Here is a 115343-nt window from a genome sequence, read left to right on the forward strand (position 1 = left end):
TTTTTTTTTTTAATTATATTTTTTTTGGGCGGGGCTGTGGGTATTTTGGTGTTGGTGTGCCCCGTCGGGGTCCCCCCCCCCCCACCGCCACTCCCCGTGGCGGGCCTGTCGGGGCAAATCGCCTGTTTCGGGATCCAAGCACACGAATCTGCCGATTTTGCCGACGCGCCGCCGACATGCCCGGACGCCCCGCGCGAACGCCGTAGACAGGACTCCCCAGTCCGCTCGTTCCCGTTGGGAGTCCCGGCAGATGACCATCGCCCCCGCCAAGCTCACCGACCCCGCCGTCCGCGCCTTCGTCACCGCGGTCAACGCGGGCGACCGCGACGCCTTCTTCGCCCTGCTCACCCCGGACGCGACCATGTCCGACGACGGCTCCGAGCGCAGCCTGGCGGACTGGGCCGACCGGGAGATCTTCGGCCCGAACGGGCGGATGGACGTCCAGAGCGAGTCCACCGGCGGCCACGCGCTGATCGCCGAGTTCACCAACGACACCTGGGGCGTGATGCGCACCACCTGGCGCTTCACGGTCGAGGGCGGGAAGATCAGCCGCTTCGACACCGGCCAGGCGTAGCCGACCGCCTCAGGACAGCCCCAGGCACCCCCGCACCGCGCGGATCAGGTTGCGCGAACGGACGTCCCCGGTGACGCCCGGCTGCATGCCGTTGGTGACGTACCCGAAGCCCAGCCCGAGGTCCGGGTCGGCGAAGCCCAGCGAGCCGCCCCGGCCCGGGTGGCCGAAGCTCGCCGGGGAGGCCATCGGCGCGGTCGGGCCGTGCCGCCAGAAGCCGAGGCCGAAGGTGGAGTTGACGATCAGCACCCGGTCCGGGCCGTTCACCACAGGCCCGACCGCGCGGGCCAGCACCTCCGGGCCGAGCAGCGGCGGCAGCAGCGCGCCGGAGCCGTCCGGGCGGTCCGCCGCGCCGATCAGCGCCGCGTAGAACCGGGCCAGCGAACGGGCGGTGCCGATGCCGCCCGCGCCGGGGATCTCGGCGGCCTGCACCGCCGGGTCGTTCATGTTCACCCCGGGGAGCACCGAGGCGAAGGAGCGGGCGGTCAGCGAGGTCGGGTCCTGGTAGGCGTCCCGGACGGACTGCTTGGGCCGCAGCCGCAGCCCGCTCGGGCCGGTCCGGGCCGCCTCCGGGGCGGGCAGGTCGACCAGCTTGCCGACCCGGGGCGCGGCGCCGGCCGGCAGCCCGATCCACAGGTCCAGTCCGAGCGGCCGGGCGATCTCCTCGGCGAAGTACTGTCCGATCGTCCGACCGCTCACCCGCCGCACCACCTCGCCGACCAGCCAGCCGTAGGTGTACGGGTGGTAGCCGTGCGCGGTGCCCGGCTCCCAGGCGGGCGCCTGCGCCGCGACGGCGGCGACCGCGCGCTCCCAGGTCAGCACGTCCTCCAGGCGCAGCGGCACGTCCAGCGCGGGCACCCCGACCTGGTGCGACAGCAGCCAGCGCACCGGCGCCTCGCCCTTGCCGGCCGCCGCGAACTCCGGCCAGTACGAGGCCGTCGGCGCGTCCAGGTCGAGCAGGCCCCGCTCGGCCAGCAGCAGCGCGGTGGTCGCGGTCAGGCCCTTGGTGACCGAGCGCAGCACCTGGGCGGTGTCCGCCGTCCACGGCACCGCGGGCGCGGGCCGCCCGCCGACCTCGGGCCGGGCGTCGCCGCCCCACAGGTCGACCACCTTGCGGCCGCGCAGGTACAGCGCGAAGGCCGCGCCGAGCTCGCCGTACTCGGCGAAGTTCCGCGCGAAGGCCGCCCGTACGGGCTCGAACCCCTCGGCCGTCTCGCCCCAGATCTCCACCACCGCGCGCCGCCCTCGGTCTGTCCGGATCCGGCCTGTCCGGATCCGCCTGTTTGATCGATCCCGCGTTCGAAGCGGGCCCCGAAACCCTAACCTGTCGGACATGACCAACCCTGCCGAAGAGCTGCTGGACATCGTCGACGAGCACGACCGGATCATCGGGACCGCACTGCGCGGGGAGGTGTACCGGCGGGGGCTCATCCACCGCTGCGTCTTCATCCTGGTTCGCGACCCGGCCGGCCGGATCTTCGTCCACCGCCGCACCGACACCAAACTGTTCGCCCCCGGCGCGTACGACATGTTCGTCGGCGGCGTGGTCGGCTCCGGCGAGACCTACGCCGAGGCCGCCGTCCGCGAGGCCGAGGAGGAGCTCGGCATCCACGGCATCACGCCGCGCCCGCTGTTCAAGTTCCTCTTCCGGGAGCCCGACGGCGGCAGGCTCTCCTGGTGGTGCGACATGTACGAGGCCGAGTGGGACGGCCCGGTCTCCCCGCAGGAGTCCGAGGTCGCCTCGCACGCCTGGCTCACCCCCGACGAGCTGGCCGAGCGCCTGACCCGCGACACCTTCGTCACCGACGGCCGCGAGGCCTACCGCCGCTACCTGGAGCTCCGTGCCGCCTAGGGCCTGTCTCTTGCGTCTTTGCCGGGCCCAGGAGACAGACCCAAGGGGGCGTCTTGCGACCGCCGGATAGGGTGACGCGCATGGCCTCCCGTACGCCGTCACCGACGGCCGACCGCGCAGCACGCACCGCCGCCGCACCCGGCCGAGGAGCCGCGGGTGAGCGGCCGCGCCGCCGGCTGAGCGTGGACGAGCGGCGGGAGCAGCTGATCGCGGTGGCGCTGGAGCTGTTCAGCCGGCGCCCGCCGGAGGAGGTGTCGATCGACGACATCGCCGCCGCCGCGGGCGCCTCCCGGCCCCTGGTGTACCACTACTTCCCCGGCAAGCAGGCGCTGTACGAGGCCTCGCTGCGCCGGGCCGGGCGGGAGCTGTCAGCACGCTTCGAGGAGCCCATGGAGGGGCCGCTGTCGGAGCGGCTGTACCGGGTGATGGGCCGCTACCTCGACTTCGTGCAGAGCCACGGGCCCGGCTTCGCCGCGCTGCTGCGGGGCGGCTCGGTGGCGGCCAGCGCGGGCACCTCCGCGGTGATCGACGAGGTCCGCCGGGCCGCGCACGACCAGATCCTGGCCCACCTGGCGATCCCCACGCCGAGCCCCGGGCTGCGGTTGACCGTCCGGGCCTGGATCGCCAACGCCGAGATCACCTCGCTGGAGTGGCTGGCCGAACGCTCGGTGCCGCTGGAGGAGCTGCAGCTGCACCTGGTGCAGGAGTTCGTCGCCTCGCTGACCCTCACCGCGGCGCGGGAGCCGGCCCTCGCCACCGAACTGGCCTCCTTCTTCGCCGACGAGCGCCCCGACGGACCGAGCGGCCGCCTGGTCCAGGACCTCGCCGCGCTGTTCGCCGTCCCCGGCATCCTCGACGCGGTCACAGCGCTGGCCACCGGAGCGTCGACCCCGGCGGGTCCAGCCTCCGCAGGCCCGGCCTCCGCAGACCCGGCCCCCGCACCTCCGGCCCCCGCACCGGTGGACGAACCGTCCGCGCAGGCCACGGCGGGCTCCGCCGACACCGCGGACGAATGATCATCGGGTGATCCTGCGGTTCGGTGACGACGGTGGGCTCTGATAGGAATGGGCAGGGATCTGACGGCACGCCGCCCGAGCGGGCCCGATCCCACCCGAAACCACCGACGGCAGACGGAGCAGAGCGGGGGGCTCACCAGTTGACCCAGGACGTCCAGTTCAGCGCGGAGGCCAACCCCTTCGCGGCAGCCGAGCAGGTCTGCTCGACCCTCGGCACGCTCACCGACGCCCTCTTCGACGAGCACACCTCGCGCCACCCGGCGGCCTCGCTGAGCGCCCTGCGATCGGCCGGGCACCCCGCTGCGGAGGCGCTGTTCGGCCTTCCGCTGGCGCCCAACGGGCCGGTGCACGCGGCGCTGGACGGGCTCGGCACGGTGATCACCGTCGGGACGGCCCGCCCGGGCACCGGCGCCCCGGTCGCCGACCGGGTGACGACCGCGCTGCACGACCGCTACGGCGGCGGGGTGGTGCGCGGCGCCATCGCCGACCGCGGCACCACCTCGGCCGCGCTGTTCCAGCTGCCGGTCACGGGTGAGTTCGCCGATGCCAAGCTGCGCCCGCCGTTCGCCCCGGCGCTGGCCGCGCTGGCGGCCGGGCAGCAGACCCGGCAGCCGGTCGAACTGGCCACGGGCGCGGGCGCCGAGGTCCGCCTGATCGTCCCGCCGGGCTTCCACCCGCTGACCTCCCCCGGCGGGCCCGCCGGGGTCTCCGCCCGTACGGTGCCCGCGCTACCGGACGGCGGCGACGATACCGACCGGGCCACTGCGGCGGCGGCCGCCGAGCTGACCGGGCACCTGACCGAGGTGGCCGAGGAACTGTTCAGCGCCACCGGACCGGAGCCGCGCCGCGACTTCGCGGTGATCTCCGCGACCCTGACCGACCTGATCCAGGACGCGGGCGTCTGCTACGCGGGCCTGTGCGCGCTGGAACTGGACGGGCGCGCTTCGGACGCCGCCCTGGTCGTCTCGCTCGCCCGGCACCCCTTGCCGATCACCGCGCTCGCCACCGAACTGGCCACCGTACGGCGGCACGCCGAGGTGTGGACGGTGCTGCTGCCGGCCGGACCGGCCGCCGTCCTGGTCGAGGGGCGGACCGTCCCGGTGCCCGGACCGCTGGCCGCCGACGGGCAACGGCGCTGGGTGGTCACCTCGGTCGTCCAGGCCTTCGTCCCGCTGCCGGACGGCGGGACGGTGCTGTGCGCCCAGCTGTCCACGGCGCGGCCGGAGGACTGGGAGCTGTACACGGAGGCGTTCGCGGAGCTGCTGAAGAGCATCCAGTTCGGCTGGGACGGCACGCAGGCCGGGGCGGCTGCCGCGGCCGGGGCGGTCGCCCCGCCCGTGCCGGCGTCCCCGCCCGCCGTTCCGGTCGCTCCGCCGACTGCCGCGCCCACGCTGGAGCAGTCGGCGGAGGAAGCCGCGGAGGCCGCGGAGTCGGTGGAGTCGGTGGAGAAGCCGGTGCACCTGCGCGGCACTCCGGTGCGCATTCCGCCCGCGGACTTCAACCCCTTCGCCCCGGTGGCGGAGGAGCCGACGGACGAGGTCGCGGCCACGGCCACGGCCGCTGCGGCGGACGACGGTCGGCCGAAGGGCACGCCGGTGATGATCCCGCCGCCGGACTTCGACCCCTTCGGCATGATGGGCTTCTCCAACGAGCCCACGGCGGAGCCGACCGCGCAGCGGGATGGGGGCGCCCCGGCTCCCGACCCGTTCGGCACGACGATCGCCTCCGAGCAGAAGGCCGACCCGTTCGGCACCACCGTCGCCGCGCAGGGCCCTGCCGTCCCGCCGCCGCCCGCGGCCCCGCCGACCATCCCGGCCCGGGCCGAGCCTGCGGCGGACACCCCGGCGGCGGACGAGGCGTCGGGTCCGCGCAAGGGCACCCCGGTGATGATCCCGCCGCCGGACTTCGACCCCTTCGGCATGATGGGCTTCTCCAACGAGCCCACGGCCGAGCCCGAGGCGGAAGCGGAGGCCGACGCGGCGCCGGAGCACCGGCCGTTCGGCTGACGGGCGGGCAGCCAACGGGCCGTGGGCGGCGACAGACAACGGCTGACAGCTGACAGATTTCAGATTTCAGCGAACGAAATCTGAAATCTGTTAGCTGTCAGCTGTTAGTGGTCAGCCGTTACTTGTTCCCGCTCCCGCCCCCGGTTTCGTTCCCGCCATCGCTCCCGGCCCGCCGCGCCTCGATCAGCGCCGCCACTCCGTCCAGCATCCGCGCCAGCCCGAACGCGAACAGTGCGTCCAGACTCATGTCGATCTCCGGCCCCCGGTTCAGCGCGTCGAACATCGGGAAGCGCTCCGGATCGGACATCAGCCGGTCGTGGTCCTCGTCGGCCAGCTGGTCCATCCACTCGTCCGCGGACATCCCGCTGTCCTGTTCGGCCTGGGCCTCCCGCTCGAAGTGGACGGCCAGCCCGCAGGTGAAGGCCGCCAGCGAGACGGAGGCCTGGGCCATCTCCTCCCCGCTCAACCCCAGCCCAGCCAGTGCGGCCATCGATCGCTCGGTGTGCAGCGCGGCGTCCGGTGCGAGCACCGGCCGGGTGAAGGACATCGTGGACGCCAGCCACGGGTGCCGCCGATAGATCCGCCACTGCAGCCGCGCGACCTCCTCCAGCTCCGCCCGCCAACCCGGCGCCGATGAGCCGGGCAGCGGCTGCTCCCCGAAGACGGTGCCCATCATCAGCCGCAACAGCTCGTCCTTGCCGGGCACATGGCGGTAGAGCGACATGGTCGCGACGCCCAGTTCGGTGGCGATCCGGCGCATCGACAGCGCCGTGAGCCCCTCCGTGTCGGCCACTCGGACCGCCATCGCGACGACCCGCTCCCGGGTCAGGTCCCGCTCCCCGCCCCGAGCCCGCCGGGCCCCCGACCCACCCGCACCGCCTGGCGCCACACCTGCCGGCCCACCCGAAGCCCGCCCGGCCTCCCGAACCGCCGCAGGAACCGCGGGTGCGGCAGCCACAGGAGCCGTCACCACCGTCCCCACCCCCGGAACGGCCCGGACCAGCCCATCCTCCCGCAGCCGGTTGAGCACCTTGGTCGCGGTGGCCATCGCCACCCCCCACTCCTGGGTGATCCGCCGAGTGGACGGCACCCGGGCCCCGGGCTTCAACTCCCCCGCCGCGATCCTCCGCCGTAGCTCGGCCGCGATCCGCTCCGAGGGCGTCCCGCTCTCCACCACAACCACCACCACCCGCTCGACCACCGCACTAGTGCACCGCAGTCGCACACGCTAGCAGCCGACCACCGGCTCCCTACGGAGTCCAACCGGCACGGGGCTCTTGCCAGTTGACGGTCACCGCGGACAACGGCCGCCCCCGGGTGCCCGGTTCGCCTCAGCCGGCCCGCCGCGCCAGGTGCACCACATCCGGCACACCCCGGCTGACCGGGATCTCATGCGTGGCGACGTCCGAGAAGCCCGCCGCCCGCAGCGCCTCCTCGAAGGCCACGGAGGGCTGCGCACTCCACACCGCCAGCACTCCGCCGGGCTGCAGCCGGTGCCACAGCACCGCGAGGCCGTCCGCACCGTACAACCCGTTGTTGGAGTCGGTGACGGTCCAGTCCGGGCCGTTGTCGATGTCCAGGCACAGCGCGTCGTAGCGCTCGCCGTCGGTCACCGCGAGGTACTCCAGCAGGTCGGTGTGGAGCACCGCGACCCGCTCGTCCTCCAACGCACCGCCGGAGCAGGCGCCGAGCGGGCCGTTGCGGTGCCAGTCGATGATCGCGTCCTCCCGCTCGACGATCGCGATCCGCCCCCAGCGCGGCTCGGCCACCGCGTACGCGAGCGAGAACCCGACCCCGAGCCCGCCGATCAGCACCGACGGCCCGGCCGCACCGTCACCGACAGTGCCGCCCGCACGCTCCCCCGCCCCGCCCGCACGGTCCAGCTCGTCCAGCGCCGCCTGGATCAGCAGCCGCTCGGAGCGCCCGTCGACGGTGTCCATCAGGAAGCAGCCGTTGGCGATGATCTCGTAGTGCCGTCCGCGCTGCCGCAGCACCACCTCACCGAACGGCCCCTCCCGTCGGTCGAGCGTGACGACGGTCTCGTGACCGTCCCGTTCGGGCAGTGCGGTGGTCATGCGTCCTCCTCGACGTACTCGTCAGCAGGACCGTACCTGTGCGGACGATCACCCGCCCGACAATTGACCGAGCCCGTCCGACGAGCGGGCCCGGCGAGCAAGTCCGCCGCTACCGGCCCCACCGGTCCCCCGGCCCCACCGCACAGCGGACCCCGCACGGCCGCACCCGTCAGGTCGTGAGCAGCACCCCCGCGTACGACACGCCCGCGACGACCACCCAGGACCCGAGCCCGAGCAGCGCGATCCGCCCGCCCGTGCGCGCCATGGTCGGCAGGTGCACCGCACTGCCGAGGCCGAACAACGCGGCGGCCAGCAGCAGTTCCTGCGCGTCCCCGGCCAGGTCGAGCGCCCGCTCGGGCAGCACCCCGGTGGTGCGCAGCACGATCATCGCGAGGAACCCGGCGACGAACAGCGGCATGATCGGCGGCCGGCTGCCGCTCTTCTCCCCGCCCGTAGCGGCGGCCCCGCGCGCGTTCCGCCGCACCACCACGGCCACGCCCGCGACCAGCGGCGCCAGCAGCACCACCCGCATCAGCTTGACCAGCACGGCCTCGCGCAGCGCCGCCGGCCCGCCGGTCTGCGCGGTGGCGACCACCTGCCCGACGTCGTGCACGCTCGCGCCGACCCAGCGGCCGAACTCCACCTCGCCGAGCCCCAACGGGTGCTGGAGCAACGGCAGCACGGCGATCGCCAGCGTCCCGCACAGGGTGACCAGCGCGACCGAGGAGGCGACGTCCTCCTCCTCGCTGCCGGCCGCCTGGCTGACCGCACCGATCGCCGAGGCCCCGCAGATCGAGTACCCGGTGGCGACCAGCAGCGGCTGGTCCCCGGGCAGTCCGAGTTTGCGGCCGAGCCACATCGTGCCGGCGAAGGTGGCCGCGACCACCGTGAGCACCATGGCGACGGTGGCCCAGCCGAGGCCGAGCACGTCGTCCAGGCTGAGCTTGAGCCCGAGCAGCACGATCCCGAGCCGCATCAGCCGCTTCCCGGCCATGGACAGCCCCGGCCGGGCGACTCCGCGTACCACGGGGCGCAGCCCGGGCAGGTGGGCCGCCGCCATGCCGAGCACGACGGCGGCGGTGAGCTTGGGCACGGCCGGGACGACCGCGTGGACGCCCAGGGCGGCGGCCACGCCGGCGGCGGCGAGCAGCAGGCCGGGGGCGTCGCCGCCGAGCGGGGGGAGTGAACGGGTGCGGGTGGCCCGCTCCCGGAGGGTGAGTGCCACGCCGCCGCTCACCGCTCCTGATCGGCGGGGAGCCGGTAGACCCGCCGGATGCTGGTGCCGAGCCGCGAGATGTCCGCGCCGTACACGTGGATGGAGATCGCCGTGCTGCTACAGGAGTTGCGCACCAGGTGGATGTCGCCGGGCGGGGCGAAGGCGGCGACGGTCCCGGCCGGGCCCGCCACGTGCTCGGTCTCGACCAGCCGGGCACTGCGCCCGTCGGAGACCAGCCGGTAGCGGATCTCGCTCTCCTGGCCCTGGTGGACACCGGCCACGCACCACGAGACGTGGTCGTGGATCGGGGTCTGCTGTCCGGGCAGCCAGACCAGGGCGACGACGGAGAAGCCGCCGTCCTCCTCGGCGTGCACGACGTGCTGGCGGTAGCGCCGCGGGTCGCCCTCGCGCTGGGCGGGGGTGAGCAGCGCGTCCGGCCCGTCGGGGTCGGCGAGCAGGTGCGGGGCGAGGCGCTCACCGACCAGGTAGGCGGTGAGTTCCGGGGGCAGTCCGCGGTCCACGACGGCGCGGATCTCACTGATCAGCGCGGTCATCCGCTCGGTGAGCCGGTCAGTGCCGACCGTGGTGGGGGATGTCATGGCAGCAGGTTCGGACCTACTGACCTATCACGTCCAACGAGGGTTCGTAAGCGATACCCCCATTAATGCTTATGGATCAGCATCCGACCCGGCTCGCCGCCGCCTGCCGGAGGTGGTCCAGCACCAGTCCGGTGGCCGGGAGCCGCCGGTGCTCGCTCAGCACGTACGCGCTCACCTGCCGGCGCAGGTGGGGTTCGACGGCCCGCCCGGTGACCTTGCGGTGGCACATGAAGGAGAGCACCAGGGCGGGCATCAGCGCGATCCCGACCCCGGCGGCGACCAGGCTCTGCACCGCGAGGTTGTCGTCGGTGGAGAACACGATGTCGGGCGCGAAGCCCTCCTCGGCGCAGACGTGCAGCAGGTTGGCCCGACAGCGCGGACAGCCGGCGATCCAGCGCTCGCCGTCCAGGTCGGCGAGCCGTACGGCGTGCCGGCGACCGAGCGGGTGCCCGACCGGCAGCAGCACGGTGAGCAGATCCTCCATCAGCGGGATCTCGTCCAGGCCGTCCGGCACGTCGGTCGCCGCGCCCGGGTAGCGGAAGGCCAGCGCGATGTCGCACTCGCCGCGCAGCAGCCGCTGGACGGAGTCCGGCGGCTCGGCCTCCAGCAGCTCGACCCGCACGCCGGGGTGTTCGGCGAGCAGTCGGGCCATCGCCTCGGGTATCAGGGTGGCGTTGGCGCTGGGGAAGGCGCAGACCCGGACCCGTCCGGCGCGCAGCCGGGCGAGCGCGGCGAGCTGCTGCTGGGCGGCGGAGAGGCTGCCGAGGATCAGTTCGGCGTGCCGGGAGAGCGCCTCGCCGGCCTCGGTGAGCCGCAGGCCGCGCCCGGCGCGGGTGAACAGCGGTACGCCGACGCTGCGTTCGAGGGCCTTCATCTGCTGGGTGATGGCGGGCTGGGTGTAGCCGAGTTCCCGGGCCGCGGCCGAGTAGGAACCGGCCCGGACCACCTCGTGGAACGTCCTGATGTGCCGCGAGTCGAACACCGGCTCCATGGCCCCTCCGCCCGGTCGTCTCCGCTCTTCCCCGCAATCATAAGAGGAATTTGGAGGTAGCGACCCTGCCCCCACCCGCACCTATGGTTCAGTCCCGAACCAAGCTTCCCACTGCCGCAGCGCCACTGCCCCGAACTCACTGCGCCGAGGGCGGCAACCCCATCGCGACCCCGGCCTTCGCCACCGGAGCCCCGCCGCGCACGCTCGGGCTGCGCCGGCTGCGCCGCTCGACGAAGCGGGCGAGCCAGGACAGCAGCAGACACATGCCGATGTAGATCGGCGCGATCACGATCACCACCGGGATGAACGGCAGGTCGTAGTCCAGGTTGGTGGCGATCAGCTTGCCCGCGTGCAGGAACTCCTCGTAGGTGATCAGGAACCCCAGCGAGGTGTCCTTGAGCGCGACCACCAGCTGGCTGATGATGACCGGCAGCATCGCCCGGTTGGCCTGCGGCACCAGCACGTACACCATCACCTGGGTCTTGCGCATGCCCAGCGCGTACGCCGCCTCCCGCTGCCCCTTGGGCACCGCGAGCACGCCGGCTCGGAACACCTCGGCCAGCACCGAGCCGTTGTAGAGCACCAGCCCGGTCACCAGCGCCCACAGCGGCTGCACCTTGAGGGCGACGAAGACGAAGAAGATCATCACCAGTAGCGGCATGGCCCGGAAGAACTCCACCACCAGCGTGGCGAACCAGCGCACCACCCGGTGGTCGGACAGCCGCCCGGCCGCGAACAACGCGCCGAAGGGCAGCGCGAACAGTGCCGTCCAGCCGAAGGCCCGCAGGGTGTTGCCCAGCCCGCGCAGCAGCAGGTCCTGCACGCCCCGGTACTCGAAGGGCTCCCACTTGGCGTAGGTGAACTGCTGGGTGTGGAACAGCATGTAGACGACCCAGCCGATCAGCGCCGCGATCAGCAGCAGCGCGATCCCGCCGTACAGCCGGTGCCGGGCCAGCGCCTTCGGGCCGGGGATGTCGTACAGCGCCGAGGATTCAACGGTCATCGGGACACCGCCACTCGTCGTTCCAGCAGGTTGAAGACGGCGCTGACGGCGAAGGTGATGATCAGGTAGCCGACGGCGATCCAGACGAAGGTCCAGACGATGCTGTAGCCCAGCTCGTTGATGGTCCGGTAGGTGCCCAGCAGCTCGGTGACGCTGAAGGAGCCGGCGATCGCCGAGTTCTTGACCAGCGCGATCATCACACTGCCGATCGGCCCCACCACCGAGCGGTACGCCTGCGGCAGCACCACCAGGCCCATCGTCTGCCCGAAGCTCAGGCCCAGGCTGCGGGCCGCCTCGCCCTGCCCGGACGGCACGGTGTTGATGCCCGAGCGCATCGCCTCGCAGACGAAGGCCGAGGTGTAGCAGCCGAGTGCCAGTACGGCGAAGGTGTAGAAGGGCAGGGTGATGTTGAACCGGGGCAGGCCCAGCACCACGATGAAGAACAGCAGGGTCAGCGGCGTGTTGCGCAGCAGCGTCACCCACGCCGTCCCGAACACCCGCAGCGGCCGCACCGGCGAGACCCGGAAGCCCGCGATCAGCACGCCCAGCACCAGCGACAGCACGGCGCTCACCGCGAACAGCGAGAGCGTGCCGAGGAAGCCGTCCCAGTAGGTCGACCAGTTGTCGGTCAGCGTTTTCACGGCGCGGCCCTCTCAGTACCGGTCGATCGGCGGCGGGGTGGGCGCGGGCTCCCCGGACAGGCCGAGGGTCGCGTCGAAGGCCTTCGTCCAGTCGCCGTTCTGCTCGTGGTGCGCCAGCGCGTCGTTCAGCGCGCCGCGCAGCACGGTGTCGTTCTTCGGAGTCCCGATCCCGTACGGCTCGGTCGAGAACAGCGGGCCGACCACCTTGAGCTCGTCCGGCACCTTGGCCGCGTAGCCCAGCAGGATCGCGTTGTCGGTGGTGACGGCGTCGACCTGGCCGGTGATCAGGTTGTCGACGCAGGCCGAGTAGGTGTCGTAGCCGATCAGGTGCGCCTTGGGGTACTGCGACTGGATGCGCTGGTACGGCGTCGAGCCGGCCGCCGAGCAGACCTTCTTGCCGTCGAGGTCCTGCGGCCCGTGGATGCTGTTGTCGTTCTTGCGTACCAGCAGCGACTGCCCGGCGAGGAAGTACGGCCCGGCGAAGCCGACCAGCTTCTTCCGGTTGTCGTTGATGGTGTACGTGCCGACGTAGTAGTCCACCTGGCCGTTCTGCAGCGCGGTCTCGCGGTTGGCCGAGGCGATGGTCTTGAACTGGATCTTCTCCGGCCCGAAGCCCAGCGAGGCGCCGACCATCTTGGCGATCTCGATGTCGAAGCCGGAGTACACACCGGTGGCCGGGTTCTTCTGGCCCAGGTAGGGCTGGTCCTCCTTGACGCCGACCACCAGGTGGCCCCGGGCGCGGGCGGCGTCCAGGGTCGGCGAGCCGGTGATCGAGGAGGCGTTCTGCACCTGGTAGCTGGGCAGCGCGCTGGGCTGGGGGCCCCTGGGCGGCGGGGTGCCGGCCTTGCCGCAGCCGGCCGCCAGGGCGGTGAGCAGCAGGACGGCGGCGAGCAGGCGGCGGCGCGCCCGCGCGGTGAGCGTCGTCTTACGGGTCACGGCGCCGCCTCAGTGCTTCAGGATCTTGGACAGGAAGTCCCGGGCGCGCTCGCTCTTGGGGGCGCTGAAGAACTCCTCCGGGGCGCGGTCCTCGACGATCCGTCCGTCGGCCATGAACACCACCCGGTTCGCCGAGGCCCGGGCGAAGCCCATCTCGTGGGTGACCACGACCATCGTCATGCCCTCACTGGCGAGTTGGCGCATGACGTCCAGCACCTCGTTGATCATCTCGGGGTCGAGCGCCGAGGTCGGCTCGTCGAACAGCAGCGCCTTGGGGTCCATCGCCAGCGCCCGGGCGATCGCCACCCGCTGCTGCTGGCCGCCGGAGAGCTGGGCCGGGTACTTGTCGGCGTGCGCCGCGAGGCCGACCCGCTCCAGCAGCGAGCGGGACTTGGCGTCCGCCTCGGCCTTGGGACGGCCACGGACCTTGATCTGGGCGAGCGAGACGTTCTGCAGCACGGTCTTGTGCGCGAACAGGTTGAAGGACTGGAACACCATGCCGACCTCGGCACGCAGCTTGGCCAGGCCCTTGCCCTCCTCGGGCAGCGGCTGGCCGTCGATCACGATGGTGCCGCGCTCGATCGACTCCAGCCGGTTGATCGCCCGGCAGAGCGTGGACTTGCCGGAGCCGGAGGGGCCGATCACCACGACGACCTCGCCGCGGCCGACCGTCAGCTCGATGTCCTGCAGCACGTGCAGGTCCCCGAAGTGCTTGTCGACCCCGTGCAGCTCGATCAGCGGCGTGAAGGCCGAGGAGCCGGTCGGGGCCGTCCCGGGAGCGGTGGTCACCGGCCGCGCCGTCCCTTCATCAGCCAGCCCAGCACGGCGCCGGCGACCAGTGTGGCCAGCAGCGTGATCCAGAGCGGCGCGGTGACGGTGAACACCCAGAACTGGATCTTGACCTTGTCGAGGTTGGCGAACAGGAACCACACCGCCAGGATCACGATGGCGCCGATCCCGATGTACCGCATGGGGATCCCGCCGATCTCGCTGCGCTGGGGGCGGGACGAGCCGTCTGAAATCTTGGTCACCGGAGCAGTCTGCTGGCCGGGGCGGCGACTTGCCCGGTTACGCGCCCTTATGGGCAAGGGAGTAACCCGCACGGGGCAATCCGACCCCGTGCGGGTTTACCGATCTACGTCTTCTGGAGCGCGTTGAACTCCCCCCGGCCGCTACCGCTCGTCCCGCCAGGAGCGCCACAGCGCCGCGTACGGGCCGCCGACCGCGACCAGTTCCGGGTGGCTGCCGTACTCGGTGATCCGCCCGCCCTCGACCACGGCGATCACGTCCGCGTCGTGCGCGGTGTGCAGCCGGTGGGCGATGGCGATGACCGTCCGGCCCTCCAGCACCCGGGAGAGCGAGCGCTCCAGGTGCCGGGCGGCACGCGGGTCCAGCAGCGAGGTGGCCTCGTCCAGCACCAGGGTGTGCGGGTCGGCCAGCACCAGTCGGGCCAGGGCCAGTTGCTGGGCCTGCGGCGGGGTCAGGGAGGTGCCGCCGGAGCCGACCTCGGTGTCCAGCCCGTCCGGCAGGGCGTCCACCCAGGCCCCGGCGTCCACCGCGTCCAGCGCGGCCCGCAGTTCGGTGTCGTCCGCCTCGGGCGCGGCCAGCCGCAGGTTGTCCCGCAGGGTGCCGACGAACACGTGGTGCTCCTGGTTCACCAACGCGACCTCCGCGCGGACCCGCTCGGCCGGCATCCTGGACAGCGCGGCCCCGCCGAGGGTGACGCTGCCCCGGCCGGGCGCGTAGATGCCGGCCAGCAGCCGCCCGAGGGTGGACTTGCCCGCCCCCGACGGGCCGACCAGCGCGACCCGGCTGCCCGGGACGACGTCCAGGCTGATCCCGTGCAGGACGTCGGCGCCCTCGCGGTAGCCGAAGCGGACGTCCCGGGCCTCGACCCGGCGGCCGTCCGGCCGGACGGACTCGTCCTCCTCGTGCTCCGGCACCTCGTGCACACCGACCAGCCGCGCCAGCGAAGCCTGCCCGATCTGCAGTTCGTCGTACCAGCGCAGGATCAGATCGACCGGGCCGATGAGCATCTGCGTGTACAGCACGCCGGTGGTCAACTGGCCGACGGTCAGCCAGCCCTTGAGAGTGAACAGCCCGCCGACCATCAGGGTGGTGAGCACCGCCGAGGTGTAGACCGCGTCGATGGTCGGGAACCAGACCGAGCGCAGCCACAGGGTGTACCGCTCCCAGGCCAGCCACTCGCGCAGCTTGCGGTCGGTCAGCCGGACACGCTGCTCGCCCAGCCGCAGTGCCTCCACCGTCCGCCCGGCGTCCACCGTCTCGGCCAGCACGTTGCTCACCGCGGCGTACCCGGCCGACTCGTTGCGGTAGGACTGCGGCGCGCGCCGGAAGTACCAGCGGGAGCTGACCAGCAGCAGCGGCAGACCGACCAACGAGGTCAGCGCGAGCAGCGGCGAGGTGACCAGCAGGGCGCCGAGCACCAGCAGCAACGACACGACGGCGACGGCGAGTTCGGGCACAGCCTCGCGCACCGACTTGTCCAGCCGGTCGATGTCGGTGGTGCCCCGGGAGACCAGGTCCCCGGTGCCGGCCCGCTCCAGCACACCGGTGGGCAGCGCGACCGAGCGGACCAGGAAGTCCTCCCGCAGGTCGGCCAGCACCCGTTCACCGAGGACGGCGCCACGCATCCGCGACCAGCCGGTGAACGCGGACTGCACCGCCAGCGCCAGCAGGTACCAGCCGACCGCCACCGCGATGGTGGCCCCTGCCGTGCCGGTGGCCAGCGACTCGACCAGGCTGCCGAGCACCCAGGGCCCGACCAGCCCGGCCAGGGTGGCCATCGAGTGCAGCGCCACCACCCCGGCGAACCCGCCCCGGTGCCGCGCCGCGAGCAGCCGCAGGTACCCACGCACGGCGGCCGGGGATCCGACCGGCAGGGTGGTGACCGGCCCCTGCTCCTGATGGACGGGGGGCTTCATGACGTACTCCTCACGTGCGGTACCGGACAGTTGACGCGGGCGGTCGCACCGACTCCGTGACCCGCCCGCTCGTCTCCCGGCGCCTCCGGTCCGGTGCCGACGCTCTTCGCTCCGGCGCTCCCTCCTCCGTCGGTCGCCGGTCGCTCCTCGCTCTCGGCACCGGCGCGCCCTTCGACTCGGGGCGGGACCGGGGCGCTCTCCTCGTCCCGGGTGACCACGGCCCGGTACGCCGGCTCGGTGCACATCAGCTCGCGGTGCCGCCCGGCCGCGACCGCCCGGCCGCCCTGCAGCAGCACCACCCGATCGGCCTGGTCGAGCAGCAACGGGCTGGTCGCGAACACCACGGTGGTGCGCCCCGCCCGGGTGTCCCGCAGCCCGGTGGCGATCCGGGACTCGGTGTGGGCGTCCACCGCGCTGGTGGGCTCGTCCAGCACCAGGACCGGCGGGTCCGCCAGCAGCGCGCGGGCCAGGGCCAACCGCTGGCGCTGCCCCCCGGAGAGCGAGCGCCCCCGCTCGGTGACGCGGGCGAGCATCGGGTCGCCCGCGCAGTCCGGCGAGCCGTCCGCCAGTGCCTCCAGCACGTCCTCGCAGCGGGCCGCGGCCAGCGCCTCGGCCGCCGGGACCCGGCCCGAGGAGGGGATGTCCAACAGCTCGGCGAGGGTGCCCGAGAGCAGCACCGGCTCCTTGTCGTGGACCAGCACCGCCGCCCGGGCCTCGGCCAGCGGCACCGTGTCCAGCTCCGTGCCGCCGAGCCGGACGGAGGGCAGCGGGTCCTCGCCGTCGGCCGACGGCCCCTCCCCCTCGGCCGACGGGACGTGCCCGCCGAGCCGCTCGGCGAGCGCCCCGGCGAAGTCCGGGTCCCCGCAGACCACCGCGGTCAGCTCACCGGCCCGGGCGGTCAGCCCGGTCGCCGGGTCGTGCAGGTCGGCCTTGCCGGGCCGGGTCAGCGCGGCCCCGGCCGCTCCACTGGTCCGATTGAGCGAGAGCACCCGCACGGCCCGCCCGGCGGAGACCCGGGCGACGCTCCAGGCGTGCGCCGCCTCACCGAGGATCCGCAGCGGCGCGGCCAGGAAGGCGGTCGCGCCGTACACCGCGATCAGGGTGCCGACGGCGAGCTCGCCGGAGGCCGCCAGCCGGGCGCCGTACCATGTCACCCCGACCACGAACAGGCCCGGCAGCAGGACCTGTTGGGCCTGCATCAGCGACCAGACCCGGGCCGAGCGCACCGCGGCCGACCGGACCTTCTGGGAGGCCGCCCGGTACCGCTCCAGGAACAGCTCCTCGCCGCCGATGCCGCGCAGCACCCGCAGCCCGGCGACCGTGTCGGCGGCCAGCTCGGTGGCCTTGCCGCCGAGCTCGCGCTGCTTCTCGTAGCGCCGCTCGAACGGCCCGATCAGCGGCCAGACCGAGGCGGCCAGCACCGGGACGCCGAGCAGCACCCCGATCCCGAGCACCGGTTCGACCACCAGCACCACCGAGCTGACGGCCAGCCAGACGATCACCGCGGCCCGGACCCGGGCGACCAGCTCGACGTACCAGCCGATCCGCTCGACGTCCCCGCTGCCGACCGCGACCACCTCGCCGGTGGCGATCCGCCGGGACAGCCCTGCCCCCAGGCGGGAGGCCTGCCGGGCGACCAACTGTCGTACGTGGCAGGCGGCGTGGATCCAGTTCCAGACCGCCTGCCGGTGCAGCAGCACGGCGCCGAGCGCGGCGGCCGCGGACAGCAGCAGTCCGAGCGCGCCGGCCCGCCAGATCCCGGCGGCGTCGCCGTCCACGGCGGCCTGCACGCCGCGCCCGAGCGCTATCGGCATCGCGGCCTGGGCGCCCATCTCCAGCAGCGCCCAGCAGGTGGCGAGCACCTGCCCGCGCCGCTGGGCGCGCTGCAGCCAGCGCAGGAAGGCCAGGGGTGAGGAGAGGTCGGGACTGCCGGGGTCGGCCAGCGGCAGGGGGGTGAGCAGCATGGCACTCCGATGCGGAAGGTGCGGAGGTACGGGGGCGCGAGGGTGCGGGCGCGTGCAAAAAGCCGCGAGGGCGCACAGGCACGGACCTGACGGAACGGGCGAAGGACGCGCGGCGCAGCGGCGCGGCGACGTCGACACGTCCGGGGGGGAGAGGCCGGACGGACAAGGGTTGGGCACGAAGGGCCCGGATCTCAGGAGGTCATGTCAGCGAGCCTGCCAAGCCCGATGTGATCCACGCAACAGGTTTTTCGCCGCCCCCGATCCCGACACCCGCCCCCGGCCCGTCGAGGACCCACTGACGACCCACTGACGACCCGCTGACGACCCGCTGACGGCCCGCTGGCGCCCCCGCTGACGACCCGGCACCGGCGCGCCGCCGCCCGCCGCGGACGGCCCGGGCGCACGCCACGCCGTCGTAAAGCTTCGCCAAAGATTCGCCCGACCGGCGGGAACAATCGCCTCGGGGCGCCAGTTGGCCCCACTGGAACCAGCAACCACCAGGAGAGGTCCCCCCTTCCCGTGAGCAACATCCCCAGCGTCACCCTGAACGACGGCGCTTCCATCCCCCAGCTCGGCTTCGGCGTGTGGCAGGTCCCGGACGGCGAGGCCACCGCCGCCGTCCGCACCGCGATCGAGGCGGGCTACCGCTCCATCGACACCGCGGCGATCTACGAGAACGAGGCCGGCACGGGCGCCGCGATCGCCGAGGCCCTGGCGGGCGGCGTCGCCCGCGAGGACCTCTACATCACCACCAAGCTGTGGAACTCGGGCACCCGGGACTGGTCCGGCGAGCAGGGCCGGGACGCGGTGCTGCGCGAGTTCGACGCCTCGCTGGCCAAGCTGGGCCTCGACTACATCGACCTGTACCTGATCCACTGGCCGCGCCCGATGCACGGCAGCTACCTGAACGTCTGGAAGGCCCTGGAACAGCTGAAGGCGGACGGCCGGGTCAAGTCGATCGGCGTCTCGAACTTCGGCGCCGAGCAGCTGACCCGGGTGCTGGACGAGGCCTCGGTCGTCCCGGTGCTGAACCAGGTCGAGCTGCACCCGTACTTCCCGCAGGAGGAGCTGCGCGCCTTCCACGCCCAGCACGGCATCGCCACCGAGGCGTGGAGCCCGCTGGGCCAGGGCGGTGAGCTGCTGGCCGAGCCGACGCTGGTGAAGATCGCCGAGAAGCACGGCCGTACGGTCGCGCAGGTGGTGCTCCGCTGGCACCTGCAGAGCGGCGTGATCGCCATCCCGAAGTCGGTCACCCCGTCCCGCATCCGGGAGAACCTGGACGTCACCGGCTTCGAGCTGGACGCCGAGGACCTCACGGCGATCGCCTCCGTCGCCACCGGCAAGCGGATCGGCCCGGACCCGCAGGGGTTCGACTGGAACTGACGCCCGACGCGGGGGCGCCGGCAGCCACGGCGCGGCGCCCCCGCCGGGGAGAACACTGGCCGACGGCCAGTCATATCGAAGTACCGCCCATCCCGATCAGGGAGGGCGGTACTTCGGCGTGCCCGGATTCACCGACGGCCGCAGATCTCAGACGCCTTGGCGAATCGTTTTGGCTGGTCTTACACAGGCTTTGCCTAGAGCCTGGCGGCCTTGGCGATGAGCGCGAGCGCGACCTCGTGCTCCTCCTCCGCCAGCGGCGCGAGCAGCAGCCGCTGAACCTCGGCCACCCCGGCGGCCGAGCGGTGCAGCAGGTCCTGGCCCGCCGGCGAGAGCGAGAGCAGGTTGCGGCGACCGTCCGAGGGGTCGCGCCGACGCTGCACCAGACCGCGGCGCACCAGCCGGCTGACCATCTCGGCCATCGTGGCCTTGTCCAGCGAGGCCAGCTCACCGACCGTGCGCTGGTCCGCGCCCGGCTCCAGCTCCAGCGCGTCCAGCACGGCGTACTGCGGGGCCGTCAGCTCCGCGCCGACGTGCTCCGACCAGAGCTTGGTGTGCACCTGCTGGCCGACCCTGATCAGGTAGCCGATCGCCCGCTGGGCGTCCAGTATCGGCCGCGCGTCCGAGAACACGGCGACCGCGGCGGGCTCCAGCCTGGCTATCTTGGCCATCACCCGGACGACCTCGACCTGCTCGTCCGGGGTGAGCGGCTCGAACAGCACCCGCTGCACGCGGACCACACCACCGGTGGCCTCGCGCACCGCCTGGGCGCCGCTCTGCGAGAGCGCGAGCAGCTTGCGCCGGCCGTCGGCCGGGTCGCGCCTTCGCAGCACGAGGCCGCGGCGGACCAGCCGCGCGACCATCTCCGCCATCGTGGCCTTGTCGAGCGAGGCACGCTCGCCGACCGTGCGCTGGTCCGCGCCCGGTTCGAGGGCGAGCACCAGCAGGACCGCGAACTGCGGAGCCGTGAGATCGGCTCCGACATGCTCGGACCACAGCCGGGTGTGGACCTGCTGCGCAACGCGAATGAGGTGTCCGGGCGACTGCTGCAGTCGCGCCGACACGCGGGTTGTCGGGATCTCCCCCAGCACCATGTATCCGTCCCGATGTCACACCCGGTGTGTGTGGGACACCCGGGTGGGGCAGTAACGGCGAGTGGGCGTCCAGCTATGAGGGAGGGCGCTCCAGCCGTGCAGCCGGTGGCTGCTGGCGGACACTATACAAACGGCGGGCCCTTGCTGGCAGGCAGGGGCGGATAGTAGACGCAGGTTCGGCAACATTGGCATATTTACGCGCCGCCAAGCCCTTGCGGTAACCCGTTCTCAGCAGAAAGCCGACCGGTCGGTCCTTACCGACCGTCACCTGCGCCTCTCCACCCTGGCCGCACCCCCTACCCGCCGGTAGGGTGTGGGCACCCTCTCCGGGGGCACTCCCCCGGAGGCATCCCGAGAGAGACGAGAGCGCGCATGACCGAGCAGAGCACCGCCACCCGGGTCGCCGTCGTCACCGGCGCCGCCCGCGGCCTGGGCGCCGCCACCGCCGTCCGGCTGGCCGCCGACGGCTACGCGGTCGCCGTCCTGGACCTGGACGAGACCGCCGGCAAGGACACCGTCGACCGGATCACCGCCGCCGGCGGCCGGGCGCTGGCCGTCGGCGCCGACGTCTCGGACGCCGAGCAGGTCCAGGCGGCCGTCGACCGCGTGGTCGCCGAGCTCGGCGCCCCGGTCGTGCTGGTCAACAACGCGGGCGTGCTCCGCGACAACCTCCTCTTCAAGATGTCCGAGTCCGACTGGGACACGGTCATGAACGTCCACCTGCGCGGCGCCTTCCTGATGACCCGCGCAGTGCAGAAGCACATGGTCGACGCCGGTTTCGGGCGCATCGTCAACCTGTCCTCCTCGTCGGCCCAGGGCAACCGCGGCCAGGCCAACTACTCCGCCGCCAAGGCCGGACTCCAGGGCTTCACCAAGACTTTGGCCATCGAGCTGGGCAAGTTCGGCATCACCGCCAACGCGGTCGCCCCCGGCTTCATCGCCACCGACATGACAGCGGCCACCGCGGCCCGGGTCGGCATGGACTTCGAAGACTTCAAGCGGGCCGCCGCCTCTCAGATCCCGGTCCAGCGGGTCGGCGAGCCCGAGGATGTCGCCCACACCATCTCCTTCCTCGCCAGCGAGGGCGCCGGCTTCGTCTCCGGACAGGTGATCTACGTGGCGGGCGGCCCCCTCGACTGAGCACGGAACCTACACAGGGTTACCACGGAGCGGGAGGCCGTCCGGACCGGCCGCCCGCTCCGCTTTCTTTACCGGGGCTTTTGGAGAATCATTCGAAGACCACACTGGTTTTCGATCCCGGAATACCGGAAATCACTCCCCGGGCCACCTCGCGGACGACCTAATTGTCGATTTCGCGGGAAGATGACAATTCCCTCCGAAATAGCCCCGGTCGGGTGGGTAAGGTCACCCCGTGCAATCCAGAAGTACCGCCGCCCGCATTCCGCGACAGGAGTCGGAACGCCGCACCGCCGACCACCGGGAGCTCCGGACTCCCGACCGCGCCCCCGAGGGGGTGACCCCCGGGAGCGGCGAGCTCGGCTGGCCTCCGATGAGCCGCCGCCGGGCCGCCCTGCTCGCCGCCACCTGCGGCGTCTACCTGCTGGTGCTGGCCGGAGTCCTGCTCAACACCGACCTGGTCGACCTCGACTGGTCGGTCCGCCTGCTCCGCCCCTACGACCGGTGGCCCAGCCTGGAGCCGCTGCTCGCCACCTGGGTGGTCGCCGGGCAGCGCGGGCCCAGCGCCATCGCCGCCTTCGTCTGGCTCACCTGGCGCGCCCACCGCCTCGGGCGGCTGCGCCCGCTGCTGGTCATGGGCGTCGCGCTGCTGCTGCTCAACATCACGGTCGGCGCGGTCAAGATCGTCACCGGACGGCTCGGGCCGCACTACGCCCAGTACGTCGGCTCGCCCGAGCTCTTCTCCGGCGGCACCATCTTCCCCTCCGGGCACACCGCCAACGCCGTGGTCACCTGGGGCGTGCTCGCCTACCTCGCGGTCCGCTGGCGGCGCACCGGGGCGCTGATCGCCGCCGCCACCGCCTGCTCGATCGGCCTGACCACGGTCTACCTGGGCACCCACTGGGTCAGCGACGTGCTGGCCGGCTGGGCCGCCGGGCTGCTGGTGCTGCTCTCACTGCCGCTGCTGGAACCGCTGGTCGCCGCCGCCGAACAACGCCTCCACCGCCGGTTCGCCCGCTGACCCCGACGGCCACCCCCGGCCCGCGCACACCCGCACCCCGCCCGCCCGAATCCGCGCACACCGAACCGCGCACGCCCCGCCCACCGGAAGCGCTACCCCTCCCAGCTGCGCTCGACCACGCCGTCCCGCACCGCGAGGTTGAGCCGACCCTCCCGGTACTCCATGGTGATCATCTGCCCGGGCTCCAGCACCCGGACCGAGGCCCAGCCGTGCCGCCGGGCCAACTCCCGGGCGCGCTCGATCCGCAGCCCCGCGTACCCCTCGGTGTCCTCCCCCATCGCGCCCGCCCCCGCGTTGTCCGACCCCGTCATCGCGCCTCCCCCGGCTCGCCCCTCGGACGTACGCTGGAATCGTAGCCCGCACCCGCGCGGCCCGGAGGTGACCGGCCATGCGCACCACGACCCCGCGACGGTGGCGCAGCGGAACCGAGCCGTCCACCGCCCGCAGCGACCTCAAGCTCCGGTACCTGCTCTCGCTCACCTTCACCCCGCTGTTCGCACTGAGCACCGTGGGCTTCGCCGTCTGGGCGGCCCTCTCCCCCGCCGACGGCGCTCCCAGCCGGGGCACCCTCACCGGATTCGCCGTCGCCCTCGGCCTGCTCACCCTGTTCGCCGCCGTCGATCTCGTGGTGGTCATCCGGCGCCGCCGGACCGAGCTCTGACGCGGTGTCTCCCACGGAGTGGGCAGCCGGCCCGGCCGACTGCCCACTTCCGGCACGGGGACGGGCTGTCAGCGGTTACCGACCGCCTGCTTCACCAGCGTCCGCCCGAAGTCCCACATCAGGCCGTTCCCCCGGTGCGCCTCGTCCATGATCTCGGTGAAGGCGTCCACGAACCGGTCCACGTCCCGATCGGTGATGATCAGCGGCGGGATCAGTTTGATCACTTCCAGGTGGTCTCCGGACACCTGGGTCAGGATCCGGTGCCGCTGCAGCAGCGGGACGACCACCATCTGCGCGAACAGCCCCTTGCGCGCAGCCTGCAGGGCGGTCCACCCGGTGCGCAGCTTCAGCGACTTGGGCCGGCCGAACTCGATGCCGATCATCAGCCCGCGGCCGCGCACCTCGGCGAGCAGCTCGTACTCGTCGGCCAGCGCGGCCAGCCGCTCGCGGAACCGGTCGCCGACCTGCCGGGCGTTCTCCACCACCTTCTCGTCGCGCATCACCTCCAGGGTCGCCAGCCCCGCCGCCATCGCCTGGGCGTTGGACCCGAAGCTGGCCGAGTGCACCAGCACCCGGTCCATCGAGGAGTACACCTTCTCGAAGATCCAGCCCTTGCCGAGCGTCGCCCCGACCGGCACGTATCCGCCGGAGAGCGCCTTGGCGACGCACACCAGGTCGGGCAGCACGCCCTCCTCGCTCTGGTAGGCGAAGAACTCGCCGGTGCGGCCGATCCCGGTCTGCACCTCGTCGCAGATCAGCAACGCCCTGTGCTCGTGCAGCAGCGCCTGGGCGGCGCGCAGCCAGCCGGGCGGCGGCGCCTGGACGCCCTTGCCCTGGATCGGCTCGACGATCAGCGCCGCGACGTCGCCGCGCTTCAGCTCCTTGGCCAGCGCGCCGATGTCGCCGAGCGGGATGGCGGTGTCCGGCAGCAGCGGGTCGAAGCCCTTGCGGAAGCCGCTCTCCCCGTTGACCGAGAGCGAGCCGGTGGTCAGCCCGTGGAAGGCGTGGTCGGCGTAGAGGATCCGCTTGCGTCCGGTGACGTAGCGGGCGAACTTGAGCGCGGTCTCCACCGCCTCGGTGCCGCTGTTGCCGAAGAACACCCGGTCCAGCCCCGGCGCGTACGACAGCAGCCGCTCGGCCAGCAGTCCGGGCAGCGGCGAGCAGTCGAAGCGGACCAGGTCCGGCAGGTCCAGGTCCATCACCTGCTGGATCGCCGAGCGCACCACCGGGTGGTGCCGGCCGAGCGCGAAGATGCCGAAGCCGGCCAGCATGTCGAGGTACTCGTTGCCCTCGGCGTCGTAGAAGTACTGGCCTTCGGCGCGCTCGTAGTACTTGTCGAAGCCGATGGTGTGGAGCATCCGCGGCAGCTGCGGGTTGAGGTAGCGGCTGTGCAACTCGTAGCGCTCACCGCCGCGTTCGGCGACGAGGGCGGCGAGGTCGAAAGCGGGGCGGTCTGGGTCAACCGGCATGGCGCGGATTCGCTCCTCGGGTCGGTAGCAGGTTCTTGGCGAAGACGGCGGTCTGGGCCGCGACCCCGGTGCCGGTCAGGCCGGTCTCCTCCAGGATCTCCCCGCGCGCCGCGTGGCCGAGGAACTCCTGCGGCAGGCCCAGCACCCGCACCGGGACGTCCACGTCGGCGTCGCGCAGCGCCTGCGAGACGGCCGAACCGACGCCGCCGATCCGGCCGTTGTCCTCGACGGTGACCACCAGCTGGTGGGCGGCGGCGAGTTCGGGCAGCGCCGGGTCCACCGGCTTGACCCAGCGCGGGTCGACCACGGTCGCGGTGAAGCCCTCGGCGAGCAGCAGCCGGGCGGCGTCCAGGCAGGCCGAGGCGGTGGTGCCGACGGCGACCAGCAGGATCTCCGGCACCGCGCCGGTGCGCAGCAGCACGTCCATCCCGCCGATCCGTTCGATCGCCGCGACGGCGGGCCCGACGTTCCCCTTGGGGAAGCGCACCACGGTGGGGGCGTCCTCGACCGCGACGGCCTCGCGCAGCTGGGCCCGCAGCTGGTCGGCGTCGCGCGGGGCGGCCAGCCGCAGTCCGGGGACGACCTGGAGGATCGACATGTCCCACATGCCGTTGTGCGAGGCGCCGTCCGGACCGGTCACCCCGGAGCGGTCGAGCACGAAGGTGACGCCCAGCCGGTGCAGGGCGACGTCCATCAGCACCTGGTCGAAGGCCCGGTTGAGGAAGGTCGAGTACACCGCGACCACCGGGTGCAGCCCGCCGGTGGCCAGGCCCGCCGCGCTGGTGACGGCGTGCTGCTCGGCGATCCCGACGTCGAAGGTCCGGTCCGGGTAGGCCTTGGCGAACGGTCCCAGCCCGACCGGCTGGAGCATCGCGGCGGTGATCGCCACCAGCTCGGGCCGCTCGGCGCCGAGCTCGACCAGCTCCGCGCCGAACACGGAGGTCCAGGAGACCCCGGCGCTGGGCGAGATCGGCAGGCAGGTGTACGGGTCGATCGGGTTGACGGCGTGGAAGCGGTCGGCCTCGTCCTGCTCGGCCGGCAGGTAGCCGCGCCCCTTGACGGTCAGGCAGTGCACGATGACCGGGCCCCCGAAGTTGCGGGCCTGGCGCAGCGCCTGTTCGACCGCGCCCAGGTCGTGGCCGTCGATGGGCCCGAGGTACTTGAGCCCGAGGTCCTCGAACATGCCCTGCGGCGCGAAGGCGTCCTTGAACCCCTTCTTGGCGCCGTGCAGCGCGTCGAAGATCGGCTGGCCGACCAGCGGGGTGCGCTGCAGCGCCTCCTTGCCGAGGGCGAGGAAGCGCTCGTAGCCCTGGGTGGTGCGCAGGGTGGCCAGGTGGTTGGCCAGGCCGCCGATGGTCCTGGCGTAGGAGCGCTCGTTGTCGTTGACGACGATGACCACCGGCCGGTCACGCGCCTCGGCGATGTTGTTGAGCGCCTCCCAGGCGAGTCCGCCGGTGAGCGCGCCGTCGCCGATCACCGCGACGGTGTGCCGGTCGTGCTGGCCGAGCAGCCGGGCCGCCTTGGCCAGCCCGTCGGCGTAGGAGAGCGCGGTGGAGGCGTGCGAGTTCTCCACCAGGTCGTGTTCGGACTCCGCCCGCGAGGGGTAGCCGGACAGCCCGCCCTTCGTCCGCAGTTTCGAGAAGTCCTGGCGGCCGGTGAGCAGTTTGTGGACGTAGCTCTGGTGCCCGGTGTCGAAGACGATCCGGTCGTACGGCGAGTCGAAGACCCGGTGCAGCGCGATGGTCAGCTCCACCACGCCGAGGTTGGGCCCGAGGTGGCCGCCGGTGCGGGTGACGGCGTCGATCAGGAAGTCGCGGATCTCGTCGGCGAGCAGCGGGAGTTCGGACGCGGGCAGCTTGCGCAGCTCGGCCGGGGATGTGACGCGGGAGAGCAGTGACATGGGTACACCTCACGACTCGATGCGGTGCGGTGGTGACTGCGCCCGAGGGGCGGGGCCGGCCCGGGCGCCGCGGCCCGGGCCGGACTGAGCACGACCGGGCTCAGTGCCCGCGGTTGGCGCTGACGGTCTCGGTGATGGCGCGCAGCGACTGCTGGAGCGAGCCCATCGTCGCGAGGACGGCGGTCGGCTCGTAGCCGCAGTGGGCCATGCAGTTCTCGCAGCGCGGATCCTTGCCGCGGCCGTACTTGCTCCAGTCGGTCTTCTCGACCAGCTCGCGGTAGGTCGGCACGTAGCCGTCGGCCATCAGGTAGCAGGGCCGCTGCCAGCCGAACAGCGAGTAGTTGGGGATGCCCCAGGGGGTGCACTCGAAGTCGGCCTTGCCCTCCAGGAAGTCCAGGAAGAGCGGGCTGTGGTTGAGCCGCCAGCGCTGGCGGTTTCCGCCGGCGAAGGCCTTGCGGAACAGCTCGCGGGTCTGCTCGACGCCGAGGAAGTGCTCCTGGTCGGGGGCCTTCTCGTAGGCGTAGGCCGGGGAGATCATCATCTCGTCCACCTTCAACTCGTCGTTGAGGTAGTCGAGTACGTCGATGACCGTCTGCGCCGTGTCGGTGTTGAAGAAGGTGCTGTTGGTGGTGACCCGGAAGCCGCGCCGCTTGGCCTCCTTGATCGCGGCCACCGCCTCGTCGAAGGTGCCCTCCTTGGCCACCGACTCGTCGTGCCGCTCACGCAGGCCGTCGATGTGCACGGCGAAGGTGAAGTACGGCGACGGCTTGAACTTGTCGATCTTCTTGCGCAGCAGCAGCGCGTTGGTGCAGAGGAAGACGTACTTGCGGCGCTCCACCAGTTGTCGGACGATCTCGTCGATCTGCGGGTGCATCAGCGGCTCGCCGCCGGCGATCGAGACCATCGGGGCACCCGACTCCAGGACCGCGCCGACCGCCTGCGCGACGGGCATCCGCTGCTTGAGGACGCCCGCCGGGTGCTGGATCTTGCCGCAGCCCTCGCAGGCGAGGTTGCACGCGAACAGCGGTTCCAGCTCGACGATCAGCGGGAACTTGTCCCGGCGCTTGAGCAGCTTCTGCTGCAGCAGGTAGGTGCCGACCCGCACGGTCTGGCGCAACGGCATGGCCATGGCTAGCTCGCCTCCTGGGGGAGCGTCGAGGATGTGGGGTGGTTCAGGTGTGCGGAGCCGGTCCCGGGCTCCTGTCGGTACCAGTCGACCAGGGCGGGTACCGTCGCCCTCAGGGTCCGCCAGGCGCGCACCCCGGCCGGCAGGGTGCCGGGCCGCAGCAGCTCGTGCTCGGGGGTGTCCACCACCACCCGCAGGACGGCGACGGGCAGCACCGGGCGCACCTCCCGCACCGCGGACAGGACGGCGGCGGCCTCCATGTCGACGGCGAGCGCGCCCTGCAGGTGCAGCGCGCGCCGCTCGATGCCGCGCACCACGTGGTCGGCGGTGTGGTGCACCCCGGTGTGCGCGGTCAGCCCGTGTTCCTTGAGCGCCCGGGCCAGCTCCGGACCGGAGTCGACCGGGTACAGGTGGCCCTCGGCGTCGCGCACGCCGTCGGCGGCCACCACGTCGCCCGACGCCACGCCCGGGCCGACGGCGGCGCCGAATCCGGCCACCACGACGGCGCCGTAGCCGCCCGGGGCGGAGCTGAGCACCCGTCGGACGGCCAGCCCGGCGCGCCGCCGGCCGACCCCGGTGCGCACCAGCACCGGGGGGCCGCCGGCGGCGCCGCGCCAGTCACCGCCGCGCAGGGCCCAGACCTCGGGGCCCAGTGCGCAGAGCACCAGCAGGGGGGCGGTGGTCACCGCGCCGCCCCGATCGCCGGGGTACCGCTCGGCTTCGCCATGCCGGGAGCGCCGTTGAGGTAGCGGCCGAGCGCGGTGACCGGGAAGACCAGCCGGTACAGGTGGTAGTTGATGGAGAAGTCCCACGGAAACCCGGTGCCGGTGAACTGCGGTTCGTCCCAGGTGCCCTCGGGCAGCTGGGTGCGCACCAGCCAGTCCACGCCGCGTTCCACCGACGGGTTGGCCCGGCCGTCCGGGCCCTCACCGGCCGCGAGCAGCGCCATCAGCGCCCACGCGGTCTGCGAGGCGGTGGAGTCGCCCCGCCCGGCCCAGCGCTCCGGGTCGTCGTAGGAGCGCATGTCCTCGCCCCAGCCGCCGTCGGCGTTCTGCCGGTCCTCCAACCAGCGCACCGCCCGGCGGATCGCCGGGTGCTCGTCCGGGACGCCGGCCGCGACCAGGGCGGGCAGCACCGAGCCGGTGCCGTAGATGTAGTTGGTGCCCCAGCGGCCGAACCAGGAGCCGTCCGCCTCCTGGTTGCGCAGCAGCCACTCGATGCCGCGCCGGGTCCGCGGGTCCCGGGCGCGGCCGGTCTCGGCGAGCATCTCCACGACGTGGGCGGTGACGTCGGCGGACGGCGGGTCAACCACCTCGCCGAAGTCGCAGAACGGCAGCTTGTTGGGTAGCAGGCTGGTGTTGTCGACGTCGAAGGCGCCCCAGGCGCCGTTCTTGGACTGCATGCCGAGGTTCCAGAGCACGCCCCGGTCCACCGCCGCGTCGACCTTGGCCTGGTCGGGGTGGGCGACCCGGCGCAGCGCGAGCACCACCTCGGCGGTGTCGTCGATGTCGGGGTAGGTGTCGTTCTCGAACTCGAAGGCCCAGCCGCCGGCCGGCAGCCCGGGCCGCTGGACGGACCAGTCGCCGCGCTTGCGGATCTCCTCGCCGAGCATCCAGTCGACGGCGGAGACCAGCGCCGGGTGGTCGGCCGGCACCCCGGCGTCGACCAGCGCGATGGTGGCCAGGCAGGTGTCCCAGACCGGGGACTGGCAGGCCTCCATCCAGCGCATGCCGTCCTCGGTGTGCACGGTGAAGCGGTCGAACGAGGAGAGCCCGGCCTTCATCACCGGGTGCTCCAGCTCGTAGCCCTCCAGGTGGAGGGCGATCAGCGAGTAGACGGCCGGGGGCTGGATGCCGCCCCAGCAGCCGTCGGCCTCCTGCCGCTCGACGATCCAGCGGCAGGCCTGGGAGACGGCGAGCCGGCGAAGCGGCCGGAAGGCCCGACGGTGGTAGGCGTGCAGCGCCTTGTCGAGGCGCTCGAACAGACCGTCCCAGCTGGTGGCGGGGGCGAGCGGCCGGTCGGGGTACGGGTGGTCCGGGTCGGTGTGCAGCTCGGTGAGCTGGAACGGGGCCGGACGAACCGGGCGGTGGGCCGAGACGACGGTCAGCGGGACGATGGTCTGGCGGGCCCAGCAGCCGAAGGCGTAGATGTTCAGCGGCAGCCACTTGGGCAGGAAGATGATCTCCGGCGGCATCTCCGGCAGCCGTTCCCAGGGCCACCAGCCGAAGAGCGCGAGCCAGATCCGGGTGAACACCCGGGCGGCCGCGATGCCCCCGGCGGAGCGGACGTAGCGCGCGGCGGCCAGCATGTGCGGGGCGTTCGGGTCGTCGCCGGCGAGTTTGAGGGCGACGTACGCCTCGACCGTGGTGGAGAGTTCGGGCGGCCCGCCGTGGAAGGTGGCCCAGGTGCCGTCCTCCCGCTGCTGCGAGCGGATCCACTCGGCGGTGGCCCGGGTCTGCTCCTCGGTCCTGATGCCCAGGAACTGGCGGAGCAGTAAGTCCTCGGCGTCCATGGTGACGTTGGTCTCCAGGTCGCCCTTCCACCAGCCCTCGGAGGACTGCAGCGAGAGCAGGTGGGTGGTCGCGCGCGCCAGGGCCTCGCGCGCGTCGGCGGGCCGGAGTTCCGCCTCACCGGCCGGCCGGAGCCGGTCGGTGTCCTCGGGCTGCCACCGCCCCGCACCCAGCAGGGTCGGGGGGCGGTCGCCCACCGCGACCGGCTCGGAATCGTACTCAGGGTCGAGCCGGCCGTCCGCGGTTGCTGTCAACGTAACGTCACCTCTCTCGTACCACCACGAATTCGGCGAGTGCGACGAAGTGCTCGCGCACCGCGTCGGACATGGGCACCTCGTCCAGGGCGGCGAGGGCAGTCGTGTGCTGGCGGCGGGCCTCCTCCTGGGTCCAGGCCCGGCCGCCGGCCTCCTCGATCAGCGCGGCCCGGGCGGCGAGCTCGGGCTCGCTCTCCAGGCCCCGGCCCTTCGGATCCGCCAGCTCCTCGGCCAGCCGGCGCGAGGCCTGGCCGCCCTCGGCCAGTGCGGCGGCGACCGGCAGGGACTTCTTGCGCTGGCGCAGGTCGCCCCAGTGCGGCTTGCCGGTGACCTCGGTGGCGCCCCAGATGCCGAGCAGGTCGTCCACCGCCTGGAAGGCCAGCCCCAGGTGGTGGCCGTAGCGCTGGAGCGCGTCGGACACCTTGTCGTCGGCCCCGGCCAGCACCGCGCCGATCGCCGAGGCTGCGGCCAGCAGCGCCGCCGTCTTGCCGCCCTCCATCTCCAGGCACTCGGCGACGGTGACGCTGTCGCGCTGCTCGAAGGCGACGTCCATGGCCTGGCCGTCGATCAGCCGGCGGGTCGCGGTGGTGAGCAGCCGGACGGCACGCGCGGCGTCGGCGGGGCTCGTGCCGCCGGTCGCCGCGGCGTCGAGCAGCACCTCCGTGCCGAGCGTGGCCAGGGCGTCGCCGACCAGGATCGCCTGGGCCGGCCCGAAGACCGTCCAGGCGGTGGCCCGGTGCCGCCGGGTCTCGTCACCGTCCATCAGATCATCATGAAGGAGGGAGAAGTTGTGCACCAGCTCAACGGCGACCCCACCGGGCACACCCACCTCGGGCGCCGCACCGGTGGCCTGGGCGGAGAGCAGCGCCAGCGCCGGACGCACCGCCTTGCCGCTGTCCCCCTCCACCGGGGTGCCGTCCCGGTCGATCCAGCCGAAGTGGTAGGCCGCGACGGTGTCCATCGGTGCGGCCAAACGGGCGACGGCAGCCCGGAGCGGCGGGGTGCAGAGCGTACGGCTGCGGGCGAGCAGCTCCGGCACCGAGACCGGTTCGGCGTGCGCCGTGCCTCCGACGGCGAAGCCGGTGCGTGACTCCACGTGCGTTCCCTCTCCCTCGTGGTGCCGGACCGCACGGGGCGGCCGGGTGCTGTCGGTGCGGCTGGTGCCGATGGTGGTGCCGAAGCGAACGGTGTCGGTGCGGCCGATCGGGCCGATCGGGCCGATGCGGCCGACAGTACGCCCGTCGGCTCTGGCGGGCTCTCCGGCAGAGGGGCCCGCCGTCACCTGGGCCACCTCCCGTCGCCCCGGTCCACCGGCACCCGGACGCCGGCCGCGGCGAGCGCGGCGTCGGCGGCGGCGTGGCCGCTGCGCACGGCGCCCTCCATGGTCGCGGGCCAGCCGGTGGCGGTCCACGAGCCGGCCAGCAGCAGGCCGGGGACGGCCGTCGCGGCCGACGGGCGCAGCGCGGCGGTGCCCGGGGCGCCGTCGAAGGTGGCGGTGCGCTCCCGGGTGACGAAGAAGTCCAGCACCTCGGCCCCGGCCGCGGCCGGCAGCAGCCGGGCCAGCTCGGGCAGGTAGCGGCGGCGCAGCTCGGCCACCGGCAGGTCGATCTCGTCCTGGACGGCGGACTGCGAGAGCGCCAGGTACTGGGCGCCCGGGTGGGCTCGGCCGATCGAGGTGCCGGCCAGGCCGGAGTGGGTGGTGCGGTCGAAGACCCACTGGACCGGGGAGTCGAGCGCGGCGAAGAAGGGCCGGCGCAGCACCTTGCGGTCGTAGACCACGTGCACGTTGAGGATCGGCGCGGTGCCGAAGTCGGCCAGCCGCTCGGTCACGGCGCCCGGCGGCAGCAGGGCGGCCGCGCTGTCCTGGGCCCCGGCCAGCACGACGGTGTCGGCGGCGAGCAGTTCCCCGCCCTCCAGCCGGACGGCGTGCTGGGGCGCGGCCGGCTTGAGTTCCGCGACCCGGGCGCGCAGCAGCACCTTCACGCCGGCGCGTTCCAGTTCGGCGAGCGCCCGGTCGTGGTGGATCGCGCCGAGCGGGACGGCCGCGATGCCGATGTCGGCGGCGCCCGGGTCGGAGAGCAGACCGGTCTTGAACACCTTGGCGGCGAGCGCCAGCGACACCTGGTCGGCCCGGGCGTTCAGCGTGGCGACGCCGACCAGGTCCCACAGCGCGGCCGTGGTGGCGGCGTTCTGCCCGTTGCGGCGCAGCCACTCGCCGAAGGAGAGCCGGTCCAGCGCCGGGTCGTCGAGGTCCAGGCCCTTGAGGGCGAGCGCGCCGCGGACCACCCGGGCGCGGTCGGCCGGCGACAGGTGCGGGTAGCGGGCGAGGCTGCCGGCCAGGTGCAGCGGGACGGGCAGGCCGGCCCGGCGCAGTCGGCCCAGGGTGCGCACGGGGGCCGCGTCGGGGCCGGTGGCGGAGAGCACCGGGACGTCCAGGCGGTCCTGCAGGTGGGTCATCCGGGTGGCGCCGAGGCGCTCCAGCAGGCCGCGGTAGGCGGTGCAGCAGCGCAGGTAGACGTGCTGGCCGTTGTCGACGGTCAGCTCGCCGCGCTGGAAGGAGAAGGCCAGGCCGCCGAGCCGGGGCCGCCCCTCCGCGAGCGTGACCTCGTGGCCGGCCTCGGCCAGCCGCAGCGCGGAGGTGATCCCGGCCAGGCCACCGCCGACCACGACGGCGGCCGGGCGCGCGGCATCGGCTCGCCCGGTCATCGGACCTCCCCCTCGAAGTCGCTGGACCGCGCGGCGGCGGTCGCAGTGGCCGGCACGCCGGCGGTCGGCGCCGCTGTGGTCCACACGGTCGTGGTCAGCACGGATCTACCCGGTGATTCCCCGCTGACACAGCGTGACAGAACTGTGACGAGAATCAAGAACGCCCCCCGGCGAGCCCGGAAAGCGCCACGTACGCCTTCTCCCAGCCCGGCAGCGAGACCCGGCCGCGCAGCACCGACTCCGGGTCGGCGGCGATCCGGCCGAGCAGCCGGTGGTAGATCCCCGCCATCGCGGCGGTGCAGGCGCGACTGCGACGGTCGAGCATCGGCAGCAGCCGCAGGCCCTCCTCGAAGGCGGCCTGGGCGCGGGCGGCCTCGAAGGCCACCAGGCCGGTGAAGTCGGCGCCGACCGGCGGCTTGGGCAGCGCGAAGCCCTGCTCGCAGCCGAACCGGACCAGGTCCTCGGCGGGCAGGTAGGTGCGGCCGTTCAGGGCGTCCTCGCGCAGGTCGCGCAGGATGTTGGTGAGCTGCAGGGCCAACCCGAGGGTGTCCGCGTACCGCGCCCCGAGCTCGGGGTCGTCGCAGCCGTACACGCCCAGCGAGAGCCGGCCGATCGCGCCGGCCACGCAGCGGCAGTAGACCTTCAGCTCCTCGTAGGTCTGGTACTCGGCGCCCTTGAGGTCCATCTCGACGCCGTCGATCAGCTCGTCGAAGCCGCCGAGCGGGATCGGGAAGCGCCGGGCGGCGTCGGCCAGGGCCACCTTGATCGGATCGGTGTCGTCCTCGGCGACCGCCCCGGTGCGGACCTCGTCCACCAGCTCCCGGGTGCGCAGCAGCGCCTCGGCCTTGCGGTCGTCCGGGAGGTCGCCGTCGCCGATGTCGTCCACCCGGCGGGCCAGGGCGTACAGGGCCGACATGGCCAGCCGCTTGGGCTCGGGCAACAGCCGGATGCCGTAGCTGAAGTTGCGCGCCTGCATCCCGGTGACTGCCTCGCAGTACCGGTACGCCGCCATGACCTGGGCCGACGCCAGTGGTGATGCCGCCACTCGGGCGTTCACCTTCCCTTCGCGAAGATGGCCGCCGCCTTCGCTGCGAGGCGGCGCTTGTCCGGCTTCGCCTGCTGGGCGAGTACGTCGTACCCGGCGTCCTCGATGGCCGCCAGGGCCGCGTAGCCGCCGGCGGTGAATCCCGCCAGGAGCAGTCGAAGCCTCCCCCGAACCGTACCTACCAATGGTGCGCCGCGGTCGAGCAGGGTGCGGGCTCGTTCGGCCTCGAACGCGATCAGTTCCCGCACCGCTCCGTTCGCGCTGGGGGCGGCGAGCTCCTCCTCGGAGACGCCGAAGCGCTCCAGGTCCTCGGTGGGGAGGTAGATCCGGCCGTGGGAGAGGTCCTCGGCGACGTCCTGCAGGTGTTCGACGACCTGGAGGGCGGTGCAGATCGCGTCGGAGAGGGCGATCCGCTCGGGGGTGGAAACGCCCGCGATGGCGAGCACCAGGCGGCCGACCGGGTCCGCGGAGAGCGTGCAGTAGCCGACCAGGTCGTCGTAGGTGGCGTAGCGGGCGGTGGTCTGGTCCACCCGGTTGGCCTCGATCAGACGGCGGAACGGCTCGGGGGTGAGGGCGCGCCGGTCGACCAGCGGGACCAGCGCCCGCATCAGCGGGTGGCGGGGCCGGTCGGCGCCGCCGGGGCGCAGGGCGGTCTCGAAGACCCGGTCGAGGTCGTGCTCCAGTCCGTCGAGCAGGGCGAGCCGGAAGGCGACCTCCGCCGGGCTCGGCGGGCCGGACTGGTCCGAAGGGGTGGCGGGGGGCCGCTGCTCGATCCCGAGCAGGGTGGCGGTGGCGGCCGGGTCGGCCAGGTCCCCGTCGCCGGCGTCGTCGACCAGCCGGGCGAAGCCGTAGACCCTCATCAGGTCGTCCCGCCAGGCCGCGGGCACGAAGAACGGGGCGACCGGGAAGTTCTCCGCACCCGCCTTCTCCAGGGTCTGTCCCACGGAGGGGTTCACCGGCGTATCTCTGGGCTGGGCCGAAGCCGACACTGCAGTCACTCCCCCGTTCTACACCGCTGGGTATCACCGGTCCGACTCGGACACGCGTCCGAGCGCGGGCGTCACGCACGACACACCGCCCCCGCACCTACAGCCTGACACCACGGGCCGCGCCCGAGAAGAGCGCCCCGCCCGCGCACGGGGGCGCTCACCCCCGCGGCGGCGGGCCACCCGGGGTACCGGCGGCCGCATGCCGAAGGGCCGGCCCCGGAATGCTCCGGGGCCGGCCCTTCACAGCCGGGGGTTCCGCCCTACCGCGGGTTACGGGCGCTCGCCGCGCTCGTAGCGGCCGACGACCTCGTCGGTCGGGCCGTCCATGACCAGCTCGCCGGCCTCGATCCAGATGGTCCGCTCGCAGACCTCGCGGATCGAGTTGTTGTCGTGGCTGACCAGGAAGACCGTACCGGCGGACCCGCGCAGCTCGTCGATGCGCTTCTTGCTGCGCTGCTGGAAGGCCTGGTCACCGGTGGCCAGCGCCTCGTCGATCAGCAACACGTCGTGGGTCTTGGCGGCGGCGATCGAGAACCGCAGCCGGGCGCCCATGCCGGACGAGTAGGTGCGCATCGGCAGGGAGATGAAGTCGCCCTTGTCGTTGATCCCGGAGAAGTCGACGATGTCCTGGTAGCGCGCCTTCACCTGGGCCGGGGTCATGCCCATCGCCAGGCAGCCCAGGATGACGTTGCGCTCACCGCTGAGCTCGTTCATCAGGGCCGCGTTGACGCCCAGCAGCGAGGGCTGGCCGTTGGTGTAGATGCCGCCCTTCTCGGTCGGCAGCAGGCCCGCGATGGCGGCCAGCATGGTCGACTTGCCGGAGCCGTTGGAGCCGATCAGGCCGACGGCCTCGCCCTTGTACGCGGTGAAGCTGATGCCCTTCACCGCGTGCACCTCGCGCACGCCGGCGGCGCGCTTGCGGCTGATGATGCGGCTCAGCGCCGAGGTGGCGCTGCCCTTGCCGGAGCCGGCGCCGTGCACCTTGTAGACGATGTGCACGTCGTCGACGACGACGGTGGGCTCGCGGGTCACGTTCGCGGCCGGGACGGCGTCGCGCTTGCTCAGGTCGGTGTCAGCCACGGCCGTACTCCTCCTCGGCCTTCCAGAAGAAGACGTATCCGATGACGAACATGCCGACGCCCCAGGCCAGACCGTACGTCCACTGGTGCGGCGGGATGGTCTGGTGCGCGGGCAGGTGCTTGTTGTAGATGATCGGCGCGAAGGCGTGCCGGAGCAGGTCCATGTAGACCGAGGCCGGGTTGAGGGCCATGATCGTCTGGATGTAGTGCGGCCAGGTCGAGACCTTGTCCTGGATGCTGAACATCACACCGGACAGGAACATCCAGGCGCGCATCACGAACGGGATCAGCTGGGAGATGTCACTGGTCTTGGAGCCGATCCGGGCGAAGATCAGCGAGACGCCGGTGTTGAACAGGGTCTGCAGGAACAGCGCCGGGAGGATCAGCAGCCAGGTCTTGCCGGGGGTGATGCCGGCCGCCAGCACGGTGATGACCAGCACGATCATCGAGATCAGCAGCTGCTGGAGCTGGATCACGGTGAAGGCGATCGGCAGGCTGGCGCGCGGGAAGTGCAGCGCGCGGATCAGGCCGAGGTTGTCCGAGATCGCCCGGGTACCGGACTGCACCGCGTTCTGGGTGAACTGGAAGATGAAGACGCCGATGCAGAGCCAGGCGATGTAGGTGTTCGGCGGGAAGTTGTCCTTGCTCTTCAGGATCACGCCGAAGACCAGGTAGAACACACCGCAGTTGAGCAGCGGGGTCACGACCTGCCAGAGCTGGCCCAGCTTGGCGTCGGTGTACTGGGCCACCAGGCGGGCGGTGGCGAAGGCCCAGACGAAGTGGCGCCGGGCCCAGAGCTGCTTGGTGTACGAGAACAGGCCCGGCCGCGCGCCGCTCACCGACAGACCGTACTTGTCCGCAAGCTGCTTGGGGGTCAGGCCCGCGTCCGCCCCCCTGGGGGCTGAGAGGCTGACGGGTTCACTCACTGTCGACACATTCGTCCTTCACGCGGGATCGGTCGGGGCGGCCGGTCGGCGGGGGTCCGCCGGCCTTGCGCCGATGGGGATCCACTGGGATCACGGGGGATTCCGGCCGGTGTGTGGTCACCGGCCGTGGCGATCGATCACCTGATCAAATCAGATGATCGGAGGTCGGCCCATCCTGGTCAGTCGCCAGACGGTACGCCATCGCATGGGCTTGCGCGGACCACAGGGTTCGCGGAAACCCGCCCGGAATCCACCCAGCCAGGCCTTCAGTCCCTCGGCGGAGGGGCGTCGGGCCACGGTCAGCAGAAACCAGGTTCCCAGATAGAGAGGCACCAACGGGGCCGGAAGGTTCCGCCTCGCGAGCCAGACCCTGTTACGGGCCACGTTGTGGAAGTAGGCGGCGTGCCGGGCCGGCGAGGTCGCCGGGTGGTGCAGCACCACGTCCGCCCGGTAGTCGATGGCCCAGCCGGCGTCCAGCGCGCGCCACGCGAGGTCGGTCTCCTCGTGGGCGTAGAAGAACTCGGCGGGCAGCTGCCCGGCCTGCTCGAACACCTTGCAGCGCACGGCGCTCGCACCGCCCAGGAAGGTGGTCACCCGGGAGGAGCGCATCGGGTCGCTGGCGCGCAGCCGGGGAACGTGCCGACGCTGGGTGACACCGGTGTCGGGGTCCTCGATCCGGAAGGACACGATGCCCAGCTCCGGGTCGGTGGTGAACGCCTCGCGCAGCAGCCGGGCCGAGTCGGTGCGCGGCAGCAGTCCGTCGTCGTCCAGGAACAGCACGGCGTCCACGTCCCGGCCGTCCGGCCCGAACAGCTCGATGCCGACGTTGCGGCCGCCCGGGATGCCGAGGTTCTCCGGCAGCTCGACGGTGCGCACGCCCTCCGCCAGCGGGGGCAGCTCGACGCCCTGGCCGACCACGGCGAGCTCGACGGCCGGGCCCTCCTGCGCGCGGACGGACTCGATCAGGGCGTTGAGCTCGGCGGGCCGGTTGCCCATGGTGATGATGACGACACCGAGGCGGAAGCTCTCCGCGGTGATGGAAGTGGTCATGCGCCCGCCCCGCTCCGCTCGGCGAGGGCGTCGGCCCACGCGCGGCCTTCGATCATGAACTCGCTCCGCCCGGTCATCGCAGCCTGCTCGACAGGACGATGCTCAGCAGGTGCAGCACGGTCTGCAGCATGGCGATGGCCGCCAGCACCACGACCGCGAGCCGGGTGAAGAACAGCCCGCCGTGCACGGCGTCGGCGACCCCGGCCGCCAGGATGAACAGCGAGGCCTCGACCGCGCCGACCAGGCGGTGGAATTTCAGGAAGGAGGCCGCCCGACGCGCCTTGGCCACCGAGGAGGAGCGCGGCACCGAGGCGCTGTCCTCGACGGCCGTCATGCCGCTGCGGGCCCGGGCCACGTCCACCAGGTCCGTCTCGGACTTGATCAGGATGGCGCCGAGCGCGGCCAGCGTGCCCAGGAACGCCCACTCCCAGTGGGAGCCGTGGCCCTCGCGGTGCAGCAGGTCGGTGGCACGCAGGCCGAGGCCGGTCAGCAGGGCCGCCTCGGACATGTAGTGGCCGACCCGGTCCAGGTAGACACCGGTGAGCGAGGTCTGCCGGCGCCAGCGGGCCACCTCGCCGTCCACGCAGTCCAGCAGCAGGTAGACCTGGATCAGCAGCGCGCCCAGGATCGCGCCGGCGATGCCCGGGACGACCAGCGCCGCACCGGCCAGGATGCCGGTGAACATCATCAGGTACGTCAGGCCGTTGGGCGTGATCGCCGTCATGGTGGACAGCACGCGGGTGATCCGCAGCGAGATCTTCCGCATGTACAGGCGCCCGGCCCAGTGCTCGGCGCTGCGGCGCTGGAGCATGCCCTCCGGGTGGATCACCGCGCGCAGTTCCTCGATCGAGGGCCGGCGGGTCAGGTCCACCGGGGGCCGCGCGCCCGCGGTGGAGGGGTCAGCTGTTGACGGCTTGGACATAGTCGGCGTACGCGTCCCTGATTGCGGAAGGGGAGAGGTCGAGGTGTTCCAGGATGGTGTAGCGGCCCGGGCGGGTGTTTGGAGCGTAGTGCACCGCCTCGGTGAACTCCGCATCGCTGAAACCCATTTGAGCGGCGGTAACCGGCAGTCCGTGGCGCGCCAGGCACTCCACGATCAGGCCGGTCAGCTCGCGCTCGCCCCGCAGGAAGCTGGCGAACGCGGCGCCGAGGCCCACCTGTTCGCCGTGCTGGGCGGAACGCTTGGGGTACATCACGTCCAGGGCATGGCAGATCTCGTGGCAGGCACCCGAGGAAGGCCGGGAACTGCCAGCGATGTTCATCGCGATGCCGGACAGTACCAGGGCTTCCGCGAGGGCCGTCAGGAGGTCCTGGTCCTGCGTGCTCCCCGGGTGCCGCAGCAGGTTCTCGCCCGCCGAGCGGGCCATCGCCACGGCCAGCCCGTCCACCGGTTCGCCGGTGACGGCATGCGACAACTCCCAGTCCGCGCAGGCCGAGATGTTGGAGACGACGTCCCCGATGCCGGCCGCCACGAAGCGCTGGGGGGCCTGCCGGATCACGTCCAGGTCGACGATGATGCCGATCGGGCTGGGCACCCCGTAGGAGCCCCGGCCGGCGTCGTTGTCGAGGGTGGAGACCGGCGAGCAGATGCCGTCGTGCGCGAGGTTGGTGGCCACCGCGACCACCGGCAGGCCGACCCGGGCGGCGGCGTACTTGGCGGCGTCGATGATCTTGCCGCCACCGAGGCCGACGACCGCGTCGTAGTGCTTGCCGCGCATCTCCTCGGCGAAGCGCACCGCGCTGTCGAGGCTGCCGTCGTCCACGTTGTACCAGTCGGCGCCGGGCAGGGCCGGCTCCAGGCGCTCGCGCATCGCGGCGCCGGAGCCGTTGCTGATCGCCACCGCGATCCGGCCCGAGGCCGACAGCCGCTGGTCCGCGAGGATGCCGCCGAGCGCGTCCAGCGCGCCCGGGCGGATCTCCGCGAACAGCGGCGACGGGACCAGTCGGGTCAGTACTGGCACGCGATCTCCCGGGCCTTCGCCAGGTCGTCGTGGTTGTCGACCTCGACCCAGGAGACCTCGCCGATCGGCTGCACGTCGATCCGCAGGCCCCGGTTGACCATCTCCTGGTAGCCGTCCTCGTAGTACAGCTGCGGGTCGCGCTCGTAGGTGGCGCGCAGCGCGTCGGTCAGGTCGGCCGCCGCGGCGGGGTTGATCACGGTGACGCCGATGTACTCGCCGGTCGCATCGGCCGGGTCCATCAGCTTGGTGATGCGACGCATGCCGGCGGCCGGGTCGACGACGACCTTCATCTCCTCGTCGGCGAGCTTCTTCACCGTGTCGAGGGCCAGCAGGATGCCGGGGGCCCGGCCGTCCTCGACGAGGCGCCGGTTGCCCTCCAGCATGGTGCGCTGGACGGAGGCCGGGTGGACGGTGTCGCCGTTGGCCAGCAGCAGGCCCTCGGAGAACAGCTCGCGGGCGCACCAGAGCGAGTAGGCGTTGTTCCACTCCTCGGCCTTGTCGTTCTCGACCAGGTGGAGCTTGACCCCGTACTTGCTCTCCAGGGCGTCCTTGCGGTCGTACACCGCCTCCTTGCGGTAGCCGACGACGATCGCCGCGTCGCGCAGTCCGACCTCGGCGAAGTTGCCCAGGGTGAGGTCCAGGACGGTCCGCTCCCCGTCGACCGGCACCAGCGCCTTGGGCAGGGTGTCGGTGTACGGGCGCAGCCGGCGGCCGGCGCCGGCTGCCAGAACGAGGCCGATCATGCGGGGTCTCCTGATCCGTCGTGCGTCGTGCTGTGCGCGCGGGATGTGCCAACGGGTCGGCGCTCGGGTGCGCCGGACCGGTGTTCGACCCGGCCGGGCGGCGGCGCGCCGGTACCGGCACAGATCCGGGCAGCGTGTCGTATGTGATGGTAGGCGACCGGGGCGACCCACCCGAACGCGCCCGGTGGCGGTGCGGTGACGGTGGGGTGACCGAGCCGTGATCGAACGGCCTCCGAACGACTTCCGAACGGTTCTGCGAATGAAATGACCCTTCCGGGGGCGTCCTGGACCCTTCTCTGCCCGGATCGGGACACCTGCGGGGCATGATCCGCCCGGTTGTGCGTGGGACCCGTCCGGACCGCCACCCATACGGCAGACTGGAGCCCGATGCCGGCGCCGGTGCCCCCGCTGTGTCCGCTGCACTCCACCCGGTGCACCCGACGCACCCGATGCTTCCGTTGCTCCCGCCCCCCGAAAGAGGCCTCATGCCCCAGAGTCTGCCGACCGAACCGACACACTTCGACGCCGAGATCGACACCGGTCTCAACGTGGAGACAGACGTGGCGGTCGACCCACAGGGCCTGTCCGCCGCCACTGCCGGTACCGAGATCCTGCTGGAACTGGTCGACGACGAGGGCGTCACGATCGGCACCGCCGAGAAGCACTGGGCGCACCAGCAGCCGGGTCGGCTGCACCGGGCCTTCTCGGTGTTCCTCTTCGACCGCCAGGGCCGGTTGCTGCTGCAGCGCCGGGCCCTCGGCAAGTACCACTCCCCCGGCGTCTGGTCGAACACCTGCTGCGGGCACCCGTACCCGGACGAGCCGCCCTTCGTGGCCGCCGCCCGGCGCACCGCCGAGGAGCTGGGCGTCGCACCGGCGCTGCTCTGCGAGGCGGGGACGGTCCGCTACGACCTGCCGGACGAGGCCTCCGGGCTGATCGAGCGGGAGTGGAACCACCTGTTCGTGGGTCTGGTCACCGCTCCGGTCGAACCCAACCCGGACGAGGTGGACGACTTCGCCTTCGTGACCGCGCAGGAGCTGCGGGAGCTGCGGGCCGAGCGGCCGTTCTCGGTGTGGTTCGAGACGGTCTTCGAGGCGGCGCTGCCGGGGATCCGGGAGATCGCCGGGCGGGACTGGTAGGACCGTCGGGCCGCTGCGTTCACGGTGGGTCGGCGGCCGTGCCCGGCCGGGTGGGCCGGTCAGTGCTCGAGCTCCGGGGGGACGGGCAGCGAGGCCCAGATGACCTTGCCGCCCTCCCCCGTGCGTTCGACGTCACACACCCCGCCGGCCTGCAGGGTCACGCTCTTCACCAGCAGCAGGCCACGCCCGCCGGTACGTGCGGTGTCACTCTCCAGGGCCTTCGGCCGGTACGGATCGCCGTCCTCCACGGACACCCGCACCCAGCCCCGGCGCACCGACAGCTCGGTCGTCACCTCGGGTGACAGCTCGGCCGCGTGCGTCACCGCGTTGCTGACCAGCTCGGAGACGATCAGCAGCAGGTCGTCCACCAGCTCCTGGTAGCGGACCCCGGCCATGCCCTGGGCCAACAGGCGGTCCCGTACCGCGTGCCGGGTGCGCGGCACGGAGGCCTCGACGGCGGGCACCCGGAAGCGCCAGACGCCCTCGGTGGGGCCGCCGGCGCCCTTCCGGTCGGGGTTTCCGTGGGGTCTCCGGCGGGGCTTCCGTTGGAGTTTCGGCTCGGGCCTCGCGGGTCCGCCGGGCTGGCCCCGTTGGTCGGGCTGCTCGGACTGCTCGGGCCGGTAGGGCTGCCCGGGTTTCTCGGGTCGGTCCGGCTGCCCGGGTTGGTCGGGCCGGCTCACCGCGCGGCCGACGTCGGTGCGCGCGCCGTCCTGGCCGCCGCGTCTCGGTTCGGCCTCCGCCGTTCCGCTGATCTGCTCCACGTCCAGCCGCCCTTCGTCCGCGACCCGGGAATCAGGCGATCCGCTCATGGCGCCCTCGGGCCACAGAGGCTAGGAGAGCGGTCGACGCGGCCGTGGCACCGTCGACAACTTGCCCGTGTCGGATCGGTTCCGACCCGAGGCGATCGCTCGCGAAGCCGAAACCGACCGTTTGCTTCGCGCTCGCCACCGCTTCAGCCGGGGTTCGAGCACCCTGGCGAGCCGTCCCAGCCAGTCCGGCCAGGCCCCGCGTCCCCATGGGCCGCCCGGCCGGACGGGGCTCCCGCCCCCGGGCCGAGGAAACGCAGGTGAGAAGCACTCCAGAACCCTGGTAATGTTCTCTCTGTCGCCGAGGGGGCGAGAGAAAAACCCCCGGAGCACACACCCCGTCCGGGTGGCGGAATGGCAGACGCGCTAGCTTGAGGTGCTAGTGCCCTTTATCGGGCGTGGGGGTTCAAGTCCCCCCTCGGACACAGCCGAATTCCCCGTGGGATCCGAAAGGAACCCACGGGGAATTTCCTTTTTCCCGGTTCGACTTCCCCGACTCGGCCCTCGATCCACTGCGTCGGCGGTGTGGCGTCGGTCTCTCCACGGGGACCGCTCCCTCTCCACAGGGACCGCCCCGTCCGAAAACCGGACACGAGATGGCAACGATCGGGCGGTTTGAGCTTCCTCTGAGGTATTCGCCCCATTTCGAACCATAGGCTTCTGGGGTTTGTCCGGAATACCGACCCAAAACCGCAAAAGCTCCGACACCACCCGATGAACCCCGAGCGAGAGGACCGATACGTTGAGTGAGCCTGAATCGTCGACGGCATCACATCAGAACTACCGTCGATCGCTCGGCACGATCAGCCTGACCGCCGTCGGGCTGGGGTCGATCATCGGATCCGGCTGGTTGTTCGGTGCCGAGCGGGCGGCCAAGCTCGCCGGCCCCGCCTCGATCCTGGCCTGGGTGATCGGCGCCGCCGTGGCGCTGACCATCGCCCTCACGTACAGCGAGCTGGGCTCGATGTTCCCCAAGGCCGGCGGCATGGTCCGGTACGGCCAGTACTCGCACGGCTCGCTGGCCGGCTACCTGGCGGCCTGGGCCAACTGGATCGCCATCGTCTCGGTCATCCCGGGCGAGGCCACCGCCTCCGTGCAGTACATGAGCTCCTGGCACTTCGGCTGGGCCAAGGGCCTGTACGACGGCAAGGAGCTCACCGTCAGCGGCGTGGCGCTCGCCAGTGTGCTGCTGATCGTGTACTTCGCCCTCAACTGGTTCGCGATCACGCTGTTCGCCAAGACCAACACGGCGATCACCGTCTTCAAGGTCGTCGTGCCGACGGTGACCGCCGGCGCGCTGCTCTTCGCGCACTTCGACACCGCCCACTTCACCAACCCCGGCGGCTTCGCGCCGAACGGCTGGAGCGCGGTCTTCACCGCCGTCGCGGTCTCCGGCATCGTCTGGGCCTTCAACGGCTTCCAGTCGCCGCTCAACCTGGCCGGTGAGGCCCGCAACCCGGGCAAGTCGCTGCCGAAGGCCGTCATCGGCTCGATCCTGATCGCCCTGGTCATCTACGTCGCGCTGCAGATCGCCTTCATCGGCGCCATCCCGAGCGGTGACCTGTCCAAGGGCTGGAGCAGCCTCGCGTACACCTCGCCGCTGGCCGACCTGGCGATCGCCTGGGGCATGAACTGGCTCGCGATCCTGCTGTACGCGGACGCCTTCATCTCTCCCTCCGGCACCGGCATGATCTACGCCGCCACCACCTCGCGCATGATCCACGGCGTGCAGGAGAACGGCCACCTGCCGAAGGTCTTCGGCAAGGTCGACGCCAAGACCGGCATCCCGCGTCCGGCGCTGCTGCTGAACCTGGTGGTCGCCTTCCTGTTCCTCGCCGTCTTCCGCGGCTGGGGCTCGCTGGCCGAGATCGTCTCGGTGGCCACCGTGATCTCGTACATCACCGGCCCGGTCGCCGTGATGGCGCTGCGCCGCCTCGCCCCGGACCTGAAGCGGCCGGTCCAGCTGCGGGCCATGCCGGTGATCGCGCCGATCGCGATGGTCTTCGGTTCGCTGGTCCTGTACTGGGCTCGCTGGCCGCTCACCGGCAAGGTCATCCTGCTGATGGCCGCCGGTCTGCCGATCTGGGCCTGGTACGAGCTGCGCAAGCCGTTCGTCGAGCTGAAGCCGCACCTGAAGGCGGGCGCCTGGATGGTCGCCTACCTGTTCGTGATGGCCGGGATCTCCTGGGCCGGCAGCACCGACTTCGGTGGTCAGGGCTACCTGCCCGAGGGCTGGGACCTGCTGATCGTGGCCGCGATCGGTCTGGCGTTCTACTACTGGGGGGTCGCCAGCGCCTGGAACAACCCCTCGCTGGACGAGGTGCGCCGGGAGCTGGCAGCCGAGGAGGCCGCGGCGCCGGCCGACGCTGCCGGGGCTGCGGAGCCTTCGCGGGTCTGAGCGCGCAACTGCAATCGAAGGGCCGGTCGGGTGTTCCGACCGGCCCTTCGGGGTTTGCGCTCCGGCGGGGGTGGGGCGGCGGGGTTCGGCTGGCATGGTTCAGATGACAGAGTTTGATATCTGTTATCTGAACTCTGTCATCTGAACTCTGATTGCCGTTAGCCGTCACCTGTCTGCTGTCACCTGTCGACTGCTGTCCGTCGGCTGCTGCCTGACGGCTGTCAGCCGTTCGCGGTCAGCCCCGGCGGGCGCGGCGGATGGCGGAGGTGACGACCGGCGGGAGCAGGTCCCGGGCAGCGCGCTTGGCGACGTTGGCCGGGCGACGCGCCTCGGCGGCGCGGGCGCGGCGGGCGGCGAGGTCGAGCGCGGCCTCGTCCTGGGCGATCCGGATCGCCTGACGGCCCTCCTCCGCCGAGCGCGCGGCGGCCGCGGAGGCCAGTCGCTTCTGGTGGCGCGAGGGGCGGAACGGCCGGATGCCCTCGGAACCGCCGGTCATCCGCAGCAGCTGCTGCCCGTTGAGGGTCTCGGCGCTCAGGTGACAGCCCGCCGCGAGGTCCACCCGGTCGAGCAGCTCGCGCTGGAACGGCTCCGGGTCGCCCCAGGTGCCGTAGAACTTGCACTCGGTGAGGAGGATCGGCTTGAGGCCGTGGTTGAACACCGCCTCCCAGGTCGCGGCGGCGACGCCGGGGGTGTGCTGGGAGCGGTAGTCGTCCAGCACCACGACGCCCTGCGACTGGAGCGCGATCCGGGACACCTGGAGGTCGCCCACCACGTGTTCGTAGAGGTGCGAGGCGTCTATGTGGATGAAGCGGAACGCCCCGGCCGGGATCCGCCCGCCCGCGAGCACGGAGGTCGGGGCCTGGATGATCTCCGGCAGCTCGTCGTGGAAGGACAGGTAGTTGGACTCGAAGGCCGAACGGGTCAGGGTCTTCCGGTAGGAGACGGCCATCTCCTCGGAGTTCTCTTCGTCGGGCGCTTCCGAGTCGAAGAGGTCACAGACGGTGAACGTCTCGCCGGGCTGGAGGTGCTCGCCGATCACGATGGCGCTGCGGCCCAGGTAGGCGCCCATCTCCAGCAGGTCGCCGGTGACGCCCGTCTCCTCCTGTCGCCCCAGGAACCAGTCGAAGGAGTGGCGGTCGTGGTCCCAGAACCACCCCGGGACGTCGTTCAACACGGCCGGCTCGACGGGCTGCCGCGACTCGCCCTTCAACGCTGTGTCGGTCACGGGATGCTCCTTAGCGGTACGGATGACCTGCGGATTCTGAGCCTCGCCTTGGCGCGGTGGCGGCCCTTCCGGCCACGGGGACGCGCCGGCTCGCCGGCCGTGCGCGAGTCGACCCTCCACCGACAGTAGGCCCCACCGCGGAGTTCGGTGCAATCTACAGCGGCTCTCCGGGCGCTGAGGAGACCTTGAGCGGATCAATTGCCGAACCTGTCGCCTCGCGGCCGGAGATGATCACGGCCGGGCGACTGGCGTACATCTATTCTGTGCCACCGACTGTGCCGTGTCACCAGTCCGGGGAATGATCTTCGTCGCGGTTTCCGCACCTACGGTGGTGGCAGGCGGCCCGACCGGAGGGCCCGGAAGTGGGGAGCGGATCGACATGGCGGCAGTGCAGCAGGACCAGTCGGACCGTCAGAACTCCGTCCTGGCAGCGGAGTTGGTGTCGATGATGGCCGAGGACGGCGCCCACGCCCGGCTGGCGAACAGTCCGGACCTGGCCGAACAGGCCGTCTGGCGGCGGCTCACCGCCCGGCACGGCGACCGGCTCGCGGAGATGATGGCCGAGCACGGCTGGCCGACCGAGCAGCGCGTCGGCGCCGAGGCGGCCCGGGCGGCCTGGCTGGTGGCGCAGCACGCGGACCGTCAACTCGACGTCCAGCGAAGGGCGGCGGCATTGATGACGGAGGCCGTGGCGAGCGGCGCGGCGAGCGCCCGGGACCTGGCGTTCCTGCAGGACCGGCTGGCCGTCAACGAGGGGCGCGAGCAGCGTTACGGCACCCAGATCGGCGCGGTGGCCGACGGCCGTCCGGTGCCGTGGCCGTGCGAGGACCCGGAGCGGCTGGACGAGCGCCGCGCGAAGGTCGGGATCGAACCGTTCGACGAGTACACCGCGCGGTTCGCCCCGAGGTAACCGTCCGGCCCACCCGACCGGATTGGCTCTTGCGCGCGGCGGCTCGGCCGCCTTGACTGACCTTTGACCAGCGCTGTTAGTGAAGTGGCTGACCAGCCGAGAGGACGATCTGTGCAGGAGTACGCGGAGTACGGCGACCAGTACATCGACGGCGCCTGGCGGCCCTCCGGGGACTCCGGGTCGATCACCGTACTGAACCCGGCCACCGAGCAGGTGCTCGCCACCGTGCCGGCGGGCGGGGCGGCCGACGTCGACGCCGCGGTGGCGGCGGCCCGCCGGGCGGCCCGGGGGTGGGCTGCCACCACCCGCGAGGAGCGGCTGACGCTGCTGACCCGGCTGCGGGACGGGATCGCCGCCGCCCAGGGGGAGATCACCTCGACCGTGGTCGCCGAGCTGGGTGCCCCGGTCGGCTTCGCCGGGGCCGTGCACGCCGGGCTACCGCTGTCCGTGGCCACCTCCTGTCTGACCCTGCTCGCGGAGCACTCCTTCGAGGAGCGGATCGGCAACTCGGTGGTGCTCGCCGAGCCGGCCGGGGTGGTCGCGGCGATCACGCCGTGGAACTACCCGCTGCACCAGGTCGTGGCCAAGGTCCTCCCGGCGCTGGCGGCCGGCTGCCCGGTGGTCCTCAAGCCGGCCGAGGACACCCCGCTGGTGGCCCGGCTGTTCGCCCGCCTGGTGCACGAAGCCGGCTTCCCTGCCGGGGTGTTCAACCTGGTGACCGGTACCGGCGCGGTGGCGGGTGCGGCGCTCGCGGCACACCCGGAGGTGGACGTGGTGTCGTTCACCGGGTCCACCGCGGTCGGCCGACAGGTCGCCGAGACGGCCGGGCGCGGGCTGAAGCGGGTCGCCCTGGAGCTGGGCGGCAAGTCCGCCAATGTGGTGCTGCCGGGCGCCGACCTGGTCCGCGCGGTCAACGTGAACGTCGCCAACGTCTTCGCCAACTCGGGCCAGACCTGCAGCGCCTGGACCCGGCTGCTGGTGCACCAGGACCAGTACGAGGAGGCGGTCGCGATCGCGGCCAAGGCCGCCGAGAAGTACGTCCCGGGCGACCCGACCGACCCGCAGACCCGGATCGGCCCACTGGTCAACGCCAAGCAGCTGGACCGGGTGCGCGGCTACCTGGACAACGCGGTGGCCGAGGGCGCCCGGCTGGTGGTCGGCGGCCCGGAGCCGCTGCCCGAGCTGCCGGCCGGCTTCTACGTCCGTCCCACCGTGCTCGCCGACGTCACCCCGGAGATGACGGTGGCCCAGGAGGAGATCTTCGGCCCGGTGCTGTCGATCCTCCCCTACCGGGACGAGGACCACGCCGCCGAGATCGCCAACGGCACGGTCTACGGCCTGGCGGGCGGCGTCTGGGCCGCGGACACCGACACCGCCGCCGCCTTCGCCCGCCGTCTCGACACCGGCCAGGTCGATTTGAACGGTGGCCGGTTCAACCCGATGGCGCCGTTCGGCGGTTACAAGAGCTCCGGCCTCGGCCGTGAACTGGGCCGGCACGGGCTGGAGGAGTTCCTGCAGTACAAGTCGCTGCAGTACTGACCGGGTTGGCCCCGAACCCCATCGACCGGGTGGGACCGGGACCACACCGATCGGCCTGGGACGGGGCTGCCGAACCGGGATTCGGCAGCCCGGGCCGGATCAGACCAGGTCGACGCCCGGGTAGAGCGGGAACGGCGCGAGCAGGTCGGCGGCGCGCTTGGCGACGCCGTCGCGCAGGGACTCGTCGAGGGCGTAATTCGCCTTGGACGGACTGCCGTTGGCCCCGGTGACGGGGGCGGTGGCGCGCAGCACGGTGTCGATCAGGGCGGCGATCTCGTCCATCTCGGCGACGCCCAGGCCGCGGGTGGTCAGGGCCGGGGTGCCCAGGCGCACGCCCGAGGTGTACCAGGCGCCGTTCGGGTCCAGCGGCACGGAGTTGCGGTTGGTGACGATTCCCGACTCCAGCAGCGCCGCCTCGGCCTGACGGCCCGTCAGACCGTAGCCGGAGACGTCGGCGAGCACCAGGTGGTTGTCGGTGCCGCCGGTGACCAGCTTGCCACCGCGGCGCAGCAGGCCCTCGGCGAGTGCCTGGGCGTTGTCGACCACCGCGCGGGCGTAGGCCCGGAACTCGGGGCGGCGGGCCTCGGCGAGGGCGACGGCCTTGGCGGCCATGACGTGGGAGAGCGGACCGCCGAGCACCAACGGGCAGCCGCGGTCGACGTGTTCGGCCAGCTCGGCGGTGCTGAGCACCATGCCGCCGCGCGGGCCACGCAGGGACTTGTGGGTGGTCGTGGTGACGATGTGGGCGTGCGGCACCGGGTCGTGGTCGCCGGTGAGCACCTTGCCCGCGACCAGGCCGGCGAAGTGCGCCATGTCGACCATCAGGGTCGCGCCGACCTCGTCCGCGATCTCGCGCATCTTGCGGAAGTTCACCAGCCGCGGGTAGGCGGAGTAGCCGGCCACCAGGATCAGCGGGCGGAACTCGCGGGCGGTCTCGCGCAGCGCGTCGTAGTCGATCAGGCCGGTGGCCGGGTCGGTGCCGTAGCTGCGCTGCTCGAACATCTTGCCCGAGATGTTGGGCCGGAAGCCGTGGGTGAGGTGGCCGCCGGTGTCCAGGGACATGCCGAGCATGCGCTGGTTGCCGAGCTCCTGGCGCAGCTCGGCCCAGTCCTGCTCGGTGAGGTCGTTGACGTTGCGCACCTTGGCCCGCTCCAGGGCCGGGCTCTCGACCCGCTGGGAGAGGACGGCCCAGAAGGCGGTGAGGTTGGCGTCGATGCCGGAGTGCGGCTGGACATAGGCGTGTTCGGCGCCGAACAGCTCGCGGGCGTGCTCGGCGGCGATGGCCTCGACGGTGTCGACGTTGCGGCAGCCGGCGTAGAAGCGGCGGCCGACGGTGCCCTCGGCGTACTTGTCGCTGAGCCAGTTGCCCATGGCGAGCAGGACGGCCGGAGAGGCGTAGTTCTCGCTGGCGATCAGCTTGAGCGAGGCGCGCTGGTCCGCCAGCTCCTGGCCGATGGCGGCGGCGATCCGCGGTTCGACGCCGGCCACGACGTCCAGGGCGCTGCGGAAGGCGGTGTCGGCCGCGGGGGCGGCGGCGGTGTGGGGCGTCTGCTCGGGCTGGGCCATGGCGGTCTCCTGGCGGGGATGCGGGCGGCCCAGGCGCTCGGCAACTCGACGTGCGGATCCACGTCGACGTGAGGATTCACGGGACCGCTTCCCGATGGTCGATTCCATCCCTACGCGCCAGTCGCGGTCCAGCGGGATCGTATCAACATCACGGAGGCGGCGGCGGAGGTCTCAGAATGCGGTACGGCCGGTCCGCCTCGGGCCGCATGTGTCCGCTCTTCTGTTCGTTCTTCTGTTCGTTCTTCTGCAACGCCCGTGCTGGGACGAAATGAAGCCGCCGCAATTCCCGAAACGGTCCGGAAGGAATTCCTCCTGTGAGGCGCCAGGGGCGCAGCCGGAACGGGCCTGCGCGAGGGGTTGGCACGATCAGGGGTGGGACGGCCATGATCGAAGCGTGTCAGGTTCGACCGGAGAGGACCAGCGCCATGTCCGACATCAATCACGCGGCAGTCGATGAGGAACTCGTCGCGGCGGCCCGGGCGGTGGCCGAGCGGTACTCGCGGGGCGACAACCACAGCGTCGCGGCGGCCGGGCGCAATGCCGACGGGCGGATCGTCACGGCCGTGAACGTCTACCACTTCACCGGCGGGCCGTGCGCGGAGCTGGTGCTCATCGGGGCGGCGGCCGGGCAGGGGGCGTACGACCTGACCACGGTGGTGGCGGTCGGCGACCAGGGGCGCGGGGTCGTGCCGCCGTGCGGGCGCTGCCGTCAGGTGCTGCTGGACTACTTCCCCGAGGCGGGGGTCATCGTCGAACGGGACGGGCGACTCCACACCCTGCCGGTGCTGGAGCTGCTGCCGGAGGCGTACATCTGGGCCGACCACCAGGACGACTGAGCCGGGGTGTCTGGGCAGGGGTGGCTGGGCCGGTGGCTGAGCCGGGGTTGGCTGGGCAGGGTGGCGATGCGCCGCCTACGCCCGTCGTTCTCCTGCGCGAGGTTCGGCTGCGCGAGCGCGGCTCAAGGCGTTAGCGTGCTGGCGACGTGACATCGCCTGCGCGATCCTCGAGTTCTGGACCAGCCGCGACCCGGAGGCGCCGGGGAACTGGTGGACGGGGAAGCCGCCGTACGCGTTCTGACCCGCTCCGACTCGTTCTGCCCCGCACCGACCTGCACCGACGTGCACTGACCCACGGATGCCGACCTGGCCCCGGCTGTCAGTCGATCGACTCGGGCCCGGTCGGCATCGCGCGCAGCGCCCGGACCTCGCGCGCGAGCAGCAGCGGCAGGCAGGAGAGCAAACCCGTCGCGCCCACCAGCCAGAGCGCAGGGCGCAGCCCGAGCCACGAGCCGAGCAGGCCACCCGCCAGCGCGCCGAACGGCAGGGTGCCCCAGATGACGAACCGGACCGAGGCGTTCATCCGGGCCTGCAGGGCGGTCGGGGTGACGGCCTGCCGCAGGCTCACCTGGCCGATGTTGTAGACGGTGACGCCGCAGGCCAGGATGCCGGTCGCGAACGCCACCGTGGTCGACGCGCGGCTGGGCGCGGCGGTGGCGAGGACCAGGACGGCGAAGCCGGGGAGGGACTTCGCGACGATCAGGACCGGCCCGAGGCCGAAACGGCGGATCAGCCGACCGGTGACGACGGCTCCGAGCAGGGCCCCGGCATTGCCGAGGGAGAGCGCCAGGCCGAGCGCGCCGGGTGACAGCCGCAGGTCGTGGACGGCGTACGCGGCCAGCAGGGCGCTGAGCGCTCCGCCGAGGCTCGCCAGGTTGCCGATCGCGGTGGCGAGGGCGAGCGGGCGCAGGGTGCGGTGGGTGAGGACGAACCGCAGGCCCTCGGCGATCCGGGTGCGCATCCGGGACTCGGGGGCTGCCCGGGGTTCGGTGTGGTCGTGGCCGTGGTCGTCGTCACGGCCGTGCTTGCGGTTCTGGTCGCGGTTCTGGTCGCGGTTCTGGTCGTGGTCCTGGTCATCGTCGCGGCGGGTGCGGACCGAGCGGAGCAGCAACGCCGAGAGCAGGTAGCTGGCCGCGTCACCGAGCAGGATCAGTGGGGCGGCGAGCAACTGGAGCAGTAGCCCACCGAGGCTGGGGCCGGCGAGCTCCGCGGTCGAGCGGGAGAACTCCAGGCGGCTGTTGCCGTCCGCCGTCTGCGCGCGGGACACCACGCTCGGCAGCAGGGCCTGGTCGGCGATGTCGAAGAAGACGGTGAACACGCCGGTGACGAAGGCCACCGCGCACAGGAGCGGCACGCTCAGCGTGTCCAGGGCGTACCCGAGCGGGAGGACGCAGATCGCCACGGCGCGGCCGAGGTCCGCGACGACCATCACCCGGCGACGGTCCCAGCGGTCGAGCAGGGCCCCGGCGGGCAGGCCGACCAGCAGGAACGGGACGGTCTCGGCGGCGGAGACCAGGCCGAGTTGGCCGGGGGTCGCGGAGAGGGCGGTGAGGGCGAGGACGGGGATCACGAAAAGGGTGATCTGGGTGCCGAACTGGCTGACGGTATGAGCCGACCAGAGGGCCAGGAAGGAGCGTTGGCGCCACACCGGGGACCTTGACGCTTCGGCGGTTCGGGTGGTTCCGTCCTGCCTGGTGTCCAACACGGCGTGCCTCTCCCCCAGTTCGGTGCTCGTGCTTCGTGCGCGACGGTCCGGGTGATCGTAACTTCCCGACGATCGTGTGCCGTTGACTTCACGGGGGGTTGGTCGGCGGCGGAGGCGTTCGCGTTCTCCGCGCCGTGTCGTCGGGGACGCCGGGCTGGCCGTGGGACTCACCAGCCCGTACGCCCACCTGCGACAGATCGTCATCTCCCGCACGCCGGAGTCGAGCCCGGACCCGGCGGTGGAGATCACCACTGGGGACCCGCTGAGCGTCGTCCGCCGGCTCGAGCAGGAGGACGGGCTCGGTATCCGGCTCTGCGGAGGCACCGACCTGGCCGGTCAGCCGCTGCCCGAGATCGACGAGCTGATCATCGAGCAGTACCCGGTGGTGGTCGGGTCGGGCATCCCGCTGTTCCGCGCGGGCTTCGAGCCGCGCGCCTTCACGCTCACCGACCGCTGGATCTTCGAGCGCGGGAACGTCATCCTCACCTACGCGCGGACGTCGCCTTCGACGGACGCCCCGGCCGTCGGCTGACACTCACCACCAGGCAGACGCCGGCCACCACGATCGCCCCGCCCGCCAGGGTCGGCCCGGTCAGCGGCTCGGCCAGCACCAGCCAGCCCAGCAGTACGGCGACCACCGGGTTCACGTACGCGTAGGTGGCGACCAGGGTCAGCGGGGCCGAACGCAGCAGCCAGGCGTACGCGGTGAAGGCGAGCAGCGAGCCGAACAGCACCAGGTAGACGAGGGCCAGCCAGGACCGGCCGGAGACCGCCGAGAGGTCGAACCCGCGCTGCTCACCACGGACCAGTCCGATCAGCAGATCGCAGAAGCCGCCGGCCAGCATCTGGTACGCGCTCGCGGCGAGCACGTTGCCCGGCATCGGGACCTTCTTGCTCGCGAACGAGCCGGTCGCCCAGGTCAGCGTGGCGCAGATGATCAGGATCACGCCCAGCGGCTCGACGGACCCGCCGATCGCGGGGGCGGACAGCACGCCGAGGCCGACCAGGCCGAGCAGCACCCCGACGAGCTCGGCCCGCTTCGGGCGCTCGCCACCGCCGAAGGCTGTCAGCACCACCATCCACAGCGGGACGGCGGCCACCAGCAGGGCAGCCAGGCCGGAGGGGACGGAGGTCTCGCCCAGCACCACCAGGCCGTTGCCCCCGGTCAGCAGCAGCACTCCGACCAGGGCGGCGGAGGCCAGCTGGCGCCCGCTCACCCGCAGGCCGGCCGGGCCCTGGCGGACCAACAGGTAGCCGACCAGCAGCAGGCCGGCGGTGAGGAAGCGGGCGGCGGCGGAGAGGAAGGAGGGCATCGTCTCCACAGCGATCCGGATCGCCAGGTAGGTCGAGCCCCAGACGACGTAGACCACTCCGAGGGCCAGCCAGACGGCGCCGCCGAGGCGGGGCGTCCGCTTGTCGGGGGCGGCGGGGGTTGCGGGGGCGGTGGAGGTTGCGGGGGTGGCGGGGGTGCTGCCGGGGGTGGTTGCCGGTTGGGAGGAGGCGGGCGATGTCATGTGTGTCCCCCTTGGACGCTACTGGCCGAACATCCGACATGACAGCGCATGAGAGGCCCGCTGCGCCAGTGGGTATCACGGATCGGCCATCAGGACGTACCGTGGGCGCTCCCCCAGCAAGGAGGTCGAACCCGTGTCCGCGTCCGAGGAGGCCCCGCAGGTCGAGGAGGCCCTGCCGTTCTTCGTGTACGGCACGCTGCGCAGCGACGGCCGCAACCACGCCGTCCACCTGGCCGGGCGCTGTGCCGAGATCCGTCCGGCGGTGCTGGACGGCGCGGCGCTCCACGCGGGCCCGGGGTTCCCGTACGCGGTGCCCGACCCGACGCCCGGGCGGCGGGTCGTGGGCGAGCTGATCACCGTACGGCCGGGCGCGTATGCCGGGGCACTCGCGACGCTGGACGAGTTGGAGGAGTGCCGGACGGACGGGACGGGACTGTACGTACGGCGGCGACTGACGGTGCGGACGGCGGCGGGCGAGCTGCGGGAGGCCTGGGTGTACCTCGCCGGGCCGGCCGCCGAGGCGCGGCTGCGGGCGCGGCCGGCGCTGATCGGTTCGGGGGACTGGGCGGACAGGTGAGGGGGCGGGGGCCGGCAAGCGGGCGGGCGACGGATCACGGCGGGATGGTCGGCGGCTGACGGCTGACAACTTTCAGCGGACAGCTTTCAGCGTTCAGAATCTGAAATCTGTCAGCCGAAATCCGTTCGCCTCCAGCCGTCACCCCCGGCCGTGACCTCGCCGCAGACCGGCCGCAAACGGCCAGGTAGGCTGCCCCGGCTGGTGAGATCCACTACGCACTGGCCCGCCGAACGACGAGGAGCCACCCGGTGCCCGAGCTGCCCCATCCGATCACCGTCGTCGGGATCGGGGCCGACGGCTGGCCCGGTCTGGCCGCCACCTCCCGCGCCGCACTGCGGTCCGCCGAGGTGGTTGTCGGCGGCCCCCGGCAGCTGGAGCTGCTCCCCCACGATGCGGTCACCGCCGAGCGCGTCCCGTGGCCGTCCCCGCTGCGCCCGGCCGTCCCCGGACTGCTCGCCGCCCACGCCGACCGCCGCGTCGCCGTCCTGGCCAGCGGCGACCCGATGTTCTACGGCATCGGCCGCACCCTCGCCGAGACCGTCGGAGCCGAGCGGCTGCGCGTGCTGCCGCACCCCTCCTCCGTCTCCTACGCCTGCGCCCGGCTCGGCTGGCCGCTGGAGGCCACCGAGGTGATCAGCCTGGTCGGCCGCCCGCTGGACACCCTCGCGCTCGCCCTCCACCCGGGCCGCCGTCTGCTGCTGCTCAGCGCCGACGCCGCCACCCCGGCCGCCGTCGCCGCGCTGCTCACCGAGCGCGGGTACGGCACCGCCCGCCTGAGCGTCCTCGAACAGCTCGGCTCCCCCGCCGAGCGCCGGCTCGACGGCCCCGCCGACGGCTGGCCGCACCCGGCCGGCGACCCGCTGAACCTCATCGCGGTCGAACTCGGCGACGGCCCCCGCAGCTCCCTCGTCCCCGGCCTGCCCGACGCCGCGTACGAGAGCGACGGCCAGCTCACCAAGCGGCACGTGCGCGCCGCCACCCTCGCCACGCTCGCCCCGTCCCCCGGCGAACTGCTCTGGGACGTCGGCGGCGGCTCCGGCTCGATCGCCGTGGAGTGGCTGCGCGCCCACCGCGACTGCCAGGCCGTCAGCATCGAACGCGACGCCGTCCGGGCCGAGCGCATCGCCCGCAACGCCGCCGCCCTGGGCGTCCCCCGGTTGCGCGTGGTGACCGGCCCCGCCCCGGCCGCGCTCGCCGAACTCCCCGCCCCCGACGCCGTGTTCATCGGCGGCGGCCTCACCGCGCCCGGCCTGCTGGACAGTTGTTGGGCCGCACTGCGCCCCGGCGGCCGGCTGGTCGCCAACACCGTGACCCTGGAGTCCGAGGCGCTGCTCACCGAGTGGTACCGGCGCCGCGGCGGGGAGCTCGTCAAACTCGCCGTCGCCCACGCGGTCCCGGTGGGCGGCTTCACCGGGTGGCGGCAGGCCATGCCGGTCACCCAGTGGTCCGCCGTCAAGCCCAACCCCCCTCAGGAGGACGCCTCGTGACCGTCTACTTCATCGGAGCCGGCCCGGGCGCCGCCGACCTGATCACCCTGCGCGGCCAGCGCATCCTGGCCCGTGCCGAGGTCTGCCTCTACGCCGGCAGCCTGGTCCCGCGCGAGCTGCTGGACGAGTGCCCGCCCGGTGCCCTGCTGATCGACACCGCACAGCTCAACCTGGACCAGATCATCGCCGAGCTCGTCGCCGCGCACCGGGCCGGCCAGGACGTGGCCCGGCTGCACTCCGGCGACCCGTCCGTCTTCTCGGCCGTCGCCGAGCAGATGCGCCGTCTGGACGCGGCCGGCGTCCCGTACGAGGTGGTCCCCGGCGTGCCCGCCTTCGCCGCCGCCGCGGCCGCGCTGAAGCGGGAGTTGACCGTACCGACCGTCGGCCAGACCGTGATCCTCACCCGGATCGCCAAGCGCGCCACTCCCATGCCCGAGGGCGAGGACCTCGCCACCCTGGGCCGCAGCGGCGCCCTGCTGGTACTGCACCTGGCCGCCGGGTACGTGGACGACGTGGTCGAGCAGTTGCTCCCCCACTACGGCGCCGACTGCCCGACCGCGGTGGTCGCGATGGCCAGCCGCCCCGACGAGCTGGTGCTGCGCGGCACGCTCGCCGACATCGCCGAGCAGGTCAAGGCGGCGGGCGTGGTCCGCACCGCCGTCATCATCGTCGGCCGGACGCTCGCCGCCGAGCAGTTCCGCGACAGCCACCTCTACTCGGCGGACCGCGAGCGCCCGCACGAGCCCTGCGACGCATGATCCGGCACGTCCTGATCCTCGGCGGGACCACCGAGGGGCGGGCGCTGGCCGCCGCCCTCGTCCCGTCCACGCGCAGGGTGACCAGCTCATTGGCCGGCCGGGTCGCCCAACCCCGGCTGCCCGCCGGGGAGGTGCGGATCGGCGGCTTCGGCGGCCCGGACGGACTGGCCGCCTGGCTGCGCGCCGAAGGGGTGGACGCCGTGGTCGACGCCACCCACCCCTTCGCCGCCGGGATCTCGGGCAACGCCGCCCTCGCGGCGGCGGCCACCGGCGTGCCGCTGCTGGTGCTGCGCCGCCCCGGCTTCACGCCCGTCGACGGCGACCGCTGGCACCCCGTCAGCTCACTCGCGGCGGCCGCCGAACTGCTGCCGGGCCTGGGGCGGCGCGTCTTCCTCACCAGCGGCCGCCAGGGCATCGGCGCCTTCGCCCACCTCGACGGGATCCACTTCCTCGCCCGCTCGGTGGACCCGCCCGAGCCGCCGCTGCCGTCCTCGCTCGAAGTCCTGCTGGACCGCGGCCCGTTCACCCTCGACGGCGAGCGGGCGCTGCTGCGCGAGCACCGCATCGACGTCCTGGTCACCAAGGACAGCGGCGGCGCCGCGACCGCGCCAAAACTCACCGCCGCACGCGAACTCGGCCTGCCCGTGGTCGTGGTGGAACGCCCACCGGCGCCGAAGGGCGTACCGGTCGCCGAGGACGTCGAGGAGGCGCTGCACTGGCTGGAACAGCTCGACTCCGGCTCGGCGCCCACGCCGGTGTCCAGCCGGTGAAATTGCCGGGTGGCCCGACCGGCCGCCCGGCACGATGGCCCGATGACCGATGACCAGCGCGCCACCACCCTGCGCACCGCCGACGAACGGGCCACCCTGACGAGCTTCCTGGACCACCAGCGCGACACCCTCGCGATGAAGTGTGCCGGCCTCAGCACCGAACAGCTGCGCACCCGCGTGCTGGAACCCTCCGGGCTCTCGCTGCTCGGGCTCGTCCGCCACCTCGCCGAGGTGGAGCGCAGCTGGTTCCGCAACGTCCTCAACAACGAGGCCAGGCACGGTTTCTGGAAGCACCCCGACGGCACCTTCGCCGAGTTCGACGTCGAGGCCGCCGACCCGGAGGAGGCCTTCGCGATCTGGCGCCGGGAGTGCGACCACGCCCGGGAACTCGTCGCCGCCGCGGAGTCGTTGGACGTCCTGGGCCACTACGACGAGGAGGTCTTCTCGCTGCGCTGGATCCTCACCCACATGATCGAGGAGTACGCCCGCCACAACGGCCACGCCGACCTCCTGCGCGAGCACCTCGACGGCTCCACCGGCGAGTAGCACGGCGGCACCGGGCGGGCGGGGCCGAAGGGAGCAGGGATGCGAACCCGCCAGAGGGAGCGCGACACCCCCGGGCCGGCCGAGCCCTGGAACGAGATCGTCCCCGGGCTCTGGATGGGCGGGCACTACTACACGCCGCCCGGTGGCGAGCGGGAACTCGCGATCGTGCAGCGCGAGTTCGACCTGGTGGTCAGCCTGTTCACGCTCCCCGGGCACGGCCCGGCGCCGGGCGTCGAGCACATCGCCCGGGAGGTGCCCGACGCCCCGCTCTCCTCCGGCCAGCTGTCCGCCGTCCACGAGGCCGCCGAGCTCACTGCGGCCGCGGTCCGCCGGGGCCGCCGGACGCTGGTGCGCTGCCACTTCGGCTACAACCGCTCGGGCCTGGTGGTGGCGCAGGCGCTGGTCGACCTCGGGTACGAAAGCGGCGAGGCGATCCGGCTGGTCCGGGAGCGGCGTTCGCCCTGGGCGCTGAACAACCCGGTGTTCGTTGACTACCTGAACACCGGGCTGGACATCGCCGCGCTGTTGGCCGGCCTCAACGGGTGAGGCCGGCGGTGAAATGACGGTCTGTCAGATGTCGCGGAAGGTCTCGATCTGGGCGCCGATCGAGTTGAGGCGCTCGGCGAGGTCCTCGTAACCGCGGTTGATGACGTAGACGTTGCGCAGGACGGAGGTGCCCTGGGCGGCGAGCATCGCCAGCAGGATGACCACGGCCGGGCGCAGCGCGGGCGGGCACATCATCTCGGCGGCGCGCCAGCGGGTGGGGCCCTGGACCAGCACGCGGTGCGGGTCGAGGAGCTTGACGTCCGCGCCGAGCCGGGTCAGCTCGGTGAGGTAGATCGCGCGGTTGTCGTAGACCCAGTCATGGATCATCGTGGTGCCGTGCGCGGCCGCGGCGATGGCGGCGAAGAACGGCACGTTGTCGATGTTGATGCCGGGGAACGGCATCGGGTGGATGGTGTCGATCGGCGCGGTCAGCTTGGAGGGGCGCACGGTGAGGTCGACCAGGCGGGTGTGGCCGTTGTGGGCCGGGTACTCGGGGGTCCGGTCGTAGTCGAGGCCCATGCCCTCCAGCACCGCGAGCTCGATCTCCAGGAACTCGATCGGCACCCGGCGGATCGTCAGCTCGGAGGAGGTGACCACGGCGGCGGCGAGCAGGCTCATCGCCTCCACCGGGTCCTCGGCCGGAGTGTAGTCGACGTCGCAGGTGATCTGCGGGACGCCGTGGACGGTGAGGGTGGTGGTGCCGATCCCCTCGATCTTGACGCCCAGCTTCTCCAGGAAGAAGCAGAGGTCCTGGACCATGTAGTTGGGCGAGGCGTTGCGGATGACGCTCACGCCGTCGTGCCGCGCGGCGGCCAGCAGGGCGTTCTCGGTGACGGTGTCACCGCGCTCGGTCAGCACGATCGGGCGGTCCAGCGGGACGCCGGGCTCGACCGAGGCGTGGTAGGCGCCGCCGGTGGTGGCGACCTCCAGGCCGAAGCGGCGCAGCGCGGTCAGGTGCGGCTGGACGGTGCGGGTGCCGAGGTCGCAGCCGCCCGCGTACGGGATGGCGAAGCGCTCGGCGCGGTGCATCAGCGGGCCGAGGAACATCAGCACGCTGCGGGTGCGGCGGGCGGCCTCGACGTCCATCGCGGCGAGGTCGAGCTCGGCCGGCGGGGTGAGTTCGAGGTCGCGGCCCTCGTTGATCCAGCGGCTCTTGACGCCGATGCTGGTGAGCACCTCGAGGATGCGGTAGACCTCTTCGATCCGGGCTACGCTGCGGATCGTGGTGCGGCCGGTGGTCAGCAGCGAGGCGCAGAGGATCGCCACGCAGGCGTTCTTGCTGCTGCGGACGTCGATCGCGCCGGAGAGCCTGGTGCCGCCGGTGACCCGCAGGTGCATCGGGCCGGAGTAGCCGAGGGAGACGATCTCGCTGTTGAGGGCATCGCCGATGCGCGCGATCATCTCAAGGCTGACGTTCTGCTTGCCCTGTTCGATGCGGTTGACCGCGCTCTGGCTGGTGCCGAGCGCCTCTCCGAGCTGCGCCTGGGACCAGCCGCGATGCTGGCGCGCGGTACGGATGAGGGTGCCGATACGGGTGAGGTAGTCGCCTGTCACTCGGCAGACCATATCTCATGGTTGAGATCGCGACAGAATCAAGGCTGAGCGCGACGCCACTTTTGTCCGCTTCTCTCCCCGTATGAGCGTCAGATCTTCACGTCACCGCGCAATATTGCTGAGCTTCTGCTGCGCCGGCACTGCGTTCAACTCGACGCCGTTCAGGGCCCGAACGGTTCCGCCCGGCCGACGATGGTGCCCGCGCGGTCGATGCAGATGACGTCCACAGCGACCGATGAGCCCCGCAGCACGTCCAGAGCCGTCGCCCGGGCCGCCTCGGCGACCAGGTCCCCGAGCGGCACCCCCGCCGCCCGGCACAGTTGCACCGCCTCCAGTCCGGTGTTGGCCGCCGCCACCGCCTCGGCCAGCGCCTCGTCCGCCCCACCACGCCGGGCCAGTTCGGCCAGGTAGCCCTTGTCCACCTGGGAGCGCGCCGAGTGCAGGTCCAGGTGCCCGTAGGCGAGCTTGGACAGCTTGGCGAAGCCGCCCGCGACGGTCAGCCGGGGCACCGGGTGGCGCTTGAGGTACTTGAGGACGGCCCCGGCGAAGTCGCCCATGTCGAGCAGCGCGTCCTCGGGCAGTCCGTGCACCGCGACGGCGACCTTCTCCGAAGTCGAACCGGTGCAGCCCGCCACGTGGGTGCGGCCGGCCGCCCGGGCCACGTCCACGCCGCGCCGGATCGAGTCGATCCAGGCCGAGCAGGAGTAGGGGACGACGATCCCGGTGGTGCCGAGGATGGACAGGCCGCCGAGGATGCCCAGGCGCGGGTTCCAGGTCGAGCGGGCGATCTCCTCACCGTGGTCGACGGAGACCTCGACCACCACGTCCCCGCTGCCGCCGTGCGCCGCCGCCACCTCGGCCACGGCGTCCCGGATCATCTGCCGGGGCACCGGGTTGATCGCGGGCTCGCCGACCGGCAGCGGCAGGCCCGCCTTGGTGACCGTCCCGACCCCGGGGCCGGCCCGGAACACCACTCCGGTGCCGGGTTCGCCTGCCCGTACGGTCGCGCGGATCAGCGCGCCGTGGGTGACGTCGGGGTCGTCGCCGGCGTCCTTGACCACCCCGGCCATGGCGCTGACCGGCCCGGCTCCCGACCCGGTCAGCTCCTCGGCGGTGAGGGCGAAGGCGGGTTGGTGGCCCTTGGGGAGGGTGATGGTCACCGGGTCCGGGAACTCGCCGGTGAGCAGCGCGGTGTAGGCGGCTTTGGTGGCGGCGGTGGCGCAGGCGCCCGTCGTCCAGCCGTGGCGCAGACCGCTGCTCTTCAGCTGGCCGGCCCGGCCTCCCGCCCCGGCTCCCGCTGCGGCCACCTGCGCCTCACTTCCGAACGTCCGAGCGTCGGACCGCGCTCGCGCGCCGTCCCGCTTGCCTCGGCGGCCGCACCCGGCCGTCGCCGCCGATTTTCCCCCATCCGTCCGGCGCCGCCCCGACCGGGGTGGCGGTCCGCGCCCGGACCGGGCCACCGCGTGCGAGCTGCGGAGGCGGTGCTGCCCTACGTTCCCGAAGAGTTCTCCGCACGGGTCTAACACCCGGAGCCTACCCATGGGTAATCTGTCGCTCCGCCAGAAGCGGGTTCATGACACTCAGGTCCGGCGGACGGGGCACTTGCCCGGCCGGGCCATCAGCATGTGGGGGTTTTTGTGGCAGGGATGAGACGTCGTACGTTCCTCACGGGTACGTCGGTGGCCGCCGCCTGGTCGGCCCTGTCTCTGGGCGGCGCCCAGTTCGCGTCGGCCGCGGCGCGCGATCAGGCGCTGGCGACCACGGCCGCGCGGGCGGTCAAGGTCACCGGCACCACCCTGGAGCAGGTGGCCACTCCGGTCGGCACCGGCTCCTACAAGCGGCTGACGGCCGGACCTGGCTGGCCGCTGATGGTGCGCGGGGACCTCGCGGCGCCCGGCGCCGGGCGGGACGACCGCCGCACCGGGCTGGCCAGCTTCGTCCAGTTCAGCGATCTGCACCTGGTGGACACCGAGTCCCCGGTGCGTTTCGAGTTCCTGGCCAAGAGCAACGGCAGTGCCTACCGGCCGCAGGAGACCCTGAACGCCCGCGGGGTGTCGGCCCTCGTCGAGCGGGTCAACTCGCTCGACGGCGGCCCCTACACCGGCATGCCGTTCAGCATGGTGATGGCCACCGGTGACAACACCGACAACCACGAGCTGGCCGAGCTCGACTGGTACCTCACCGTCATGGGCGGCGGGCGGATGGCCCAGAACACCGGTGACCTCAGCCGCTACGAGGGCGTGCAGAACTCCGGCAACTCGGCCTTCTGGAACCCCGAACTCGACTACCAGGACGTCTACAAGGCGAAGGGTTTCCCGCAGATACCCGGTTTCCTGTCCGCGGCCGGCCGGCCCTTCGACGCGCCGGGCCTGAACACCCCCTGGTACACCACGGTCGGCAACCACGACGACAGCATCGAGGGCACGCTGCCGGACTTCGGGCTGCTGAACGACCTCTACACCGGCGAGTACAAGCTGGAGGGCTGCGACGACGCGACCGCGGCCCAGCTGATGGACTCGCTGCGCCGCGACCCGGCGGGCGCCGTGCTGCTGCTCGCCAAGCTCCTCGCCAGCGGGGAGGCGGTGCGCCGGGTGACCCCGGCCGAGCGCCGACACCCGTTCACGCTCAAGGAGTTCGCCAAGGCCCACCTCAACCCGGCTGTCACCGGCGCGGGTCCGTACGGACACGGCTTCACCGCGGACATGGCGAGCAGCGGCAAGCTCTACTACACCTTCCGGATCTCGGAGAAGGTGGTCGGCATCAGCCTGGACACCACCAACCAGGCCGGGTTCGCCGACGGCTCCCTGGGCACCACGCAACTGCGCTGGCTGGAGCAGCAGTTGAAGGCGCACAGCGGGCACTGGTACGACACCAACGGGAACCGGGTGACGGGCGGAAGCACCGACGACGTGATCCTGGTCTTCAGCCACCACACCAGCGGTTCGATGGGCAACCTGCTGCCGGACCCGCGCAACATCTTCGAGAAGCGGCACGACGGCAACGAACTGGTCGCCCTGCTGCAGCGCTACCCGAACGTGGTCGCGTGGGTGAACGGGCACACCCACATGAACAAGATCACGGCGCATGGCCACCCGGTGCCGGAGCGGGCGTTCTGGGAGATCAACACCGCCTCGCACATCGACTACCCGCAGCACGGGCGCATCATCGAGATCGCGGACAACGGGGACGGCACGCTCTCCCTGTTCACCACGCTGATCGAGTCCTCCGCGCCGTACGGGACGGACTTCGACAGCACCTCGGACGCCAATCTCGCGGCGCTGTACCGCGAGCTGTCGTACAACGACCCCAACGGGAGGGTCTCGGCGCTGCTGGGCTCCGGGGAGGACCACAACACCGAGCTGCTGATCACCAAGCCGACTCGGTGACGCACGCGGCAGCAATAGCTGACAGGTGACAGCTGTCACCTGTCGGGTAAAGGCGAACAGATGACAGCTGACAGATAACGAAATCTGTCAGCTGTCATCTGTTACCCGTCAGTCGTGCGTAGCAGGCGGCGGGCGCCGTCAGCGGCCCGCCGTCACGCCTCCGGGTACCGCCGAGGCGTCCAGACGACCTCCACGCCGCCGCCCCGCTCGACCGCCTGGGTCTGCGAGGAGCCGATCAGCAGGATCGTCCGCATGTCGACCAGCGCCGGATCCAGCTCGCCCAGCCGCACGATCCGGATCCGCTCGGTCGGCCCGCCGACGTCGCGCGCCATCACCACCGGGGTCTCCGGCGCGCGGTACTCCAGCAGCAGGTCCCGGGCCAGGCCGACCTGGGTGGTGCGGGACTTCGAGCCCGGGTTGTACAGCGCGAGCACCAGGTCCGCCTCGGCGGCGGCGCGCAGCCGCTTCGCCACCACGTCCCAGGGCTTGAGCCGGTCCGACAGCGAGACCGTCGCGTAGTCGTGTCCCAGCGGGGCCCCCGCCCGGGAGGCGGCCGCGTGCGCGGCGGTCATTCCGGGGAGCACTCGCACCGGCACGTCCCGGTACGCCTCCTCGCAGGCGACCTCCAGCACCGCGGTCGCCATCGCGAAGACGCCCGGGTCGCCCGAGGAGACCACCGCGACCCGGTGCCCGCGCCGGGCGAGCTCCAGGGCGAACTCGGCGCGCTCCGACTCCACCTTGTTGTCCGAGCCGTGCCGCCGCTGCCCCGGCCGCTCCGGCACCCGGTCCAGGTAGGTGGTGTAGCCGACCAGGTCGGTGGCCTCGGCCAGCGCACCGCGCGCCTCGGGGGTGAGCCAGAGCGGCCCGGCCGGCCCGGTGCCGACCACGGTCACGCTGCCCGTGCCGTCCGACAGCCGCACGGTCGGCTCCAGTGGCGCGACCTTGCTCGGCAGCACCGCCACCGAGAAGTACGGGACGGTCTCGGCGTCGACCTCCGCGAGCGGCGCGACGCGCTCCCCGGCCATGAAGGCGCGCTCGACGTACTGGGCGTCCTCGAGTCGCCCGGCCCGCTCCAGCGCCCGCCGGACGGTCGGGAAGGTGCGACCCAGCTTCATGATCACGGCGGAGTCGGCGGCGGCGATCCGCGCCGTCAGCTCCTCCTCGGGCAGGGTGCCCGGGATGACGGTGAGCGTCTCCTCGGCCTCGGTCAGCGGCCGACCGAGCCGGGCCGCCGCCGCGCTGACCGAGGTCACGCCGGGCACCACCTCGGTCGGGTAGCGGTGTGCGAGCCGCTTGTGCATGTGCTGGTACGAGCCGTAGAACAGCGGGTCGCCCTCGGCAAGGACCACCACGTCGCGCCCGGCGTCCAGGTGGGCGGCCAGCCGGGCGGCGGCCTCCTCGTAGAACTCGTCCAGCGCGCCCCGGTAGCCGCCCGGGTGGTCGGTGGTCTCGACGGTGAGCGGGTAGACCAGCTTCTCCTCGATCTGACCGCCCGTCAGGTAGCGCTCGGCGATCGAGCGCGCGATGGAGCGGCCGTGCCGGGCGCTGTGGTACGCCACCACGTCGGCCTTGCCGATGAGTTCGGCGGCACGGACGGTCACCAGCGAAGGGTCTCCCGGGCCGAGGCCGACGCCGTACAGCCGACCGACAGTGGCCTGATGCTCCGTCACTCTTCTTCACTCGCAATCGCGTTGACGGCTGCTGCGGCGATCGCGCTGCCGCCGCGTCGACCACGCACCACCAGGTGCTCCAGGCCGGACGGGTGCTCGGCGAGGGCCTGCTTGGACTCGGCGGCGCCGATGAAGCCGACCGGGACGCCGATCACCGCGGCCGGGCGGGGCGCGCCCGCCTCGATCATCTCCAGCAGCCGGAACAGCGAGGTCGGCGCGTTGCCGACGGCGACCACCGCGCCCTCCAGCCGGGGCAGCCACAGCTCCATGGCGGCCGCGCTGCGGGTGTTGCCCATCTTCCGGGCGAGTTCGGGCACCGACGGGTCGGTGAGGGTGCAGATCACCTCGTTGTCGGCGGGCAGCCGCTTGCGGGTGACGCCGCTGGCGACCATGTTGACGTCGCAGAGGATGGGCGCACCGGCGTGCAGCGCCGCGCGCGCCGAGGCGACCACGCCGGGCGAGTACACCAGGTCCTCGACCAGGTCGACCATTCCGCAGGCGTGGATCATCCGCACCGCGACCTGGGAGACGTCCGCCGGGAGGGCGGCCAGATCGGCCTCCGCGCGGATGGTGGCAAAGGACTGGCGGTAGATGGACGCGCCGTCCTTCTCGTACTCGATCACTTCGTGGTCCTCCCGGCGACCGCCTCGGCCATCTGCTCGTTCCTCACGTCCACGGAAGTGCCCGCGGTCGTCGCCGGCCCGTTGACCGTCACCCGGTAGCCGTGCCCCGTGGCGAGCACGTCCACCCACCGCCCGGCCGGGTGGCCGCAGCGCCGCTCACAGCCGGACCAGTGCACCGGCAGTCCGCCCGGCCCGGCCTCCGACGCCCACGTGACGTCCGACTCCAACGCCCGCGCGGCGTCCGCCCGGACGTCGGCCAGCGACTTGGCGCAGCCCGGCAGCCCGGTGCAGGCGGTGGCCCGCTCCCAGGCCGAGCCGGGCGCGGTACGGAAGCCGACGGCTTCGAGCGCGGGCAGCCGGTCGGCCGGGGCGCCGGGCAGCACCGCGCCGCGCCAGGGGGTCAGCCGCAGCTCGCCGGCGGAGGCGGCGATCAGCGCGCGCCACTGTGCGGCGCTCGCCCGCCCGAAGCGCATGCCCACCGAGAGCCCGCCGGGCAGCGCGCCGACGACGGGCGTCGCGCCGGTGGCGGCGGGCAGCGGCAGCGTGCCGGCCGGCAGCAACTCGGGCACCTCGCGCAGGTGCCAGGCCTTGCGGCCGCTGGTGCGCAGCGCGTCCAGGAAGGTCCGGGCGGCGTCCAGGACGGCCGTCACCTCCTGCCCGGGCTCGACCGGGTGTCCGGCGGCGGCGCGCCCGAGGCGCAGCACGGCGGGCCCGTCCGAAGCTGCGATCAATGTCACATCGGCGTCGAGCGCGGCGACGTCGCCCCGCCCGTCGTCCAGCGCGAACAGGAACTTGCCGGAGAGTGCGGCCGCCCAGTCGCTCGCGCACAGCCGCGCGTCCAGTTCCCGCACCCAGGCCTGCACATCGGCCGAGTCGGCCGGGCCCAGCCCCGCCAGCGGCGAGGCGACGATGTTGCGCACCCGCTCGTGGGTGTCCGAGGGCAGCAGGCCGACGGCGCGCAGCCGGTCGGCGAGTTCGGCGCCGCAGTCCGGGGCCAGGCCGCGGAGTTGGACGTTGCCGCGCGAGGTGGTCTCCAACTCCCCGTCGCCCAGGGCCTCGGCGGCCTCGGTCAGGGCCAGCGCCTGACGGTCCGTCAGCAGACCGCCGGGCAGGCGGACCCGGGCGAGGGCACCGTCGTCGGCCGGGTGCAGACGAAGTGCCCCGGGGCAGGCGTCGGCGCGCCCCCGGTCGGGCACGGCGGCGCCCGGCGCGGTGGCGTCGGGTGTCGGTGGCATGGCGGCGAGCATACAGATGATCCGATCGGTTGCCTCCGTCCGCTGCATCACACCCGACGTCACCCGGAGGCACACGCGGCGTTACCCGGAGGCACACGCGGCGTCACCCCGCAACGCTCCCGGCTCACGCACCGGCCCCCGCGCCCGATCACGCGCCGGGCCGTTCCCCGCCCCCCGCGCCGCACGTGGCGGAACTCGCCCTCCCCCAGGTCAGCCGCACCCCGTACGATGCTGCCGGGCGGTCCCAGCGGACCGTCCGCACGCCAGCGACGGCGCAGGGGAGGAAACCGGTGCAAGCCCGGTGCGGTCCCGCCACTGTGACCGCGGCTCACCGGGAGACCGGTCGGCCGCGGGAGCCAGGAACTCCCGCCGTCCTCCACCGGCCCGGGGCGCGGACCCCGAGGAAGGCAGAAATGCACCCCCGCTGTCGCATGCCCGCGCCCGCATCCCCGGCCACCACCGCGGCCACCCTGGCCACCACGGCCACCCTGGCCACCGACGAGGCCGGGAGGGCCTTCGCATGATCCTGCTGCTGTCGACGTCCGACACCGACCTGCTCAGTGCCCGCGCTTCGAACGGCCCCGTCCCGTACCGGCTCGGCAACCCGGCCCGGCTGTCCCCCGAGGACCTGCCCGCGCTGCTGGAGGGCACCGAACTCGTGGTGGTCCGCCTGCTCGGCGGGCGGCGCGCCTGGCAGGAGGGCCTGGACGCGCTGCTGGCCGGCCCCCGCCCGGTGGTCGTGCTGACCGGTGAACAGGCCCCCGACGCCCAGCTGATGGAGCTGTCGACCGTCCCGGCCGGCATCGCCGCCGAGGCGCACGCCTACCTCGCCCACGGCGGCGCGGCCAACCTGGCCGAGCTGGGCGCCTTCCTCTCCGACACCGTGCTGCTGACCGGCCACGGCTTCGCCCCGCCCGCCTCCGCCCCGGCCTGGGGCCCGCTGGAGCGCGAAGCCCGTACGACCGACGGCCCGACCGTCGCGGTGCTCTACTACCGCGCCCACCACATGAGCGGCAACACCGCCTTCGTGGAGACGCTCTGCCAGGCGATCGAGGACCGGGGCGCCCGGGCCAGGGCCTACTACTGCGCCTCGCTGCGCGGCGCCGAGCCCGAACTGCTGGCCGCGCTCGGCGAGGCCGACGCGATCGTCACCACCGTGCTGGCCGCCGGCGGCACCCGCCCGGCCGACGCCCAGGCCGGCGGCGACGAGGAGGCCTGGGACGCCGGCGCGCTCGCCGCCCTGGACCGCCCGATCCTGCAGGCGCTCTGCCTCACCTGGTCGCGCGCCCAGTGGGAGGCCAGCGACGACGGCCTCTCCCCGCTGGACACCGCCACCCAGGTCGCGGTGCCGGAGTTCGACGGCCGCCTGATCACCGTCCCGTTCTCCTTCAAGGAGCTGGACGAGGACGGCCTGACCGTCTACGCCGCCGACCCGGAGCGCGCCGCCCGCGTCGCCGGCACCGCCGTCCGGCACGCCCTGCTGCGCCACACCCCGGCCGCCGAGCGCCGCCTCGCGCTGGTGCTGTCCGCCTACCCGACCAAGCACGCCCGGGTCGGCAACGCCGTCGGCCTGGACACCCCGGCCAGCGCGGTCCGCCTGCTGGACCGGCTGCGCGCGGAGGGCATGGACCTGGGGGACGACCTCCCCGGTCTGGACCACAGTGGCGCGCCCCGAGCCGAAGGGCCCGCCGGTGCCGAAAGGGAGGAACGAGGGAGCGACGAAGGAGCGACGGAGCGACGACCGTCGGCACCGGGCCAGGAGGGCCCGGAGGCGAGCGGGCGAGTCACAGCCCATGAGGGCGACGCTCTCATTCACGCCCTGATCGCCGCCGGCGGCTACGACCAGGACTGGCTGACCGAGGACCAGCTGGCCCGCAACCCGGTCCGCATCCCCGCCGCCGACTACCGCCGCTGGTACGCCACGCTCCCCCAGGCCCTGCGCGAGCAGGTCGAGGAGCACTGGGGCCCGGCCCCCGGCGAGCTGTACGTCGACCGCTCGCAGAACCCGGACGGCGACATCGTGCTGGCCGCGATCCGCTCCGGCAACCTGCTGGTGCTGATCCAGCCGCCGCGCGGCTTCGGCGAGAACCCGGTCGCCATCTACCACGACCCCGACCTGCCGCCGAGCCACCACTACCTGGCCGCCTACCGCTGGATCGAGGCCGCGCAGGAGGACGGCGGCTTCGGCGCCCACGCCGTCATCCACCTCGGCAAGCACGGCAACCTGGAGTGGCTGCCCGGCAAGACCGCCGCGCTGTCCGCCGAGTGCGGCCCGGACGCCGTCCTCGGCGACCTGCCGCTGATCTACCCCTTCCTGGTCAACGACCCGGGCGAGGGCACCCAGGCCAAGCGCCGCGCCCACGCCACCCTGGTCGACCACCTGGTGCCGCCGATGGCCCGCGCCGACTCCTACGGCGACATCGCCCGGTTGGAGCAGCTGCTCGACGAGCACTCCAACATCGCCGCGATGGACCCGGCCAAGCTGCCCGCGATCCGCGCCCAGATCTGGACCCTGATCCAGGCCGCCAAGCTGGACCACGACCTCGGCCTCGACGAGCGCCCCGAGGACGACGGCTTCGACGACTTCCTGCTGCACGTCGACGGCTGGCTCTGCGAGGTCAAGGACGCCCAGATCCGCGACGGTCTGCACGTCCTCGGCCAGGCCCCGGCCGGCACCGACCGGGTCAACATCGTGCTCGCCATCCTGCGTGCCCGGCAGATCTGGGGCGGCGTCAGCGCGCTGCCCGGTCTGCGCGAGGCGCTCGGCCTGGACGAGGCCGCACTCACCCTCGGTGCCACCGACGCGGCCGAGGCACAGGCCCGCGCCCTGGTCGAGGCGATGGAGGCGCAGGACTGGGCGCCCGAGGCGGTGGAGAAGGTCGCCGCCGGGCTGCCGGAGGCCGTCCGCGAGGTGCTGACCTTCGCCGCCACCCAGGTGGTGCCGCGCCTGGCGGCCACCACCGACGAGCTGGACGCCGTGCTGCACGCGCTCCAGGGCGGCTTCGTTCCGGCCGGGCCGTCCGGCTCGCCGCTGCGCGGCCTGGTCAACGTGCTGCCGACCGGCCGCAACTTCTACTCCGTCGACCCGAAGGCCGTCCCCAGCAAGCTCGCCTGGGAGACCGGCCAGGCGCTCGCCGCCTCGCTGATCGAGCGCTACCGGGCCGACAACGACGGCGCCTACCCGCCCTCGGTCGGTCTCTCGCTCTGGGGCACCAGTGCGATGCGCACCGCCGGTGACGACATCGCCGAGGCCTTCGCCCTGCTCGGCGTCCGACCGGTCTGGGACGACGCCTCGCGCCGGGTCACCGGCCTGGAGCCGATCCCGCTGGACGAACTGGGCCGCCCGCGCATCGACGTCACGCTGCGCATCTCCGGCTTCTTCCGGGACGCCTTCCCGCACGTGGTCGCGCTGCTGGACGACGCGGTGCGCCTGGCCGCCGCCCAGGAGGAGGCCGACGCGGACAACTTCGTCCGGGCCCACGTGCAGGCCGACCTCGCGGTGCACGGCGACGAGCGCAAGGCCACCGTCCGCGTCTTCGGCTCCCGCCCGGGCACCTACGGCGCGGGCCTGCTCCAGCTGATCGACAGCCGGGACTGGCGCACCGACGCCGACCTGGCCGAGGTGTACACGGTCTGGGGCGGCTACGCGTACGGCCGCGGGCTGGACGGGCGCCCGGCGCGCGAGGAGATGGAGACCGCGTACAAGCGGATCACCGTCGCCGCGAAGAACACCGACACCCGCGAGCACGACATCGCGGACTCGGACGACTACTTCCAGTACCACGGCGGCATGGTGGCCACCGTCCGCGCCCTCACCGGCAAGGCACCGACCGCCTACATCGGCGACTCGACCCGCCCGGAGACGGTCCGCACCCGCACCCTGACCGAGGAGGCCGCCCGCGTCTTCCGCGCCCGGGTGGTCAACCCGCGCTGGATCGAGGCGATGCGCCGCCACGGCTACAAGGGCGCCTTCGAGATGGCCGCGACGGTCGACTACCTGTTCGGCTACGACGCCACGACCGGCGTGGTCGCGGACTGGATGTACGAGAAGCTGACCCAGGAGTACGTCCTCGACCCGGTCAACCGGGAGTTCCTGGCCGGCGCCAATCCGTGGGCACTGCACGGGATCAGCGAGCGCCTGCTGGAGGCGGCCAGCCGCGGGCTGTGGGAACAGCCGGACCCGGAACTGATCCAGCAGCTGCAGGCCGCGTTCCTGGAGACCGAGGGCGACCTGGAGGGCGGCGAGGGCTGATCTGCCGGGTGGCACGAAGCCACCGTGTTCGAAACGTGGCGTTCCCGTCATCCATTCGGGTGACGGGGCCACTGGTGGCGTTCGGCGCCCAAGCGGACAATACGGGGCATGTCGCGCCGCATCGCTCACGCACGCCAAGCCCTGAGCACGACCGCCACCCCGGCCGGCGGTTCGGCCGCCACCCGGGCCGCCGACTCGACTGCCGATTCGACCGCCGACTCGACTACCGGCTCCACCGCGGGGGAGGGGGCGCCGCGCGCGCCGCACCGGTACCGGGCGCGGTTCGGGGCGCTGGCGGCCGGGGCGCTGCCGGTGCTGGCGTTCCCGGCGCCGGGGCAGGCCTGGCTCGCGTGGGTCGGGCTGGTTCCCGGGCTGCTGCTGATGCAGCGGGCCCCGTCGGGGCGGGAGGCGTCGGTGCGCGGCTGGTGGTTCGGGGCGGGGTTCATCCTGACCGCGATGTACTGGCTGGTGCCGTCCATCGGACCCGGGCTGCCGGTGCTGGCGGTGCTGTTCGGGGCGCTGCAGGGCGCGGTCGGGTACGCGGTGCACCGGCTGCTGCGCCCTGCGCTGACCACGCGTCGGGCGCTGCTGGCGCTGCTGGTCGTCCCGGCGGTCTGGGTGACCACCGAGTACGCGCGGTCCTGGCCCGCGCTCGGCGGGCCCTGGGCGCTGCTCGGCGCCACCCAGTGGCAGCACCCGGCGGTCCTCGGGCTGGCCTCGGCGGGCGGGATCTGGCTGGTCAGCGCGGCGATCGCGGCGGTGAACACCGCGGTGCTGATCGTGCTGACCGCGGTGCACCGGCGGCCTCGGGCGGTCGCGGCGCTGACCGCCGTGCTGCTGCTGGCCGCCGGTCCGCTGCTGTTCGCGCTGCGCCAGGCGCCGGTCCGCACCGGCGCGGTGACGGTGGCGCTGGTCCAGCCGGGCATCGTGGAGGACCCGCAGGCGCGGTTCGACGCGAGCGCCCGGGCGACCGCCGCCCTGGTCGGGCAGCCGCTGGACCTGGTGGTGTGGGGCGAGAGCAGCACCGCCGCCGACCTGGACCACGACCCGGTCACCCTGGACGCGCTGCGCCGGCTCGCGGCGACCACCGGCGCCGAGATCATGGCCGGGGAGGACGCCCGCAAGGCCGACGGGCGGATCTCCAAGGACGCGGTGCTGGTCTCCCCGGGGGGCGTGGTGGACCGCTACCGCAAGATCCGCCTGGTGCCCTTCGGCGAGTACATCCCGCTGCGCCCGGCGCTCGGCTGGATCGCCGGGGTCAGCCGGGCGGCGGGCGAGAACCGGGCGCCCGGCAGCGCCTTCCACGTGCTGCCGGCCATCGACCGGGCGGGCGGGCCGCTGCCGGTCGGCGCGCTGATCTGCTTCGAGTCGACGTTCCCGGACATGGCCCGGACGGCGGCTCGGGACGGCGCCCGGGTGCTGGTCTACCAGTCCTCGACCTCGACCTTCCAGCACACCTGGGCGCCCGAGCAGCACGTCGCGCTGGCGGCGATCCGGGCCGCCGAGACCGGGCGTCCCGCCGTGCAGGCCTCGCTGACCGGGGTCTCGGCCGCCTTCGACGCCCAGGGCCGGGAGCTGGCCCGGCTCGGCACCGACCGCACCGGGGCGCTGACCGTACGGCTGCCGCTCACCGCGCCGGGGACGCTGACCTGGTACGACCGGGTCGGCGACGTGGTGCCGCTGGGCGCGCTGCTGGTCACGGCGGCGGCGCTGGGCGGGTGGCGCTCGCGGGCTTCCCGGCGCTCGGCTCAGCTCCCCGCCGTTTAGTCCCCGCCGTTCGGTGCCCGCTGATTGGTGCCCGCCGTCCAGTGCCCTCCGCTCAGCTGCCCGCCGGGGCGGTGTAGACGCCGAACGCGGCGCCCTGGGCGTCACGCAGCACGGCGATCCGCCGCCCGCCCGGCATCGAGTAGCTCGGCATCAGCACCTGCGCGCCGAGGGCGACCGCCCGCTCGACCGTGTTGTCGACGTCGGCGACCGAGAAGTACGGCAGCCAGTGCGGCGGCACCTCGGGCGGGAAGTTCTCGCCCATCACCAGCATGCCGCCGAAGTCCTGGCCGTCCAGGCCCCACTGGGTGTAGTGCTCGGACGGGGCGACGGACCAGCCGAAGACCGCCGGATAGAAGGCTCTCGCGCCGGCCGGGTCGCGGGTGAGCAGTTCCACCCAGCCGAGCGAACCGGGCTCGTTGAACACGTCGGCGCCCGGGAAGGCGCGGGCCTGCCAGAGGATGAAGGCCGCGCCGGACCGGTCGGCGACCACCGCGAAGACTCCGAGGTCGAACACGTCGCTGGGCGCCTTGAGGACGCGGCCGCCCTCGGCCTCGATCCTCTTGGCGGTGGCGCCGGCGTCGGCGACCGCGAAGGCCACCGTCCAGGCGATCGGCTGCTGCGGCGCGTGCCGCAGGGTGATGGCGGCGGCCGAGGCCTCGCCCAGGAACATCTGGGTGTAGTCGCCCGCGTCGGGGCGGACATCGCCGTCGGGGCGCCAGCCGAACAGCTCGCGGTAGAAGGCCGTGGCGGCGGCCGGGTCGGAGGTGCCCAGTTCGACCCAGCACGGGGCGTTGGTGGTGACGGAGGTCTGCTTCATGGCTCTTGCTCTCCGGCTGCTATGGCTGATTGCTCGTCAAGTGGTGATTGTTTCAGGAGACTTCGAGGACAACCTTGCCGCGGGCATGCCCGGACTCGACCGCGGCGACCGCCGCGGCGGCATGGGCGAGCGGGTAGCGGCCGGTGACCTGGGGGTCCAGGTCACCGGTGGCGACGAGTACGGCCAGGGCGGCGAGGGTCTCGGAGGTGGTGGAGCGGGTGACATAGCGGCCGCCGAGTTCGGCGGCGACGGTCGGGTCGGCGGTGCTGACCAGTTCGGTGCGATCGCCGATCACCCCGGCCACGGCCTTCAGGGCGTCGCCGCCGACCAGGTCGAGGACGCCGTCGACGCCGTCGGGGGCCGCCGCGGTGATCCGCTCGACGACGCCGTCGCCGTAGCGGACCTGGGTGGCGCCGAGGGACTCCACGTACTCGCGGTTGGTGTCGCTCGCGGTGCCGAGTACGGTCAGACCCTGGCTGCGGGCGATCTGGGCAGCGGCGCTGCCGACCCCGCCGGCGATGCCGAGGATCAGCAAGGTCCGCCCGGCGCCGAGGGCGAGTTGGCGCACGGCGTCGTCGGCGGTGGCGACCGAGACGCAGAGCGTCGCGGCCTGGTCGAAGTCGACGGCCCCGGGCTTGAGGGCGCTCAACTCGGCGCGCAGCAGCGTCTGTTCGGCGAAGGCTCCGGCGGCGGCGAGGCCGAACACCTCGTCGCCGGGGGTGAACCCGGTGACCCCGGGGCCGACCTGCTGCACCACGCCGGAGGCCTCCTGGCCCATCACGGCGGGGAGTTGGCGTTCGCGGCCGAGGAAGCCCCGGCGCACCTTCCAGTCCACCGGGTTCACCCCGGCGGCGTGGACTGTGATCGCCAGTTGGCCGGGGCCGGCCTCCAGCGTGGGACGGTCGAGGAACTCCTGTGTCTCCGGTCCGCCGTAGTCGACGAAGCCGAACGCCTTGGCCATCGGTGATCCCACTCCTCGGGTAGCGGCCTGCGGCCCCCTGTTCCCCTGCCCCAGCATGCGGGGCGCGGCGGGGTGGAGGCGGGCGCTGGTGGGCCGAACGGGGGTGGACGGGGGCGGCGGCGGAGGAGGGGCGACGGGGGCGGCGGGAGACGGAGGGACGCGAAGGGGCGCGAACGAAAGGCAGTCGACAGATAACAGATTTCGAAATCTGTTATCTGTCGACTGTTAGTTGTCAGCAGTACTCTGTCAGCTGTCAGGCCCGCACGGCCCGCGTCACCGGAATCCAGAGCTCCGCCTCAGCGTCGCCCGTCCCCGGAACGAAGCGGGTCTTCAGGACCTCCGGGCCCGGCCGGGCCTCGTACGGGTTGGACGGGAACCACTGGCTGGCCACGTCCCCCCACATCTCCTGCAGCGCCTGCGGGAACGCCCCCTTGTTGGTGAACACGGCCCAGGTCCCGGCCGGGACGTCCAGGACCTCCAGGTCGTCCGGGACGACGGCGTCCTCGCGCGCCACCACCGCGTGCCAGTAGTCGAGTTCGGAGCCCTCCTCGCGGTTGGGCGAGAAGTCGTCGGTCACCGAGACGATGCCGAGCGGGTCCTTGCCGGTCAGGGCCGTGATCCGCTCGACGGTCTCCGCCCCGAGCCCCTTGATGAACTCGGCGATGTGCGGGTTGACGCCCAGGTAGATCAGGGGCACCCGGGCCTTCCGACCGACGATCCGGAAGTCCGGCTTCTCGACGATCCGGTATTCCATGCTGCTGCTTCCCTCCACGATGAGTCGGAAGGACATCCGGGGCTGGGAGGTGAGCACCGCACCGTCGCGCCGGGCCTCCCCCGGCCCGACCCCGTGCATCGAGCGGAACGCCCGGGCGAACGCCTCGCCCGAGGTGTATCCGTACCGGACCGCGATGTCGAGCAACGTCCGCTCGCCGTCGAGTACTTCGGCCCCGGCGACGGTCAGCCGTCGGCGTCGGACGTACTCCGACAGCGGCATCCCGGCGAGCATCGAGAACAGCCGCCGGAAGTGGTACTCCGACGTCATCGCGATCCGCGCCAGTTCGGCCACGTCGATCTCACCGGCCAGGTTCCGGTCGATCCGTTCCATCGCCCGGTTCAGGTGCTCCAGCACACCGACCCCGTCCTTCCCTTGTCGATCACCACCGTAGGAAGGACCCACCTTGCCGCACCCGACAATCGGTGCCCGCTGCGGTCGGGCACCGACTGCCGGGTGACCGGCGCGAACCCGGGGTCAGACCAGGCCCTGGGCCAGCATCGCGTCCGCGACCAGCTCGAAGCCGGCGATGTTCGCGCCCACCACGTAGTCGCCGGGGTGGCCGTAGCGCTCGGCGGTGGTGAAGCAGGAGTCGTGGATGTGCTTCATGATCCCGGCCAGCCGCTCCTCGGTGCGCTCGAAGCTCCAGGAGTCGCGCGAGGCGTTCTGCTGCATCTCCAGCGCACTGGTCGCGACGCCGCCCGCGTTCGCCGCCTTGCCCGGGCCGAAGGCCACCCCGGCCTCCTGGAACACCCGCACCGCCTCGGGGGTGGTGGGCATGTTGGCGCCCTCGGCGACCGCCAGCACCCCGCTCCGCACCAGGGCGAGCGCGTCCGCCTCGGTCAGCTCGTTCTGGGTGGCGCAGGGCAGCGCGACGTCGCAGGGCACACTCCACAGGCCCGGGCCCTCGACGAACCGCACGTGGCTGCCGCGCAGTTCGGCGTACTCGGCCACCCGGCCGCGCCGGACCTCCTTGACCTCCTTGAGCAGGTCGAGGTCGATGCCCTTCTCGTCCACCACGTACCCGGAGGAGTCGGAGCAGGTGAGCACCGTCGCACCGAGCTGCTGCGCCTTCTCGATCGCGTACAGGGCCACGTTGCCGGAGCCGGAGACGGCCACCCGGCGCCCGTCCAGGCTCCCGCCCCGGCTGTGCAGCATCTCGGCGGTGAACAGCACGCAGCCGTAGCCGGTGGCCTCGGTGCGGACCTGCGCGCCGCCCCAGCCGAGGCCCTTGCCGGTGAGCACGCCGGCCTCGTAGCGGTTGGTGATCCGCTTGTACTGGCCGAACAGGTAGCCGATCTCGCGGCCGCCGACGCCGATGTCACCGGCCGGGACATCGGTGTGCTCGCCGAGGTGGCGGTGCAACTCGGTCATGAAGGACTGGCAGAACCGCATGATCTCGGCGTCCGAGCGACCCTTGGGGTCGAAGTCGGAGCCGCCCTTGCCGCCGCCGATCGCCAGTCCGGTGAGCGCATTCTTGAAGATCTGCTCGAAGCCGAGGAACTTGACGATGCCGAGGTTCACCGAGGGGTGGAAGCGCAGCCCGCCCTTGTACGGGCCGAGGGCGCTGCTGAACTCCACCCGGAATCCGCGGTTGACGTGAATGGCGCCGGAGTCGTCGGTCCACGGCACCCGGAACATCAGCTGCCGCTCGGGCTCGCAGATCCGCTCGATGATCCGGGCGTCGAGGAGTTCGGGGCGGTGGGCGAGCACCGGGGCCAGGGTCTCCAGGACCTCGTGGACGGCCTGGTGGAACTCCGCCTCGCCCTTGTTGCGGCGGACCACGTCCGTGTAGAGGGTCTCGATCGCGCGCTGTTCGGCGTCGAACCGGGGCTGGGAGGCGGCGGTGGAGGTGGTGGTGGCACGGCTCGTGGGCATCTGATCAGGACCTTCCGTGGTCGTCGGTGGTCGTGCGCGAGGCGTTCCCGTGCCCAGGAAACGGGACGAAGTCTCGCAGTGTCCACACCGCGACCCCCACACCTTCCACATGCTGGACCGCCGAACGGGAACAGCCGGGGCGGATGGGGTGTTGTCCGCCTCCGCAGTCGGGTCGGTCACCGGCAGTACGCAGTTGTTCAAATTGGAACAGCAGAGTACGGTCGACATCCGATCCGCCCGGATCCATCCGGATCCGGAGCGATCCAACCCGGTCCACCCCCGATCGACGGAGGCCCATCCATGCCTCAGCCCGGCGCCGCCACGGTGCGCTCGCGCGTGCGCATCCCACTGACCTTCCCCGACGGCTACCGCGCGGAGGCGGAGGTCTTCACCTTCCACGGCCTCGCCGACGGCGCCGAGCACCTGGCGCTCGCCCTCGGCGCGGTCCCGGACGGCGGGACGCCGCTGGTGCGACTGCACTCCGAGTGCCTGACCGGCGACGTCTTCGGCTCGGACCGCTGCGACTGCGGCCCGCAGCTGCGCGAGTCGGTGGAGCGGATCAGCGAGGCCGGCGGCTACCTGCTCTACCTGCGCCAGGAAGGCCGGGGCATCGGGCTGTACAACAAGCTCGACGCCTACGCCCTGCAGGACTCCGGGATGGACACCTACGACGCCAACACCGCGCTCGGCCTGCCCGAGGACGGCCGGGACTACACCGCGGCCGCCCAGATGCTCGGCACGCTCGGCGCCGCCGGCATCGACCTGCTGAGCAACAACCCGGACAAGGCCGCCCAGCTGGCCGAGCTCGGGGTCACCGTCCGTCACCGGGTGCCGACCGGGGTCCACCTGTCGGCGAGCAACGTCCGCTACCTGAAGGCGAAGGTGGAACGGACCGGGCACTCGATCGAGCTCTCCCGGCTGGTGGGCTGAGGGCGGGCGGCTCTCAGCTGCCGGCTGGTAGCCGAGAGCCGACGGCCGACAGAGAACAACTAGCAGAAAACAGCTGACGGATGACAGATTTCGAAATCTGTCATCCGTCAGCTGTCAGCTGTCATCCGTTAGTCGTCACCCCACCGCCCTCACCCCGCCCCGCGCGCCCACGCACTGTTCGCGGCACCCCGTACGCCGCCACCGGCAGCGCCACCAGCAGCGCGGCCCAGAAGGCCCCGTGCCCCCACACCCCCGCGACCGTGCCGAACAGCCCCTCGAACACCGGTATCCGCAGTGCCTCGACCGGCCCCAGCGCGCCGGGCCAGGCGCCCAGGAACAGCGTGCCGAGGATCCAGCAGACGAACAGGACCCGCGCGGTGGCCAGCGTCCCGAGCGTGGTCAGCAGCGACATCACCAGCAGCAGGACGACGAACCCGGCCTGGTACCCCGCACCGGTCTGCCCCGTCCCCCAGGAGTCCGGCGTCCGGTGCACCCCGGTGGCCGCGAGCCGCACCTCGACCGCCGCCCACAGCAGCAGGACCAGCACCCCGGTGCTCCCGAGCGCGAACCGCAGCCGCTCCCGCGTTCCCGCGCCGCCCGTACCCCAGCGCCCAGCCGCCGGAACGGCCCGCGTCGGGTGCCCGGCGGCCCGCGCGGCCCGCCGGTCGAGCTCCCGCCAGGACTCCCGGACCCGCCCCCGGGCCTGCTGGGCGGGCTTCAGCAGTCGGTTCGCCGCCCGCTCGATCAGGACAAGGGCCACCACGATCGCCACCACCGCCGCGATCCCGGCCCAACTCCCCATCCCGCCCTCGAACATGACCACCCGGTCGGCCACCGGCTGCGGCGCCTCCACGGCCGTCATCGGCGGCCCGAGCCGCAGGTAGCCGATCGCGAAGGCCCCGGCGCCGGTCAGCAGCGCGGTACCGAAGCCGACCCGCGCCGGGAAGAAGGCGAGCACCGCGGCCGCGACGAAGGCCGCGCCCAGTTTGCCGACCACCTGCTCGGCCGCGTGCCGACCGGCCAGGTGCAGCCGCCCGCCGAACAGGTCCGGCGAGAGGTCCAGCTTCTGCCCGGCCTCGATCGGGTAGCGCAGCACCGCCCCCGCCCACAGCAGCAGCCCGAGCCCGATCACCAGCAGCGCGACCGCCCCCACCCGGCGCGGCAGCATGGTGCGGGCGTACGGCCACCAGAGCCGCAGCCGGGCCGACCAGTCCACCGGCGGCCGACGGCGCCGGCCCTGCCACAGCCGGGCCACCCGCCCCTGGTGCGGCGCGCCGGCCTCCGGTTCGGGCCGCTCGACCCGCCCGCGGCCGCGCCGTCGCAGCGCCTCCGCGGCCACCAACGCCGCCCGCCCCGCGACCTCGCTCTGGTCCGCCGCCACCGCCCGCCGCCGCAGCGCCGACCAGCGGCGCCGCACCACGTCCCGAGGGGTGGCCGCCTCCGGATCGGGTGCCGGCCGCCGGGCCGCCGAACGGACGGTCGCCCTGGCCGCGGCGCCCGCCACGAGCGTCCCGTCCACCACCGCCGCCGCGACCACCGCGGCGAGCTCCGACACCCGTACGGGCAGCGGCAGCCGGTGCAGCGCGGCGGGCAGCGGGGAGAGCCGGCCCAGCAACCGGTAGCGCTCCTCGGGGCGGATGCTGAGCCAGACCGCCAGCCGGTGCGCCTCCTCGCGCTCCTCCGGGCTGAGTCCGTCGCCGCCACGCCGACCGCCGCCGACCGTCCCGGCGGTCCGCTCCACTTCGGCCAGCACGTCCGGCAGCCCGGCCAGCGCGAGCAGCCGCGAGCAGTGCTCGCCGGAGCACTCGGGGTGGAAGCAGTCGTAGCGGGCCACCACGGCGGGCGCGCCGCCGCGCACCAGCTCGTCGATGAACGCGGCGCCGTCCGGTTCGGTGGCGATCCGCTCCAGTCCGGCGGTGTCGATCGGCCGGTCACGGTAGTGCGGCACGGCGGACGGGGCGTAGGCGGCGCCGAGGGCGAGCACGGCGACGGCGGCCATCGCCTCGCGCCGGGAGCCGGGCGCGCGGACCACGTCGGTGAGGTAGTGGAGGTCGAAGACGGAGTCCTTGACCTCGTCGCGCAGCCAGTCGCGCAGCCGCTCCGCCCCCACCGCCGCGAGCCAGCGCGCCGCCGCGCCGGAGTTGCGCAGCAGCACTTCGGTGAGCCGGACCGGGTCGGTGAACGGGTCCCCGAGGAAGGTGATCGGACGGCGGGCCCGCAGGCGGCGCCGGATCACCTCGGGGCTGCCGCCGGCCAGCCAGCTGCGGACCTCCGGAGCCGTCCAGCGGTCCTCCGGCTTCTTGGTGAACAGGCCCTGGAGGAGCAGCAGTTGGCGCTGGTTGGCGACGGCGGCGAGGTCCACCTCCTCGCCCATGACGAGCTCGAGCTCCAACTCCTGGTCGGCGGCCCGCTCGCCGTCCGCGCCGACGAACCGCGGGCGACCGACGAACAGTTCGTACAGCACGTTGCCGAGCCCCCACCAGGGCCCCGCCTCGTGGTTCTTGCCCGCCAGCTGCTCGGGCGCCATGTAGGCGACGGTGACCATCATCGCGGAGGTGAACCGGCGGCTGTCGGTGAGCCGGTCGACCCCGCCGAAGTCGGCGATCACGAACTCGCCGGGCCCGCGGCCCGGGCGCACCAGGATGTTGGCGGGCTTGAAGTCCAGCGGGTTGCGCTGGATCCGCCGCTGCCAGAACTCCAGCAGGGAGACCAGCTCGTAGACGATCTGCTCGGTGGTCCGCGGGTCGGTGTGCGCGCCGCTGCGGCGCAGCTCGGCGACGTGCGCGGAGAGGGTGACCGGCAGGTACTCCATCGCCACCCAGTCGACCACGGCGCCGTGGTGGCGCACCCGCCCGAAGTCGATCAGGTGCGGGACGTGCCGGCGGAAGCCGTCGTTGCGCAGGTGGGCAAGCAGGTCGTGGTCCATCGGCTGGCCGACGGCGGCCACCTTGACCGCGGCGTCACGGCCGCCGTCGGTGCGCCGGACGTACCAGACGGTGCCCTCGGCGCCGGCCCCGGCCTTGCCCAGCGGGGTGAAGCGGTCCCGCAGGGCGTCCGGGAAGGTCGCCTCGGACGGGCCGGCGGCCTCGGACGGGCCGCCGACTTCGGCCCCGGTGAAGCCGCCCGCCGCGAACCCGCCGCCCGGGACGGGCCCGGGGCCGATGTTGTCCTGCCAGGACGGGCCTGCGGACGGGCCGGGCGTCGGGCTCGCGGACGGGCCGGCGGCGGCCCGGGGCCGGACGACCTCGGTGGTCGCGTCCGGGTCGAAGCGCCGCGGGGCGCCCCGCTGGACCTTGGTCCCGGCCTCCGGGTCGTAGCGCGGCCCGGGCGTCCGCCTGGTCCCGGCCTGCGGGTCCACCCGGGTGTGCGGCTGGGCGCCGAGCCGGGACGGCCGGTCCGTACCAGCCTGCGCGCCGCGCCGACGGTCCCGCGAACCGCGGTCCACCCTGGTCCGCGGCGGCTCCCCCGGTCCGGGGCCGTCTCCCGGCGCCACCCCGCGTCGATCCCCGTCGGCCGGGCCGGCGTCCTCCGTTGCGCCCATGGCTGGCGCTCCCCTCCCCGCTCCCCGGGGCCGGTGCGGGGCCGTGACCGTGGGCGCACCGGTGCCGGGTGGTGATTTTGACGCGCCATCATCCCGCATACCGGGCACGGGTGTCGGGTGCTTTCGGAACGCTTCCCGGAACTGTTTCCGCACCGCGACCGGGCCCGCACGGCACCGGTACCACGGCCCGGCTCAGCGCTCCCCGACGGGGCGCCCCTTCGGCTCCTCGACGATCCGGCGGGCGATCTCGGCCGGCTGCACCGGGCGGCCGAAGTGCCAGCCCTGCGCCCAGTCGCAGCCCATGGTGCGCAGCCGCTCGGCGTCCTTGCGGGTCTCCACGCCCTCGGCGGTGACGGTCAGTCCGAGGGTGTGTGCCATCGACACCAGGCCGCTGACGATCCGCCACCCGGTGGCGCCGTCCTTCGCCGGGTCGTGCAGGTCGCCGACGAAGGACCCGGCGATCTTCAGCCCGGAGACCGGCAGGTCGCGCAGGTAGGCGAGGTTGGACCAGCCGGTGCCGAAGTCGTCCACGGCCAGCGAGACGCCGAGGTCGACCAGTCCGTGCAGGGTGCGCAGCGCCTCGTCCTCGGGGCCGACCACGGTCGACTCGGTGATCTCCAGCTGCAGCCGGGCCGGGTCCAGGCCGGTGCTGTCCAGGATCCGCCCGAGGTCGGTGACCAGTGCGGCGCTGCGCGCCTGCCGCACCGCCAGGTTGACGTTCAGCTGGGGCGCGGCGTCGCCGTACTGCTTGATCCAGTCGGCGGCCTGGCCGCAGGCCTGTTCCAGCACCCAGCGGCCGAGCGGCATGATCAGCCCGGTCTCCTCGGCGGTGGTGACGAACTCGTCCGGGCCGAGCACGCCGAGCTGCGGGTGGCGCCAGCGCACCAGCGCCTCCACGGCGGCCATCCGGCCGTCGGCGAGCTTGTACAGCGGCTGGTAGTCGATGAAGAACTCGCCGCGGTCCAGGGCGGCCGGCATCCGCACCGACACCGCGTAGCGGCTGACCGCGCGGGCGTTCTCCTGGGGGTCGAACAGCGTCCAGCGGCCGCGGCCGGCCTCCTTGGCGCGGTAGAGCGTGAGGTCGGCGGCCCGGACGGCTGCGCCGGGGGTGGTGGTGGACACCCGCCGCTCCAGCACGCCGACGCTGGCGCCGACGGCGAGCTTGTGGTCGCCGATCAGCACCGGCCCGGCCAACGCCTTGAGCACGGTCTTGGCGGCGGCCACCGCCTCCTGCTCGCCGCGGCAGTTCTCCAGCAGGACGACGAACTCGTCGCCGCCGAGCCGGGCCACCAGGTGGCCGAGCGGGGTGAGGGCGGCCTTCAGCCGGGCGGCGACGGCGGACAGCAGCTGGTCGCCCATGTCGTGGCCGAGGCTGTCGTTGACCACCTTGAAGCCGTCGAGGTCGACGTAGCAGAGGCCGAACCGGGCGCCCGGCTCCGGCTCCTCGAACAGCTTCTCCAGCCGTTCGAAGAAGGCGGCGCGGTTGGGCAGGCCGGTCAGCGGGTCGTGGGTGGCCTGGTGGCGCAGCCGCTCCTGGAGCCGGTAGCGGTCGGTGACGTCCTCGAGCATCGCGACCTGGTACTGCGGGAGGCCGTCGTCGTCGCGGATCAGCGAGACGGTCAGGTGGGTCCAGACCACCTCGCCGTCCTGGCGGTAGTACGGCTTGTCGAACTGGAAGTACTCCCGCTTGCCGCTGATCAGCTCCTCGTAGGCCTCCCAGACGCCCGGGGTGTCCTCGGGGTGGACGAGGTCGTCGACCCGGCGGCCGATCATGTCGTCCGGCCCCGCTCCGAACAGCTCCTGCACGGCCTTGTTGACGGCCAGGATGTTGCCGTCGGTGTCGCCGATGGCGATGCCGATCGCGGCGCTCTCGAACAGGGCGCGGAACCGGGCCTCGGAGGCGCGCAGCGCGCGCTCGGCCTCCTGGCGGGCGGCGTCGGCGGCGGTGCGGATGGCCTCCTGCTCGCGCAGGGTGCGCTCGCGCAGGGCGTTGGCCCAGCCGGCCGCGAAGGCGCCGGTCAGCGCGGGGCCGCGGTCGTCGCCGACCGGCTGGGCCTGGAGCAGTTCGACCGTGCGGGCGAGCAGGACCGGGTCGGTGAAGTGCGCGTCGACCAGTTCGGCGCCGGCCTGGGCGGCCAGCCGCGGCTCGAAGGGCTCCTCCACCTGGGCGCGGTGCAGCAGCGCGGCAGTGCGGGCGACCAGGCGACCGAGCAGACCCGGGTGGACGACGATGCCGTGGTCGGCGGAGAGCAGCCGGCCCCAGTCCTCGTGGAACCGCTCGCCGCTGCCGTTCACCGGGGTGGTGCCGCTCATCCGAGGGCTCCGGTTCCGCGGGCCGTCGTGCGCCGGGGCCGGACCGTCGTACGCACGGCGGGAGGCCCGGCGGCCGCCGCACGGGGCGTACGGTCGTCGGCTGCTCTCCCGTGGCGACGGCTCAAGGGCGGAACCCCACGCCCGCCACCCCGGCGATCCGCTCGGGGTGCTCGCCGACCGTGTCCGGCTGGTCCGGGCGCCACTGCGGCAGGTGGACCACGCCCGGCTCGACCAGCTCGAAGCCGGCGAACATCGCGGTGACCTGCTCGCGGGTGCGCATGGTCAGCGGGGTCGGGGTCATCCGGTAGAGCTTCTGGTGGTCCTCGGCCTGGTCCGGTCGGGCCTCCAGGGAGGCGTGCGAGAGGACCAGCGCGCTGCCGGCGGGGAGCGCGTCGCGGATCGCGCCGACCAGCTTCCAGGGGTCCTCGTCGTCGCTGACGAAGTGGGCGACGGCCACCAGCAACACGGCCACCGGCTCACCGGCGGACAGCAGTTCGATCGCCTCGGGGCGGGCCATCAGGTCCTCGACGTCGCGCAGGTCGGCCTGGACCACGGCGCTGCGCGGGTCGTCCTGCATCAGCAGGCGGCTGTGCGCGACGGCGACCGGGTCGCGGTCCACGTAGACGACCTCGGCCTCGGGCCGGATCACGCGGGCGATCTCGTGCACCGCGCCGAAGGTGGGGATGCCGGAGCCGATGTCCAGGAAGCGGGTGACGCCGCGCTCGGCGAGGAAGGTCACGGCGCGGCGCAGGAAGGCCCGGTTGGAGCGCATGATCTGCGGCAGCTCGGGCCACATGGACATCGCCTTGCGGGCCATCTCCCGGTCGACCTCGAAGTTGTGCGAGCCCCCCAGGTAGTAGTCGTAGACCCGCGCGGCGTTCGGTTTGTCCAGGTCCATGTCTTCCGGTACCCAGCTCGGTCGCCGCATGCCTGTGACTCCTTCACTCCGGTTCCGGGGGTGCAGCGCCTGGGGATGCTGCTGTGACTGATGAGACTACAAGCACGGAGGATCCTCCCCCGCACCCCGAACGGCCGCAAGCGGAATGCGCCATTCCCCGCGAACCGCGTCCTTTGATGAGCGTTTACCCGCCGTTCGAGGCCGTTGCGGAGCACCCGGGCACCCGGGACGCGCGGGGCGGGCGCCAACTCGGCGGCGGTCCACCGGCGTTCCGCCGTGGCGCGGCACGGGCCCGGCTAGGGTGTGGCGCGTGGACCCCAACCACTACCGCTTCCAGGGCGTGTGGCGACTCGCGGCACCGGCCTCGGCGGCGTACGCGGCACTGGAGGACGTCCAGGGCTACCCGCTGTGGTGGCCGGAGATCCGCGAGGTCCGGCAGACCCGCCAGGATGCCGGGGAGGTGGTGGTGCGCGCACTGCTGCCGTACCGGCTGGTGATCCACCTGGAGGCGACCCTGCGCGACCCGGGCGCCGGGGTGCTGGAGGTGGCGATGCGGGGCGACCTCAACGGGTGGTCGCGGTTCACGGTCACGCCGGACGGGCCGGACAGGCCGAGCGGGCCGAGTGGGCCGGACGGGCCCGGCAGCGCGGGGTGCAGGGTGCTGTTCGAGGAGGACACTCGGCCCGGCAAGCCCCTGCTGCGGCGACTCGCCCTGCCGCTGCACCCGCTGTTCAGGGCCAACCATGCGGTCATGATGCACCGGGGGCGGCGGGGGCTCGCGGCGTACTTGGCGAGTGGCGGCCCCGGCGGGGCGGGCGCCGGTCCGGGCGGCTCCGGCGGGGCGGGTGCCGACGAGGAGGAGGCGGCGAACAGATGACAGACGACAGATTTCAGCGAACAGACAACAGATTTCGAAAGCTGTCAGCTGTTCACCGTTCGCCCGAGCCCGCCTTCACCTTCGACACCCCCTTCGACCGCACCGGCACCGGCAGCAGCAAGTGGGCCCGGGCCGAGACCCCCGGCGTGATCCCACTGGGCCTGGCCGACATGGACCTGCCCGGCCCGCCCGCCGTCGCCGAGGCCCTGGAGCGGCGCGCCCACCACCGCGCGTTCGGCTACACGGTCTGCGACCCGGCCGGGCGGAGCCTGGTCGCCGACTGGTACCGCGCCCGGCACGGCGTGGCAGTGGACCCGGACTGGGTCCTGCTGCTCCCCTGCGGTCCGCGCACCGCGCTGCGCCTCCTGCTGGACACCCTCCGCCCGCAGGCGCCCGTCCTCTTCCCCACCCCCGAGTGGGCCGGCTTCGCCCAGCTCTGCCGTGCAGCGGGGATCGCCTACCGCGAGCTGCCACTGCCCCTCGGCCGGGACGGCTACCACCTCCCCGACGGCCCGCTCCCCTCCCCGACGGCCGCCGTCCTGCTGAGCAGCCCGCACAACCCCTCCGCCCGGGTCTGGCCCACCGCCGAGCTGCGCGCCCTCGCCGAGCGGGCGGCCGAGGCGGACGCGCTGCTCGTCTCGGACGAGGTGCACGGCGACCTCACCCACCCCGGGCACACCCACCCCGTCGCCGTCACCACCGTCGACCCGGCCCTCCGGCACCGCGTGGTCACCCTGAACTCCGTCGGCAAGACCTTCAACTGCTCCGGCATTCCCAGCAGTTTCGCCCTCGTCCCCGACCCCGCCCTGCGCGCCCGCTTCACCGACACCCTGGCCGGCTACGGCTTCTGGGAGGGCGGCCTCCTGGAGCAGACCGTGCAGCACGCCGTGCTGCGCGAGGGCGGCCCGTGGCTGGACGCCCTGCTCGTCCACCTCGCCGCCGCCCGCACCCGACTCACCGGGCGACTCGGCCCCGCCGTCCGCTCGGCACCGCAGGCCTCCTACCTGCTCTGGCTGGACGCCGCCGCCCTCGGCCTGCCACTCGGGGCCGCCCGCCGGGCGCTGCTGGAGCGCTGCGCCCTGGAGGCCTCCGACGGCGCCGACTTCGGCCCCGGCGGCACCGGCTCGCTGCGGCTGAACTACGCCCTGCCGGGCCCGGTACTGGACGCCGTCCTGGCCCGGCTGGACCGCCTGTGACCCGGGCATGTGCCCATGCCGAGGGCGGCCCCCACGTCCCGCGCACAGCCCGCCCCGAACCCCCGCATTCACCCGATCGCCACGTGCCCGACCTGCAGAAACGAACATTCACGCGATATTTGCGGAGCGGCTCCGCATGCTCCGTAGCAGACTGGGCAGGGTAGACCGGGCCGCAATCGTGATCCCGAGGATGGTGAGTCCGGTGATACCGACATCCCGCACCACTCCGCCCGACCGGCAGAGCGCACCCACACCCCCGCCGGGGGTGACCCCGTTGACCGAATCGGGGGCGCGCAGCCATGTGTCGGGCGTCTGTTTCAAGATCGGACCGCCCCGCCTGGTGGGTGTGGAGGTCGAGTGGTTCGTCCACGACGACCGATGTCCCACCCGGCCCGTTCGGCCCGAACTGCTCCACGCCGCACTGGAGTCGCTGCCCCTCGGCGGCCCGGACGGCACCTCGCTCCCCTCCGGTTCGCGCCTCACGCTCGAACCCGGCGGACAGGTCGAGCTCAGCTCCCCGCCCGCCACCGGCCTCGTGGCCTGCGTCGACGACACGCGACGCGATCTGACCGCCCTTCGGGCCGCCTTCGCGGCACAGGGCCTGCGCCTCACCGGTACCGGGACGGACCCGTTGGTTCGCCCCCGGCGGATGGTGCTGGACCACCCGCGCTACCTCGCGATGGAGCGCTTCTTCGACTCGGCCGGCCCGTGGGGCCGGATCATGATGACCGGTACCGCGTCGGTTCAGGTGTGCCTGGACGCCGGTGACGCGGACGGCCCGCACGCGGTGGAACGGCGCTGGCAGCTGGTCCACCGGCTGGGCCCGGTGCTGGTCGCCGCCTTCGCCAACTCCCCGCTGCTGGACGGCAGGCCGACCGGCCACCGATCCACCCGGCAGACCGTCTGGTCCCGGATGGACCCGAGCCGCACCCTCGCCCCCGAGCCGGACCACGGCGACCCGCGCGAGGCCTGGGCGCGGTACGCGCTGCATGCCCAAGTCCTGTGCGTGCAACGCCCGGAGGGCATGCCGTGGACGGCCCCGCCCGGAATGACCTTCCGGGACTGGATCCGCGGTGCGGGCGAACGCCCGCCCACGCTCGCCGACTTGGACTACCACTGCACCACGCTGTTCCCGCCGGTGCGCCCGCGCGGCCACCTGGAACTGCGGATGATCGACGCCCAGCCCGGCGACGGCTGGGTGGTGCCCACCGCCCTCGTCACCGCGCTCCTGGACGACCCGGTGGCCGCCGACGCCGTGTTCGCCGCGCTGGAGCCGTTGGACTCCTTCGACCGGCGGGAGGGGGCGACCGGCCCGCGCCCGCCGCGCAGCGAGGCCTGGCGCCGCGCCGCAACGCTGGCCGTCGCCGACCCCGAGCTGCGCCGCGCCGTCCTCACCTGCTTCGCCGCCGCCGACGCCGCGCTGGGCCGCCTGCCCGGCACCGGTCGGCTGCGCACCGCCGTCGCCGAGTTCGCCGAGCGCTACCCCGCGCGCGGCCGCTGCCCGGCCGACGACCAGCTGGACGCCCTGCGCTCCGGCACCCGACGCACTCCGCCGGAGGAGGCACCATGACCGACGTCCGACCGCCCGCCGACCCGGGAACGGGCACCGCCGACCCGGGGACGGGCACCGAGGCGCTGCGCGAGAGCATCGCCGCCGAGCTGCTGGCCGCCCGCGACCGGACCGCCGCGCTGACCGACTGCGTCGAGGACGCCGATCTCACCGCCCAGCACTCACCGTTGATGTCCCCGCTGGTCTGGGACCTGGCGCACATCGGCAACCAGGAGGAGCTCTGGCTGCTGCGCAACGTCGGCGGCCGGGACCCGATGCACCCCGAGATCGACCCGCTCTACGACGCCTTCCAGCACCCCCGCGCCGAGCGCCCCAGCCTGCCGCTGCTGCCGCCCGCCGAGGCCCGCGCCTACGCCCACGAGGTGCGCGGCCGGGTGCTGGACCTGCTGGCGGCGAGCCCGTTGGAGGGCGCGCCGCTGCTGGACGCCGGGTTCGCCTTCGGGATGATCGCCCAGCACGAGCAGCAGCACGACGAGACGATGCTGATCACCCACCAACTCCGCAAGGGCGAACCCGCCCTGGCCGCTCCCCCGCCGCCGCCGGCGCCCGCCGACGCGGCCACCCTGCCCGCCGAAGTCCTGATCCCGGCGGGCCCGTTCACCATGGGCACGGACACCGAGCCGTGGGCGCTGGACAACGAGCGCCCGACGCACACCGTCGACCTGCCGGCCTACTTCCTGGACACCACCCCGGTCACCAACGCCGCCTACCAGCGCTTCATCGCGGACGGCGGCTACGACGACCCGCGCTGGTGGACCCCGGAGGGCTGGGAGCACCGCCGCCGGGCCGAGCTGACCGCCCCGCTGTTCTGGAAGCGCCAGGACGGCCAGTGGCTGCGCCGCCGCTTCGGTACGGTCGAGCCAGTCCCGCCGAACGAGCCGGTGCTGCACGTCAGTTGGTACGAGGCCGACGCCTACGCCCGGTGGGCCGGGCGGCGCCTGCCGACCGAGGCCGAGTGGGAGAAGGCGGCCCGGCACGACCCGGCCACCGGCCGCTCCCGCCGCTACCCGTGGGGCGACGGCCCGCCCGGCCCCGAGCACGCCAACCTCGGCCAGCGCCATCTGCGCCCGGCCGCGGCGGGCAGCTACCCCCAAGGCCAGTCACCGTACGGCGTGCGGCAGTTGATGGGCGACGTGTGGGAGTGGACGGCCAGCGACTTCCGCCCCTACCCGGGGTTCCGGGCCTGGCCGTACCAGGAGTACTCCGAGGTCTTCTTCGGGCCCGAGTACAAGGTGCTGCGCGGCGGCTGCTTCGCGGTGGCGCCGGTCGCCTGCCGGGGCACCTTCCGCAACTGGGACTACCCGGTCCGGCGGCAGATCTTCTCCGGCTTCCGCACCGCCCGCAGCCCGGAGGAGGCCTGATGTGTCGTCACCTCGCCTACCTGGGCGAGCCGCTGGCACCGCAGGAGCTGCTGGTGCACCCGCCGCACGCGCTGTACCGGCAGTCCTGGGCGCCGCGGACCCAGCGGCACGGCACGGTCAACGTGGACGGCTTCGGCCTCGGCTGGTACGCGGACGGCGACGAGCTGCCCGCGCGCTACCGCCGGGCCGGGCCGATCTGGGCGGACGCGACCTTCGCCGACCTCGCCCGGGTGATCCGCACCCGGGCGCTGCTGGCGGCCGTCCGCTCCGCCACCGAGGGCTGCGCGGCGGGCGAGAGCGCGGCCGCGCCGTTCTCCGCCGGGCGCTGGCTGTTCAGCCACAACGGCGCGGTGGCCGGCTGGCCCGGCAAGCTGGACGCGCTCGCCGCCCTGCTCCCGCCGACCGAGCTGCTGGAGCTGGAGGCACGCACCGACTCGGCCCTGCTGTGGGCCCTCACCCTGCACCGGCTGCGCCGGGGCGCGGACCCGGGCGAGGCGCTGGCGGGCACCGTCGCGGACGTCGCCGCACACACCACCGGGCGGCTCAACCTGCTGCTCACCGACGGCGCCGCGATCGCCGCGACCACCTGGGGAGACACCCTGCACCACCGCACCCTGCCGGGACTCGGCACGGTGGTGGCCTCCGAGCCGTACGACGACGACCCGGGGTGGACGTTCGTCCCGGACGGCTCCCTGCTGCTGGCCGACGCCCGGGGCGTGACCGTCCGGCAGCTCCCCAGCCACTACTGACCCTCCACTCTCCCTTCATCTTCTGAACAGAGGAACCACCCTGTCATGGACACATTCGATCTCACCCGACTGCTGCCCGCCGACCACTTCAGCACCGCGCTGCGCCAGGACGTGCAGCACGGCCTGACCTCCGAACCCAAATGGCTGCCGCCCAAGTGGTTCTACGACGCGCGGGGCAGCGAGCTGTTCGAGGAGATCACCCGGCTGCCCGAGTACTACCCGACCCGCGCCGAACGGGCCATCCTGACCGCCCGGGCCGGCGAGATCGCCGTCGCGACCGGGGCCCACACCCTGGTCGAGCTGGGCTCCGGCTCCTCCGAGAAGACCCGGCTGCTCCTGGACGCGCTGCGCGCGCTCGGCACTCTGGAGACCTACGTCCCGGTGGACGTCAGCGAGAGCGCGCTGACCCTGGCCGGCACCGCGCTCGCCGCCGAGTACCCGGGCCTGGCCGTGCACGGCGTGCTGGCCGACTTCACCGCCCGGCTCGGCCTGCCCCCGGACGGCGGCCCCCGCCTGGTCGCCTTCCTCGGCGGCACCCTCGGCAACCTGCTGCCGCAGGAGCGGGCCGCCTTCCTGCGCCGCCTGCGCGCGGCCCTCGACCCGGGCGACTTCCTGCTGCTCGGCACCGATCTGGTCAAGGACCCGGCGGTGCTGGTCGCCGCCTACGACGACAGCGCCGGGGTGACCGCCGAGTTCAACCGCAACGTGCTCAACGTGCTCAACCGCGAGCTGGGCGCCGACTTCGGCCCGGACGCCTTCGAGCACGTCGCGCACTGGGACGCCGAGCAGGAGTGGATCGAGATGCGGCTGCGCTCGCTCCGCTCGCAGACCGTGAAGATCCCGGCGCTGGACCTGCCGGTGCACTTCGACCGGGGCGAGGAGCTGCGCACCGAGGTGTCGGCCAAGTTCCGCCGGGAGCGGGTGACCGGGGAGCTGGCGGCGGCCGGGCTGCGGCTGAGCCACTGGTGGACGGACCCGGAGGGTCGGTTCGGCCTGTCGCTCTCGGCCCCGGCCTGAGCGGCCGCACCAACACCCAGGGCGGGAAGGCTCAATTTGCTTGTTCACCTTACGAATTCTCGAAGCGCAGATTGAGGGTCCCGGTGTACAAGAGTTAAACGAATAGGGGTTACGATCGCGGCTACCGAGCTCAGTGTTGAGTACCAGGAGTCAAGATCGTGAGCGTCACCCAGAAGCCCTCCGGGGCGGTCGAGGCCCCCGCGCCCGGCCGCCTCGGCTTCGTCGTCTTCATCACCGCCGCCGCGGCCCTCGGCGGCTTCCTGTTCGGCTACGACAGCTCCGTGATCAACGGCGCCGTCTCCGGTATCCAGGGCAAGTTCGGTGTCGGCAGCGGCGAGACCGGCCTGATCGTCTCCTCGGCGCTGCTGGGCTCGGCGGTCGGCGCCGCGCTGGCGGGCCGGTTCGCCGACCGCTACGGCCGCATCAAGGTCATGAAGGCGGGCGCGCTGCTGTTCGCGGTCAGCGCCGTCGGCTCGATGCTGCCCTTCTCCCCCTGGGACCTCGCGCTGTGGCGCGTCCTCGGCGGCGCGGCCATCGGCATCGCCTCGGTGATCGCCCCGACCTACATCGCCGAGGTCGCGCCGACCAAGTACCGGGGTCGGCTGGCCTCCTTCCAGCAGGCCGCGATCGTGCTCGGCATCGCGATATCCCAGCTGGTCAACTGGGTGCTGGCGGACGCCGCCGGCGGTGACACCCGCGGCCACCTGCTCGGCCTGGAGGCCTGGCAGTGGATGCTGGGCATCTGCGTGATCCCGGCCGCGGTCTACTTCGTGCTCTCCTCGATGATCCCCGAGTCCCCGCGCTACCTGATCCAGGCCGAGCGCCTGGACGACGCCCGCAAGGTGCTGGCCCAGGTCGAGGGCGAGGGCATCGACACCGACGCCCGGATCGCCGAGGTCCAGGCGCTGATCGCCTCCGACCACCGCCCGCGCTTCCGCGACCTGCTCGGCGGCCGCTTCGGCCTGCTCCCGATCGTCTGGGTCGGCATCGGCCTGTCGGTCTTCCAGCAGCTGGTCGGCATCAACGTGATCTTCTACTACTCGTCGATCCTGTGGCAGTCGGTCGGCATCGACCAGAGCAACTCGCTGCTGATCAGCTTCATCGGCTCGGTCATCAACATCCTCGGCACCGTGATCGCGATCCTGCTGGTCGACCGGATCGGTCGCAAGCCGCTGGCCCTGATCGGCTCGGCCGGCATGGCCGTCACCCTCGCCGCGGCCGGCTGGGCGTTCTCCTCCGCCACCGGCTCCGGCGACAACGTCTCGCTGCCCGACCTCCAGGGCACCGTCGCGCTGATCTCCGCCAACGCCTTCGTGCTGTTCTTCGCGATGTCCTGGGGCGTGGTCGTCTGGGTGATGCTCGGCGAGATGTTCCCGAACCGGGTCCGCGCCGCCGCGCTCTCCGTCGCCGCCTCCGCGCAGTGGATCGCCAACTGGGCGATCACCGTCTCGTTCCCGTCCCTGTCGCGCTGGAACCTCTCGGCGACCTACCTCGTGTACGCGGCCTTCGCGGCGCTGTCGATCGTCTTCGTGGCCAAGTACATGAAGGAGACCAAGGGCGTCCGGCTGGAGGACATGGGCTGATCAGCCTTCCATGGGCTGGTCGGACGATCCGGCCCCCGGCCCCCGCACCCTAGCGCGATCGGCGCGGGTGCGGGGGCCGAATCGTTCACTCTCTGCGGCAGGTCGAGCACCTCCGGTACTCCTGTGCGGCAGGAGGGATGTGTCCTTGATCTTCAACCGGCTTCGCACCCGCAGAACCGACACCGCCCCGAGCGGTGGCTGTCCGTACGCCCACACCCACACCCACGTCGGTGCACCGGGCGCGTTCCCGCGGCCCGCCCCGGCGCCCGCGCCGCAGACGTCGGGACCGCACCCGTTCGAACCGCAGACGCCCGCACCGCAGACGCCCGGACCGCACCGACCGGGCCCGCAACTGCCGCCCGAGCCACCGCCGTTCACCGATCCGGAGCAGGCCGCCGAGTTCATCCGCCAGTTCCACCGCGAGCAGCCCGCCGCCGGTGACCCGGAGCCGCGGCTGCGCGCCGTCCTGGACGAGATCGACCGCACCGGCAGCTACCTGCACACCCCCGCCGAACTCGCCTACGGCGCCAAGCTCGCCTGGCGCAACGCCGCCCGCTGCATCGGCCGGCTGTACTGGCGCAGCCTGGTGGTCCGCGACCTGCGCCACCTCTCCTCGGCCGACGACATCGCCACCGAGTGCTTCGAGCACCTGCGGACGGCCGGCAACGGCGGGCGGATCCGCCCGGTGATCTCGGTGTTCGCCCCCGACCGTCCGGGCCGACCGGCCGCCCGCATCCTCAACCAGCAGCTGGTCCGCTACGCCGGGCACCGGGTCGACGGTGCCGTGGTCGGCGACCCGGCGGGCGCGGTACTCGCCGCCCGGGCCCGCGACCTCGGCTGGAAGTGCGCCGAGGAACGCTTCGACGTGCTGCCGCTGATCATCCAGGAGCGCCCGGGTGAGCGCCCCGTCTGGTACGAGCTGCCGGACGACACCACCCTGGAGGTGCCGCTCAGCCACCCCGGGTACGAGTGGTTCACCGAACTCGGGCTGCGCTGGTACGCGGTGCCCGCGATCAGCGACATGACCCTGGAGATCGGCGGCGTGCGCTACCCCACCGCGCCGTTCAACGGCTGGTACATGGGCACCGAGATCGGCGCCCGCAACCTCGCCGACGCCGACCGCTACGACATGCTCGGCACCGTCGCCGAGCGGCTGGGCCTGGACACCTCCAGCGACCGCACGCTCTGGCGCGACCGCGCGCTGATCGAGCTCAACATCGCCGTGCTGCACTCCTTCCAGGAGGCCGGGGTGACGATCGCCGACCACCACACCGAGTCGGAGCGCTTCCTCAAGCACGTCGCCCAGGAGAAGCGGCTCGGCCGCCCGACCCCGGCGGACTGGAGCTGGATCGTACCCCCGGTCTCCGGCGCCCTGACGCCGGTCTACCACCGGTACTACGACCCGGTGGACCCGGAGCAGCGGCCGGCGTTCACGGCCCGCGAGCCCTGGTAGGACCGGCCCGGCCCGGCACCGGCACCGGAACTGCGAACGCGCGCCGGGGCCGCGAACGCGCGGCCACGCTGCGAACGCCGGGCGGGGCTACGAACGCGCGCCGGGGCTACGCCCTCGCGGCGAGGCGATCGAAGCGCAGCACGAGTCCGTCCAGCAGCGCCTCCAGGCCGGTCTCGAAGGCACCCTCGTCCACCGTCCCCCGGTGCCCGGCCAGCCGGTGCGCCTCGCCGAGGTGCGGATAGTCGGCCGCGTCGTAGACCCCGGCGTCCGCCGGGAAGCCGGCCGCGAAGGAGGCGAGCGCGGAGCCGGTGACGAAGTAGCGCATCAGCGCGCCGATCCGGGTGGCCTGGCCGCGCGGCCACCCGGACTCGACCAGGTGCCCGAAGACGGCGTCGGCCAGGCGCAGCGCGTTGGGCCGCCGCCCCGGGCCCTGGGCCAGCACCGGGACGATGTTGGGGTGGGCGGCCAGCGCGGCGCGGTAGGAGCGGGCCCAGTGGCGCAGCGCCTCCGGCCAGGGAGTCGTCGGCCTCGCCGGCCCGGTCGGGGGGCCGGGGTCCGCGCCACCGCTGAACATCGACAGGTCGACTTCGCCGATGACGCTGTCCACCACCGCGTCCAGCAGTTCGTCCTTGGTGGCGAAGTGGTTGTAGAGCGAGGGCCCGCTGACCGACAGCTCGGTGGCCAGGCGCCGGGTGGAGAGGGCGTCCAGCCCCTCCTCGTCGATCAGCCGCAGGGCGGCGACGACGATGCGCTCGCGGCTGAGCAGCGGGGTGCGCGGACGGGCCATCGCGGTGACTTCCTCCGATTCCTCCGGCCGGCTCCCCCGGTCGGGTGGGTGGGGGACCGATTCTGACAGGTGCCTCTTCCCAGCGCGGGCCGCCCGGGGCTACAGTCCCCCCGTAAAACTTGCAGCGCTAGTTTATCGGCCCGAAGCGTCCACCGGGCCCGAGTCGGGAGCCGCCGTGAACCTGGAGTTGTCCGAGGAGCAGAGCGCCGTCCGGGACCTCGCCGCCGCCTTCACCGACCGCGAGATCGTGCCGTACGCCGCCGAGTGGGACCGCGTCGAGTCCGTGGACCGGGCGATCATCGGCAAGCTGGCCGAGCTGGGCTTCCTCGGCCTGACCATCCCCGAGGAGTACGGCGGCAGCGGCGGCGACCACCTCGCGTACTGCCTGGTGCTGGAGGAGCTCGGGCGCGGCGACTCGGCCGTGCGCGGGATCGTCTCGGTCTCGCTCGGCCTGGTCGGCAAGTCGATCAACAGCTACGGGACCGAGGAGCAGAAGCGGCACTGGCTGCCCCGGCTCACCTCCGGCGAGTCGCTCGGCTGCTTCGCGCTCACCGAGCCCGGCACCGGCTCGGACGCGGCCAACCTGACCACCCGGGCCGTCCGGGACGGCGACGACTGGCTGATCAGCGGCGCCAAGATGTTCATCACCAACGGCACCTGGGCCGACGTCGCGCTGGTCTTCGCCCGCACCGGCGGCGGCGAGCCCGAGCAGCGGGGCCACCGGGGCATCACCGCCTTCCTGGTCCCCACCGACCTGCCCGGCTTCGGCCGCACCACGATCCACGGCAAACTCGGCCTGCGCGGCCAGGCCACCGCCGAACTCGCCCTGGACGACGTCCGGGTGCCCGACAGCGCCCGGCTCGGCGAGGTCGGCAAGGGCTTCACGGTGGCGATGGCGGCGCTGGCCAAGGGCCGGATGTCGGTCGCGGCCGGCTGCGTCGGCATCGCCCGCGCCTGCCTGGAGGCCGCCGTGCGCTACGCGGGCGAGCGCGAGCAGTTCGGCCGGCCGATCGCCTCGCACCAGCTCGTCCAGGAACTGCTGGCCGGCATCGCGGTGGACGTCGAGGCCGCCCGGCTGCTCACCTGGAAGGTCGCCGACCACATCGAACGCGGCCTGCCCTTCGCGACCGAGTCCTCGATCGCCAAGCTCCACGCGAGCGAGGCCGCCGTCCGGGCCGCGAACAACGCGCTCCAGGTGTTCGGCGGCTACGGCTTCATCGACGAGTACCCGGTCGGCAAGTACCTGCGCGACGCGCGGGTGATGACCCTCTACGAGGGCACCAGCCAGATCCACCAACTGCTCATCGGGCGTGCCCTGACCGGCGTCAACGCCTTCTGACCCCCCTCCCCCCGATAAGGAGCACGACGTGCGTCCCGTCTACTTCGCCGCCGCCCGCCGCACACCCATCGGCCGGCTGCGCGGAGCGCTCGCCACGGTCCGCCCGGACGACCTCTCCGCCACCGTGCTGCGCGCCCTGCTCGCCGACGTCCCCGCCCTCGACCCGGCCCGGATCGACGACGTCTACTGGGGCGCCGCCAACCAGGCCGGCGAGGACAACCGCAACGCCGCCCGGATGGCCGTCCTGCTGGCCGGCCTGCCGGAGAGCGTCCCCGGAGCCACCGTCAACCGGCTCTGCGCCTCCGGCCTGGAGGCCGTCACCCTCGCCGCCCGGGCCATCGGCTCCGGCGAGGCCGACGTGGTGCTGGCCGGCGGCTGCGAGTCGATGACCCGCGCCCCCTTCGTCCTGCCCCGCCCCGACGAGGCGCTGCCGCACCGGATCGAGACCCACGACACCCGACTCGGCTGGCGGCTCACCAACCCGCGGATGGCCGAGCTGCACGGCGTGCTCAGCATGGGCGAGACCGCCGAGGAGGTCGCCGGCCGGTACGGCATCGGGCGGGAGCGCCAGGACGTCTTCGCGCTGCGCAGCCACCAGCGGGCCGCCGCCGCCCGCAAGGACGGGCACTTCGACGCCGAGCTGATCCCGGTCGAGCGGCTCGACGGGGTGACGGTCGGCCAGGACGAGGGCATCCGCGAGGACACCAGCCTGGAGAAGCTCGCCAGGCTCAAGCCGGCCTTCCGCCCGGGCGGCACCGTCACGGCCGGCAACGCCTCGCCGATGAACGACGGCGCGGCCGGGCTGGTCCTGGTCAGCGAGGAGGCGCTGCGCGACCTCGGGCTGCAGCCGCTCGGCCGGTACGTGGCCGGGGCCTCGGCCGGGGTGCACCCCGACGTCATGGGCATCGGACCGGTGCCCGCGACGCGGAAGGTGCTCGGACGGGCCGGCTGGACCCTCGCCGACCTGGACACCGCCGAGCTCAACGAGGCCTTCGCCGCCCAGGCGCTGGCCTCCGCCGACGGCATCGGGTTCAGCCCGGAGCAGGCCGACGAGGTGGTCAACCCGAGCGGCGGGGCGATCGCCCTCGGCCACCCGCTGGGCGGCTCGGGCGCCCGGATCCTGACCACCCTGCTGCACCGGATGCACCGCACCGGCGCCCGACGCGGCCTGGCCACGATGTGCGTGGGCGTGGGGCAGGGTACGGCCGTGCTGGTCGAGAACGTCTGAGGGAGTTTCCAGTGATCGGAGGAACTGACATGGCCCGTTTCACGGGGAAGGTCGCCGTGGTGACCGGCGCGGCGCAGGGCATCGGCGCGGCCACCGCCCGCCGGCTGGCGGAGGAGGGCGCGGCGGTCGCCGTGGTCGACCTGACCGCCGAGCGGGCGGCCGGGACGGTCGCCGAGATCACCGCCAAGGGCGGCACCGCCCGGGCGTACGGCTGCGACGTGGCCGACTACGACTCCGTCGACGCGGTGTTCGCGCAGGTCGCGGAGGAACTCGGCGGGCTGCACATCCTGGTGAACAACGCCGGGATCACCCGGGACAACCTGTTCTTCAAGATGCCCAAGTCCGACTGGGACGCGGTGCTGACGGTCAACCTGACCAGCGCGTACAACTGCAGTCACGTGGCGCAGAAGTACATGGTGGCGCAGAAGTACGGGAAGATCGTCTCGCTCAGCTCGCGCTCCGCGCTCGGCAACCGGGGCCAGGCCAACTACGCGGCCGCCAAGGCCGGCATTCAGGGGCTCACCGCGACCCTGGCGATCGAGCTCGGGCCGTTCAACGTCAACGTCAACGCCGTCGCCCCCGGCTACATCGCCACCGCGATGACGGCGGCCACCGCCGAGCGGGTCGGCGCGACCGCCGAGGACCACCAGACCGAGGTGGCCGCCCGCACGCCGCTGCGCCGGGTGGGGCAGCCGGAGGAGATCGCGTCGGTGGTGGCCTTCCTGGCCAGCGAGGACGCCTCGTACGTGAGCGGGCAGACGCTGTACGTCAACGGTGGGGCCCGGTGACCTGACGGAGGCTTACCCGAGGCCGGTCAACTTGGTAAACTTGGCCAACTCGGTGAAAAGTGTGAAATTGGTGAGACTTGACTGACGGTTGGTCAGTCGGCCGTCCCAGATGCGGGGTTACCTTCTCCTGGGACGGCCTTTACCTTTTTGCGTGGCCGAGCAGGACCATGCCATTGATGGGACTACCCCACTAAATGACTATGGCATGATCATGCGGCAGTCGATGGGATGGCCGGACCGACCCGACCGGACCAAGGTCGGGCCCTGCGTCCCCCTCAAGGAGTCCCATGGGCAGCCCCGCTACCCTCCGCCGTGCCCTGGCTCTGCTCGCCTCGGGGGCCACCGCCCTCACGGCCGGCACCTTCGCCGTACCGGCTGTCGGCGCTGCGACCGCCGCCCCCTCGCACGACCTCGCGGGTGTCCACGTCCGCCCCGCCTCGGCCGGACACCACCTCGCCACGGCCCGCCCGGCCCCGCTGAGCACCACCCAGTGCGTCAGCCAGATCGGCATCCACTGCTACTCGCCGCTGCAGTACCGCACCGCGTACAACCTGAACCCGCTGTACAAGGAGGGCGTGACCGGCAAGGGCCGCACGATCGTCATCGTCGACTCCTTCGGCTCGCCGACCATCCAGCACGACCTGGAGGTCTTCGACAAGCAGTGGGGCATCCCGGACACCCAGGTCGAGGTGCAGAAGTGGGGCAACGTCCCCGTCTTCGACCCGAAGAACCCCGACCACACCGGCTGGGCCGGCGAGACCACCCTGGACGTCGAGTACGCCCACGCGATCGCCCCCGACGCGCACATCATCCTGGTCGAGACCGGCGTCGCCGAGACCGAGGGCACCACCGGCCTGCCCGAGATGATGGACGCCGAGAAGGCCCTCATCAAGCAGGGCCGCGGCGACGTCATCTCGCAGAGCTTCGGCGCCACCGAGAACACCTTCCCGGGCTACGACAAGGGCGACTTCAAGTCGCTGACGGACCTGCGCTACGCCTTCAAGGCCGCCGCCGACCGCGACGTCACCGTGCTCGCCGCCTCCGGTGACAACGGCGCGACCGACTCGCAGCTCAACGGCACCGACCTGTACCCGTACAAGGTCAACTCCTGGCCGTCCTCGGACCCGCTGGTCACCTCCGTCGGCGGCACCCAGCTCACCCTGGACGACAACGGCAACCGCACCGCGGCCGACAAGGTGTGGCACGACAAGTCCGGCGCCGGCGGCGGTGGCGTCTCCGGCATCTTCGAGCGCCCGTGGTACCAGGCCGGCGTCGCGAACGTCACCGGCAACCACCGCGGCACGCCCGACATCAGCATGAGCGCGGCCGTGGACGGCGCCGCCTGGACCTACGAGTCCTACGACCCGACCGCGGTCGGCTGGCACCTCACCGGCGGCACCAGCGAGGCCACCCCGCTGTTCTCGGGTGTCGTCGCCCTCGCCGACCAGCTGGCCGGCCACCGCCTCGGCCAGCTCAACTGGCGCATGTACGGCATGAGCATGCTCCCGAACCAGTGGAGCGGCATCGTCGACGTCAAGGACGGCGACAACGGCTGGAACGGCGTCACCGGCTACAACGCCACCGAGGGCTACGACCTCGCGAGCGGCCTCGGCACCATCAACGGCGCCAAGTTCGTCCACGCGCTCGCGGGCGACATTCAGGGCGACGACGACCAGCAGTGAGTAGTGGCCGGTCGTGGTCGGTGCGTGACGACTGCGACCGGCTCCTGACGGCTGACAAGTAACAGCGAACGGATAACAGATTTCGAAATCTGTTATCCGTTCGCTGTTTTCTGTCTTCTGTCTTCTGGTTTCTGTCGGCTGGTGGCCGGTGGCCGGTGGCCCGGTGGCTGCCAACCGTCAGGCGGCAGCCGACCGGGCGTCAGGCCTACTCGGCCGGGTCCGGGCCGGCAGCCAGCTGGGCGAGGTAGCGCTCGGCGGCGCGGAGCTTGCGTCCGTCGCGGCCGGGCAGGTAGGCGCGCAGCTCGATGATCTCCGGGGCGATGCGGATGGCCTCCGTGCGGTCGGTGATCGAGCGCCAGCAGGCCTCGGCGTTGGTGGCCGCCTGCTGGGTCTCCGGGTGGTTCGCGCCCTGGGAGCGGAGCAGCGTCAGGGCGACCTCCCGGTAGATGTCGGCCGCCTCGGCCGTTCGGCCCGCGAGCCGGCACACGTGCGCGCGCACCTGCCGCACCTGGAGGACGGTCTCGGAGACGGCGCCGTGCTCGGCGATCGCCTCCAGTTCGAGCGCGAAGGCGAGGTCGGTGGCGGCGGCGTGGTCCCCGGCGTCGGCACTGCGGACGATCCGTCCGATGACCTCGCGGTAGTCCGCGCGGGGCGCGTTGGCAGCCGGGGTCCCGACGACGGCCTCGGCCGGGGCCTCGGACGGGGTCTCAGCCAGTGCAGGCGGCTGATCGGCGGGCGCATCCTCGGCCGGGACCCGGTCCTGCGGCACCTCACCCGTCGGCGCGGCTTCGACCGGTACGGCGTCGACTCGTACGGCCTCGGACGGCACGGCGTCGGACAGTACGGCGTCCTGGGGCTCCTCCGCGGCCTCGACGGTCTCGACGACCTCGGCAACCGGCTCAACCGGCTCGGCGACCTCCTCAGCCGCCGGAACGGCCGCAGTCGCCTCGGCAGCCTCGTCCACGGGCTCCGGCTCCGGGTCCAGCTCCGGCTCCGGCTCCGGCTGCGGGTGCGGCTTGCGCAGCGTCACGCCCGCAGGCCGCACGATCTCCGCCGCCGGCGCATCGGCCGGGACGGGCTTGTGCAGGCTCACGCTCGACGCCTCGTCAGGCTGCTCGCCCGCCTTCACCAGGCTGACCGGCTTGGCCGGCCGCGGCGGCGTGGGCGGCACGCCCGGCTTGATCAGGCTCACCAGACCGTCCACCGGCGGAACCGGCACCGGCCGCTCGGCCACCGCGTCGTGCGGCCCGGCCTGACGCGGCAGCGGCGGCACCGGTGGCAGCGGACGCTCCGCCGCGACCGCGTCCGGCACCGCGACGTCCGGCACCGCGACGCCGTCCATCACCGGCAGGGCGTCCACCGCCGGAACCGCATCCGCCATCGGCACGGCGTCCATCACCGGCAGCACCTCGGCCACCGAGACCTCGCCGCGGCGGGCGGTGTTGCGGAAGACCGGGCGGTCCGGGACGTGCGTGGCCAGGATGACCACGTCCGGCCGCAGCACCGAGTACACCTGCTGCCGCAGCTGCTCGGGCGCGAGCACGTCGCCCGCACCGGGGCGGCCGCCGTGCAGCGCCTCGATCAGGGCACGGGTGAAGGTGCCGATCTGCTCCGGGTCCGGGCTGACGACTGCCCACAGCGGGATGCCCTCGCTGAGCGGCGAGACGGTGCCCTGGAGGTACGGCCAGGCGTTCTGATCGGCGCTCAGGTCGGCGATGACCAGGGTCTGCCACTCGGCCGGACGGTGGCTCAGCTCCGCGGCGATGGCCTGCCAGGGCAGCCCGTCCTGCTTGGAGTCACGCAGGGTCAACTGGAGCTGGCCGCCGCGCTTGTCGGCGACCACGTGCCCGCCCAGGTGCACCAGCAGCGGCCCGGGGTGCCGGGAGGCGGCGCGCAGGTGGGCGAGGACGGTGTGCGGGTCGCTGGCGCCGGGGAGGTGGACGGCGTCCACCGCGTCCGCGGCGAGCAGCACCTGCGGCGAGACGGCGGCCAGCATCGCGGACAGCACCGGCGCCTGGGCCGGTCCGCCCCGGCCCCAGGTGCGGCGGCCGGAGGTGCCGTACCCGCCCTCGATCACCAGGATCCGGCCGCGCGGCGCCGTGCCCAGCCCGCCCAGCCCGCCCGTACCGGCGGCCGCGCCGCCCGGGACGGTGAACGGCGGCGGCGTGGCCGAGGCCGGCGCGCCCGCGGCGGGCAGGCCGGTGAGGGTCCATCCGGTGGGCGCGACCGGCGGCGCGGGCGGCACCGACGTGGGCGCGGTCGGTGCCGCCGCAGCAGGGGGCGCCGGGGGCGCGGGCGGCGGCTCGTACAGCGCGGCCGGTCCGGGCGGGTGCTCCTCGGCGGGCAGGCGGGCGGGCGGCGGCGGTACGGCGTCCCAGGGGCCCGAGTCCGCGGCTGGCTCGGGACCTCCGGAAACAGCTGTCGTCTCCGCCATCTTCTGGTCACCGCCCCGCCCCGCCGCTGCCGCGGCGTCTGATGCCCTTGCCTGCGTGGTGCCTGCCACCACGTTCCGTGCGCGCCACCCTACGAGATCCCGGCACACCCGTTCCAGGCCGGGTACCGATCGACGTCCTACCCGGCCCGCAGCGCCCGCTATCGTGCCGCCATGACCGGCTCCGGCACGCCCCTGCTCTTCCTCGACGTCGACGGCCCGCTCATTCCCTTCGGCGCCCCGCCCCCGGGCGGCTACCCCACCTTCCCTGGCCCGGATCCGTCCGGAAACCCGCTGGTGGCCCGGGTCGACCCCGCGCTCGGGCGGCGCCTGCTGGCCCTTCCCTGCGAACTGGTGTGGGCCACCACCTGGCTGGACGATGCCAACGACTGCCTCTCGCCCCGGCTGGGCCTGCCGCAACTGCCCCTTGTGGACTGGCCGGTGGCGGACGACGAGGACGGCGGGACCGGCCAGGACGGCGGAAACGGCGAGCCGCACTGGAAGACCCGCCCACTGCTCGCCTGGGCGGCCGGACGCCCGTTCGCCTGGGTGGACGACGAGATCACCCTCGCCGACCGGCGCTGGGTCGAGGCCCACTCCCCCGCTCCCGCCCTGCTGCACCGCGTCGACCCCCAAGTTGGGCTCACCTACGCCGACTTCGCCGCCCTCGACGCCTGGCTGCGCACGGCCCGCCCGGCCACCCCCCGGAAGGGTGACCGGGCAGACGTGTAAGTTCCGTCGCTTCGCGAGCACTGGTTCCTGCCCGAAGGCCGGCATCCGGGCGCGGCGAGCAGCGGCGGTGTCGACGGATCCAGGGCAATCCGGTCCAGGGCGATCCTGGCCTTCTGGGCGATCGGGCCGACGACAGAGAGTGAAGCCCCGCCCCCTGATGACGTGCGTGGGCCCAGCACTGCCGTCTGCCTGAGGGCAACGAAGGCCGGGGGCCCAGCCCGTGTACCAGCCTGAGCACGATCGCTGTACGTCACGCCGACGCGCGGACATTGCGGTCGGCCGTGGGGTTGGGAGGATTGATTGTGCGGTTCGGTCGTCGTCGAGGCGGCCATCGCTGAAAGCCACCGAGTGCCCCGTCGGGCCCGAGGTGAGCAGGAGGAGCTCGACATGCCCGTAGCAGACGCCGAGGTAGCGGTCTTGATCGTCGGTGGCGGGCCGGTCGGGCTCACCGCCCGAGCGCTACTGGAACGCTGGGGCGTGCGGGTGCTGCTGGTCGAGAAACACCGCGAGCTGTCACCCTTTCCACGGTCCCGGCTGGTCAACGTGCGCTCGATGGAGATCTATCGCCAGCTCGGACTCTCAGCCGGGATCACGGCCTACGCGTTCGCGCCGGAGTACGGCCGCATCCGCTTCCGCGACACCCTGTGCGACCGTGATTTCGCCACGGCGGCGATGGTCGGGGTCAATGCGCTGGTCCCCGAGAGCCCGGTGACCGGCGTGGTCACCTCACAGGACCGGTTGGAACCCACCCTGCTCGCCGCAGCAGGCGCACGAGTGCGTTTCGGGACCGAGCTCATCGGCCTGGCCGAGGACACCGACAGCGTCGTGGCTCTGCTCGTCGACCACCAACGCGGTGAGGAGACCCGCGTCCGCGCCCGTTATGTCCTCGCCGCCGACGGCGCGAACTCCACCGTCCGACAACTGCTGGGGATCGACACCACCGGCCCCGGAGCGATGGGGCGCTTCACCACCGTCGTGTTCGACGCCGACCTCGACCGCTGGTGCGCCCAGCCGCCCGCCGGCGTCTACTTCACCGCGCACGGCCTGTTCGCCCCGCTGTACCCCGAACGGGGCTGGGCCTGGTTCGTACCCACGCCCGAGGACGCCGCACGCGCCGACTGGCCCGACCTCCTCTCGCGCGCCATCAGCCCCGGCGCCGAGGTCCACGCCGACGTGTCGCGGGTTCAGCACTGGGTGATGAACGCGTTCGTCGCCGAACGCTTCCGTCACGGCCGGATCCTGCTGGCCGGCGACGCCGCGCACGCGCTCCCCATCGTCGGCGGCCTGGGCATGAACGCCGGGATCGCCGATGTACACAACCTGTGCTGGAAGCTGGCGGGCGTCCTCCGCGGGTGGGCCGAACCGGGTCTGTTGGAAAGCTACGAGACGGAGCGGCGACCTGTCGCCCACCGGACCCTCCGCCAAGCGGTGGCGAACACCCGACTTCTCCTCGAAGTCCAGAACCGGCGCCGAGAGCAGCGCCAGCTCGGCGACGCGGCGCCGGTCCACGTCGAACTGCCCTGGTCGGAGCGGTACTTCGCTCAACTCCGTCTCGTGCTCGGCGTCACCTACCGCTCCAACGCCGTCCTCGCCGACAACCGCACCCCACCCGAGCCATCCGACACAGGCACGGACTACATCCCCACCGCAGAGCCGGGCCATCGCATGCCACACCTCTGGCTCACACCCAGCCGCTCCACTCTCGACGCCTTCGGCGAATGGTTCACCCTGCTCACCCCGGACACCACTCACTGGGAGCAACAATCCACCGCACCATGGCCGTTGCACATCGAGGCGCTTCCCGGCGAGCACACCGACCTCTGCGGCCTCCGCCCACACGGAGCGCTGCTCATCCGACCCGACGGCCACATCGGCGCCCGCTGGCGCGACTGCCCGTCGAGCGACGCCGCCCTCCGCCACGCCCTCACCGCGATCACCCGCTAGACACCCTCCGACACCTCAGCGCCCCTTGGCGCGACAGTGCGCACGGAATCGTGACCCCTGGAAGGGGCTGAGTTCCTCAGGAGCCGGCCAGCAGGTCACGCAGCAGGGCGACCGTGTCGGCGTCCAGGTCGCGGCCGGTGCGGCGGCTCAGGGCGTCCAGGCGGTTGACGGCGCGCAGGAGTTGGTCCCGGGCGCCGGCCGAGGCGTAGGCGTAGAAGAGGTCCCGGTGCAGCAGCTCGACGTCCGGGGCGACGGCGAGGCCGCGGAAGACGGCGGCCTCGGCGCTGCGGTGGTCGCCGTACTGGAGGCGTCGGGCGGCGAGTTCGTGGGCGGTGTCGACGATGGCGGCGATCATGTCCTGGCGCTCGGCCTCGGCCCAGCCGTAGGAGGCGGGCGGGGCCTCGGCGAACGGGGCTCCGCGGACCAGGGCCAGGGCGTGGGCGAGGGCGGCGTCGGCGGTGGCGCTGGTGCTGCGCATGCCGCGCCGGTAGAGGCTGCGGAACTCGTCCCAGTCGCAGGTGACGGCCGGGGCGAACGCGTAGCCGTCGGTGGCCGCGGTGGACAGGTAGGCGCGGCCCTCCCCGGACGTGCCGAACCAGGCCGCCAGGTCGGCGAGTTTGGCCGGGAGCGGGCTCTTGGCGTCGGCGGCCGTGGGATGCGGGTCCAGGTGCGCCGCGCCGGGGTGCAGGTCGTGGTCGAGCGCGTGGTGGTCGGAACCGGGGCGCAGCGCGAGGTAGACGGCGAGCTCGGTCAGCCGGGACAGCGCGCCGGGTTCGACGGTGCCGAAGGTGCCGGCCACGTCGATCGGGCCGAGCAGCCGGATCCGGGGGGCGTTGCGTGGGGTGTGCGCCTCCGGGGAGCGGAGGATGGCGAGCAGGTCGTCGCTGTCGCTACGGCCGGGGGTGGTCCGGGCGACCGGCGCGACCGCGGCCGGTCCGGGCTCCACCTCCGGCTCCACCCGCTCCTCGGTGTCGGCCGCGCGCTCCGCGACGGAGCCGGGCTCCGGCCGGGACGGCACGCGCGGGTCGACACCGGTGGGCGCGGGCGCGCTCTGGTGCGTCGGGGCGGGCTCGGCGGGCACGGGCTCGGCGGGCACGGGGACGGGCTCGGCGGGCACGGGGACGGGCTCGGCGGGCGCCGGGGCAGGATCGGCAGGCGTCCGAGCGGGCACGAGGACGGGCACGGCGGCCGACTGCGGCGCCACGGGCTGGACGGGCTGGACGACCGCCGGGGCGTCGGCCGGCATCACCTCAGCAGCCTCGGCCGTGTCCACCGGGGCGTCCGTGGCCCCGACCGGCTCGCCCGGCAGCCGCAGGTCGCGGGTGGTCTCATCGGCGGCCTGCCCGGCCTCGGCGGCGCCCTGCCCGGTCTCCGTGGCGGCCTTCCCGGTCTCGGTCGCCGCCTGCCGTCCCTGCCCGTTGACGGCGAACCTCGCCGGGCCGACCGGTGTGGGGGCCGGGACCGGAGCGGGGGCGGGCGTCGCCGGGTCGGTGCCCGCGAACGGGCTGACGCCGGTGCCGATGACCCGGGTCAGCAGCCGGGGCCCGGCAGCCGTGTCCGCACCCTCCCCGGGCTCCCCGGCCTCCGCCGCCGGAGCGCCGACGACGGCCAGCACCGGTACGACGGGCGGCAGTTCGGCGGTGTCCGGGTCGTCGTCCGGATCCGGGTCGAGGCCGGGACCGTCCAGGGTCCAGGCGGGCGCCGGGTGCTGGGTGGCGTCGTCGGCGGCCCGGAGGAGTTCGGCGATCTGGTCGTACTGCTGTCCGTCGAGCCGCTGGAGTTCGACGGTCAGGTGCAGGCCGGGGATGGCGGCCTGGCCGGTGGAGGGCAGGGTCCAGCGGGCCACCGGGCCGGTGCCGCGCTCGGGGGCGAGGGTGATGACGGCGACGCAGGTGCGCGGACGGGCGTCCAGGAGACGGCCGAGCTCGGCGGGGGTACCGCCGCCGGGCTGCTGGGCGCAGAGCACGATCTCGGGCACCCAGGACTCGTCCGCCCGCCCCCGGCCGCGGGCCTCGCGCGGGCTGGCGGCCTCGGCGGCGATCAGGGTGGCACGGGCCTTGGCGGTGCGCGGGCCGAGGGCGGCCAGCGCGGCCTCCAGGGTGGGGTGGCGGTGGACGCGCTCGGCGGCCGGGCCGCTGATCGGCACCTCCTCGGCGAGGTCCACCAGGTGCAGGTGGAGCCGGTCGGCCAGCGGGCTGTGGGCCAGTTCGATGGCCAGGGTGCGCAGGACGTCGCGGGCGTCGTCGGGGTGTCCGGAGAGGTGGAGCAGCCGGACGGCCTCCAGGTCGGCGAGGACCACCGAGCCGTCGGGCGAGGTGCCGAGGGTGACCAGCGCCGGGTAGGGCGCGGCGGTCTTGCGGGCCTGGGCCGCGCTCAGCAGGTCGCCGGACTCCTCGCCGCACCACCAGACGTTGGCGGCGTGCGCGGCGCGGAACGGCGCGATCGGCGTGGCCGGTCCGGACAGGTGCAGCTCGATGGTGTGGCCGGGGGTGATCCGGGCCGCGACGATGGCCGGCAGCCGCTTGCCGCCGCGCACGGTGTTGCGGGCCAGGGTGCGTAGGGCGCGGTCCAGCAGTTCTAGCCCGGCCTGGTCCTGCCGGACGATCAGCTCGTTCTCGAACGCGGCCGCCTCGGCGGCGGGCATCGCGATGCGGTGCAGGGGGCGGCGGGCGCGCAGCTGGGTGCCGCGCTTGTAGGCGACGGTGCCGACCATCATGGCGGCGAGCAGGACGCCGACGGTCGAGGCGGCCAGGGCGACGCTGTAGTCGCCGTCGGACGCCGGGTCGGCGTGCGCGGCGGGGGCGGGCGTGTGGGTGGGGGCGGGTGTGTGGGCGGGCGCCGGCCTCTGGGCGGCCGGGGCCGACTGCGACGCGCCCGGCGTGGGCGCGGCCGGCGTCGGGGCGGCCTGCGTCGGGGCGGGCGCGGGCGTCTGCTCCGGCGCCGGCGTCTGCTCGGGAGCGGGCGCCGGAGCGGGCGTCCGGGCGGCCGCCCCCGGCACCGTGAGCACCGTCCCGGGCTCCAGTACGTCCGGGTCGGTCAGCCGTTCCCCGTCCGGCGCCTGCACCCCCTTGTTGGCCTCGAAGAGCTTCGACCAGGCATTACCGTCCCCCAACTCCCGCTGGGCGATGGCCGACAGGCTGTCCCCGGCCTGGACGGTCACGGTCTTCTGCCCGGCCGCGCCCGGCTCCGTCCCGGCCTGCGGCGACTGCGCGGAAGCCGGGGCCTGCGTCTGACCGGCAGCCGGAGCGGGGGCCTGAGCCGGGGCCTGCGCGGGCGCCTTCGCCTCGTCCGCCTTGGCGTCCGTCGGCATCAGCAGCTCCCAGCCGGGCTGGATCGGCCGGTCCGCGTCGAAGCGGACGCCCGAATCGTCCATCACCCGGCCGTCGTTGAGCTTGGCGATCTCCACCCACCGCTCGCCGGAGCCCAGTTGGCGCTCCGCGATGGACCACAGGCTGTCCGCCGGCCGGCTGTCCCGGACGGTGTACGTGGGGTGCTGCTCGGCCGCCGGGCTCAGCGCGGGCGCGGACTGGGCGGCGGGCAGCGCGGCCCGCTGCACGCCGGGGGTCAACTGTGCCTGGGCCACTGGGTGGTGGGCCAGCTCCGGCACCGCGGCGAAGGCCGAACCGGCCACCGGCAGCAGCGCGAGCACCGAGCCGACCAGGCCGGCGGCGAGCCGCTGGCTCCAGCCGAAGGCCGGGATCCGCCGGGCGATCCGGCCGCGCAGCTGGGCCGGGATCTCCAGCAGGACGGAGAGCGCGAAGCACGCCCAGGCCAGCCACCCGACCACCACCAGCAGCCAGAGGAACAGCCGCCCGTCGTCCGGACTGGTGAGCGCCTCGCCCACACCGCCCGGGGCGACCTCGCCCATCGAGGCGACCGCGTGGGTGCCGTACAGCAGTAGCGCGGGGACGCCGAACAGCAGGGCGAGCAGGGTGACCAGCGCGGCGAGTGCGGTGATCAGCGCGCCGCCGCGGCCGCGTCCGGCCCGGTGCGCGCTTCGACTCCGACCCCTCGCGGTTCGATCCCGGTCGTTCCCCGGCCCGGTCCCGGTCCGGCCGGTACGGGCCGGGGTGGTTCGGGCCTGGTCCTTGGCACGTGGCGCGGCCATCAGTCGGTCTCCGCTTTCTCGACTCCGTGGACGAGGGTCGCACTGCCCTTGCCCGTTACCTTCCGCTGCCCGAGGGCGCCCAGCAGGACCGGCCGGTAGTCGGCCCGCACGGTGACGGTGACGACCCTGCCGTCACCGGAGAACTCGACGCCGTCGGCGTGCAGCCCGTACAGCCCGAGGTAGGCGTCGGCGGCCTGCTTGACGTAGTCCTGCCGGACCTTGAAGCCCTTGCCCTGCAGCACGGCCGCCTGGTCGAGCTGCTGGCCTCCGACCCGCGCGGCCTCCTGGGCGTACGCGTCGGTGCGCTCGGCGACCCGCAGTCGGCCGCCGGCGTCGATCACCAGGGCGATGACGAGCACCAGGTAGGCCGCGCAGATCGCCACGAAGAGGGCGACCGCGCCCCGGTCGGACCGGCGAAGGCCCGGGGGAACCCGGCGATCGCGATGAACCCGGCGATCCCGGTAGACCCGGTGAAGCCGTCGACGCCGCAGGCCGCTCAGCACTGGCACCCCCTCCCCCCGATCCGCACGATGTCTCCCCACCGGCCCCCGCCGGGCGCCACTCGGTTCCGTTGCGTCATCCCCCGAGCGCTCTCCGCTTGCGTCTCCCCCGCACGGGCCGTCCCCAATCCCCCGACCGCCCGTCACGGCCCGCGCCGCCGTCATGTGCCGCGGTAGCGGTCCACCACGGAGGTGAACTCCCCGACGAGGTGCTTCGTCACGGGCACGCCGGAGGGTCCGCCGAGCAGGTCGGCGAGTTCGACGTCGCAGACCACGGTGACCTTGACGGTGGCGACCGGGCCGTCCGCCAGCTGCAACTCGCCCTGGTCCAGCTGGACGTCGCTGTTCCGGCAGGAGACGCCCTGCTGGCGCAGCGTTTCGAGGGCGGAGTCCCTGGCCGGCTTGTCCATCCCGGCGACGCTGCGCTGCAGCGAGGCCGTCCGGGCCCCGGCACGGGCGGCGGCCTCGACCGTGCCGGCCGCGGTCTGCACCCGGCCGGCGGCGATCGCCAGCAGGACCAGTGCGACCACGCCCGGCACCACGATCGCCGCCTCGATCGCGATCCCGCCCCGGTCCCGCCGTCGCGGGCGCCACCGCGGCCCCCGCCGCCCGGCGCCGCCGCGCGCCGCCACGGCACGAGTGCTCACTTCGCCACCACCGGCGGGACGAAGCGCTCACGCGGCGCCTCGGCGTACTGCCGGATGCTGGGCCCCGTGAGCCCGGGTATCAACAGCGGGGGCGTCAGCTCCACGGTGACCTTGATCCGCTCGGACGTGCTGCCGTCCGTGACCACCTGGTACCCGTGGACGCCCTGCCGGTCCAGGAAGTCCCGGGCCTGCCGCCGGGCGGCCTCGTCCTTCGCCTCGTCCGTCGCGTTCCCCTGTACCCGCCCGGCGTCCACGCCCTCGCGGGCGGCGCTGAGCGCGACCTGGCGGTCGTACCACCACAGCGAGGCCTGGACGACGAGCAGGACGAGCAGCAGGACGACCGGGAAGACGATGGCGAGACTGACGCTCATCGACCCCCGGTCGCCGCGGCGGCGAGGCATTCGGATCACTTGGAGGCGCCGCCCGCGCCGCCGGCGCCGCCGGGCATGTTCGGATCCTGCTCGACCTTGGTGACCACCTTGTCCTTCAGCAGGTACAGCGCGGTCGCGACGGCGCCCGCGACGAACACCAACGCGATGATGGCGAGGGCGAGTTCGATGCTGATGGCGCCCCGGTCGCCGCGCGCGCGGGCGGCGCGCAGCCGGCCCAGTCTGAGCGTGAACAGCAGCAGGGCGAACTGCACGGGCAGCAGGACGGGCCGCAGCACCCGGCCGGCCAGCTGAGCGAGTCGTACGGACATCGGGGGTCTCCCAGGGTGTGGTGTGGTGTCAGCTGCTCTGGGACGGGCGTCAGTTGAGCATCTGGTGGAGCGCGGGAAAGACGATCAGGACGGTCATCAGCAGGGTCAGGGCAGCCCCGGGCGCGACCATCCGTTCACTGTCGGCGTTGGCGCGGGCGAGGTCCTCGGCCAGCAGCTCGCCGCGCAGGCCCTTGGCCCGGGCCCGCAGGGTGTCGTACACGGCCGCGCCGTCGGTGCCGGACAGCCGCATGATGTCGGCCACGTCCTGGAGCGGGCTGAGTCCCAACTCCCCGGCCAGCGCGTCGAGTCCGGCCCAGGGCGGGAGGCGGTCGGTGGCGGCGCGCTCCAGCGCGTCGCGGATCCGCCGGAACACCGCGCCCTGTCCGACCGAGGCGGCCCGGCGCAGTGCCTCGGCGGGGCCGCAGTCGGCGGCCCGCTCCAGGGCGACGAGTTCCAGGTAGGCGGCGATGCCGTGCAGGTACTCGGTGCGCGCCTCCTTGGCCTCGCCGCGCACGATCGCGTCCGGGACGAAGAAGAGCAGCCCGGCCAGCAGCGGTCCGGCGACCAGCGGCAGGGCGAAGGGCAGGCCGACGTCCATCAGCGCGGCCATGGCGCCCAGGTAGGCGGGCAGCATCAGCCCGAGCGCGGCGAACAACAGCTTGTGCACCATGAACCGGGCCGGGGTGCGGCCGATCAGGGCGAGTTCGCGGCGAGGGACCGAGACCCCGCGCAGGGTGAGCGAGCGCTCGCCGATCCGGTCGTACCAGGGCACCCGCTCGTCCGGGTCCTGCGGCCGGTCGGCCGGGGCGCGGTGCAGCCGGTCCAGCGCCTGACGCAGGTCCGGTGGCGCGGGCCGCAGTTCGGCGATCAGCAGGGCGATGCCGCCGGCCGCGGCGGCGCCGGCCAGCACGGACCAGGGGGAGATCACCGGACCTCCCCGAGCTGCTCGGCGGGCTCCTGGCCGGGCTCGTCCTTGCCGCGCCCGCCCTTGCTGCGCCGGTCCGGCGTGAGCAGCCGGGGCACCGGCGGGTGCGAGGCCAGCGCCCGCATCCAGGCGATGATCGCGACGAACAGGGCGGCGACCACGGCGAGCACGATCTGCCCGAGGAAGGTCCCGTACGGGCGGGTGTACTCGGTGTTGAAGGAGCCGACCGTGACGACCAGCACGATGATGCCGACCAGCCAGCGGATGGTGGTGCGGTGCTTGGCCCGGTCGGCCTCGATGGTGCGGCGCTGGCGGACCTCCTCGCGCACCGAGTCGGCCATGTCGGAGAGCGTCCGGGCCAGGCCCGGGCCGCTGTCCCCGGCGCGCAGCACGAGGGCGGCGAGTACCTTGTCGGCGGTGGCGTCGGCCAGGCTGTCGGCGAAGGCCCGCAGTGCCTCCTCGGGCCGCCAGCGGGCCTGCAGCCGGGCGGCCAGCTCGCCGATCTCGTCCTCCAGGGCCGCTGGGGCGGTGCGGCGGCTGGTGACGATGGCCTGGTTGAGGCCGACGCCGAGCAGCAGCACGTCGGCGATCCGCTGGGTCCACTCGGACAGCGCTTCCAGGCGTTCGATCCGGTGGGTGTCCGGCCGGGTGGTGTCGAACAACCACGGCAGGCCGAAGACGGCCAGCGGCACCAGCAGCGCGGTCAGCGGGATGCGGGTGAACAGCCAGGCCAGCGGGGCGCCGACGAGCGCCAGCGGCAGTTGGATCCGGCGCAGCCGCACCATCCGCAGCGAGGCCGCGCCGGGGGCGCCGTACCAGAAGACGTGCGCCCGGCCGGCCAGCGGGTTGCCCGGGCGGTCCGGTTCGTCCTCGTCGGCCGGCTCGCTGCCGCAGGCCCAGGCCACCAGGGCGACCAGGCCGCCCGCGACCGCCAGCCCGCACAGGGCGAACAGCAGCATCACCGCGCGCCACCGCCGATCCGCAGCTGTAGCGGGGTGGCCCAACTCCCGTACCGGGAGCCGAGCAGCGAGGCGTCGAAGCCGGCCCGGCGCAGGTCGTCCAGGCACTGCGGTGGGGTGTGCGGGACGGCGCGCGGCTCGCCGAGGTCCGGCCGGGGGCCGAAGACGGTGTTCAGCGCGGGCCGGCCGCTCTCGCCGAGGCCGGTGACCTCCAGGACGTGGGAGACGAAGCGGTGCCGGCGGCCGCCGACGGCGGTCTCGTCGACCATGGTGACGTGCACGATGAGGTCCAGGGCGTTGGCGGTGAGCCGATAGGCGAGGGCGTCGGTCATGTGCGAGCCGTACTCCAGGCAGAGTTCGGCGATGCGGTCGACCACCATGTGCGGGCCGCGGGCGTGCAGGGTGCACATCGAGCCGCCCTCGCCGTTGGTCATGACCCGCAGCATCGGGACGACCTCGCCGGAGCGGACCTCGCCGACGATGATCCGGGAGAGGGTCATCCGCAGCGCGGCGGGGATGAGGTCGCCGATCGTCAACTCACCCGCCAGGCGGCCATCGACGCGTTCGCCGTTGCCCTCGCGGGACTCCATCGGGACGACCTGGCGCAGGTGGCCGAGGGTGTGCAGCCAGAGCTCGAACTCCGACTCCAGGGTGCCGATCCGCTCGTCCGGCGGGATCTCGGCGGCCATCGCGCGCAGCAGGCTGGTCTTGCCGACGCCCTGGGTGCCGGTGATCATCACGTTCTTCCGGGCCCGGATCGCGGCGGCCAGGAAGGCGGCCAAGGTGCTGTCCAGGGTGCCCAGTTCGACCATCTCCGGCAGCGTCGCCGAGGCCACCCGGTGGCGTCGGACCGCCACGTACGGGCGGGGCGTCACCTCGGTGAGCGCCTGCAGACGCATACCGCCCTCCAGACGCAGCGCGAGGGTCGGGCTGGCAGTGGACAGGCTGCGCTCGCCGCCGCCGTGCTGGCGGGCCAGATCCT

At 73.2% G+C, this 115343-nt stretch carries 96 protein-coding genes, 1 tRNA gene and 2 riboswitches (1 of these 99 running past the window's edge); of the genes, 40 read left to right on the plus strand and 57 right to left on the minus strand.

Going from position 1 to position 115343, the window contains the following annotated elements; translation table 11 throughout:
* Positions 1-250: 250 nt before the first annotated feature.
* Entirely contained in the window at positions 251-574 is a 324-nt protein-coding gene (locus tag ACFVWU_RS04170; protein ID WP_387615284.1) for a nuclear transport factor 2 family protein, read from the plus strand.
* 9 nt (positions 575-583) lie between these two features.
* Here ACFVWU_RS04170 and ACFVWU_RS04175 read toward each other — a convergent pair whose 3' ends face one another.
* Positions 584-1804, minus strand: a complete 1221-nt coding sequence (locus ACFVWU_RS04175; RefSeq protein WP_387615287.1) for a serine hydrolase domain-containing protein — start codon at positions 1802-1804, stop codon at positions 584-586.
* Between the two features lie 100 nt (positions 1805-1904).
* On the opposite strand from ACFVWU_RS04175, the gene ACFVWU_RS04180 reads away from it, so the two are divergent.
* The 3 genes from ACFVWU_RS04180 (at position 1905) to ACFVWU_RS04190 (ending at position 5445) form a co-directional block, all read left to right on the plus strand.
* On the plus strand, positions 1905-2423 hold the full coding sequence (locus ACFVWU_RS04180) for an NUDIX hydrolase (RefSeq protein WP_387615290.1): 519 nt from the start codon (positions 1905-1907) through the stop codon (positions 2421-2423).
* Positions 2424-2503: 80 nt separating this feature from the next.
* Entirely contained in the window at positions 2504-3439 is a 936-nt protein-coding gene (locus ACFVWU_RS04185) for a TetR/AcrR family transcriptional regulator (protein WP_387615293.1), read from the plus strand.
* Positions 3440-3579: 140 nt separating this feature from the next.
* Complete coding sequence (locus tag ACFVWU_RS04190) at positions 3580-5445, plus strand: hypothetical protein (RefSeq protein WP_387615296.1); 1866 nt, start codon at positions 3580-3582, stop codon at positions 5443-5445.
* Between the two features lie 118 nt (positions 5446-5563).
* Here the strand turns inward: ACFVWU_RS04190 and ACFVWU_RS04195 are convergent, their stop codons facing one another.
* Complete coding sequence (locus ACFVWU_RS04195; protein WP_387615563.1) at positions 5564-6553, minus strand: TetR/AcrR family transcriptional regulator C-terminal domain-containing protein; 990 nt, start codon at positions 6551-6553, stop codon at positions 5564-5566.
* On the opposite strand from ACFVWU_RS04195, the gene ACFVWU_RS04200 reads away from it, so the two are divergent.
* Positions 6468-6677 carry a hypothetical protein gene (locus ACFVWU_RS04200; protein ID WP_387615593.1) on the plus strand — a complete coding sequence of 70 codons (210 nt, stop codon included), beginning with the start codon at positions 6468-6470 and terminating at the stop codon, positions 6675-6677. The two genes, ACFVWU_RS04195 and ACFVWU_RS04200, sit on opposite strands and share 86 nt — an antisense overlap.
* 99 nt (positions 6678-6776) lie before the next feature.
* On the opposite strand, the gene ACFVWU_RS04205 is transcribed toward ACFVWU_RS04200, so the two are convergent.
* The 11 genes from ACFVWU_RS04205 to ACFVWU_RS04255 all read right to left on the minus strand — a co-directional run bounded on the left by ACFVWU_RS04205 (position 6777) and on the right by ACFVWU_RS04255 (position 17815).
* Positions 6777-7520, minus strand: coding sequence for a spermidine synthase (locus ACFVWU_RS04205; RefSeq protein ID WP_387615298.1), 744 nt, complete (start codon positions 7518-7520; stop codon positions 6777-6779).
* A 169-nt stretch (positions 7521-7689) separates the two neighbouring features.
* Positions 7690-8745: a YeiH family protein gene (locus tag ACFVWU_RS04210; protein WP_387615300.1), complete on the minus strand. Its 1056-nt coding sequence runs from the start codon at positions 8743-8745 to the stop codon at positions 7690-7692.
* A gap of 8 nt (positions 8746-8753) precedes the next feature.
* A complete protein-coding gene (locus ACFVWU_RS04215; protein WP_387615303.1) occupies positions 8754-9335 on the minus strand; it encodes a cysteine dioxygenase in 582 nt (193 codons plus the stop codon).
* A gap of 76 nt (positions 9336-9411) precedes the next feature.
* Positions 9412-10317, minus strand: coding sequence for a LysR family transcriptional regulator (locus ACFVWU_RS04220; protein ID WP_387615566.1), 906 nt, complete (start codon positions 10315-10317; stop codon positions 9412-9414).
* Positions 10318-10462: 145 nt separating this feature from the next.
* Positions 10463-11329, minus strand: coding sequence for an amino acid ABC transporter permease (locus tag ACFVWU_RS04225; RefSeq protein WP_387615306.1), 867 nt, complete (start codon positions 11327-11329; stop codon positions 10463-10465).
* A complete protein-coding gene (locus ACFVWU_RS04230; protein ID WP_387615309.1) occupies positions 11326-11970 on the minus strand; it encodes an amino acid ABC transporter permease in 645 nt (214 codons plus the stop codon). Before ACFVWU_RS04230 ends, ACFVWU_RS04225 begins: the two co-directional genes overlap by 4 nt.
* A 12-nt stretch (positions 11971-11982) precedes the next feature.
* Positions 11983-12906, minus strand: a complete 924-nt coding sequence (locus ACFVWU_RS04235) for a glutamate ABC transporter substrate-binding protein (protein ID WP_387615311.1) — start codon at positions 12904-12906, stop codon at positions 11983-11985.
* A 9-nt stretch (positions 12907-12915) separates the two neighbouring features.
* Positions 12916-13644, minus strand: a complete 729-nt coding sequence (locus ACFVWU_RS04240; protein ID WP_387615569.1) for an amino acid ABC transporter ATP-binding protein — start codon at positions 13642-13644, stop codon at positions 12916-12918.
* A gap of 47 nt (positions 13645-13691) precedes the next feature.
* Positions 13692-13937 carry a lipopolysaccharide assembly protein LapA domain-containing protein gene (locus ACFVWU_RS04245; protein WP_387615314.1) on the minus strand — a complete coding sequence of 82 codons (246 nt, stop codon included), beginning with the start codon at positions 13935-13937 and terminating at the stop codon, positions 13692-13694.
* Between the two features lie 141 nt (positions 13938-14078).
* Positions 14079-15851 carry an ABC transporter ATP-binding protein gene (locus ACFVWU_RS04250; RefSeq protein ID WP_387615316.1) on the minus strand — a complete coding sequence of 591 codons (1773 nt, stop codon included), beginning with the start codon at positions 15849-15851 and terminating at the stop codon, positions 14079-14081.
* On the minus strand, positions 15848-17815 hold the full coding sequence (locus ACFVWU_RS04255; RefSeq protein WP_387615319.1) for an ABC transporter transmembrane domain-containing protein: 1968 nt from the start codon (positions 17813-17815) through the stop codon (positions 15848-15850). Before ACFVWU_RS04255 ends, ACFVWU_RS04250 begins: the two co-directional genes overlap by 4 nt.
* Before the next feature lie 519 nt (positions 17816-18334).
* Between ACFVWU_RS04255 and ACFVWU_RS04260 the strand changes: the two genes are divergently transcribed.
* Positions 18335-19198, plus strand: a complete 864-nt coding sequence (locus tag ACFVWU_RS04260; protein WP_387615321.1) for an aldo/keto reductase — start codon at positions 18335-18337, stop codon at positions 19196-19198.
* A 194-nt stretch (positions 19199-19392) separates the two neighbouring features.
* On the opposite strand, the gene ACFVWU_RS04265 is transcribed toward ACFVWU_RS04260, so the two are convergent.
* Positions 19393-20289, minus strand: coding sequence for a MarR family winged helix-turn-helix transcriptional regulator (locus ACFVWU_RS04265; protein WP_387615323.1), 897 nt, complete (start codon positions 20287-20289; stop codon positions 19393-19395).
* Between the two features lie 372 nt (positions 20290-20661).
* Between ACFVWU_RS04265 and fabG (ACFVWU_RS04270) the strand changes: the two genes are divergently transcribed.
* The gene (gene fabG, locus ACFVWU_RS04270; RefSeq protein WP_387615326.1) at positions 20662-21429 is read left to right on the plus strand and encodes a 3-oxoacyl-ACP reductase FabG; all 768 of its coding nucleotides are present in this window, start codon (positions 20662-20664) and stop codon (positions 21427-21429) included.
* 232 nt (positions 21430-21661) lie between these two features.
* Positions 21662-22447, plus strand: a complete 786-nt coding sequence (locus ACFVWU_RS04275) for a phosphatase PAP2 family protein (protein ID WP_387615329.1) — start codon at positions 21662-21664, stop codon at positions 22445-22447.
* A 92-nt stretch (positions 22448-22539) separates the two neighbouring features.
* On the opposite strand, the gene ACFVWU_RS04280 is transcribed toward ACFVWU_RS04275, so the two are convergent.
* A complete protein-coding gene (locus tag ACFVWU_RS04280) occupies positions 22540-22758 on the minus strand; it encodes an I78 family peptidase inhibitor (RefSeq protein WP_387615332.1) in 219 nt (72 codons plus the stop codon).
* A gap of 77 nt (positions 22759-22835) precedes the next feature.
* Between ACFVWU_RS04280 and ACFVWU_RS04285 the strand changes: the two genes are divergently transcribed.
* Positions 22836-23108, plus strand: coding sequence for a DUF6343 family protein (locus ACFVWU_RS04285; protein ID WP_387615335.1), 273 nt, complete (start codon positions 22836-22838; stop codon positions 23106-23108).
* Positions 23109-23176: 68 nt separating this feature from the next.
* On the opposite strand, the gene ACFVWU_RS04290 is transcribed toward ACFVWU_RS04285, so the two are convergent.
* From ACFVWU_RS04290 to ACFVWU_RS04360, 15 genes are all read right to left on the minus strand, one after another.
* Positions 23177-24577 carry an aspartate aminotransferase family protein gene (locus tag ACFVWU_RS04290; protein ID WP_387615338.1) on the minus strand — a complete coding sequence of 467 codons (1401 nt, stop codon included), beginning with the start codon at positions 24575-24577 and terminating at the stop codon, positions 23177-23179.
* The gene (gene dxs, locus ACFVWU_RS04295) at positions 24567-26477 is read right to left on the minus strand and encodes a 1-deoxy-D-xylulose-5-phosphate synthase (RefSeq protein WP_387615341.1); all 1911 of its coding nucleotides are present in this window, start codon (positions 26475-26477) and stop codon (positions 24567-24569) included. The genes ACFVWU_RS04290 and dxs overlap by 11 nt, the downstream gene beginning before the upstream one ends.
* 100 nt (positions 26478-26577) lie before the next feature.
* Complete coding sequence (gene hpnH, locus ACFVWU_RS04300; protein ID WP_387615344.1) at positions 26578-27606, minus strand: adenosyl-hopene transferase HpnH; 1029 nt, start codon at positions 27604-27606, stop codon at positions 26578-26580.
* Positions 27607-27608: 2 nt separating this feature from the next.
* The gene (locus tag ACFVWU_RS04305) at positions 27609-28289 is read right to left on the minus strand and encodes a 1-hydroxy-2-methyl-2-butenyl 4-diphosphate reductase (protein ID WP_387615346.1); all 681 of its coding nucleotides are present in this window, start codon (positions 28287-28289) and stop codon (positions 27609-27611) included.
* Positions 28286-30310 (minus strand): squalene--hopene cyclase, encoded by a 2025-nt coding sequence (gene shc / locus ACFVWU_RS04310; RefSeq protein WP_387615572.1) that lies wholly within the window; start codon positions 30308-30310, stop codon positions 28286-28288. The genes ACFVWU_RS04305 and shc overlap by 4 nt, the downstream gene beginning before the upstream one ends.
* A gap of 64 nt (positions 30311-30374) precedes the next feature.
* Positions 30375-31463: a polyprenyl synthetase family protein gene (locus tag ACFVWU_RS04315; protein ID WP_387615575.1), complete on the minus strand. Its 1089-nt coding sequence runs from the start codon at positions 31461-31463 to the stop codon at positions 30375-30377.
* Between the two features lie 182 nt (positions 31464-31645).
* The gene (hpnE, locus tag ACFVWU_RS04320) at positions 31646-33073 is read right to left on the minus strand and encodes a hydroxysqualene dehydroxylase HpnE (protein WP_387615349.1); all 1428 of its coding nucleotides are present in this window, start codon (positions 33071-33073) and stop codon (positions 31646-31648) included.
* A 154-nt stretch (positions 33074-33227) separates the two neighbouring features.
* Positions 33228-34085, minus strand: a complete 858-nt coding sequence (gene hpnD, locus ACFVWU_RS04325; RefSeq protein ID WP_387615578.1) for a presqualene diphosphate synthase HpnD — start codon at positions 34083-34085, stop codon at positions 33228-33230.
* A gap of 41 nt (positions 34086-34126) precedes the next feature.
* A complete protein-coding gene (gene hpnC / locus ACFVWU_RS04330) occupies positions 34127-35074 on the minus strand; it encodes a squalene synthase HpnC (protein WP_387615353.1) in 948 nt (315 codons plus the stop codon).
* Positions 35075-35377: 303 nt separating this feature from the next.
* On the minus strand, positions 35378-36187 hold the full coding sequence (locus ACFVWU_RS04335; protein ID WP_387615355.1) for an ABC transporter ATP-binding protein: 810 nt from the start codon (positions 36185-36187) through the stop codon (positions 35378-35380).
* A complete protein-coding gene (locus tag ACFVWU_RS04340) occupies positions 36180-37121 on the minus strand; it encodes an ABC transporter permease (protein ID WP_387615357.1) in 942 nt (313 codons plus the stop codon). The genes ACFVWU_RS04335 and ACFVWU_RS04340 overlap by 8 nt, the downstream gene beginning before the upstream one ends.
* Before the next feature lie 141 nt (positions 37122-37262).
* Positions 37263-38162, minus strand: coding sequence for a glycosyltransferase family 2 protein (locus tag ACFVWU_RS04345; protein ID WP_387615359.1), 900 nt, complete (start codon positions 38160-38162; stop codon positions 37263-37265).
* Between the two features lie 73 nt (positions 38163-38235).
* Entirely contained in the window at positions 38236-38973 is a 738-nt protein-coding gene (locus ACFVWU_RS04350; protein ID WP_387615581.1) for a CDP-alcohol phosphatidyltransferase family protein, read from the minus strand.
* 88 nt (positions 38974-39061) lie between these two features.
* Positions 39062-40123, minus strand: a complete 1062-nt coding sequence (locus ACFVWU_RS04355) for an iron-containing alcohol dehydrogenase family protein (protein ID WP_387615360.1) — start codon at positions 40121-40123, stop codon at positions 39062-39064.
* Positions 40111-40866: a sugar phosphate nucleotidyltransferase gene (locus ACFVWU_RS04360; protein WP_387615363.1), complete on the minus strand. Its 756-nt coding sequence runs from the start codon at positions 40864-40866 to the stop codon at positions 40111-40113. The genes ACFVWU_RS04355 and ACFVWU_RS04360 overlap by 13 nt, the downstream gene beginning before the upstream one ends.
* A gap of 485 nt (positions 40867-41351) precedes the next feature.
* Between ACFVWU_RS04360 and idi the strand changes: the two genes are divergently transcribed.
* Complete coding sequence (gene idi, locus ACFVWU_RS04365; RefSeq protein ID WP_387615365.1) at positions 41352-42005, plus strand: isopentenyl-diphosphate Delta-isomerase; 654 nt, start codon at positions 41352-41354, stop codon at positions 42003-42005.
* Positions 42006-42064: 59 nt separating this feature from the next.
* On the opposite strand, the gene ACFVWU_RS04370 is transcribed toward idi, so the two are convergent.
* Positions 42065-42469, minus strand: coding sequence for an ATP-binding protein (locus ACFVWU_RS04370; RefSeq protein ID WP_387615584.1), 405 nt, complete (start codon positions 42467-42469; stop codon positions 42065-42067).
* A 682-nt stretch (positions 42470-43151) separates the two neighbouring features.
* Between ACFVWU_RS04370 and ACFVWU_RS04375 the strand changes: the two genes are divergently transcribed.
* Positions 43152-43236: transfer RNA gene (locus ACFVWU_RS04375), tRNA-Leu, on the plus strand.
* A gap of 317 nt (positions 43237-43553) precedes the next feature.
* A complete protein-coding gene (locus tag ACFVWU_RS04380; protein WP_387615368.1) occupies positions 43554-45209 on the plus strand; it encodes an APC family permease in 1656 nt (551 codons plus the stop codon).
* 235 nt (positions 45210-45444) lie between these two features.
* Here the strand turns inward: ACFVWU_RS04380 and ACFVWU_RS04385 are convergent, their stop codons facing one another.
* Entirely contained in the window at positions 45445-46434 is a 990-nt protein-coding gene (locus ACFVWU_RS04385; protein WP_387615371.1) for a class I SAM-dependent methyltransferase, read from the minus strand.
* 379 nt (positions 46435-46813) lie between these two features.
* On the opposite strand from ACFVWU_RS04385, the gene ACFVWU_RS04390 reads away from it, so the two are divergent.
* Both ACFVWU_RS04390 and ACFVWU_RS04395 read left to right on the plus strand, forming a co-directional pair.
* A complete protein-coding gene (locus tag ACFVWU_RS04390) occupies positions 46814-47344 on the plus strand; it encodes a DUF6624 domain-containing protein (protein WP_387615373.1) in 531 nt (176 codons plus the stop codon).
* Between the two features lie 111 nt (positions 47345-47455).
* A complete protein-coding gene (locus tag ACFVWU_RS04395) occupies positions 47456-48883 on the plus strand; it encodes an aldehyde dehydrogenase family protein (RefSeq protein ID WP_387615375.1) in 1428 nt (475 codons plus the stop codon).
* Positions 48884-48982: 99 nt separating this feature from the next.
* Here ACFVWU_RS04395 and ACFVWU_RS04400 read toward each other — a convergent pair whose 3' ends face one another.
* The gene (locus ACFVWU_RS04400) at positions 48983-50449 is read right to left on the minus strand and encodes a glycine hydroxymethyltransferase (RefSeq protein ID WP_387615378.1); all 1467 of its coding nucleotides are present in this window, start codon (positions 50447-50449) and stop codon (positions 48983-48985) included.
* A gap of 20 nt (positions 50450-50469) precedes the next feature.
* Positions 50470-50584: riboswitch (ZMP/ZTP riboswitch) on the minus strand.
* 290 nt (positions 50585-50874) lie between these two features.
* Between ACFVWU_RS04400 and ACFVWU_RS04405 the strand changes: the two genes are divergently transcribed.
* Complete coding sequence (locus ACFVWU_RS04405) at positions 50875-51285, plus strand: cytidine deaminase family protein (RefSeq protein ID WP_387615380.1); 411 nt, start codon at positions 50875-50877, stop codon at positions 51283-51285.
* A gap of 319 nt (positions 51286-51604) precedes the next feature.
* On the opposite strand, the gene ACFVWU_RS04410 is transcribed toward ACFVWU_RS04405, so the two are convergent.
* Complete coding sequence (locus tag ACFVWU_RS04410) at positions 51605-52933, minus strand: MFS transporter (RefSeq protein ID WP_387615383.1); 1329 nt, start codon at positions 52931-52933, stop codon at positions 51605-51607.
* Positions 52934-53066: 133 nt separating this feature from the next.
* On the opposite strand from ACFVWU_RS04410, the gene ACFVWU_RS04415 reads away from it, so the two are divergent.
* Positions 53067-53522, plus strand: coding sequence for a dihydrofolate reductase family protein (locus ACFVWU_RS04415; RefSeq protein WP_387615385.1), 456 nt, complete (start codon positions 53067-53069; stop codon positions 53520-53522).
* Here ACFVWU_RS04415 and ACFVWU_RS04420 read toward each other — a convergent pair.
* Positions 53473-54504 carry an EamA family transporter gene (locus tag ACFVWU_RS04420; RefSeq protein ID WP_387615388.1) on the minus strand — a complete coding sequence of 344 codons (1032 nt, stop codon included), beginning with the start codon at positions 54502-54504 and terminating at the stop codon, positions 53473-53475. The genes ACFVWU_RS04415 and ACFVWU_RS04420 overlap by 50 nt on opposite strands.
* A gap of 133 nt (positions 54505-54637) precedes the next feature.
* On the opposite strand from ACFVWU_RS04420, the gene ACFVWU_RS04425 reads away from it, so the two are divergent.
* The 6 genes from ACFVWU_RS04425 (at position 54638) to ACFVWU_RS04450 (ending at position 59188) form a co-directional block, all read left to right on the plus strand.
* A complete protein-coding gene (locus tag ACFVWU_RS04425) occupies positions 54638-55081 on the plus strand; it encodes a gamma-glutamylcyclotransferase family protein (RefSeq protein WP_387615391.1) in 444 nt (147 codons plus the stop codon).
* 248 nt (positions 55082-55329) lie between these two features.
* A complete protein-coding gene (cbiE, locus tag ACFVWU_RS04430; protein WP_387615394.1) occupies positions 55330-56568 on the plus strand; it encodes a precorrin-6y C5,15-methyltransferase (decarboxylating) subunit CbiE in 1239 nt (412 codons plus the stop codon).
* On the plus strand, positions 56565-57326 hold the full coding sequence (cobM, locus tag ACFVWU_RS04435; RefSeq protein WP_387615396.1) for a precorrin-4 C(11)-methyltransferase: 762 nt from the start codon (positions 56565-56567) through the stop codon (positions 57324-57326). Before cbiE ends, cobM begins: the two co-directional genes overlap by 4 nt.
* Entirely contained in the window at positions 57323-58096 is a 774-nt protein-coding gene (locus ACFVWU_RS04440; protein WP_387615398.1) for a cobalt-precorrin-6A reductase, read from the plus strand. Before cobM ends, ACFVWU_RS04440 begins: the two co-directional genes overlap by 4 nt.
* 42 nt (positions 58097-58138) lie before the next feature.
* On the plus strand, positions 58139-58642 hold the full coding sequence (locus tag ACFVWU_RS04445; protein WP_387615401.1) for a DinB family protein: 504 nt from the start codon (positions 58139-58141) through the stop codon (positions 58640-58642).
* A 39-nt stretch (positions 58643-58681) separates the two neighbouring features.
* Entirely contained in the window at positions 58682-59188 is a 507-nt protein-coding gene (locus tag ACFVWU_RS04450) for a protein phosphatase (protein WP_387615403.1), read from the plus strand.
* A gap of 24 nt (positions 59189-59212) precedes the next feature.
* On the opposite strand, the gene ACFVWU_RS04455 is transcribed toward ACFVWU_RS04450, so the two are convergent.
* Complete coding sequence (locus ACFVWU_RS04455; protein WP_387615406.1) at positions 59213-60742, minus strand: UDP-N-acetylglucosamine 1-carboxyvinyltransferase; 1530 nt, start codon at positions 60740-60742, stop codon at positions 59213-59215.
* Between the two features lie 161 nt (positions 60743-60903).
* A complete protein-coding gene (locus ACFVWU_RS04460; protein ID WP_387615408.1) occupies positions 60904-62049 on the minus strand; it encodes a cobalt-precorrin-5B (C(1))-methyltransferase in 1146 nt (381 codons plus the stop codon).
* Positions 62050-62388: 339 nt separating this feature from the next.
* On the opposite strand from ACFVWU_RS04460, the gene ACFVWU_RS04465 reads away from it, so the two are divergent.
* On the plus strand, positions 62389-64128 hold the full coding sequence (locus ACFVWU_RS04465; RefSeq protein ID WP_387615410.1) for a TIGR03767 family metallophosphoesterase: 1740 nt from the start codon (positions 62389-62391) through the stop codon (positions 64126-64128).
* Between the two features lie 152 nt (positions 64129-64280).
* On the opposite strand, the gene ACFVWU_RS04470 is transcribed toward ACFVWU_RS04465, so the two are convergent.
* The 3 genes from ACFVWU_RS04470 to ACFVWU_RS04480 are packed head-to-tail and all read right to left on the minus strand — an operon-like array spanning position 64281 to position 67656.
* Complete coding sequence (locus ACFVWU_RS04470; RefSeq protein ID WP_387615413.1) at positions 64281-65798, minus strand: precorrin-2 C(20)-methyltransferase; 1518 nt, start codon at positions 65796-65798, stop codon at positions 64281-64283.
* Complete coding sequence (locus ACFVWU_RS04475) at positions 65795-66421, minus strand: precorrin-8X methylmutase (RefSeq protein ID WP_360338504.1); 627 nt, start codon at positions 66419-66421, stop codon at positions 65795-65797. The genes ACFVWU_RS04470 and ACFVWU_RS04475 overlap by 4 nt, the downstream gene beginning before the upstream one ends.
* Positions 66418-67656, minus strand: coding sequence for a cobalamin biosynthesis protein CobG (locus tag ACFVWU_RS04480; protein ID WP_387615417.1), 1239 nt, complete (start codon positions 67654-67656; stop codon positions 66418-66420). The genes ACFVWU_RS04475 and ACFVWU_RS04480 overlap by 4 nt, the downstream gene beginning before the upstream one ends.
* 280 nt (positions 67657-67936) lie before the next feature.
* Positions 67937-68022: riboswitch (cobalamin riboswitch) on the plus strand.
* 154 nt (positions 68023-68176) lie between these two features.
* Here ACFVWU_RS04480 and cobN point away from each other — a divergent pair.
* Positions 68177-71908: a cobaltochelatase subunit CobN gene (gene cobN, locus ACFVWU_RS04485; protein WP_387615419.1), complete on the plus strand. Its 3732-nt coding sequence runs from the start codon at positions 68177-68179 to the stop codon at positions 71906-71908.
* Positions 71909-72016: 108 nt separating this feature from the next.
* On the plus strand, positions 72017-73675 hold the full coding sequence (gene lnt, locus ACFVWU_RS04490; protein WP_387615422.1) for an apolipoprotein N-acyltransferase: 1659 nt from the start codon (positions 72017-72019) through the stop codon (positions 73673-73675).
* Between the two features lie 52 nt (positions 73676-73727).
* Here the strand turns inward: lnt and ACFVWU_RS04495 are convergent, their stop codons facing one another.
* From ACFVWU_RS04495 to gdhA, 4 genes are all read right to left on the minus strand, one after another.
* Positions 73728-74492, minus strand: a complete 765-nt coding sequence (locus ACFVWU_RS04495) for a VOC family protein (RefSeq protein ID WP_387615425.1) — start codon at positions 74490-74492, stop codon at positions 73728-73730.
* 52 nt (positions 74493-74544) lie between these two features.
* Entirely contained in the window at positions 74545-75453 is a 909-nt protein-coding gene (locus tag ACFVWU_RS04500) for an NADP-dependent oxidoreductase (protein ID WP_387615427.1), read from the minus strand.
* A 253-nt stretch (positions 75454-75706) separates the two neighbouring features.
* Entirely contained in the window at positions 75707-76582 is an 876-nt protein-coding gene (locus ACFVWU_RS04505; protein ID WP_387615429.1) for a GyrI-like domain-containing protein, read from the minus strand.
* A 120-nt stretch (positions 76583-76702) separates the two neighbouring features.
* Positions 76703-78103 carry an NADP-specific glutamate dehydrogenase gene (gene gdhA, locus ACFVWU_RS04510; protein ID WP_387615432.1) on the minus strand — a complete coding sequence of 467 codons (1401 nt, stop codon included), beginning with the start codon at positions 78101-78103 and terminating at the stop codon, positions 76703-76705.
* A 300-nt stretch (positions 78104-78403) separates the two neighbouring features.
* On the opposite strand from gdhA, the gene ribA reads away from it, so the two are divergent.
* Positions 78404-79033 carry a GTP cyclohydrolase II gene (gene ribA / locus ACFVWU_RS04515; RefSeq protein WP_387615434.1) on the plus strand — a complete coding sequence of 210 codons (630 nt, stop codon included), beginning with the start codon at positions 78404-78406 and terminating at the stop codon, positions 79031-79033.
* A 121-nt stretch (positions 79034-79154) separates the two neighbouring features.
* On the opposite strand, the gene ACFVWU_RS04520 is transcribed toward ribA, so the two are convergent.
* From ACFVWU_RS04520 to ACFVWU_RS04530, 3 genes are all read right to left on the minus strand, one after another.
* Positions 79155-82574 (minus strand): hypothetical protein, encoded by a 3420-nt coding sequence (locus ACFVWU_RS04520; protein WP_387615436.1) that lies wholly within the window; start codon positions 82572-82574, stop codon positions 79155-79157.
* A 192-nt stretch (positions 82575-82766) separates the two neighbouring features.
* Positions 82767-84887 carry a putative bifunctional diguanylate cyclase/phosphodiesterase gene (locus ACFVWU_RS04525; protein ID WP_387615438.1) on the minus strand — a complete coding sequence of 707 codons (2121 nt, stop codon included), beginning with the start codon at positions 84885-84887 and terminating at the stop codon, positions 82767-82769.
* A gap of 121 nt (positions 84888-85008) precedes the next feature.
* Positions 85009-85815, minus strand: coding sequence for an SAM-dependent methyltransferase (locus ACFVWU_RS04530; protein WP_387615441.1), 807 nt, complete (start codon positions 85813-85815; stop codon positions 85009-85011).
* A 280-nt stretch (positions 85816-86095) separates the two neighbouring features.
* Here ACFVWU_RS04530 and ACFVWU_RS04535 point away from each other — a divergent pair, with 280 nt between their 5' ends.
* The 8 genes from ACFVWU_RS04535 to ACFVWU_RS04570 all read left to right on the plus strand — a co-directional run bounded on the left by ACFVWU_RS04535 (position 86096) and on the right by ACFVWU_RS04570 (position 95591).
* Entirely contained in the window at positions 86096-86662 is a 567-nt protein-coding gene (locus ACFVWU_RS04535; protein WP_387615443.1) for an SRPBCC family protein, read from the plus strand.
* Entirely contained in the window at positions 86659-87858 is a 1200-nt protein-coding gene (locus ACFVWU_RS04540) for an aminotransferase class I/II-fold pyridoxal phosphate-dependent enzyme (protein ID WP_387615446.1), read from the plus strand. The genes ACFVWU_RS04535 and ACFVWU_RS04540 overlap by 4 nt, the downstream gene beginning before the upstream one ends.
* A gap of 190 nt (positions 87859-88048) precedes the next feature.
* On the plus strand, positions 88049-89428 hold the full coding sequence (egtA, locus tag ACFVWU_RS04545) for an ergothioneine biosynthesis glutamate--cysteine ligase EgtA (protein WP_387615449.1): 1380 nt from the start codon (positions 88049-88051) through the stop codon (positions 89426-89428).
* Entirely contained in the window at positions 89425-90789 is a 1365-nt protein-coding gene (egtB, locus tag ACFVWU_RS04550) for an ergothioneine biosynthesis protein EgtB (protein ID WP_387615452.1), read from the plus strand. The genes egtA and egtB overlap by 4 nt, the downstream gene beginning before the upstream one ends.
* Positions 90789-91538, plus strand: coding sequence for an ergothioneine biosynthesis protein EgtC (egtC, locus tag ACFVWU_RS04555; RefSeq protein WP_387615455.1), 750 nt, complete (start codon positions 90789-90791; stop codon positions 91536-91538). The genes egtB and egtC overlap by 1 nt, the downstream gene beginning before the upstream one ends.
* Positions 91539-91583: 45 nt before the next feature.
* A complete protein-coding gene (gene egtD / locus ACFVWU_RS04560; RefSeq protein WP_387615458.1) occupies positions 91584-92555 on the plus strand; it encodes an L-histidine N(alpha)-methyltransferase in 972 nt (323 codons plus the stop codon).
* Positions 92556-92713: 158 nt separating this feature from the next.
* Positions 92714-94138, plus strand: a complete 1425-nt coding sequence (locus ACFVWU_RS04565) for a sugar porter family MFS transporter (RefSeq protein WP_387615461.1) — start codon at positions 92714-92716, stop codon at positions 94136-94138.
* Between the two features lie 352 nt (positions 94139-94490).
* Positions 94491-95591 carry a nitric oxide synthase oxygenase gene (locus ACFVWU_RS04570; protein ID WP_387615587.1) on the plus strand — a complete coding sequence of 367 codons (1101 nt, stop codon included), beginning with the start codon at positions 94491-94493 and terminating at the stop codon, positions 95589-95591.
* A 106-nt stretch (positions 95592-95697) separates the two neighbouring features.
* Here the strand turns inward: ACFVWU_RS04570 and ACFVWU_RS04575 are convergent, their stop codons facing one another.
* Positions 95698-96378, minus strand: coding sequence for a TetR/AcrR family transcriptional regulator (locus ACFVWU_RS04575; RefSeq protein WP_387615464.1), 681 nt, complete (start codon positions 96376-96378; stop codon positions 95698-95700).
* Positions 96379-96553: 175 nt separating this feature from the next.
* On the opposite strand from ACFVWU_RS04575, the gene ACFVWU_RS04580 reads away from it, so the two are divergent.
* The 4 genes from ACFVWU_RS04580 (at position 96554) to ACFVWU_RS04595 (ending at position 101415) form a co-directional block, all read left to right on the plus strand.
* Positions 96554-97717: an acyl-CoA dehydrogenase family protein gene (locus tag ACFVWU_RS04580; RefSeq protein WP_387615467.1), complete on the plus strand. Its 1164-nt coding sequence runs from the start codon at positions 96554-96556 to the stop codon at positions 97715-97717.
* Between the two features lie 28 nt (positions 97718-97745).
* Entirely contained in the window at positions 97746-98945 is a 1200-nt protein-coding gene (locus ACFVWU_RS04585; protein WP_387615470.1) for a thiolase family protein, read from the plus strand.
* A gap of 29 nt (positions 98946-98974) precedes the next feature.
* Entirely contained in the window at positions 98975-99733 is a 759-nt protein-coding gene (fabG, locus tag ACFVWU_RS04590; protein ID WP_387615472.1) for a 3-oxoacyl-ACP reductase FabG, read from the plus strand.
* A 287-nt stretch (positions 99734-100020) separates the two neighbouring features.
* Positions 100021-101415 (plus strand): S8 family serine peptidase, encoded by a 1395-nt coding sequence (locus tag ACFVWU_RS04595; protein WP_387615475.1) that lies wholly within the window; start codon positions 100021-100023, stop codon positions 101413-101415.
* A 205-nt stretch (positions 101416-101620) separates the two neighbouring features.
* Here ACFVWU_RS04595 and ACFVWU_RS04600 read toward each other — a convergent pair whose 3' ends face one another.
* Complete coding sequence (locus ACFVWU_RS04600) at positions 101621-103849, minus strand: hypothetical protein (protein WP_387615477.1); 2229 nt, start codon at positions 103847-103849, stop codon at positions 101621-101623.
* A gap of 171 nt (positions 103850-104020) precedes the next feature.
* On the opposite strand from ACFVWU_RS04600, the gene ACFVWU_RS04605 reads away from it, so the two are divergent.
* Entirely contained in the window at positions 104021-104578 is a 558-nt protein-coding gene (locus tag ACFVWU_RS04605) for an HAD domain-containing protein (protein WP_387615480.1), read from the plus strand.
* Positions 104579-104965: 387 nt separating this feature from the next.
* Positions 104966-106522, plus strand: a complete 1557-nt coding sequence (locus tag ACFVWU_RS04610; RefSeq protein ID WP_387615483.1) for an FAD-dependent monooxygenase — start codon at positions 104966-104968, stop codon at positions 106520-106522.
* Between the two features lie 76 nt (positions 106523-106598).
* Here the strand turns inward: ACFVWU_RS04610 and ACFVWU_RS04615 are convergent, their stop codons facing one another.
* From ACFVWU_RS04615 to ACFVWU_RS04650, 8 genes are all read right to left on the minus strand, one after another.
* On the minus strand, positions 106599-110630 hold the full coding sequence (locus ACFVWU_RS04615; protein WP_387615486.1) for a LysM peptidoglycan-binding domain-containing protein: 4032 nt from the start codon (positions 110628-110630) through the stop codon (positions 106599-106601).
* Positions 110630-111013: a hypothetical protein gene (locus tag ACFVWU_RS04620; RefSeq protein WP_387615489.1), complete on the minus strand. Its 384-nt coding sequence runs from the start codon at positions 111011-111013 to the stop codon at positions 110630-110632. Before ACFVWU_RS04620 ends, ACFVWU_RS04615 begins: the two co-directional genes overlap by 1 nt.
* A 278-nt stretch (positions 111014-111291) precedes the next feature.
* Positions 111292-111777 carry a TadE/TadG family type IV pilus assembly protein gene (locus ACFVWU_RS04625; protein ID WP_387615491.1) on the minus strand — a complete coding sequence of 162 codons (486 nt, stop codon included), beginning with the start codon at positions 111775-111777 and terminating at the stop codon, positions 111292-111294.
* Entirely contained in the window at positions 111774-112148 is a 375-nt protein-coding gene (locus ACFVWU_RS04630) for a TadE/TadG family type IV pilus assembly protein (protein WP_387615494.1), read from the minus strand. Before ACFVWU_RS04630 ends, ACFVWU_RS04625 begins: the two co-directional genes overlap by 4 nt.
* Before the next feature lie 35 nt (positions 112149-112183).
* Positions 112184-112477 carry a hypothetical protein gene (locus tag ACFVWU_RS04635; RefSeq protein ID WP_387615497.1) on the minus strand — a complete coding sequence of 98 codons (294 nt, stop codon included), beginning with the start codon at positions 112475-112477 and terminating at the stop codon, positions 112184-112186.
* Between the two features lie 49 nt (positions 112478-112526).
* A complete protein-coding gene (locus ACFVWU_RS04640) occupies positions 112527-113405 on the minus strand; it encodes a hypothetical protein (RefSeq protein ID WP_387615500.1) in 879 nt (292 codons plus the stop codon).
* Positions 113402-114361, minus strand: coding sequence for a type II secretion system F family protein (locus ACFVWU_RS04645; RefSeq protein ID WP_387615502.1), 960 nt, complete (start codon positions 114359-114361; stop codon positions 113402-113404). The genes ACFVWU_RS04640 and ACFVWU_RS04645 overlap by 4 nt, the downstream gene beginning before the upstream one ends.
* On the minus strand, positions 114361-115343 hold the 3' portion of the coding sequence (locus tag ACFVWU_RS04650; RefSeq protein WP_387615505.1) for a CpaF family protein. Its footprint extends 556 nt past the window's final position; only the last 983 of its 1539 coding nucleotides appear in the window; its start codon lies beyond the right edge, outside the window — the gene reads right to left on this strand; its stop codon occupies positions 114361-114363. The genes ACFVWU_RS04645 and ACFVWU_RS04650 overlap by 1 nt, the downstream gene beginning before the upstream one ends.

The organism is Kitasatospora sp. NPDC058190 (assembly GCF_042883685.1).
Taxonomy (GTDB): Bacteria; Actinomycetota; Actinomycetes; order Streptomycetales; family Streptomycetaceae; genus Kitasatospora.

Bases quoted from the DNA above. Each gene is read 5' to 3' on its own strand.
- ACFVWU_RS04170 (WP_387615284.1), top strand. From the start codon at position 251: ATGACCATCGCCCCCGCCAAGCTCACCGACCCCGCCGTCCGCGCCTTC.
- ACFVWU_RS04180 (WP_387615290.1), top strand. From the start codon at position 1,905: ATGACCAACCCTGCCGAAGAGCTGCTGGACATCGTCGACGAGCACGAC.
- ACFVWU_RS04185 (WP_387615293.1), top strand. From the start codon at position 2,504: ATGGCCTCCCGTACGCCGTCACCGACGGCCGACCGCGCAGCACGCACC.
- ACFVWU_RS04205 (WP_387615298.1), bottom strand. From the start codon at position 7,520: ATGACCACCGCACTGCCCGAACGGGACGGTCACGAGACCGTCGTCACG.
- ACFVWU_RS04215 (WP_387615303.1), bottom strand. From the start codon at position 9,335: ATGACATCCCCCACCACGGTCGGCACTGACCGGCTCACCGAGCGGATG.
- ACFVWU_RS04225 (WP_387615306.1), bottom strand. From the start codon at position 11,329: ATGACCGTTGAATCCTCGGCGCTGTACGACATCCCCGGCCCGAAGGCG.
- ACFVWU_RS04250 (WP_387615316.1), bottom strand. From the start codon at position 15,851: ATGAAGCCCCCCGTCCATCAGGAGCAGGGGCCGGTCACCACCCTGCCG.
- ACFVWU_RS04255 (WP_387615319.1), bottom strand. From the start codon at position 17,815: ATGCTGCTCACCCCCCTGCCGCTGGCCGACCCCGGCAGTCCCGACCTC.
- ACFVWU_RS04265 (WP_387615323.1), bottom strand. From the start codon at position 20,289: ATGGTGCTGGGGGAGATCCCGACAACCCGCGTGTCGGCGCGACTGCAG.
- fabG (WP_387615326.1), top strand. From the start codon at position 20,662: ATGACCGAGCAGAGCACCGCCACCCGGGTCGCCGTCGTCACCGGCGCC.
- ACFVWU_RS04280 (WP_387615332.1), bottom strand. From the start codon at position 22,758: ATGACGGGGTCGGACAACGCGGGGGCGGGCGCGATGGGGGAGGACACC.
- ACFVWU_RS04285 (WP_387615335.1), top strand. From the start codon at position 22,836: ATGCGCACCACGACCCCGCGACGGTGGCGCAGCGGAACCGAGCCGTCC.
- ACFVWU_RS04290 (WP_387615338.1), bottom strand. From the start codon at position 24,577: ATGCCGGTTGACCCAGACCGCCCCGCTTTCGACCTCGCCGCCCTCGTC.
- dxs (WP_387615341.1), bottom strand. From the start codon at position 26,477: ATGTCACTGCTCTCCCGCGTCACATCCCCGGCCGAGCTGCGCAAGCTG.
- hpnH (WP_387615344.1), bottom strand. From the start codon at position 27,606: ATGGCCATGCCGTTGCGCCAGACCGTGCGGGTCGGCACCTACCTGCTG.
- hpnE (WP_387615349.1), bottom strand. From the start codon at position 33,073: ATGACCGGGCGAGCCGATGCCGCGCGCCCGGCCGCCGTCGTGGTCGGC.
- hpnD (WP_387615578.1), bottom strand. From the start codon at position 34,085: ATGGCGGCGTACCGGTACTGCGAGGCAGTCACCGGGATGCAGGCGCGC.
- ACFVWU_RS04345 (WP_387615359.1), bottom strand. From the start codon at position 38,162: ATGACCACTTCCATCACCGCGGAGAGCTTCCGCCTCGGTGTCGTCATC.
- ACFVWU_RS04350 (WP_387615581.1), bottom strand. From the start codon at position 38,973: ATGCTCCAGCGCCGCAGCGCCGAGCACTGGGCCGGGCGCCTGTACATG.
- ACFVWU_RS04360 (WP_387615363.1), bottom strand. From the start codon at position 40,866: ATGATCGGCCTCGTTCTGGCAGCCGGCGCCGGCCGCCGGCTGCGCCCG.
- idi (WP_387615365.1), top strand. From the start codon at position 41,352: ATGCCCCAGAGTCTGCCGACCGAACCGACACACTTCGACGCCGAGATC.
- ACFVWU_RS04390 (WP_387615373.1), top strand. From the start codon at position 46,814: ATGGCGGCAGTGCAGCAGGACCAGTCGGACCGTCAGAACTCCGTCCTG.
- ACFVWU_RS04400 (WP_387615378.1), bottom strand. From the start codon at position 50,449: ATGGCCCAGCCCGAGCAGACGCCCCACACCGCCGCCGCCCCCGCGGCC.
- ACFVWU_RS04405 (WP_387615380.1), top strand. From the start codon at position 50,875: ATGTCCGACATCAATCACGCGGCAGTCGATGAGGAACTCGTCGCGGCG.
- ACFVWU_RS04420 (WP_387615388.1), bottom strand. From the start codon at position 54,504: ATGACATCGCCCGCCTCCTCCCAACCGGCAACCACCCCCGGCAGCACC.
- ACFVWU_RS04440 (WP_387615398.1), top strand. From the start codon at position 57,323: ATGATCCGGCACGTCCTGATCCTCGGCGGGACCACCGAGGGGCGGGCG.
- ACFVWU_RS04445 (WP_387615401.1), top strand. From the start codon at position 58,139: ATGACCGATGACCAGCGCGCCACCACCCTGCGCACCGCCGACGAACGG.
- ACFVWU_RS04450 (WP_387615403.1), top strand. From the start codon at position 58,682: ATGCGAACCCGCCAGAGGGAGCGCGACACCCCCGGGCCGGCCGAGCCC.
- ACFVWU_RS04465 (WP_387615410.1), top strand. From the start codon at position 62,389: ATGAGACGTCGTACGTTCCTCACGGGTACGTCGGTGGCCGCCGCCTGG.
- ACFVWU_RS04480 (WP_387615417.1), bottom strand. From the start codon at position 67,656: ATGCCACCGACACCCGACGCCACCGCGCCGGGCGCCGCCGTGCCCGAC.
- cobN (WP_387615419.1), top strand. From the start codon at position 68,177: ATGATCCTGCTGCTGTCGACGTCCGACACCGACCTGCTCAGTGCCCGC.
- lnt (WP_387615422.1), top strand. From the start codon at position 72,017: ATGTCGCGCCGCATCGCTCACGCACGCCAAGCCCTGAGCACGACCGCC.
- ACFVWU_RS04495 (WP_387615425.1), bottom strand. From the start codon at position 74,492: ATGAAGCAGACCTCCGTCACCACCAACGCCCCGTGCTGGGTCGAACTG.
- ACFVWU_RS04500 (WP_387615427.1), bottom strand. From the start codon at position 75,453: ATGGCCAAGGCGTTCGGCTTCGTCGACTACGGCGGACCGGAGACACAG.
- gdhA (WP_387615432.1), bottom strand. From the start codon at position 78,103: ATGCCCACGAGCCGTGCCACCACCACCTCCACCGCCGCCTCCCAGCCC.
- ribA (WP_387615434.1), top strand. From the start codon at position 78,404: ATGCCTCAGCCCGGCGCCGCCACGGTGCGCTCGCGCGTGCGCATCCCA.
- ACFVWU_RS04520 (WP_387615436.1), bottom strand. From the start codon at position 82,574: ATGGGCGCAACGGAGGACGCCGGCCCGGCCGACGGGGATCGACGCGGG.
- ACFVWU_RS04525 (WP_387615438.1), bottom strand. From the start codon at position 84,887: ATGAGCGGCACCACCCCGGTGAACGGCAGCGGCGAGCGGTTCCACGAG.
- ACFVWU_RS04530 (WP_387615441.1), bottom strand. From the start codon at position 85,815: ATGCGGCGACCGAGCTGGGTACCGGAAGACATGGACCTGGACAAACCG.
- ACFVWU_RS04540 (WP_387615446.1), top strand. From the start codon at position 86,659: ATGACAGACGACAGATTTCAGCGAACAGACAACAGATTTCGAAAGCTG.
- egtA (WP_387615449.1), top strand. From the start codon at position 88,049: ATGGTGAGTCCGGTGATACCGACATCCCGCACCACTCCGCCCGACCGG.
- egtB (WP_387615452.1), top strand. From the start codon at position 89,425: ATGACCGACGTCCGACCGCCCGCCGACCCGGGAACGGGCACCGCCGAC.
- egtC (WP_387615455.1), top strand. From the start codon at position 90,789: ATGTGTCGTCACCTCGCCTACCTGGGCGAGCCGCTGGCACCGCAGGAG.
- egtD (WP_387615458.1), top strand. From the start codon at position 91,584: ATGGACACATTCGATCTCACCCGACTGCTGCCCGCCGACCACTTCAGC.
- ACFVWU_RS04575 (WP_387615464.1), bottom strand. From the start codon at position 96,378: ATGGCCCGTCCGCGCACCCCGCTGCTCAGCCGCGAGCGCATCGTCGTC.
- fabG (WP_387615472.1), top strand. From the start codon at position 98,975: ATGGCCCGTTTCACGGGGAAGGTCGCCGTGGTGACCGGCGCGGCGCAG.
- ACFVWU_RS04595 (WP_387615475.1), top strand. From the start codon at position 100,021: ATGGGCAGCCCCGCTACCCTCCGCCGTGCCCTGGCTCTGCTCGCCTCG.
- ACFVWU_RS04600 (WP_387615477.1), bottom strand. From the start codon at position 103,849: ATGGCGGAGACGACAGCTGTTTCCGGAGGTCCCGAGCCAGCCGCGGAC.
- ACFVWU_RS04605 (WP_387615480.1), top strand. From the start codon at position 104,021: ATGACCGGCTCCGGCACGCCCCTGCTCTTCCTCGACGTCGACGGCCCG.
- ACFVWU_RS04610 (WP_387615483.1), top strand. From the start codon at position 104,966: ATGCCCGTAGCAGACGCCGAGGTAGCGGTCTTGATCGTCGGTGGCGGG.
- ACFVWU_RS04615 (WP_387615486.1), bottom strand. From the start codon at position 110,630: ATGGCCGCGCCACGTGCCAAGGACCAGGCCCGAACCACCCCGGCCCGT.
- ACFVWU_RS04630 (WP_387615494.1), bottom strand. From the start codon at position 112,148: ATGAGCGTCAGTCTCGCCATCGTCTTCCCGGTCGTCCTGCTGCTCGTC.
- ACFVWU_RS04635 (WP_387615497.1), bottom strand. From the start codon at position 112,477: ATGTCCGTACGACTCGCTCAGCTGGCCGGCCGGGTGCTGCGGCCCGTC.
- ACFVWU_RS04645 (WP_387615502.1), bottom strand. From the start codon at position 114,361: ATGCTGCTGTTCGCCCTGTGCGGGCTGGCGGTCGCGGGCGGCCTGGTC.